Raw genomic sequence first — 115,343 nt, 5'->3', positions numbered from 1 at the left:
GATCGACCAGGACAGCTGGAACGTCATCGGCCTGCGCGGCACGGGTTCGAAGGACCTGATCATCAAGGACGCCTTCATCCCCGAGCACCGCACGCTCGACGCCGACATCGTGCTCAGCGGCAACGGCTGGCGCCACGCGGGTCGCGACGAGACGCTGTACAAGTTCCCCTTCTCGTACATCTTCCCGCTGGGCATCACCGCGTCGCTGATCGGCATGACCGAGGGCGCACTGGCCTGCTACGTCGCAGCGCAGAAGGAGCGCGTCCAGGTTTCGGGCATTCCGATCAAGGAGGACCCGTACGTCCTGTTCGCGATCAGCGAGGCGGCCGCCGAGATCTCCGCGTCGCGGCTCGCGCTGCTCGAGACCGTCGACCGCTTCTGGGACAAGACGGACCGCGGTGAGGAGATCAGCTTCGAGGAGCGCGCCATCGGACGTCGCACCCAGATCTCGGCCGCGTGGCGGGCCGTGCGGGCGATGGACGAGATCTTCGCGCGTGCCGGCGGTGCCGCGGTGCACCTGAAGACGCCGATGCAGCGTTTCTGGCGCGACGCACACGTCGGCCTGACCCACGCCATCCACGTGCCCGGCCTGATCTACCACTCCGCAGCCCTGACGCAGCTCGGTGGCGACCCGCAGGGTCCCTACCGCGCGATGATCTGATTCCCCCCTTCACTTTCGAGGACGATGACATGACTGAACTGAGAGGTCTCGGCTACCTCCGCATCCAGACGCAGGACGTGCCGCGTTGGCGCGCCCTGCTCCTCGACGGGCTCGGCATGGCCGAGGGAACCGGCCCCGAGGCCGACGGCTTCTACGCCCGCATCGACGAGCGCCGCTCCCGCATCCAGGTGCTGCCCGGCGATTCCGACAAGGCCCTGGCCGTGGGCTGGGAGGTGCGTGACGAGTTCGCGCTCCAGCGAGTGCGCGAGGCCGTCGAGAAGTCGGGACGCACCGTCGAGGTGCTCTCGCACAAGGAAGCGACCTACATCGACGCCGAGGGCGCCATCGCGTTCGAGGATCCGGCCGGAACCCGCCTCGAAGTGTTCTTCGGGCCGGTTCTCGACCACAGCCCGGTCGTGACGCGGTTCGGCGGACGCTGGGTGACCGGCGGCCTCGGCCTGGGTCACGTCGTGCTGCCGACGGCGAACTTCGCCGAGACGTACGAGTTCTACACGCAGGTTCTCGGTTTCCTGCCGCGCGGCTCGATCCGTCTCGACGAGGACGGCCTCGTGCGGGTCCGCTTCCTCGGTATCAACGAACGCCACCACAGCCTTGCGCTGTGCCCGGCTCCGCCGAACGAGGAGCCCGGCCTGGTGCACCTGATGACCGAGGTCGACACCCTCGACGCGGTCGGCCAGGCCCTCGATCGGGTGAACAAGCTCGACTTCTCGATCTCGTCGACGCTCGGCCGGCACACCAACGACAAGATGATCTCGTTCTACGTCCGCGCACCCGGCGGCTGGGATCTCGAGTTCGGTACCGAAGGCATGCTCGTCGACGAGCGTCACTACACGTCCGAGGAGATCACGGCGGATGCGTACTGGGGCCACGACCAGTCGGGATCCGAGCCGCTGAAGGCGTTCCTGCCTCCCACTGCCTGACATCCCACGGGCCTGTCCGACGAATGCACCGCGACTTCCGGTCGCGGTGCATTTTTCGTCGGTCTTGAAATTCGTTCTTCCGCAGAGCTCCGAGTGGCGCTACAGTCGTAGATACTCATTGATCGGTCGATCAATCAACGACACGCCACGGAGAAGACCATGTCCGAAGTCCTCCCCACCCCCTCGTCCGTCATGGACCGCGTCGGCCTTCTGCTCGAACCGTTCCGCGACACGGACGGACTGACCCTCACCGAACTGTGCCGACGAACGGGCTTCCCCCGCTCGTCGGCCCATCGCATGCTTCTCCAGCTCGTGCGGGTCGGATGGATGCGTCGCAGCGGCACCACCTATCACCTCGGCCCGAAGATCGTCGAGCTCGGCGCCCTCGCGCAGACACACGACCGGATCCACAGCGCCGCCCTCCGCTCGATGTACGACCTGCACCGCGAGACCGGTCTCGCCGTCCACCTGACCGTTCTCGACGACGACCAGGTCGTCTACCTGGAGAAGGTGAGCGGCGCGCAGTTCACCGACACCACCTGGGCGGGCCAGCGGCGCCCCGCCGAGGACACCGTCGCCGGCCTGGCGCTGCTCGCCCGACGCGACGGGCACCATCCTGCGCTGAGCGGCCCCGACGGATACACGCTCGCCGGTGGTGTCGTGTACGGCGGTGAATGCTTCCGGCACGCCGTCGCCGCGTTCGCCGCAGGGGACGGGGAGATCGCCGCACTCTCACTTGCCGGCCCCGTCGAGGCGCTCGGCGAGGACGCGACCCGGCGGCTGCGTCGGGCAGCCGACCACCTGGAAGCGACCTTGACCGCGTGACACCACGCCTTGTCCACAGCCCCGTTGATCAACCGATCAACGGATCGGTTCCGGCACATCGTGAGGATGCCATGACACACACCGACGACTTCTCCAACGCCTTCATCGCCCGCGTGGCCGGGCTCCTGGACGAGTTCCACACCGGCGATCGCCTCACCCTCTCCGAACTGTCGACGCGCACGGGCCTGCCCCGCTCGTCCACCCACCGGCTGCTCACCCAGCTCGCCGAGCACGGCTGGGTGAGCAAGCGCGGCAAGACCTACGCGCTCGGACGCACACCGCTCGAGTGGGGCGCGCTGGCGAGGAACCACGACCGCCTGCACCGAGCGGCCCACCCCGTCCTGCACGACCTGCACTCGGCGACAGGTCTCGTCGTACACCTGGCGGTTCTCGAAGGTGGCGATGTGCGCTACGTCGACAAGGTCGGCCGCGGACCGGTCGCACTCCCCTCGCGCATCGGCGGACGGCAGCCGGCGCATCGCACCGCACTCGGAAAGGCCCTTCTGGCCCACACCCGGATGCACGCCGCCTATCCTGCGACCGGATGCACGTACGCCACTGCTCCGAGGGCTGAGAATTTGCTCTCCCGCAACGAGATCGCACGTATCCGCGAACGCCACGTCGCGCACGAGTGCGGGGAATCGTTGCCGGGTATCGCATGCGTGGCGGCGCCGATCGGAAACGGGCAGATGTGCGTGGGAGCGCTGTCCGTGACCGGACCCGTCGACATCGTCGACACCGTCAGCCTGGCCACCCCGGTCCGGCTCGCGGCACGGGCCGTCTGGCGCTCCCTGTCCCCGGCCGATTCCCAGCCACACCTCGGCCGGCCGATGGCTCAGCGCACCAGCGCCTGACCTCCGTCCACCGGAAGCGAATGACCCGTGATGTAGCGGGCCGCCTCGCTGCACAGGAAGACGACCGCGGGCCCGATATCGGTCTCGGGATCACCGAGTCGACCGAGCGGGATCGAACTCGCGTATGCGGCAGCTTCGTCCGGCTCGCGTTCCGCCCACTCCTGCATGGCCACCGAATCGGCGAGCGGAAGAATCGAATTGACGCGGATCCCGTCCGCCGCCCACTCACAGGCGGCGGTGCGGGTGAGAACCCGGATCGCTTCCTTCGCGGCGGCGTATCCACCCGTGCCCGAGGGGTTCCACCGGATACCGGCCGCCGATCCGAGATTGACGATCGAACCACCGCCGCGCAGGTGCGGGTGGCACGCCCGCATCATCCGCCAGGTGGCGGTCGGGCCGGACTCCATCCCGTCGCGGTACACGGCTTCGTCGAGTTCGAGCAACGTTCCCGGAGCGGGGGATTGCGCGTTGTTCACCAGGATGTTCAGACCACCGAACTCCTTCACCACGTCCGCGACGGTCGCCTCCACGGCCGCCGCGTCGGTCACGTCGCACACGTACGGCACCGCACGGCCGCCCCGAGCTTCGATCTCGACCGCGGTGGCACCGATCGTCTCCGCGGTGCGCCCCACGACGGCGACCGAGGCGCCGGCCGCGGCGAGCGCAAGTGCGATCCCTCGCCCGATGCCCTGGCCGGCGCCGGTCACGAGGGCGGTGCCACCCGCGAGGGGGGTGGTGGGAACGATCGGGTCCATGCGGGTCACGGCCATGCATACTCCTGAAGACGTCGGGACGGGACTCCATTGATCGGTTGATCAATGAATGTGGCAGAATACGGTCCGGAACAGGCCTCACCCAGGCCTTACGAGAGGACGACGGTGGACCCGCAGGAGCGTAAGAGACAGATACTCGACAGGTCGGCGGAGATCTTCGCCCGCAAGGGTGTCACCGCCACCACCATCCGCGAGATCGCCGATGCGGTCGGTGTCTACTCCGGAGCGCTCTACCACTACTTCCCGTCCAAGGAAGCGATCGTCACCGAGCTCATCCGCGAGTACATCACCGACCTCAACGAACGGTGCCGCGAGGTGCTCGCCCGGTCGCTACCGCCGGTCGAGCGACTCGAGGCCTTCACACAGATCGCGCTGGAGACCTCCGAGGACTATCACGGCGCGACCTCCATCTGGCGACGCGAAGGCGAGTACATGCGCGAGCGCGTCGTCGAGGCCGACATGGTCTCCTCTGCCGACGCCATGGAAGTCGCATGGCGCGAGGCCATCCGGGACGGCATCGCGGAAGGGGTCTTCCGCACCGACATCGATCCCGAAGCGTTCCGGGAACTGATCTACGACGCGGTCTGGCATGCCTCCCGCTGGTACCGGCCCGGACCGAACCGCACCCTCGCCGATCTCTCGCGCACCATCGTGTCGTTGTTCGTCGACGGCTTCCGCCGACGCGACACATGATCCGCCCCGCCGCGTACGGCGGGACGGATCATCGGATCACTCCGCCGAACCGCTGAGGTTCTCCTCGACCTCCTTGTGCCACGACTCGAGCGCACGGGAGGTGTCCACCTCGAACTCGAAACGCTGCGTCATGTCCGGCGTGACGTCCTCGAGGTCGACGTAGAACTGGTTGTACCAGCGACGCAGCTGGTAGACCGGGCCGTCCTCCTCCGTGAGGAGCGGATTCTCGATGCGGGACTTGTGCTTCCAGATCTCGATGTCCTGGGCGAACTGCTCCTCGAGACCGTCGGTGAACATCTTCGCCATCTCGGCGGCCTGCTCCTCGGACATGCCCTCGATCTTCTTGACGATCGTGCCGAACTGCAGCACGAACGAGTTGTTCGTGACCGGGTAGTGGCAGTTGATCAGCTTCGACTCGATGGTCGTGCCCTCGGAGACCGTGTAGATCGTATCGAGCATGAAGGACGGACCGTAGTAGAAGGCGTCCGAGATCGTCTGCGCCTCCGGCAGATCCATCTGCACACCGGTCTTGATGTCGTCGCGCCCGTAGGAGCGCATGTGCTGGCCGGCGATGTGCCCGTCGAAGACGTTCTTGAAGTACTCGGGCATCTGGAAGTGCACGTAGAAGAAGTGCGCCATATCGACGACGTTGTCGACGATCTCACGGCAGTGCGATCCCTCGACGTGGATGGTCGTCCACGTCCAGTCGCTCCACTGCCCGTCCTCGTAGCCCTCGATCTCGGGGATCGCGAGCTCGGGAGTGGGCTCACTACCCTGCGGGCAGTGCCAGACGAACAGAACGCCGTTGCGCTCCATCGTCGTCCACGCCTTGGTACGGCCGAGCTTCGGCGTGCGGCGCGCGTACGGCACCGCTTCGCAACGACCCTGGCCGTTCCAGCGCCAGTCGTGGAACGGGCACGCGATGGTGTCGCCCTTGATCTCGCCGCGCGCAAGGTTGCCGCCCATGTGCCGGCAGAAGGCGTCGAGCACGTGCAGCTTTCCTGCCGTGTCGGCGAAGACCACCAGGTCGGTGCCGAACACCTTGACCTGATGCGGCTTTCCGTCACGGAAGTTCTTGGCGAGGCCGATGCAGTGCCATCCGCGCGCGAAGCGGGTGGGGTTGGTACCGGGATCGATGTTGCGGATCTCGATCCGCTCCTGGGGGACGGTCATGGTTTCTCCTGGGCTGGCAAGGGGTGAAGGCGAACGGCGGTCACCGGGCTGAGGTGACTGCCTCCGTGGAAGCGAGAGGAGCGATGGCAGGGTCGACTCGGTGGCCGGTCCGGATCACCCCGTCGGACACCGCCTCGTCCACCGTGCGGTCGAGTGCCTCACAGCGCATCACGTAGGCACCGGGACCGCACGCGGCGGCGGCCGCGATCTCGCGGCATGCCTGCCTGGCCTCGTCGGACCACTGGATACTGGTATGAGCGGGGCTGTACTTCGCGACGAGCACGCGAGCGTCACAGGTGTGACAGGCGAGCGACTGCATTGTTTCCGGTTCCCTTCCTCGGATGAGTCGAGAGTAGGAACCGCGATGTGGGCGGCGACACAGCTTTTCAGCCCAGCGGGACAATCGCTCTTCCACCGATCTCCCGGCGACTGCGTCAACGTGGGAGTAGGCGGGGGATGCGGACGCGGAACGTCGAGCCGACACCCTTCTCCGATTCCACTTCCACCTTCCCGCCGTGCGCTGCGACCAGCGCGGCGACGATCGACAGACCCAGCCCGCTCCCACCTGACGCTCGGGTGCGGGAGGCATCGGCGCGGTAGAAGCGTTCGAAGACGCGCTCCCGGTCGTCGGGGTCGAGACCCGGGCCGGTGTCGGCGACTTCCAAGACAGCATCGGTGTCCGCGGTGCCCACCCGCACCGTGACGTCGGCGCCGGGTGGGGTGTGGGTCAACGCGTTGGTGACGAGATTGCTCAACACCTGACGCAGACGGGCGTCGTCGCCGAGAACCTCGGGAGTTCCCGGGCCGTCGATGATGTCGAGGGTGATGGTTCGTTCGGGTGCGACGGCACGCGCGTTGTGCACCGCGTCGGCGGCGACCGCGAGCAGGTCCACCGGGGAACGGTCGAGCGGGCGTTGTTCGTCGAGTCGTGCGAGCATCAGCAGGTCCTCGACGAGCAGGCCCATACGCCGCGCTTCGCGTTCGATGCGTTCCATGAGCATGCCGGTGTCGGTGCTCGCGCCCTGCCGGTACAGCTCGGCGAAGCCACGGATGGTGGTGAGCGGGGTGCGGAGTTCGTGGCCGGCGTCGGCGACGAAGCGACGCATTTTCTCCTCCGAGCGTCTCGCCGACTCCTCGGATGCCGCGGTCGCTGCGAATGCCGATTCGATCCTGCCCAGCATCGCGTTGAAGGTCACCGACAACCGGCCGATCTCGGTACGGGGATCGCCCTCGGGTACCCGCTCGCTGAGGTCGCCTTCGGCGATCGCTGCAGCGGTGCGCTCGACCTCGTCCAACGGACGCAGACTCATACGCACAACGACGCCCCCGGCCACCGCCAGCGCGACCAGCACGACGGCACCGATCACCGTCTGCAGCACGACGAGCCTGTCCACCGTCTCCTCGGTCTCGGCGAGGCTCATGCCGACCGTCGTCACGACACCCGACGCATTCTCGGTGCTCATCACCCGCCAGTGCGGACCGTCGTCACCCGCGGATCCGACGGTGACCGGCCTGCCCGTCGGGTCGTCCGACACGTCGGGGGCGGTCGACTCGTCGTTGACGACGAACAGCACCCGGCCGTCGGCGTCGACGGCCTGCACGTAGAAGGGACTCGGTGGTCGCCGGGAGTTGGGGGCGTCCAGCGGGGGTGTGGGTGGTGGCCGGTCGGGACGCGCCCAGGTGCGTGCGGCCTCCTCGAGGTCCCGGTCGACACGCGAGAGCAGGGAGTTCTGCAGAGCCGACGTGACCGCGACACCCGACGCGAGCAGACCGATGCCGGCCAGGAGCACCAGGGCGGCCACCAGCGTCCAACGGAGTGGCAGCGCCCGTAGGCGGTTCATGTGCGGGGTTCCCGCATCACATAGCCGACGCCGCGCACCGTGTGGATGAGGGGGACGTCGCCGGTGTCGACCTTGCGTCGCAAGTACGACACATACGACTCGACCACCCCGACCTCACCGCCGAAGTCGTAGTTCCACACGTGTTCGAGGATGCGGGGCTTGCTCAGCACCGTCCCGGCGTTGAGCATCAAGTACCGCAGCAGCGTGAACTCGGTGGGCGACAGCGACACGGGTTTGCCGGCCTTGAAGACCTCGTGGGTGTCCTCGTCGAGTTCGAGGTCGGCGAAGGCGATACGCGAGCTGCGTTCGGCCTCGGACACCTTGCCGGCGCGACGCAGGATCGTGCGCAGCCGGGCGATGACCTCTTCGAGGCTGAACGGTTTGGTGACGTAGTCGTCGGCGCCGAGCGTCAGCCCCGCGACCTTGTCCTCCACCGCGTCCTTCGCCGTCAGGAACAGCACGGGCGCGTCGATGCCGTCGGCGCGCAGGCGGCGCAGCATGCCCATGCCGTCCATCCCGGGCATCATCACGTCGAGGATCACCGCGTCGGGTCGGAAGCGACGTGCCTTGTCGAGTCCTTCGGCGCCGTTGCTCGCGGTCTCCACCTCGAAGCCCTGGAACTTCAGGCTCACGGACAGCAGTTCGACGATGCTGGGCTCGTCGTCGACGACGAGCACGCGCGCTTCGGGAATCCGGTCGGTCACGCATCGATTGTCGCGGGTGAGGCTGACGCCCCGCTCGAGGAAGCCTGGCAGTTTCCTGTGAGTCTCCCGATTGCCAGCGAACTGCCAGGAAACCTCCAAGGCTCCTCGAGGTGACGGGTGTGTGCTGTCGGGGTGAACAACGGCTTCCAGCAGACCGCGAGCAAACTGCACGCGTTCAACCGGTACGAGATCAAGTACTTCGTCGACGAGATGAAGGTGCCCGAGCTGCGGCGCGAGCTCGCCGCCCGGATGGACACCGATCCGCACTCCCCGCACGGCGGGTATCCGGTGACGTCGCTCTATTACGACACCCCGGATCTACGGTTCTACTGGGAGAAGATCGAGGGCCTGAAGTTCCGCCGCAAGGTGCGCATGCGGCTGTACGGAGATCCGGCCGCGTGCACCGACGACACTCCCGTGCAGGTCGAGATCAAGCAGCGCGTCAACCGGGTGACCCAGAAGCGTCGCACCGCCCTCCCCTACGGCGTCGCCCTGCGATGGCTGAACGGACGTGAAGACATCGAGTGCGACGACTCGCAGCGGCCGTTCGTGAACGAGGTCTCCGGCCTCGTGGGGAATCTGGATCTGCGACCGATCGTGACCACCGGCTATCTGCGCGAGGCGTTCGTCGGACGCGACGCCGACCTCGGCCTGCGCGTGACGATCGACCACAAGGTGCACGGCCGCGACCGCGACTTCCACTTCGCGTCCGGCGCCGAGAACCGCTTCATCATCCCGCCGAAGCTGGCCATCGTGGAGCTCAAGGCCAACGAGCGGGTGCCCTACTGGGCGACGGATCTGACGGCGCGGCTGGACATGTCGGTGATCCGGGTATCGAAGTACTGCCAGTCGGTCGAGGCGTTCGGGCTCGCACCCCGGTCCCGTTTCGGCGCACCGGAACTGGTGCTGCCGGACGGCATCGATGCGCGGGTACCCGCAGATCTTCTTTCCACCGAACCGATTCCGGTTCGCTGACTTTCCCTTTCAGAAACAAGGACGGATATGAATTTCGATTTCCAGGATCTCAGTGGCACGTTCACGACCTTCGACATCGTGGTGTCGCTGGCGTTGTCGTTCGTGTTGTCGAGTGTGATCGCGTGGGTCTACCGCTACACGCACAAGAACGTCTCCTACAGCCAGTCCTACGTGCAGACGCTGGTGCTGGTCGGCATGGTCATCGCGCTCATCATGCTGGTGGTCGGATCGAACATCGCCCGGGCGTTCGCTCTCGTCGGCGCGTTGTCGGTGGTGCGATTCCGCAACGCCATCAAGGAAACCCGTGATGTCGGGTTCATCTTCCTGGTGATGGCCATCGGCATGACCACCGGTACCCGCTTCTACGTGCTCGCCATCGCGGCGACCGTCGCGATCTGCCTCGTGCTGCTGATCATGAACAAGTTCAACTGGTTCAAGCTCGACGTGCAGCGTCAGGTGGTCAAGGTGCAGGTGCCGCCGGAGCCCGCCTACACCAGCACCGTCGAGGACGTTCTCATCAAGCACTGCAGTGAATACGAGCTGGTGTCCACCGAATCCGTCCGCGCCGGCGCCCTGGTGGAGCTGTACTACACGGCGCAGCTGAAGAAGGGCACGAGCTCGAACGATCTGATCGCCGCTCTGAGCGCCGTCAATGCCGGCCAGCGGGTGAGCGTCCTGACCGGATACGACCAGACCGACCTGTGATGACGGCATCGACACCGCGGCGCCGGCTGCGACACCGGATACCGACCTCGCTGCGTCGGCACTGGAAACTGCCGGTGGCGTTCGTCGCGTTCGTCGCGATCGTGGCCACGGCCTTCGGAGCGACGCGCGTGCGGCCCTACATCACCGGTGACCCGACGATCATCTCCTCGGAGATCACCCAGAACGTCGCCGGCACAGTCGATCTGTTCGACGCCTCCGTCACGCACGAGTTGTCGCTCGAGATCGGCGACTCCGAGTACGACGACATGATCTCCGCATACGAGAAGGACGGCGACAAGGAGTGGGTGGTCGCCGATGTGGTCATCGACGGCACCCGCATCGACGACGTGGGTGTGCGCCTGAAGGGCAACTCGACGCTGCGCGGCCTGCAGGGCGAGGGTTTCGATCAGGCGCAGGGCCCGCCCGGGATGGAAGGCATGACGCAGGTGGACCCGGAGGATCCGACCTCACTGCCCTTGCTGATCCGTTTCGACAAGTACGTCGACGGTCGCGCGTATCAGGGCATGACCGAACTGTCGGTGCGGCCGGGCTCGCCGGTGATCAACGAGGCGATGGCGTTGTCGCTCACCGCCGAGACCGATCAGCCGACCCAGCGGTACGCGTACACGGTGTACTCGGTCAACGACAGCGCCACCGCGACGCGACTGGTGCTCGAGCATCCTGACGAGCAGTACGCCAACTCGCTGTTCGACTCCCCCGGCTATCTCTACAAGGCCGATGCGTCGTCGCGGTTCGAGTACGTCGGAGACGACCAGTCGGACTACGCCGACCAGTTCAAGGAGATCAATGCCGCCGATTCCGGGACGCTGCAACCGATCATCAGCTTCCTGCAGTGGATGGACTCGGCCGACGACGCCGAATTCGACGCGCACCTCGCCGACTGGGTCGACGTCGAGTCCTTCGCTCGGTACGTCGCGACTCAGAACCTGCTCGTCAACTTCGATGACATGGCCGGACCCGGTCAGAACTACTACCTCTGGTACGACCTCGACACGAAGAAACTGTCGGTGGTCTCGTGGGATCTGAACATGGCCATGCAGGGCGACACGACCGCCGGCCCCGACGACACCATCTCCATGATGGACGGCATGGGACCGGGCGGCCCCGGAGGAAGCACGGAGGGTGCACCCCAGCCACCGACGATGCAGCAGGGCGACGCACCGGCGATGCAGCCCGGGCGCGGTGGTCCTCCGCAGGGCATGCCGGGCGGCGCGCCATCGGAGGGGATGCCCCAGGGCATGCCACCGGGAATGCCGGGAGGTGACGGGGAAGGTCGGGGCCCGATGGGTGGCAACACACTGAAGACCCGTTTCCTCGACTCCGACGCCTTCACGGAGATCTACCACCAGGCGTACCAGGAACTGTCCGAGCAGATCTACGGCAGCGGTCTGGCGCTCGAGGTTCTCGACGAGGTGGCGGCGTCGGTGCCGACCTCCGACGGACTCACGGCCGAGGCGCTGCAGGAGAGCGTCGACTCGATGCGTTCGTGGATCGAGGAACGTACGCAGGCACAGCTTCAGTGGATTCAGCCCCGCTGAGCGGGGTCGGATCCACCGAAGTTGCGGATACTGTCTGGCCATGACTTCCGAAGAGATCCTGCTCGTCGAGCAGCGCGATTCCGTCCGCATTCTCACCTTCAACCGCCCGGAGGCGCGGAATGCGCTGAGCTCGGCGCTCATCGATGCCCTGCGCACCGAGATCGCCGCCGCGGAGGTGGACGACGAGACGAACGTCGTGGTCCTCACCGGCACCGACCCGGCCTTCTGCGCCGGACTCGACCTGCAGGAACTCGGAGAAAGCGGAGGCAACCTGTCGCTGGTCTCCGGCGCCGACCTCCCTGTCGGTCATCCGTGGAAGCCCATCTCCAAGCCGATCATCGGCGCGGTGAACGGTGCCGCCATCACCGGCGGCCTCGAGATGGCGCTCGCGTGCGACTTCCTCATCGCGTCCGAGCGTGCCCGCTTCGCCGACACCCATGCGCGCGTCGGCGTCCTGCCGGGTTGGGGACTCACCCAGCGCCTGCCCGCGGCGGTGGGTCCGGGCTTCGCGCGTCGCATGAGCCTGTCCGGGAACTTCGTGGGCGCCGAGGAAGCGCTGCGTGCGGGTCTGGTGACGCAGGTCGTGGCTCACGACGAACTGCTCGACACGGCCGTGGAGGTCGCGCGGACGATCGCCGGCAACGACCAGCCGGGTGTGCGGGCGTTGCTTGCGTCGTACCGCCAGGCCGAGGAGCATGTCGTCGAACCGGCCCTACGGGTGGAGCAGCAGACCTCGGAAGAGTGGATGCGGGAGTTCTCGCCGTCGCGGGTCGCCGAGAGGCGGGCGGCAGTGATCGAACGTGGAAAGTCCCAGAACGCCGTGAACCCCAAGTCCTGAAACACCCATGACAAAAGGGTATTTCAGTCTAATCGGACAGATTTATCACGGAACCATAACAACTCGTGACGGCAGGTAACAGGCTCTGGGGCCTTCGCGAAGTATGGGACGGAAGTGAATTGATCTTGCGGATCTTTCACTTCCCGCGTCCGTTCGCGGGCGTGCCCATCCACAACAACATGGAGGTATTCCTATGCTGCTCGGATCTCTCGCACTGACCCTCGGTGGACTGCTCGCCGCCCTCGGCATCATTCTCTGACAGCCGGACCGATCGACTCCGCGCCCGCACTCCCCCTGCGTGCGGGCGCGGTTCGGTCTATTCGGACGAATCCACTTCAGGAGTCCGGAAAACCGTGTCCTCTCGACGCTTTTCGGACATCCTCTTCTCGAGTTCGTCCTTCTCGCGCTGCGCCATCTCGGGGTCGACGTCCTCACCCGGGACGGGTCCGGGATCTGTAGCCGGTGCGCCCTGACCGGGATCGGCCGCGTCGATCTCGTCGGAGCCGGTGTGCTTGATCGGGAGAAACGGTTCCATGCTTGCCATGGATACGGATTCCCGACACCGATGCGCGCAAACAACTACTCCGGCAACGGAACGTTCTGCAGTCGCAGCTGACCGCGAGCGAGGACCTTGCCGGTCGTGGTGTCGGTGATGATCACCAGCCACAGTTGCTGAGTCCTCCCCTGCTGCAACGGTTCTGCCGTGACCGACGCACGGCATCCCGTCGTCGAGCGCAGGAAGTCGGTCGAGTTGTTGACGCCGACGGCGAACTGACCGCGCTCGAGTACCGCGGCACTTGCGCCGATGCTGCCGGCAGTTTCGACGATGGTCGCGTAGAGCCCGCCGTGCACGACTCCCCACGGGGTGTGGTGGTCGGGTCCCAGGTCGACGTATCCGGTGACCTTCGTTCCGGCGGCTTCCTCGATGACGAAGCCGCTCGCCTCGACGAATCGGCTCGGCGGCTTCTGCCCGTAGTCCTCGATGGTCGGACGGGCCTCGACACTTCCGGTCATGACAACTCCTCGTTCACGCTGACTTCGATATCCACAGTTAGCCACTGTCAAGGCTGACTGTCAAGCATTAAGTCAGCTACCCTGTGGGCATGCAGTGGCTCGACTACAGCACCGACAACTGCTCGGTCCAGCGCACGATGGACGTCATCGGCGAGAAATGGACGATGATCGTTCTCCGCGAAGTGTTCAACGGCGTGCGACGTTTCGAGCAGATGCGCCGGCACACCGGCATCTCCGACCCCGTGCTGTCGGCCCGACTGCGCACCCTCGTCGAGGCCGGGATCCTCGACACCGTCCCCTACCGCGAGGAAGGCCGCCGCACGCGCAACGAGTACCGGCTCACCGACAAGGGCCGCGATCTCTACCCGATCCTCGTCGCCCTGCTCCAGTGGGGTGACAAATACTGCGCCGATCCGGAGGGTCCGTCGCTGCTCATCGAACATCGCGACTGCGGCGCGCCGGTCGAAGCGGTCGTGCAGTGCGCCCACGGCCACGGTCCGCTGAGGCCGAGCGAATCGCAGACCCGACCCGGCCCGACCGCGCGAAAACTCCCCGAGGGCACGAAGACATAACGAAATGAATTTTCGATCCTCGGCGGTGTTTGGCGCCGAGGCCACGGGTACTCCTGGCTCAGCGTCCCGGTGCGGACGCAGTCCGGATAACCGAACGACAGGAGGAACACATATGCACTTTGGATCTCTTGCGCTCCTCGGCGGACTGCCCGCGAAACCGGGCATCGCCCACTGAGCCAGCGCACGCCGCGTCCGCATCCATCAAGGGTGCGGACGCGGTCGTATGTGCGATGAATTTTGCGGGCACCGCGAGTCGGTATGGTCACCGACCGAAGGAGCCGACATGCCCGAACCCGTCACCCGCACGATCGACGTCCCCGGCGCGACTCTCGTCTACGACGTCCGCACCGCCCCCGGCGACACCACTCCTCTTCTGCTCGCCGGATCCCCGATGGACGCGAGCGGCTTCACCAGCCTCGTCTCCTACCTCGACGACCGGACGGTGATCACCTACGACCCGCGCGGCACGGGTCGCGGCACGCGCACCGACACGTCGATGCAGTCCACCCCGGCCCTGCACGCCGACGACCTGCGCCGGATCCTCGCCGAGCTCGATCTCGGTCCCGTCGACGTCTTCGCCAGCAGCGGCGGCGCGGTCAACGCGCTCGAACTCGTCTCGCGGCATCCCGAGCAGGTGCGCACGCTGGTCGCGCACGAACCGCCGATCGTCGAGTTGTTGCCTGATCGCATCGGGGCCGAAGCGGTGCGCGACGACATCCGCGACACCTATCAGCGCAGCGGCCTCGGGCCGGCCATGGCGAAGTTCATCGCACTGGTCAGCTATGAAGGTGAGCTGACCTCCGACTATCTCGACCGGCCTGCTCCGAACCCGTCCGACTTCGGCCTGCCCACCGAGGACGACGGGACCCGCGACGACGTGCTGCTGGGCCAGAACTGGATGTCGTGCACGGGCTACCACCCCGATCTCGACGCTCTGGCGAACGCGTCCACGCACATCGTCGTCGCAGGTGGTCGCGAATCGGTACGCCAGCTGTGCGGCCGCGCCTCGGCAGCGCTCGCCGAGCGACTCGGCACCACTCCGACGCTGTTCCCCGGCGATCACGGTGGCTTCATGGGAGCCGCCGAGGGCATGCCCGGCGATCCGGAAGCGTTCGCCGCCGTGCTCCGCGACGTGCTCCAACCGAGCCGCGTGTAATCCGTCCGATCCGCTCCCGCGCGCGTCGCGGTTCCCGCTTTCCGGAGGTCACCATGACCGAACCGCATTCCAGCCGTCCACCCGTGGTCGACCTCGCGGCCTGGCAGGCCGCGCGCGACGAACTCCTCGTTCGGGAGAAGGCCCACACGAAGGAGGGCGATGCCATCGCCGCGGCCCGCCGACGACTCCCGATGGTGGAGTTCGACGGAACGGTCGAGGTGGTCGGGCCCGACGGCCCGGTCCCCTTCCTCGACCTCTTCCAGGGCCGCAACGAACTCGTCGTCTACAAGCACATGTGGTACGACGGCGCGCCTCCGCAGGGACAGTGCGAGGGGTGCACGACCACGGCCTGGCACGTCCGCGATGCCGTCTACCTCAATGCTCGCGGAGTGTCGCTCGCGTTCGTCACCACTGGTCCGTGGGAGGAGATGGCGGCGTTCGTCGAGTTCATGGGATACACCCAGCCCTGGTATTCGGTGCGCGACGTCGCCGAACCCGTGGGCGGAGCGATGGGTTATCTCACCTCCTATCTCCGCGACGGTGACCGGACCTTCCTCACCTACTCCACGACGGGTCGCGGCACCGAAAGGGCCAACAGCTCGGCCGGCCTGCTCGACATGACCCCGTACGGACGCGGCGAGAGGTGGGAGGACAAACCCGAGGGGTGGCCGGAGGGAGACGACCCGTGCTGGTTCTGGCGCGCCGATGCCGACGGCAACGCGACATGGGATGAGACGAGCCGCCCGGTGCCGCAGTGGACCCGGCCCGGTGCGACTCCCGTCGAGACCCTCGGAAGGAAGAGCGACTGGCACTGATCACACCGACGGCGCCGCGCGCCTACCGTGGAACGAGGTGTTCCCGACGAAGGAGTGTGCGTGGCGGAATCGTCCGGGTCGAATCGTCCCGAGTCCGAATGGAACGGCCGGGATTGGTACGTGAACTTCGGCGAGCGCAGCCCGTCACGGAATTGGGACGACGGCCGCCGTTACGGCTTCGTCGCCGCCGGCGGTGGCCGCTGGTATTCGGATTCCTTGCAGGAGTTGACCGTCGGTGGCCGCGTCTTCGTCTACATCCCGAAGAACGGGTACGTCGGCATCGGCGTCGTGACCGGGCCGGCGGCACCGGCCGACGAGGCGACGCTCGTCGTCGACGGCCGGCCGGTCCCGTTCCGCAGCCTCGAGCTGAAGGCGCCGTATGTCCACGAGAGCGAGGGCACGGACCCGCACGAGGACCACCGCGAGTGGATCGTGCCGGTGCAGTGGACGCACACCGTCGCGCGCGAGGATGCCTTCCGCATCCCGGGGCTGTTCGCGAACCAGAACTCTGCGTGCCGTCTGCGTCATCGCTTCACCGTCGACACCGTGACGTCGTTCTTCGAGAACAATCCGGATGAGTGACGGCAGAATCTCTTTCGCACGATCACTCCGTGTCGCGCAGCGCGCTCCTGCGTTCGACGCGGCGCCGATCGGCCAGGTGGGCGTCGCGCAGCACTTCGAGCAGACGCGGCGTGGCCCGCTCGCCGGGTTCGACGACCGCGACCCACCCCAGTGAACCGTAGAGCGGGTGTGGCATGAACACGTCGGCCTCGGCGAAGTCGATCGTCGAGGGGTCGACGGACCGGGGCGGGTAGCCGAGCAGTTCGATGAACAGCTGCGACCCCGCATGCACGTTCACTCGCCATCGGCCCGGTTCGTCGAGGCGTGAATCCTCGTCGTCCGGATAGTTCTTCGTCACGATCGTCGCGTAGGGCTGCCGGTTGTGCGGGACCTCTCCGTCCGAGGTGTAGTAGAAGAAGTGATCGCCCCACGAGATCTCGGGATGCCCACTCCCCTCCTGTGGTGCGAGCTCGAGGACACCGTCGAAACTCCTGATCTCTGCGAGGATCTGTTCCATCGTCATACTTCGAGTGTCGCCTTGAAGTGCTTATGGAGGGTTCGGCTGTGGAGCACACGATGACGACGGGGCGCCTGGCCGCAGCCGTCGGATACTCCGTGCAGCAGGTGCGCGACCTCGAACGTCTCGGGGTGATCCCTCCTGCCGTACGAATGCCCAACGGCTATCGCAGATTCGGACCCGAACACGTCGCGGCTCTGCGTGCGTACCGCGCACTGGCTGTCGCGGTCGGGCCCATGGAGGCGCGCAGTGTCATGCACGATGTGCAGGCACTCCCCTACGACGAGGCGCTCGCTCGTGTCGTCGAACTCCACAGTGGGCTCGCGCGTGCACGCGACGAGAGTCTCGCCGCGCTCCGCGCACTCGACACCATCGTCGACGAGGCCGCCCACAACGCGCCTCCGCTGCCCCGCGACGCCATGAGCATCACCGAGCTGGCGACGGCGATCGGGGTGCGGTCGTCCACGCTGAGGTTCTGGGAGAAGGAGGGATTGGTCGCGCCCGAACGGACCGACCGCAACAGTATTCGGAGCTACTCACCCGCCGCGGCGCGGGATGCGCGGATCGTCGCCGCACTACGCGCGGGTGGCTACCGGATCCCGGCGGTCCGGGCGGTGATGGCAGCGATCGGAACCGACGACGACACCGACACCGCTCGGGATGCACTCCACGAGCGACTACGCACCATCGCCGTGCAATCCGAAGTGTTGCTGCGGGCCGGTGCAGACATCGCGAACCTGATCGGGAACGGGACTCCGCGCTCGCCTAACTCGAGTCCGACGAGTGCAACCGCCACGGCACACTCGTCACCATCACCCCGGGCTGGAACAGCAGACGACTCTTGAGCCGCAGCGCGCTCTGATTGTGGAGCAGATTCTCCCACCAGTGCCCCACGACGTATTCGGGGATGAAGACGGTGACCACATCGCGCGGCGAATTGCCCCGCACCCGCCTGACGTAGTCGAGCACCGGTCGTGTGATCTCCCGGTACGGCGACTCCAGCACCTTCAACGGAATAGTGATGTCGCTGGCCTCCCACTCACGCACAAGAGCACGGGTGTCCTCCTCGTCGACGTCGACGGTGATCGCCTCGAGGGTGTCGGGATGGGTGGCCGAGGCGTACGCGAGCGCCCGACGAGTCGGATGGTGCAGCTTGGCCACGAGCACGATCGAATACGTACGGCTGGGCAGCAGACCGTCCCATTTACCGGCGTCGAGTTCGGCCGCCACGCGTCGGTAGTGATGGTTGACGGCCCGCATCGTCACGAAGACGGTCATCATGGCGAGGATCGCTATCCATGCGCCGGCTACGAATTTCGTGATGAGCACGATGATCAGGACTGTCCCCGTCATCGCCAGGCCGACACCGTTGACGACGCGCGAGCGTTGCATCCTCCGCCGGTGACGGGTGTCCGTCTCGGTCGCCAACAGTCGGGTCCAGTGGCGCACCATGCCGGTCTGACTCAACGTGAAGGAGACGAACACCCCGACGATGTAGAGCTGGATGAGATGGGTGACCTCGGCATCGAACAGCCAGACGAACACGATGGCTGCGAGGGTCAGGAAGACGATGCCGTTGCTGAACGCGAGCCGGTCACCTCGGGTGCGCAGCTGCGTCGGCAGGTGTTTGTCCTGCGCGAGCACCGAGGCGAGAACCGGGAAACCGTTGAACGCGGTGTTGGCGGCAAGGACGAGGATCAACGCGGTCACAGCAGTCACCAGGTAGAAGCCGAGCGGGAAGCCGGCGAAGACCGTCTCGGCAACCTGTGCGACCAGCGTCTTCTGGTGGTATCCCTCCGGCGCCCCGAGCAGTTGCGTCGCGGGGTCTGCGGCGACGACGACGCCCAGTCGCTCGGCGAGCACGATGATGCCCATGAGCAGCGTGATCGCGATGGCGCCCAGCATGAGCAGGGTGGTGGCGGCGTTGTGCGATTTCGGTTTCCGGAAGGCCGGCACCCCGTTGCTGATGGCCTCTACTCCTGTCAGTGCCGCACACCCCGACGAGAACGCGCGGGCAAGAAGGAATGCGAAAGCCAGTCCGGTCAGGTGGGATTGTTCGGCGACGAGTTCGTAGTGCGACGACTCGGCGCGCAGAGGGGCGTCGAACACGACGAGACGTACGAACCCCCAGACCAGCATCACCCCGATGCAGAACATGAAGGCGTAGGTGGGGATGGCGAAAGCCGTGCCCGCTTCGCGGAGTCCCCGCAGGTTCACTGCGGTGAGAAGGGTGATCGCGGCGATCGCGAACAGCACCTTGTGGTGTTCGACGAAGGGGATCGCCGACCCGATGTTCTGGGCGGCCGACGAGATCGACACGGCGACCGTCAGCACGTAATCGACGATCAGGGCGCTGCCCACCGTCAGGCCGGCCATCGCACCGAGGTTCTTCGTCGCCACTTCGTAGTCGCCGCCCCCGGAGGGGTAGGCATGCACGTTCTGCCGGTAGCTCGCGACCACCACGACCAGGACGACCGCGACGGCGAGACCGATCCAGCCGGAGAACGCGTAGGCGGACAGGCCCGCCACCGACAGCACCAGGAAGATCTCCTCCGGTGCATAGGCGACGGACGACAGGGCGTCGGACGCGAACACCGGCAGGGCTACGCGTTTCGGCAACAGGGTGTGGCCGAGGGTGTCGCTGCGCAGCGGCCTTCCCAGCAACATCCGTTTGGTGACGTTGTCACGGCCCTTGTGGATGGTTACGGCCACGACCATCGACTCCTGTCCGGCGCATACCCGCGCACGCAGAAGCGAACGGTACGCTTGAATTACGACGCTCGCCATAGGTGCAGATCGGGCAAATTCACCCCGTCGATCACCCCTCGATGAAGTTGGCAGGTGAAAGAATCGTGGGTAGCGTGGAGTCGTTGTTGCTCCTCGCAACAAAGCGTGCCGTGTCTCCTCCCCTTTGACATGGCACGGACGGACCCCGTCGGCCCCTCCCCTCGTTAAGCCGACGGGGTTCTCTCATTGGTTCCCGCCCGTGCCGGGGTTCACACGTTTTCGTACAGAACGGTCCGTTTTACGGATTTTGCGGCGATCCCGTACAGCGGCAGCAGAACTTGACTCGTTCACCATGCGCGCGGTCGACTATTTTCCTTCACCACGCTCACGATCCGGAGAACCCTGATGACCGATTCCATCCTCGAGCTCTACGTCAACGACGGATTGTCCGACGAGGAAATCGATCAGCAGAGGGCCGCCTACGGGCCGCTCACCGAGGACGTGCGCGAACTGATCCGGCTCGCACTGCAGACCCGCGTGGATGCCGACGACGTCGCGCGGGCGCGGGAACACCTTGCGGCCGCGCGCGAGATCCTCGAACGCGACCGGGAGGACGGCCCGTACGGCACCCGGTTCAACGATTCGGGCCGATTCCGCAATTGGGGCAATGCCGCAATAGGCCTGCGCAACGCCATCGCGCCGATCGGTGACATCCACGAGGACGACGACGGTCGCGTGTGGACGGACATCCACCTCGGTCCCGTCTACGAGGGGCCGGCCGGGCACGTGCACGGCGGAGTCTCCGCGCTGCTGCTCGACCAGATCCTCGGCGACGCCGCGCGCATCTCGGGATATCCAGGGATGACGGGCACGCTCACCATCCGCTACCGCAAGCGCACGCCCCTCGGCGCTCTGCGCGTGGAGGCGAAACTCGACCGTGTCGAAGGACGTAAGGCGTTCGTCGTCGGGCACATCGCCGACCCGGAGGGGATCTGCGTGGAAGCGGAAGGCATCTTCATCGCCCCGGTATGGATGGTGCAGCAGCGCGACTCGTTCGCGGAGACACCGAGGCCCGAATAGGCTCACAACCGAGAAGTGAGGCTCACAACGCCCATGGTCGACCATCAGGGTTGCGAGCCTCACCTGTGCGTTGTGAACCTCCGAACGACGTAACCCTTCCGTCGTCGACCACAGAATGGCAATATCACTCTCATGAGCGAGAATGGCATTTCCGCAAGTCAGCGGCCGTCGGTGACGATGAGCCGGTACACCTTCACCGCCGACTTCGGCCTGACGTCGCTCCAGCTGAGCAAGGAACGCGCGGTCATGCGCGCCGACCTGCACGACAAGCTGCGCAACGACGCCAGCGCCGCAGCACTCGGGGTGCTCACCACCGTGGTGGACATCGTCACGTCCACCCCACCACTCGCCGTGTGCAGCCCGGACTGGGTCGCGACCCAGGACCTCTCCATCCACACGGCCGAACCACTCACCGAGGGGCCGGTCGTCGTCGACACCCGCCTGGTGCGCGTCGGCAAGAAGACCGTGCACGTCGCCGCGGAGATCTTCGACGGGTGCGGCATCACCGACATGGGCGAGCTCGTCGCCGCCCTCGACGACGACAGGCTACGACCGGCGGGGCGCGGTCTCGTCACCTTCGTGCGACTTCCTCGCACCGCTGCAGCCGGTTCGGACTACTACAACCCCGGCGAGTGGGTGGGCACCATCCGCGAATATCCCAGCGAGCACGTCGAGGGATCGATCTACTCCCGATTGGGGATGCGCACCCTCGACGCACACACCGGGGCACTCGAACTCGATCTCACTCCGTTCGTGGCCAACATGATCGGCACCATCCAGGGTGGCGCCCAGGCGCTGCTCGCCGAGCACGCGGCGCACACCGTCCTCCCGGGTTTCGTGGCCACCGATATCCAGGCCCACTACCTGTCGCAGGTGAAGGTGGGGCCGGCGCGGTCGCACGTCACGGTGGTCCGTGAGACGAAGGACCATGCGGTCGTCGACGTCCGCCTCGTGGACGCCGGAGCCGACGATCAGGTGCTCGCCCTGACGACGGTCACCCTGCAACGCCTGAGCTGATACCCATGTTGCGAGAGTCACGACTTGCGACTCGGTGGGCCCGACTCCTCCGCCAGTACAGTTGATCGATATCCGGCAGGAGCGAGAGGAGTCGACCGTGCAGAATGCCGTGTTCTACTCGCTCGTCGCGATGTGCTCGTTGTTCGCCGCGTCGACGTGGTGCCTCTCTCGCCCTCATCTGCTGTCGAGCGCGGCAGCGCTCGTGGCCTCCGGACTCTGGGTGCTGATGAACGGGCCTCTCGAGGGGCGCGTGCTGTACTCGGTGACGCCGAACCACGGATTGACCGAGGCCGACCTGCTCTCGGGAGTCGGCGTGTGCATCGCAGCCTGGGGTTTCTGGACGACGCGGAATCGTCGGCGCCGTCGGCGTTCGCAGCGGCAGACGTCGTACCGCAGGCATCCCGACGGGTCCCGAGCCATGCCGACCCCCGTCTTTCCGGCGGGAAGCGACGTCGAAGCGGGCCCCATCCGCCGCAAAGCAGGATGAACGTCCCGGTTCGACGCCGAGAAGATTTCTCAGGTCTCGTTTCAGTATCGGCTCTGGACGAGTGCCCAACTCTCACCTAAGCTCCAAAGCGGCCACGGCGTAGGTGGCCGTGTCTCCCTAGAGTCCTCCCCGACACAGGAGATACAGCGCGAGGCCCCGCCGGCTCCTCCCCTCGAATCGCCGGCGGGGCCCTTCCCTGTCGGCCTCCCCGACGTCAGGGGCAGATCGAATGGTAATCGGGTCCCGATGTCCGGTTCGTCCTGCGTTCGGACAAAACACTGGGTAACCCTTGTGACCTTCGTCTCTGCTGCGCTGTTCAGAGCATAGAGCAATTTGCTCACCCGCGTGCATAGATCTTTTTCGAGTTCACCCGAAAGATCAACTCGCAGAGTCCTTTTTGTCACTTTCGCGCGGTCCGCATTCTTCCGTCAGGCACGGTCCGTCAGCTCGGTGTGCCCGGCCTGACGAGCACAGTGCGCGCAGCAGTAGACGGCATCCGTCGACTCCACGCCGTGCCCGAGGATGCAGCAGTGGCAGTGGGCGCACTGCGGTGCCATCGCGGTGATCGCGCACTCGAAACTGTCGACGGTGACCGAGACATCCCCACGCGTGAGGGTGAAGGCCTTGTCGTAGTCGTTGCCGCACGTGTCGCAGGTGGCCATGACTCTCCTCCTCGGCGTCGCGACCGGACGGTGTCCGGTCTCCTTCCGGTCGGGTACCCGCAACCGCCGGAACACACGAGCCCGCCCGCACCGATTCGGTGCGGGCGGGCTCGTGGACGAGGGATCTATACCGGTTCGGGTTCCTTCGCTTCGTGCTTCGCAGCTTCCTGCTGCGCGGCCTCGAGCTTCAGGCGCTGTCCGAGCACCGACTTGCGGCGGCCGTAGACGAAGTAGATCGCCACGCCCAGGACCATCCAGACCGCGAATCGGATCCACGTCTCGACCGAGAGGTTGAGCATGAGCCAACCGCAGGCGAGCACCGCGAGGATCGGGACCAGCGGCACGAACGGCACTCGGAATCCGCGGGGCAGGTCGGGGCGGGTACGACGGAGCACCATCACGCCGACGCAGACCAGGACGAAGGCGAACAGGGTGCCGATGTTGACCATCTCCTCGAGCACACCCATCGGGAACACCGCGGCGAGGACGGCCACGACACCACCGACCATCAGGGTGATGCGCACGGGCACACCCTTGTGGTTCGTGACGGCGAGCTTGCGGGTGACGAGTCCGTCGCGGGACATCGCGAACAGCACGCGGGTCTGGCCGAGCATCATCACCATCACGACGGTGGTGAGGCCGGCGAGACCGCCGATGTTGATGGCCATCTGCGCCCAGGTGACGCCGTGCGCCTCGAACGCCGTGGCCAGCGTGGCGCTGCCGTCGCCGACCAGTTCGCTGCCGGTGCGCAGGTCGGTGTACCTCACCATGCCGGTGAGCACGAGGGTGACGCCGACGTAGAGGACGGTGACGATCGCCAGCGAACCGAAGATGCCGCGGGGCAGTGCCTTCTGCGGGTTCTTGGTCTCCTCGGCGGTGGTGGCGACGACGTCGAAGCCGATGAAGGCGAAGAAGACCAGGCTCGCCGCGGCGAGGAGGCCGTACCAGCCGTAGGTGCTACCACCCGCGCCGGTGAGGGCCGAGAACAGCGACTGGTGCATGCCGGCTGCGGCGCTCTGCGTCTCCTCGGCCGGCGGGACGTACGGGGAGTAGTTGGACTTGTCGATGTAGAAGATGCCGACGACGATGACGAGCAGGACCACCGCGACCTTGATGGCGGTGACGACGGCGGAAACCCGCGACGAGACCTTGGTGCCGATCGCGAGGATGATCGTGATGGCGCCGACGATGAGCAGCGACCCCCAGTCGACCGTGATCGGTCCGAGGTCGATCGACGCGTCCCCGCCGAACATGCCCCCGAGATACATCGACCATCCCTTGGCGACGACCGCGGAGGCGAGGGCGAACTCGAGGATCAGATCCCATCCGATGATCCAGGCGACGAATTCACCGAAGGTGGCATAGGAGAAGGTGTAGGCGCTGCCGGCGACCGGTACCGCGGAGGCGAACTCCGCGTAACACAGTGCGGCGAGACCGCACGCGATCGCGGCGAGGACGAACGCCAGCGAGATGGACGGTCCGGCGAGATTACCGGCGGTGCGGGCGGTGAGGGTGAAGATTCCGGCTCCGACCACGACGGCGACGCCGAACACGGTCAGATCCTTGGCGGTCAGTTCTCGTCGTAGCCGCGAACCGGGTTCATCGGTATCCGCGATCGACTGTTCGACGGATTTGGTCCGCCAGATGCCGACTCCGGGCATTGTGTGCTCCTCGGGGTGATTGCGGCGCCCGCCACGCCCGGTCCGGGCGAGGGGTAGGCATGTCGCTCACTTCGCGCGCATTACGTTGCAGCAAGCCGTGTTTGCGTGAGCATTTGATGCAGCAATCATGGCACTGGCTCGTGAAGTGTCAATATCTTCCTGATCAGTTGAGCATTATGCTCGAGTGGTGACGCGCATCACAACGGAAAGGGTGTCATCGTGTTCAGTCTCGACCGGCTCGACGCAGCTCTCCTCGGAGAGCTCACGCGCAACCCCCGGGCAGGAATCGTCGACCTGTCGGCGAAGCTCGGCGTCGCCCGCAACACCGTGCAGTCGCGCATCAGGAAACTCGAGGAGTCCGGCGCCGTCACCGGATACCGACCGGTCGTCGACCTGCCGAAGCTGGGCGTGCCGCTGCAGGCGTTCATCGGCGCCGAGCTCGTCCAGGCGCGGATGGGGCATGTGATCGCCCAATTGGGCCGATTCCCAGAGGTATTGGAGGTCCACGCGACAACGGGCCGGGAGGATCTCCTGATCCGGATGGCGGCGCAGTCCCAGGAGGACCTCCTGCTGGTCCTCGAACGGCTCCACGCCATCGAGGGCGTCGCGCACACCACCACGACGCTCGCGCTCACCACACCGATCGAGTACCGGACGCAGCCGCTCGTCGAGCACATCACCCGCGATGCTGGGCACGGCCGGTCGTCGTCGGCCGGAAGCTCCTGAGAACACGAGAAGGGGAGGCACCTCGCGGTGCCTCCCCTTGTTCCCCTGTGCGGATCAGTTTCCCTGTGCGGACCAGTTCCCTTGTGCGGATCAGACGGTATCGATGCGCCGCTCGGCGATGCGGTTGGCGGCCGCGCCCGGCGTGACGCCGAGAGTGCTCGAGACGTCGAAGATCTCGGCGGTGCGGTCGAAGATCGACTCCACCCGCTCGCGGACGACGTCGGCGGCGGATCCGTCGACCTCACCGGCGACCTGGATCAGTCCGCCCGCGTTCGCGACATAGTCGGGCACCCAGACGATTCCGCGCTTGCCCAGCAGTCCCTCCACCTCGGGCTGCGCGAGCTGGTTGTTGGCCGCACCGCACACGAGACGTGCGTCGAGGTGGGCAGCGGTGGTCGAGGTCAACGTGCCGCCGAGGGCGCACGGGGCGTAGACGTCGGCGGACGAGGCGACGACGTTGTCGGTGACCTGCGCCGGGAACTCGTCGACCACGCGGGCGATCGCCGCGGGGTTCACGTCGGAGACGATCACCTCGGCACCGTCGGCGACGAGCAGCTTCACCAGCTCGTATCCGACCTTGCCGAGACCCTCGACACCGACCGTGCGACCCGCGAGAGTCTTTTGTCCCCAGACGGTCCGGGCGCCGGCACGCATGGCCTGGAAGACACCGAGCGCGGTCAGCGGCGAGCTGTCGCCGGAGCCGCCGGCGGCGACGGTGCGCCCCACGGCGTGGGCGGTGTGCCGGCCCACCACGTCGAGGTCCTCCGCGCGGGTTCCCACGTCGGCGGCGGTGATGTAGCGACCACCGAGCGACTCGACGAATCGTCCGTAGGCGGCGAGCAGTTCGTCGTTCTTGTCCGTCTTCGGATCACCGATGATGACGGCCTTGCCGCCACCGAGGTTCACACCCGACACCGCGGCCTTGTAGGTCATGCCCCACGACAGTCGCAGCACGTCCTCGAGCGCCGACATCTCGTCCGCATAGGGGTAGAAGCGGGTGCCACCGAGGGCGGGTCCGAGTGCGGTGGAGTGGATCGCGACGATGGCGCGCAATCCGGTGGCCGCGTCGTGGTGGAAGACGACCTGCTCGTGCGGGCGGTCGGCCAGGCGGGCCGAGCGGCCGAACACTCCGTCGGACGTGGTGAACTCGGGGAGGTCGAGGGCAGAGGTGGTCATCGGTGGGTTCCTTTGCAGCAGAGGGTGTTCGTGCGTCAGAAGTCGGTGTCGGCTCAGAAGTCGGTGTCGATGCCGAGCTCGGCGAGGCGGGCCCGGTACTGCTCGACGGAGCGGAGCTTGACGTCCTCGTAGCCGCGCACCATCTCGGGCAGGGCCGCGATCTCGGCGGCGCGGTCGTAGGAGTCGACGTCCAGGTCGGCGGCGAGCCGCTGGATCGTGGCGGTGTAGTGGGCGAGCAGAGCACGCTCGACGCGGCGGACGTGGGCGTAGCCGAAGGGATCGAGCTTCGTGCCACGCAGACGCTTCGCCTTGGCCAGAGCCTTCAGCGCGACATGCGATTTCGGTCCGAAGCCGACCTTCTTCTCACGGCCGAGTGCGCGCAGCGCCGGCGGGTGCAGGCGGTAGGTGAGCTTGTGGCCACCGGGAACCTGGCCCTGCACCTCGTCGAGGAAGGCCGGGTCGACGAGCATGCGGGCGACCTCGTACTCGTCCTTGTAGGCGGTGAACTTGAACAGCCCGCGGGCGACGGCCTCGCTGAAGTCCGTGCGGTTCGTGACGCGACGCTCGGCCTCCCAGGCTGCCTGCACCTGCCCGATGTAGCGGGCGGCGAGGGCTTCGCTCTGGAAATCGATCAGCGACGCGGCGCGGATCCGCACGAGCCGCTCGACCTCACCGGTGAAGGTGGTGCCGGCGAACAGACGCTCGGGTGCGACGGTGGCGGCGCGCTCCGTGCGGTCCGGTTCGGTCGCGGCGGCGAAGGCAGCGGGATCCGCGACGGCCACCCGGCCCCAGCGGAAGGCGGCGATGTTGGTCGCGACGGCCACACCGTTGATCTCGATGGCCTCCTCGATGGCGTCGGCGGGGATCTCGAGTCCGCCGAGCTGGTGGGCGGCGCCCACGACGAGGAAGTTCGCGGCCGAGGTCTCGCCGAACAGCGCCTGGGCTGCGGCGAGGGCGTCGAACGAGACGGTCGTGCGGGTCGCGGTGTCGAGGCGCGCGAGCAGGTCCTGCTCGTCGGGGTGCCGGACCGAGCGGTCGTAGACCATGTCGCCGGTGGGGACGCGGCTCGTCGACGCGACCGCCACGGTCTCCTCACGGTTCGCGTAGGCGAGGTTCTTCGGCTCGGTCGCGGTGAGCAGGTCGAGCGCGAGCAGAGCGGTGGCACCGCCCGGGCCGACGCGGTTGCCGGGCTCGAGTCCGTCGGCGGCGAAGCGCAGGTGGGAGACCACCGGGCCGGCCTTCTGGCTCATGCCGATCTGGTCGAGCGACTCGACCTCGAATCCGGCGCGCAGCGCGGCCGTGGCGAGCACCTGGTTGACGGTGACGATGCCGGTGCCGCCGATGCCCGCGAGGAAGACGTTGCGGGTGCCCTTCGGGGTGTCGATGGCGGCGTCCGGGATGCGCGGCGGGGTCGGAGCCTTGCGGCGCTTCGGCTTCTCCGGCGACGTCTCGACGGTCACGAAGGACGGGCAGTCGCCGTCGAGGCACGAGTAGTCGGTGTTGCAGGAGGTCTGGTCGATGCGGGTCTTCGAACCGAACTCGGTGTCGACCGGCTGCACCGACAGGCAGTTGCTCTTGACGCCGCAGTCGCCGCAGCCCTCGCACACCGCTTCGTTGATGACGACGCGGGTGGTGCGGGCGGGCAGGGTGCCGCGCTTGCGCTGACGGCGTGCGTCGGCGGCGCAGTGCTGGTCGTAGATGAGCACGGTGACGCCCTCGATCTCGCGCAGCAGCTTCTGTGCCTCGTCGAGCCGGTCGCGGTGCCAGACCTCGGTGCCGCGCGCGAGGGTGCGCTTGCGGAGGCGCTTCGGTTCGTCGGAGCAGATGATGATCTTGCGGACGCCCTCGGTGGTGAGCTTGTGGGTCAGCGCCGGGATCTTCAGGGCGCCTTCGGCGTCCTGCGCGCCGGTCATCGCGACGACGTCGTTGTAGAGCAGCTTGAAGGTGATGTTCACGCCGGCGGCGACGCACGCCTGCACGGCGAGCTGGCCGGAGTGGAAATAGGTTCCGTCGCCGAGGTTCTGGAACATGTGACCGATGTCGGTGAACGGCGCCTGGCCGATCCACTGCGCACCTTCGCCACCCATCTGGGTCAGGCCGGTGACGGCGCTGTCCTTGCGGCCGGACAGGGTGACGAGGGTGTGGCAGCCGATGCCGCCGCCGCCGATCGAACCCTCCGGCAGAGCGGTGGAGCGGTTGTGCGGGCAGCCGCTGCAGAAGTAGGGGGTGCGCTGGGTCGACAGCACCTCGAGCGACAACTGCGGCAGGGGTGCGGGGCCGAGTTCGACGTGGCCGCGCAGCACGCGACGCAGCGGGCCGCGCAGGCGACCGGCGGTGAGCTCACCGTCGACAGGCACGAGCGGGCGGCCGTCGGCGTCCTTCTTGCCGACGATCTGCGGGGCGTTCGCGGTGCCGTAGAGGATCTCGCGGATCTGGGTCTCGACGAAGGCGGTCTTGTCCTCGACCACGATCAGTTCGTCGAGGCCGCGGGCGAATTCGCGGACGATCTCGGGACCGATGGGGTACGGCATGCCGATGCGCAGCAGGCGGATGCCGGCGCGGTGCAGCGCGGCGTCGTCGACACCGAGGTCGAGCAGGGCCTGGCGCAGGGCGTCGAAGGTGGTGCCGGTGGCGGCGAGGCCGACGCGGGCCTGCGGCGGGTCGACCTCGATCACGTCGAGGCCGTTGAGGCGGCCGTATTCCTGGACGATCTTCCAGCGCGGGCCGTAGAGGTCGGCCTCGGCGATGACGCTGTCGCCGGGCGCGGCCATGGGGCGCTGCTTGTAGACGAATGGCCGTCCTTCCCATTCGATCTCGGGGACCGTGATGGGCAGGTCGGAGATGGAGCCGTCGACGGACCAGGCGCCGTCGGCGACGTCCGCGACGATCTTGAGGGCGACGAGGCATCCCGAGGCGCGTGACAGCGCGACGCCGTGCAGGCCCATCGTGACGATCTCGGCGGCGTTGCGCGGGAACAGGACCGGGATGCCGAGGGCGGCGAGGGATCGCTCGCTGACGGCGGGCACGGTCGACGACTTCGACGCGGGGTCGTCGCCCACCATGAGCAGCACGCCGCCGTTCGGGTTCACCCCGTACATGTTGGCGTGGCGCAGCGCGTCGGTGGCACGGTCGAGGCCGGGGCCCTTGCCGTACCAGACGCCGACGACGCCGTCGTGGGTCGGCGTGCCGGCACCGAGCTGTCCCTGGCTGCCCCACACGGCGGTGGCGGCGAGTTCCTCGTTGAATCCGGGGACGAAGGTGATGTCGTGCTCGGCGAGGACCTTCGGCATGCCGTGGAGCATCTTGTCGAGACCACCGAGGGGGCTGCCCTGGTATCCGGAGACGAAGGTCGCCACCCGGCGACCGTCCCGCATGGCCCGCACCTGCTGTTCGACGAACAGGCGGGCGATGGCCTGGACGCCGGTGAGGAGCACGGTGCCGGAGCCCGAGCGATATCGGTCGTCGAGGTCGTAGGGAAGTCGTTCGCTCTCCCGGATTACGGTCTCGGTCATTGCGTACCACCCGTCCTTCGTCGCGGCGTCCGATTGTGTCTGCGCCACTTCGATCGCGTCATTTGGTACAGCAATGGTTGATTGAGCTAGGCGATCACGTCAACAAAAGATTTTCGAGCGCATCATTTCGCTCAAATGTGACGCACCGCACACACACGAAGTGTGCACGGTGCTCAGAATCACCGCCCGCGGCGGGCACGGGCGGTTCCACCTCTCCCCGGTTCACGAACCCGTGGACCGGGTTGCCGTCGCCGCCGGGAGGGTATGGCCCTCGGTAGCCGGTATCGGTGTCCGGACGCCGCACCCGGTGAGGTGCTGCCGGTTCAGACATGCAGCCGGCAGCACCGTTCGGGTTACTGCATCCCGGGCTACTGCACCGTCAACGCGAACGGTCCATCAGGCCGGTTCCCATCGCAGCCGCGGCCACGCCCAGGACGAACACGATCGCACCCACGATGACGTGGGACCAGATCATGGACGTACTGGTGTCGACGCCGCTGACCAGCCACGGCGAGACGAACAACCACAGACCGAGCAGTGGCGCGACGAACGCCAGGCCGTGGGTGCGGCCGTAGGCCGAACCGAGCGCCATGGCGAGCAGTGCGACCGCGAGGCCGCAGATCAGATTGGTGGTGGCGAGTGCCGTCTGATCGGCGAAGCCGATGATCCAGGCGGATGCCGCCGCGTACAGACCGGCAACCATCATCAATCCGTCGGTGACCTGGACTGTGGGCTGTTCACCCATCCGGTCGTAGCGTTCGCGCATCTCGACGATGTCGGGATGGGTGTGCATTGCAGAATGAGCCGATGATGTCGACATTGTCCTCATCTCCTCGTGGGTGAGAAGTCCGAGGGGCCCTCCTGGGTCCGACACCATTATCGTCGTCCCGGGCGGGACGTTCCCGTAGGGCAGAAAGTCCCTACTTGGCGATCTCGGGCGTGATCGCCGGCGTCAGACGGGTGCCGCATCGGGCACGAGGACGGCAGCGCCGCGCACGCGGTCACCGGCGAGATCCGCCAACGCACGGTCGGCTTCGTCCAGCTCGTATCGCATCGTCGCGACCCTGATGCGGTGCTGCCCGGCGAACGCGAGGAACTCCCGGGAGTCCTCTCTCGTATTGGCGGTCACCGACCGGATCTCGCGCTCGTAGAACAGGTGCCGCTGGTAGTTCAGCTGCGGGACGTCGGTCAGATGGATGCCGGCGATCGAGAGGATACCGCCGCGGTCGAGCGCCTCGAGTGCGGGCGGCACGAGGTCGCCGACGGGCGCGAAGAGAATGGCAGCGTCGAGAGGCACCGGCGGTGCGTCGGCGGCAGCCTGCACCGACGCGGCCCCGAATTCGCGGGCGAGATTCCGCGCATCCTCGCTCCTCGTCATGACGTGCACCTCGGCACCTCGCGCCAGGGCGACCTGCGTCGCGATGTGGGCGCTGCCGCCGAAGCCGTAGATGCCGAGCCTGCCGCCGTCGGGGACCGAGGCGCGCTTCAGCGCGCGGTAGCCGATGATGCCGGCGCAGAGCAGCGGCGCGAGTTCGATGTCGTCGTACCCGTCGGGCAGCGGGAGAGCGAAGGTCGCCGGTACGGCGACGAACTCGGCGTACCCACCGTCCTCGTCCCAGCCGGTGTATCTCGAATTCGGACAGAGATTCTCGTCGCCGCGGAGACAGTAGCGGCACTGCCCGCAGGTCGACCGCAGCCAGGCCACGCCGACGCGGTCGCCGACCGCGAACCCCTCGACCGCCTCCCCCACCCGATGGACCACCCCGACCACCTCGTGCCCCGGGACGACCCCCGCCCGGTGGATGGGGAGATCGCCCTCCGTGACGTGCAGGTCGGTGCGGCACACACCGCACGCCAGCACGCGCACCAGCAGATCGTTCGGTCCCGTCTCCGGGATCGGGACGGATTCGAACCGCAGGGGGTGGCCGGCCACGGGACCGGGCTCCACCACCCGCCACGCTCGCATCGATCGGGATTCGTCCACGGCCCTCGCCTCCCGCGTGTTTGCCGATCTCGGCACCGGTGAACCCTTTCATACATGAGCAGCACAGACGGGTCCACCGATCCGTACGACCCGGCTCAGGATCCCGACGCCGATCCCGACAGCCTCCTCTCGAAGGCTCCGCAGCAGCCCGACCAGGCAGAGGGCGAGGACGACCCGACCGAGACCGGCGATACCGGACAATCCTGACCGTTCGAAGGAGATCCCGATGACCGAAACCACCCACGAGGGACCGAATTCCGGCGACACGGATGTCGTCACCATACTCACCGAGGACCATCGGGAGATGCTCGAACTTCTGGGCCGAGCGGAGACCACCCTCGACGCCGAGGAACGCCGCGATCTCACCGACTCCGCGATCGCCGAGGTGATGAGGCACTCGGTCGCCGAGGAGATGTTCGTCTATCCGGAGATGGAGAAACATCTGCCCGGGGGCACCGAAGCCGTCGAACACGACAAGAAGGAGCACGACGAGATCGTGCAGGTGATGAAGCAACTCGAGGGAGCGGACGCATCGAGTGCGGAGTTCACGACGTTGGTGAAGAAGTTGCAGGATCTTCTGCGCCACCACGCGGACGACGAAGAGTCGGAACAGTTCCCGGAGTTGAGGGCGCATCTCGGGCAGGAGACCCTCGTGGAGGTCGGCACCAAGGTGCAGGCCGCCAAGAAGCTGGCACCGACCCGACCGCATCCGTCCGCACCGCATTCCGAACTGTTCCACAAGACCGTCGGTCCGGGGGTCGGCATGGTGGACCGACTGCGCGACGCACTGACCGGCCGCAGTACCTGAGCGTGAGGACGGCGCGTCACCCCGTCACCCCGGCTCCGGTTCCTCCGGCGCGCCGTCCTGAGCTCTCGTCCGAACGAAGAAGGAGATCTTCCCGTTCGTCTCGAGCACCGCGAGGTCGATGTCGGCGAACCGGCGGATGCCCTGTTGACGCGCGGCGGCCATGGGTCGTCGAGGGACAGACGTTCCCGTTTCAGGTTCCGCAGGTCGGGTTCGCCGTCCCGGACGATCACGACGGGGACACCATGGGTGATCCCACGCATCCGCGGAGAACGAGCGTTGATCAGCGAGAGCGCCAACGTCAGCACCGCGAAGACACCGATGGTGAGGACCGCGCCCGTCATGGACACGTCGTCCTGCGTGATCCCCTGCTGTACGAGATCACCCATCACCACGAAAAGCACGAGTTGGAAGGTGCTCAGTTCGCCGACGCTCGACCGGCCGACGAGACGGGTGATCCCCCACAGGAACAGGAACAGGACGATCGCGCGGATCACGATTTCCATCAGGGCACCAGCCAGGTATCGAAATAGATCGTCACTGCCGATTTCTCGCCGTCCATCACCGAGACGGAGCCCGATTCGCCCCATTGCCTCCCGGCCTGGATCCGTACATCGAGCGCGAAGGTGAACTCGTCGCCGGGCGGCGGATCGAAGGTCAGGTACGCCAGTCCGTCCCCGGCGGTCTCCGCGGACGGTTCGGGCAGCCGGCCCCGCATCTCGAGGATCTCGAAGTAGGACGTGTCGATCGCCAGGACGATCTCTCCGTCGAAGCCATCCTTCCGGTGCACCGTCACCTTCCAGGGGACGTCGAGGCCGGCGCGTGCGATACGCGGGTAGGTCAGGTCGAGTTCGTACCCGCCGCCCTGCGCGGTGGCCGTCGAACTCCGTACACCGAGGAAGCCCAGTATTCCGGCCACCAGCACGAGCACGAGCAGGGCCGCTGCGGTTGTCCGCAATCGCGCCACGCCCTTGCTGCGAGCCACCTCCCCGACGTCGTCGAGCGTGGAATCCGGCCTGTTCTCCATCTCTCCACGTTGACACAGCACCGGTGACAAAAGGTGGATATCGACAGGGTGTTTGAGCTGCTCGAGCACGGGTAGTCGCACGTAGCACCACGGGCCAACCGAGGCGGCGTCGAGACCAGGCGCCACGGGTGTCTTCACGGGTGTCTTCACGCGCGACGCGTCCTCGCACGACAATCGGCATTCGAGGGAGCAACATGTTTCGTCACACAGACCATCTGCAGTTCGACGTCAAGCCGGAGAAGCCCGATCCCGTCTACGCCCGCAAGCTCCAGGAGCTGATCGGCGGTGCGTACGGCGAGATGACCGTGACCATGCAGTACCTGTTCCAGGGCTGGAATTGTCGAATGCCCGGCAAGTACAAGGACATGATCATGGACGTCGCCACCGAGGAGATCGGGCACGTCGAAATGATCGCCACCATGGTGGCGCGTCTCCTCGAAGGCGCACCTGCCACGGAGTCGACCAAGAACGCCGCCGCCGACCCGGTGGTCGCAGCCGTACTCGGCGGCATGGATCCGCAACAGGCCATCGTCTCCGGTGGCGGGGCGACTCTCTCCGACAGCAACGGTGTGCCGTGGAACGGTCGGTTCATCATCGCCAGCGGTAACCTCCTCGCCGACTTCCAGGCCAACGTCGCCGCCGAAGCGCAGGGCAGGGTCCAGACCGCCCGGTTGTACAACATGACGGACGATCCGGGCGTCAAGGATATGCTCCGGTTCAACCTCGCCCGCGACACCTACCACCAGAACCTGTGGCTCGCCGCCATCGAGGAACTGAAGGCCGACGGCATCGAACCCGGACCGATCGCACCGAACGCACTGTTCGACGAGGAGCACTCCGAGCACGCGTCCAGCCTGTGGCACCTGTCCGACGGCGCCGCCGCCGATCAGGGTCGCTGGGCGCACGGCACCGGCCCCGACGGCACGACACCCATGTCGTTCCTCGCCGACCCGGTCCCGCTGGGCGACGTGGCGAGCGCACCGCCGCCGGACCCCAAGCTGTACGCGACCTACGACGGGTCGCAGGGCAAGCCCCGTTCTGCCGCAATGGGAACGGAGAAGGGACTCGTGGGCAAGGTGAAGGACGCTCTCGACCCCGACACCCCCTGATCCATCCTCGAGGCGACCGCCCCGGCTCCCCGCGAGCCGGGGCGGTTGCGCGTGAAAGTACCTTCCCTGCGGTTTGTTTCGTTACCGGATTGTTTTGTGCCGTAGGGAAGCGGGAAGGCTTCACACATGAGCACCAACATCTTCGTCCTCGGACTCACCGACATCCAGCGCAAGGAACTGGAGACCGTACGCGGCGCCGACCAGCTGAGCTTCCACGGCCTCCTCGACTACGAAACACTGGTGGAGCCCGACGAATACGTGTTCGACGATCTTCTCGACGCCTGCCGGCGCGAACTCGACGACTTCCCCGGCAGCGTGGACGGGATCATCGCCCACTGGGACTTCCCCACCAGCGTGCTCGCTCCGATCCTCGCCGCCGAACGGAACATCCCCTCGCCGTCGCTGCGCAGCATCGTGGCCACCGAGCACAAGTACTGGAGCCGCCTCGCGCAGAAGGAATCGGTTCCCGAGTGCGTCCCGCAGTTCAACTCGTTCGATCCCTTCGACGACAACGCCCTCGACAGCATCGACCTCGAATTCCCCTTCTGGGTCAAGCCCGTGAAGTCGCATTCGTCGCAGCTCGGATTCGAGATCCACAACGAGCAGGAGTTCGCCGACGCCCTCGTCGAGATCCGCGAGAAGATCGGACTTGTCGGTAACGCCTTCGACGAGGTCCTGCGCCGCGTCGACCTCCCCGAGGAGATCGGGAAGAGCTCGGGCACCACCTGCCTCGCCGAGCAGGTTGTCAGCGGTATCCAAGCCGCCCCCGAGGGCACGATGTTCCAGGGGCAGTTCAACGTCCACGGTGTCTTCGACATGCGCAAGGACGCCGCCGGGCACAGCTTCGAACGTCTCGACTACCCGGCGAGCACCGTGCCCGAGGAGGTTCAGGCACGCATGATCGACATCACCGAGCGCTACCTGCGCCACGTCGGCTTCGACAACGGCTGCTTCAACTCGGAGTTCATGTGGGACGAAGAGAACGACAAGCTCTGGCTGATCGAGGTCAACACACGGATCTCCCAGTCGCACAGCGAATTGTTCGCCAAGGTCGACGGCAGCTCCAACCACGAGGTGGCCATCGACATCGCCCTCGGCCGGCAGCCCCGGATGCCGCATCGCCAGGGCGAATACGCCGTGGCGGCGAAGTGCATCATCCCGCACTACGAGGACGGCATCGTGACCTCGGTGCCCTCGGACGCCGACGTCGCCCGTCTCCGCGAACGGATCCCCGGTGCCCTGGTGTGCATCGACGTCGCTCCCGGTGACCGGCTCGCCGATCTGCCCAACCAGGACGCCTACCGCTACGAACTGGGCACGATGTACATCGGCGCCGACAGTGTCGAACAGCTCGAGCAGCGCTATCGCGAAGGCCTGAAGGCACTTCCGTTCGCCTTCGATCCGGCGCCCGAGGACTAGGAGGAGCACTACATGCGCACGATCACAGACCTCCCCCATGAGGTCCGTGTCATCGAGAACGTCTTCATCACGATGCGCGACGGCGTTCGGCTCGCGGCGCGGATCTGGCTGCCCGTCGACGCCGAAGCACATCCGGTACCTGCTGTGCTGGAATACATTCCGTATCGGAAGCGGGATTCCACGCGCGGACGTGACGCGCTGAACCATCCCTACATGGCCGGCCACGGTTACGCCTGCGTGCGGGTGGACATGCGTGGCAGCGGCGATTCCGACGGCGTGCTGCGCGACGAGTACCTTGCCGACGAGCACGACGACGCCTGCGAGGTCATCGAATGGATTGCGGCGCAGCCGTGGTGCGACGGTTCGGTCGGCATGATGGGCATCTCGTGGGGTGGCTTCAACAGCCTGCAGGTCGCGGCACGCCGGCCGCCCGCCCTGAAGGCCATCGTCAGTGCTTCCGCGACCGAGGATCTGTACGTCGACAACATGCACTACATGGGTGGATGTCTGTTGTCCGACAACCTGTCCGAAGCGACGGTGATGTTCGCCTTCAACAGCCTGCCTCCCGATCCCGCCATCGTCGGCGACCGCTGGCGCGAGATGTGGCACGAGCGTCTCGAGGGCAGCGGCCTGTGGATCGAGAAGTGGCTCGAACACCAGCACCGCGACGACTACTGGAAGCGCGCCTCCGTCAACGAGGACTACTCCTCCGTGCAGTGCCCGGTCCTCGCCGTGGGCGGCTGGGCCGACGGCTACACCAACGCCATCTTCCGGCTGATGGAACATCTCGACGTGCCCCGCAAGGGACTGATCGGACCGTGGGGCCACAAGTACCCGCATCTGGGGGTCCCCGGCCCGGAGATCGGCTTCCTGCAGGAGGTCGTGCGGTGGTGGGACCATTGGCTCAAGGGCGTCGACACCGGGGTGATGGACGAACCGATGGTGCGTGCCTGGATGCAGGACTCCATCGCGCCGAACCCGTCCTATTCCGAACGCCCGGGTCGCTGGGTGGCCGAACCGTCGTGGCCGTCGCCGAACATCGAGAACCGTCGCTACACCTTCGACCGGTACGCGCTGCATCCCGACGACGACGGCACCCTCACCGTCGACGAACGGCCCCTCGCTCTGCAATCCCCCTTGAGTGTCGGCATGTTCGCCGGCAAATGGGCGTCCTACGCCGCGACTCCCGACCTGCCGTCGGACCAACGCGAGGAGGACGGCGGTGCGCTCGTCTTCGAGACCGAGGCACTCGACACGACGACGGAGGTCCTCGGCCGACCCGAACTGGAACTCGAGGTCTCGTCCGACAGGCCGGTGGCGATGCTCGCCGCGCGGTTGTCCGACGTCGCGCCCAACGGTGAGGCGACACGCGTGACCTACGGGCTGCTCAATCTCACGCACCGCGACAGCAGCGAGAAGCCGGAAGCCCTCGAGCCGGGACGGCGCTACCGTATCCGGATCGAGCTCAACGGCATGGCGCACGTCTTCCCGGCAGGGCATCGTCTGCGGCTCTCACTGTCCACCTCCTACTTCCCACTGGCGTGGCCGTCGCCAACACCCGCCGAGGTCACGGTGTACACCGGCGGTGGGCTGCATCTGCCGGTGCGCCCGCCCCGACCCGAGGACGCGCACCTGCGCGAGTTCGGCGAACCGGAGGCCGCCCCGGAACTCGGCATCACCCTGCTGAAGCCGGGTGAACACCACTGGCGGACCACCCGCGACCTCGCGACCGGTGTGTCGACCCTCGACATCCTCGACGACCAGGGGTCGTTCCGGATCGACGAGACCGGCACGGTCATCCGACGTCGCACCCAGGAGTGGTTCAGTTTCGGAGGCAACGATCCCAATTCCGTGCGCGGCGAGACGCAGACCCTGCGCCGCTACGAGCGGGACGACTGGCGCACCGAGGTCCGTACCCGCACGATCCTCACGTCCACCCCGGAGGAGTTCGTGATCAACGCGGAGCTCGACGCCTTCGAGCTCGACGACGACCACGGAGATCGACGGGTCCACTCGGAGAGCTGGCAGCGCCGGATCCCGCGTGACCTGGTCTGACGGAATCACGATGGAAGCCCACCCCGCGACGTGGCGGGGTGGGCTTCCTGCGTTCTGTGCGAACGGTGTTCAGGCGCTTCTGCGCGAATCACTGCTTACGTCGAAGTGCTCGTCGTACCACCCCTGCGCCTCGTCGAGCACCTCTCGGGCGAGCCGGGCATGGGGCCGGACGTCGACGAGCAGCGGCTCGTGGCCGGGACCGCGCCCGACCATCCGGCCCGTGAGGATCCATACGAACCGCCCGTCCTCGTCGCCGGACCCGACGCACGTACAGACGCGGCGGGCGACCCAGTCCTTGACGGGCCGGCGCCACCACGGCTCCGGAGCGAGGGTGGTGGCGACGAGCCCCGGCAGGGTCACGTTCGCCTCCTGGTCGCGGCTCGGCCCGTCCTCGGCGTCCGCCGCCGGGCCCTTCGAATACCTCAGGTAGAGCAGCGGATCCGTCGCCACGTCGGCGAGCTGGTCGAGTGAGGTGATCAGCGGGATGTCATCGGGGTCGGGATGGAAACTTCGGACGGACGTGTTCACCTTCGACTCCTCCTGCAGATCCCAGGCGAATTCGAAGGGTTCCCTGCTCCCCGGCCGTGAAACCCCGCACCGCGGTCGGTCAGTAGGCGCCGTCGCTCGCGAGCACCGCCCGCACCGTCTTCACAACGATGAGCAGATCCTGCACCATCGACCAGTTCGCCACGTAGAACAGGTCGAGGCGGATGCGATCGGCCTCGGACAGATCGGACCTGCCGGAGACCTGCCACAAGCCCGTCATGCCGGGACGCACGAGGATACGGCGCGGAACGAAGCCCGGGATCTTCTCGCCCTCACCGACCGCGAGGGGACGCGGCCCCACAAGACTCATGTCGCGGGCGAGGACGTTGAACAGCTGCGGCAGTTCGTCGATGCTCGTGCGGCGGATGAACCGGCCCACCGGAGTGATCCGCGGGTCGCGGGCGGACTTGTAGAAGGTCGCGTCCTCCTGACCGGTCTGCGCGCGGACCGTATCGACCATCCGGTCGGCATCGACGACCATGGACCGGAACTTCCACATCCGGAAGACGGTGCCGCCCAGACCGACGCGTTCCTGTCGGTAGAAGACGGGGCCGCCGTCCTGAAGCTTGATCAGCGCGGCGACCACGAACATGGCCGGCGCCGCGATCGTGAGGGCGAGGACCGCGCACACGAGGTCGAAGGTCGTCTTGGCGATCCGATGCGACCCGCGGTACTGCGGCTCCTCGACGTGCACGAACGGCAGCCCGCCCACGGGGTGCATCGACAGTCGCGGCAGGGCGATGTCGGTGACGCCGGGAGCCACCACGAGATCGACGCGATACGGCTCGAGTTCCCACGCGAGCTCGCCGATATCTCCGTTGCCCCAATGGGTTCCGGCAGCGATCGCGACGGTGTCGGCCCCGGAGAGCTTGACGGCGTTGATCACGTCGGTCTCCGCACCGAGTACCGGGATCTCCTGACCGGCGACGGTGATGGTGCGCCCGCTCTCCCCCGTGTATCCGGTGGTGCACACACCGACGACGCGGTATCCGGCCGAGGTGTCGCGGACGAACGATCCGACCATCGCGTCCACCGCGTGTTCGGAGCCGACGACGAGCACCGAGGTCCGGAACTCACCCCGTACGCGACGTCGTTCGATCGAACGACGGCACCAGCGGCGTCCGAGCGGCAGGACGACCAGGCCGACCGGCATGGCCAGCAACAGGTAGACCCGGATCGTGTCGAGGTCGGTGGCGAACGAGTCGACGAGGAACGAGGCGATCGCGAGCAGACCGAAGGTCTGCAGGGTCACCCTCGTGACGAGCCGGTACTCCTCCTCGCCACTGCCCACGATCGGCTTCTTGCGAGTTCCGTTGAGCGCCAGAATCGCAAGCCACAGGCCGGCCACCACGATCGCCGAGGCGAGTCCCTGGGTCACCGAGGACCCCGGGTCGACCGGTCCACCGATCATCGTCCCGGCCCCCTGCGCCAGGACGACGGTCGTGACGACGATCGTCGTGTCGGTGATCGCCAGCGACCGGAGATAGGTGCGCTGCCATTGTCTGCGCGGGACACTTCCGTGACCATCGCTCGTGTCGTGGGTCGGCGCGCTGCGACGCGCCAACTCGGGTCCGATCCCCATGCTTCTCCTGCTTGCCTACTCCACGCGAAGTGGCCCCGACAGCCAGATGAACGATTCGGTGATTATGTCCGTTTTCTCCAAGGAACGCGAACCCTGTTCCAGTGCAACGGATCACGGTGACGTGGGCGATTCCGCCCCTGAAGCGAAGAAGCTACGCGTAACTCGAATTACTTGTGCGCGTAGTTACTTCAGCAAAGAACACATTCATGCAGCGGCGACGAACGCAGCTCGGTCGGCGGCAGTGAGCCATGACGATCCCCCATCGAACCCCATCAACCCCATCAGCAGGCTCCCGACCCGGGAGAAAGGTACAACAGGGACGAACCGGCGACAAGGGTTCGTCTACTCGTCGGTAGTATGACGTGAGTCACGCCGTTCCGATCCCCTCCCCGACCCAGTCGCGGATGCGCTGCCGGAAGTTCTCCGAGGACAGCGCGGCGACGGCCTCGTTACGCCCCTTCGGCACACCGTCGATCGCGGCGATGCACTCGGCGACCGCCTCCACCCTGTCCTCGCGGAAACACAACCCGTCGACCCCCTCGGCAACCGTCTCACCAGCACCTCCGAGCGCGTTGACGACCACACGCGCCCCTGCCGCGCGCGCCTCGACGGGCATGATCCCGAAGTCCTCCACCGCAGGAAAGACGTAGACGTGGGCCTGCTGGTAGAGCGCGTAGAGCAGGGCGTCCGACGGCCGCGCGAGCACATGGACCGGTACCGTCGCCTCGTCGGCGAGCTGCCGCAGCCGGCTCTCCTCCGGTCCGGATCCCGCGATCACTGCCGGCACCCCGGCGAGGTCGGCGGCACGGATCACCCAATCCAGTCGCTTGTACGGTACGAACCTCGACGCCCCCAGCACGAAAACCTCCGGAAGCCCCTCCAACAGGGCGGATTCGGCTGCGGACAGTTCGTCACGCCAGTCGGGCACCGACGCGATGCGGGCCGTCTCCACCGGAGGAAAGATCACACGCGCCTCGACATCCCAGGCCCGCTCGATGCGGCGGCGCACGAAATCGCTGTTCGCGGCGAAGTGCGCGCCTTCCCGTGCACGACGCCGATCGAGGGCCCGCAACGGAGGTGCCGCGCACCGCACCGCGAGCGAGGCGCCCCGATCGTCGAGCTCCGGATTCCACAGGTAGCGCGCCGGAGTGTGCACGTAGACGAACTTCTCGAACCCGCTCGGTGCGCTGCGGAAGGTCACGTGATGGGCGAAGCAATGCGAGCTGACCAGGGCGAAGTCGTACGAGCCGGGTCGGCGACGCCAGACGTACGGCATGGCCGACAGCGCCAGCGCCTTGTTCCGGCGCAGGGGCGTGCGCGCCAGACCGCTCTCGTGCACCGTCCGCCCCGGATACCGGTCGGCGTCGTCCCACAGGCACAGGACGTCGGCGTCGGGAAAGGTGCGGACGAATTCGTCGAGCACCTTCTCCGAACCTCCGTCGCGCGCGATCCATTCGTGCACCAAGATTCCGGGCACAGCCATCCCTCCGAAGAACCCGAGCCGATCGGGGAGGTACTTTATGACCCTGCCGGCGCCGAGAGGTAACGGGTCGGCACAATCCATCGATACGAATGCGTCCGAACGACAAGAAGATTCAGGGTCCGAGACGGGGTCGGGAAATCACCCCCTCTTTCACCCCCTCGACAGTGGAGGTCACGGAGTGGATGTGCGACACGCGTCGTGGTTCGGCGATCCCGCGTCCCCTCTCCTCGGCCACGTCCACCTTCCCGCCGACCGCCGCGCACGCGGCGCGGTGGTGCTGTGCCCGCCCCTCGGCAAGGAACACCTCGACACCTATCGGGGGATCAAGGCGCTCGCCGAGCAACTCGCCGAGCGCGGCCTGGCGGCGTTGCGCTTCGACTACGCGGGCACCGGAGACTCCGCCGGCGATCAGGACTCGCCCGACGCGGTCGCGGCATGGCAGCGCAGTGTCGTCACCGCGGTGGAGACGGCCCGCGCGAGCGGCGCCGAGCACATCACCGTCGTGGGACTGCGCGCCGGCGCACTGATCGCGGCGACGGCCCTGCCGGAGTGCGGGCCGGTCGATGCCGTCGTGCTGTGGGATCCGATCGTCTCGGGCCGAGCGATGCTGCGCGAACAACGCGCTCTCTACCGGCTCGCCCTCGGTGCCGACGATCCCGACGACCCCCGTGTGTCGATCGTCGGCGGCGTTCTCGCCCCCGAGGTCGCCGACGCCCTCGGCGCTCTGAAGATCGATCCGCGGTCGCTGACCGGCACACGGACCCTGCTCGCGACCCGACCCACGGCCCGCGAGACCGCCGCGGTGTCGGCGCTCGCCACTGCACTCGGCGGTGACGAGATCTCCCTCGAGGCCCACGAATCCTTCGTCACCCCCAGCACACTGCATTCCGCGATCCCCACCGAGCAGCTGATCCGGATCGCCGACCGAGTCGCTGCGGGCACGCCCGCGGCGACGCGCGAGGTCCACTTCCCCGGGCGCGAGCGCGCGGTCGTCGCGACCACCGACTCGGGGCTCCCGATCCACGAGAGCGTCGAGTATCTCGGTCCGAACGAGATGTTCGCGCTGCGTACGCACGGTGTCGGCACCGAGGGGTTCGGCGCACCGCGCCCGTCCGCCCCGACGGTGCTGTTCTTCGGCACTGCCTACGAGCACCGGCTCGGCCCGAGTCGTCTCTGGGTCGAGCTCGCGCGCGAGTTCGCCGCGCACGGGATCTCCACGATCCGGTTCGACCGGACCGGGGTCGGCGATACCGGCACGGCGCACGGGGCGACCCCCACACCGCTGTACTCCGACGACTCCGACCGCGACGCTCTCGATGCTGTCGCCGCGCTCGGCGCCGATCCGCAGGACCTCGTGGTGATCGGGTTGTGTTCGGGTGCGTGGTACTCGTCGTGGGTCGCCCTCCGGGGTGCGGCTCACTCCGCCGTGCTCGTGAACGTGATCCTGTGGTGCACCCACCGCCGGAAGTCGTTGCGTGCAGACCTCGGTCCGAACGCGCCCGACGTTCCGGCGATCGCAGCTCCGGTGGAACCGCAGACGGTCTCCCTACGTGCCCGCATCAAGCCGTGGGCGCAGAAGTACCTGCCCTATCCGTTGTGGCTGCTGCTCGGCCGACTCGGAGTGACCCAGGTTCCCGAGGTGGGGTTGGAGGCACTGCGTCGCGCGGGTGTGTCGACCACGGTCGTGTTGTCCGCCGAGGACCATCTATGGTTCCTGTCCCAGCGCGGCGAGGAAGGACTTCGCCGCCTGCGCCGGCGTGGCTTCACCGGCGACATCCTCACCAGCGAGGTCGGTGAGCACAGCGGTCGGCAGCGGGACGGCCGCGAGTTCCTCCGCACGGCGATCACCTCGACCGTGCTCTCCCGATTCGGCTCCCGCACCTCGGATCCCACTGCAGGCGAGTACGTCTCATGACTCCCCTGCTGCTGCTCGCCGTTCCCGCCGTGCTCGCGTCGGGAGTGTTGCTCTGGCGGCGACCCCAACGCGGGTTGCTGGCGATCGCCGCGCTCACTCCGTTCCACGGTCTGCTCGCGATCGTCCCCGGCGGTGAATCGTTGTCGCCGTGGAAGGAGGGGCTGCTGCTCCTCACCCTCGCCGCGACCTTCGTCAGCCCGTACCGACGCCGGCTGCCGGCACCGTCCTGTCCGTGGTGGCCGGCCGTGGTCGCGTGGGTGGCGATCGGAGTCCTGTCGGCGCTGCTCGTCTCGGGACTCGCCGGCATCATCGCCATCAAGATCACCTACTTCTATCTCGTCATCCCGGTGATCCTGTGGCGGGCGCCGTTCGACGCCCGCGACCGCGACCACCTGGTGTCGATCCTCATGGGCACCACGGCCGTCACCGCCGTCGTCGGACTCGCGCAACAGGTGATCGGTGGTGAACGACTCGCCGAACTCGGTTACCGCTGGGACGAGCATCTGCGCATCAGCGGCGGAATCCTGCGCAGTTTCAGCACGTTCACGACCCCCTTCGCCTTCGGTCTGTTCGTGATGATCGGACTGATCGTAGGGTGCTCGGTCTCCTTCGCCGATCCGCACCGGCTCCGCAACACGCTGTTCCTGTGTGCGACACCGGTCATGGTGCTCGGCATGGGTGTGACGATCGTGCGTGCCAGCTACATCGGTCTCGCCGTCGCACTGCTGTGGCTGGCGGTCCACCGCTACCGCGCCCTGTTCCTCGGCTTCGGCGCCGCCGCGGCACTCGCACCGCTCGTCCTCTTCGCCGTGCCGAGTTCGATTCTCGCTCCGCTGTTCTCCTCGTCGAGTCTCGGTGAACGCGGGGACGGCTGGTCGCAGACCCTGTCGTCGCTGTGGGTGCACCCCTTCGGTCAGGGTCTCGGCGCGACCGGCTCGGCTGCCGCCGACACAGTGACGCAGAGCAACCCGATGCTGTCGGAACTGTCGTACACGGCGGCCGTGCAGTTCGGGTACATGCCCTATCAGCCCGACAACTACTACATGAAGCTCGCCGTGGAACTCGGCCCGATCGGCGTGTGGTTGTTCGTCCTCGTACTCGTGTGCGCCGCGGTCTCGACGCTGCGTGCATCGCGGGTGCTGAGCGGACAGGACGCCGCACTCGCACTCGGAGTGAGTGGCACGATCGTCGCGGCGGCGGTCGCCTCCACGGTGGCGACCTATCTCGAGATCTTCCCTCTCGACGTCTATTTCTGGTTACTGTTAGGAACTGTCGGATGCGCACTGACGCAACACTGGTCACCTCCCCGAAGCTCGCTCACCGCATCGGATTCGGCGCCCTCGCACTCCGTCCGTCCGGCAGCGGAGTCCAGACCTACGTCCGCGAGCTGCTGACCGCGCTCGATCCCCTGCTCTCCTCGGCGGCGCTGCGCGCGACCGTGCAGTGCGACGCCACCGGCGAACTGCCCCCTCGCGTGACCCCGTCGGTGCGGCCGGTCGCCGACGGGGTGCGGCGGATGCTGCACGCCAAGGTGCCCGTCCGCGGGGTCGACCTGTTCCACAGCCTCGACGTCGATCTGCCCGTCCTGTGTTCCGGTGTCACCGTCTCGACGTTCCACGACCTCGCCGTCTTCGACACCCCGTGGGCATTCAGCAGGCACCGGGCCGCCGGTGAGCGAGCACTGTTGCGCGATGCCATGCGACGGGCCGACGTGCTCGTCGCGGTCTCGAACTTCACAGCCGAACGTCTCCACGCGTTGTGCGGACGCGACGCCGTGGTCACCCCGCTCGCCCCCGCCGCGTGGGCGAAACCTCCCACCCCGGAGGAGGTGCGGGACATCCGCAGGGCCTACCGGCTGCCCGAACGGTTCGTCCTGCAGGTCGGCACCGTCGAACCCCGCAAGGACGTCGCGCTCGTCGCCGACGCGTGCCGCATCCTCGACGTCCCGCTGGTGCTGGCCGGTGCCGGATCCACCGGACCCCACGCGCCGGCCGGTTCGATCGGTCTCGGTTACGTTCCCACTGCGCACCTCCCCGCCCTGTACGTAGCGGCGACCGCCGTCGCATACGCCTCGCGCTACGAGGGCTTCGGGCTGCCGCCGCTCGAGGCGATGGCGTGCGGCGGGGCGGTGGTGACGAGCGCCGTCGGTGCACTGCCCGACGTCGTCGACGACGGAGCCCTTCTCGTCACCGAACACACCGTGACGTCGTGGACCGCGGCCCTGCGCGTCGTCGTCCACGACCGCGACACCGCGGAGGCGCTGCGCACCCGAGGACGGGAGGTCGCCGCGACCTCGACATGGACGCGCACCGCCGAACTCACGCGCGATGCCTACCGCACCGCAGGCCTGAGAATCTGACGAGGCCGTCGCGTGGGTAGACATTCGCTGGCCGACCGGATGGCCGAAACCGTCGTGATGGAGCGGATCGTCGCTGCCCACGACCCCGGTGGCACCCTCCACGAACCGCAGACGCCCGAACTCGACGGGCGGGCCGCGCGACGCAACACCGTCGTGATGCTCGGCAGCCGGCTGGCCGTGGCCTCGATGGGCTGGGCCGGTTCGATGATCGCCGCCCGCGCCTTGGCACCGGACGACTTCGGCAAGTTCTCCTTCGTCTTCGGCCTGCTCGGGTTGCTGTCCGTCGTCACCGATCTCGGCGTGGGTCGAGTGGTGCTCGCCAAGCTCGTCGAGTGCAATCCGTGGGAGGTCTCCTACGTCACCACCGCGTTCATCGCGTTGCGCGGTGTACTCGGTCTGCTCGGGTACGCGCTGGCCGTCGGATACGTGGTGCTCCTCGGATACTCGTCCGATGTCGTCTGGGCGACGGTGGTCGCCGGTCTCGTCGTGGTGATCGCGACGCCCAACAACGCCCTGTCGGTGATGTATCAGAGTCGGCTGCGCATGGCGTCGGTCGCGATCGCCGAGACCTTCGGCCAGCTCGCGCAACTGATCGCGACCATCGCCGCAGTGCTGTGGAATCCGGTGCTGCTCGTGCTCGTCGTGCCGGCGGTGATCAACGAGATCGTCGGCGCGGGCATTCTCGTGCGCGGCGTGCGAGCGGGCAGGGCCGGACCTCTGCCCGCCGCGCGCGCCCAGTTGTGGCGGTGGCGCGAGATGCTCGTCGAGGCCATCCCCCTCAGCATCGGTTTCGCCCTGCTCACCCTGCTGTCGAAGATCGACGTGCTGATGCTCGGGCGCATCGACACCTTCGACTCGGTGGGGCTCTACACCGTCGGATACAAGTTCGCCGACCTGCTGTCGATGGTGTCGTCGACCGTCGTGGGACCGGTGACCACGCTGCTGGTCGCGACCTGGCCGGCGCAGAGCGAGATGTTCCGGCAGCGCACGCGGGAAGCGGCGATGCTTCTCGCGGTGTTGGGCGCGACCGCCACCGCGGTCTTCTGGTCGTCGGCGGACGGCGTGCTGTCCCTCCTCTACGGCGAGCGATTCGCCGAAGCGGCCGACGCGTCGCGCATGCTGGTGCTCGGTAGCGCTCTGTCGATGCTCACCGAACTCGGTCTCATGGTGCTCATCGCGACCGGACGCCACCGGGTCTACCCGTGGGTGGCGCTGGCCGCACTCGCCGGGAACATCGGGGCGAACCTCGTCCTCATCCCCCGCATGTCGTTCGACGGGGCGGCGCTGGCGACGGTGTTCACCGAGGCCGCGATGCTCGTCGCGATCTGGATCGTCGTCGCACGAACCGTCCGGATCGGGGGCCTGTTCCCCTTCACCCAGACCGTCGCGATCGCGATGCTGGGTGTTGCGGTGGCCGTGTGGATGTCGCTTCTCGCGGAGCGCTACGATCTTCCCTGGCCCGTCACCGCTGTCCTCTCGGCTGTCTGTGTTCTGGCCGGAACCCATGTCCTTCCCATCACCGGCGGGCTCGGCCTCGTCGGTCTCGTCAAGTCCCGTTGAGGTTGCAGTGTCCCTTTCGCGGTCGATGCCGCGTCGCGTGTCGCGGTCCATGCCGCTCCGCGCCGTTCTCACCCTTGTCGGTGTGTTCGCTCTGTCGTGTACCCAGAGCACCGAGCCACGCGACTGCCGAACCGATCTGACCGCCGACAGTCTCGGGGTCGCGACGGGAGCCGGCCTCGACTCCCTCGACTCCGCCGACCTCGACGCGTACATGTCGACGGTCGCCGACAGCGGCGCCGGCTGGATCCGGTTCGACATGGACTGGTCGACCATCGAACCCGCGCGCGGCCGCTTCGACTGGAGGGGCACCGACCGGGTCGTCGCCGCGGCCGACGCACACGACCTGCAGGTGCTGGGCCTGCTCACTCACACTCCGCGCTGGGCGCGGACGTCGGAGGCCGCCCCCGGCGACCCGCACGGGATGCCCGCCGACCCCGGCGAATTCGGTCGCTTCGCAGGCGACGTCGCCGATCGCTACTCCGACAGCGTCACGCACTGGGAGATCTGGAACGAGCCGAACCTGACGGCCTTCTTCACCCCGCAACCCGACGTCGGCTCGTACGCCGACCTGCTCGTGGCGGCGTCGGACGCGATCCGCAACGTCGACCCCGGGGCGGTGGTGGTCACCGGTGGCCTGTCCCCCGGCACCGACAACGGATCGGACATCGCCCCGACGACTTTCCTCACCGAGTTGTACGACCAGGGCGTGTCGTCGGCCTTCGACGTCGTGGGCATGCACCCCTACAGCTATCCCGCTCTGCCGTCCGATGCGTCGACGTCCGACTGGAACTCCTTCTACCGCATGCGCGAGATGCGCACCGTCATGGTCGAGCGGGGGGACTCCGACAAGCCCATCTGGGCAACGGAGTTCGGGTCGCCGACGGGCACGGACACCGACGCGGTGGGGCCCACGGAGCAGGCCGACATCCTGCGCGACGGGATCACCGAGCAACGCGCATTGGGATTCGTCGACAAACTGTTCGTCTACAGCCTCTTCGACCGGGGCACCGAGGTGGCCGATCGCGAGCAGAACTTCGGGATCCTCGCGCACGACGGGGCACTCAAACCGGCCTGGGACGTGCTGCGCACGGCCGCGGTCACGCCGGGTTGCCTCTGATCAGCAGCGGTTCGAGGTGAGGGCGTCGCGCGCCGCCAGGCGCAGGGGACGGACGAGGTCGGCTCCGAGATCTGCGGCGCGGAGGGTCCACCGGTGGTGCGGTCGCGAGGTGGGGACGGCGACGATCCGCCCGACCCGGTATTCACCGTTCGCCCACTGCTCCTTGAATTCCGTTGTGCCGAGCAGGTAGTCGAAGTGGTCGATGCCCAGTTCGTCGTGCCGGTCGGCGAGGTGGCGCTGCAGCAACTGGCCGGGCTGGTAGCGACGCACCTCGGGATGGAAGCGGCTCAGCCACATCTCGGCCGTGGTCCCGGTGCGGAACATGATCTCGTGGGCCGTCCATCGGTCGCCGACGAGCAGGCCCACGACGAGCAACCGGCCGGCACGGGCCTCGGCCTCGAGCAGCGGCCGGGTGAACGCGACGAACGGCGGTGCACAGAAGTTGTCGCGTCCGCTGTGTTCGTCGGCGGCCGCGGCGACGGCGGTGATGTCGGGCCACCTGTGCGCGAGATGGTCCGGATCGCGCACCACTTCGACGGAGACCGGGGTGCCTTCGCGTTCCAGCGAGCGTTCGAGGCGGGACAGCGTCTTCAGCGTGCGGCGACCACGCAACGATTCGGCGCCGGCACCGGCAGCGACATCGACGGTCAGGCACCGTTCGGTGCCGGCGATATCGACGCTCCAGCGAGACGAGGCCTGCAGCATCTCCACGAGAGGATCGGTGAGATCGACGTGGTCGAGCTGCAGTGCCATGTTCCGGTCGGCGATACCGTCGAGCAGATCGGCGAGCGCGGCCTCGTCGGTCGCGAGGAAGGTTCCTATCGTGGCGAGGCCGTGGGCCGGCAGCCGTAGGGCGGTGACCCCGAGCCGGGTACGGGCGTGCAGGGGCGCGAGTCCGACGAGGCGCCCGCCGCGCCGGACGGTGCATACGGCCGATCGACCGCGTCCCATCCGATTCCAGGCCAGTGCGTAGGAGGGGCGGGTCGCGACGCGCCCACCCGCCTCATGGGCGAGGTCGTCCCATTCCGCGGAGAGCCGAACGGCCGAGTCTTCGTCGTGGATCTCGAAACTCACGGTGCGCATGCACCGGAACCTTCGGTCCACAAATCCCGCATCTTCCGGCCCCCTGCTCGTTAGAGTGAATTCGCGGCGTCGGTCTGCCGCTCGCTCCACCGAAAGAATCGCAGGTCGGCGGCGCAGCGTTACGACCGATGCCTGAATTGTCCGGATTCTACACCAGGAGAGTCGATGGGTCGTCTCGCACGTGCTGCACTGGCCACAGCCCTCTCGTGCTCCCTCGCCGCACTCGCAGCGTGCGCCCCACCGCCCCAACCGCCTCCCCCGACGACCTGCGCGACCGACGACATCGGTATCGCGGCCGGCGCACCGCTGATGTATCTGTCGGACTCCGAACTCGACCGTGAACTCGACGCGATCCGCGCGGTCGGCGCCCGGTGGCTGCGCGTGGACATCGACTGGTCGGTGATCGAACCGAACCGCGGGCAACAGAACTGGTCGGTGCCCGACCGTGTGGTGGACCGCGCCCGTGCCCGCGGACTCGAGGTGGTCGGCATCATCGCGTACACCCCCACTTGGGCACGCGTCGCGGGTGGCGGCGACACGCACGGATATCCCGCCGACCCGGCGGCGTTCGTCGCCTTCTCGCGTCAGGTCGCACAGCGCTATTCGACCCGCGTGAACCATTGGGAGATCTGGAACGAACCGAACCTGACCAGTTTCTTCCGGCCCCGGGCCGACGTCGGGAAGTATGTCGAACTGCTCGCCGCCGCGGCACCGGCGATCAAGTCGGTGCAACCCGGCGCGCGCATACTCAACGGCGGCCTCGCCCCCGCCGTGGACGACGGCACCAACATCTCCCCCGTCACCTACGTGCAGCAGCTCTACGCGCGCGGCGCACACCAGTACTTCGACATCCTGTCGGTCCACCCCTACAGCTATCCGGCGCTGCCGTCCGATGCGAGTACGCAGAGCTGGAACACCTTCTACCGCATGCGCCTGATGCGCGACACGATGGTGCAGTACGGCGACGCCGCGACACCGGTGTGGGCCACCGAGTTCGGCGCCCCCACCGGAACCGACTCGAACGCGGTGAGCACGCAACTCCAGGCCGACATCATCGCCGACGGCATTGCGGAGGCCCGCCGACTCGGCTGGGTGCAGAAGGTGTTCGTCTACTCGATGCGCGACCGCGGGACGAACCAAGCCGATGTGGAGCAGAACTTCGGGCTGCTCTACCAGAACTTCTCGGCCAAACCCTCACGCGCCGTGGTCGCTTCGGCCGCCTCGGGATGCGCTGCCGCGAACGGCACACTCGAGTCCACGAACACCCCGGCCGACGCGGTGTGGTGACAGCGGTGCGCTGACGGTCAGGCGCCGAGCGCGTCGGTGACCCCGTCGAGGATCCGCTCGAGGATCGGCCCCGACGTCGCGAAGTTGATGCGCAGGAAGTTGCGTGCCCCCGACCCGAACCGCACCCCGCCGTCGGCGAGGACACGTCCCCGATCGCGGACGACCGACACCGGATCATCGATGCCGAGGGGTCCGGTGTTCAACCATGTCAGGTAGGTGCCCTGCGGCAGATGGTGCCGCAGGGACGGGATCCGTTCGCGCAGAACCTCGTCCACCCGCCGACGATTCCGGGCGAGGACCTGCAGCAGGTCGCGCTGCCACGCGTCGCCCTCGCGCCACGCGGCGAGCGTGGCGATCACTCCCGGAACCGACACCGTCCCGTACAGGTCGAACGGCTCCGCGTCCCGGCGCTCGAGCAGTGTTCCTGAGCCGTAGTGCACCACCGCGCACCGCATCCCTGCGAGGTTGAACGCCTTGCTGGCGGAAGTGAGCGTCACCGTGCGGGCAGCGGTCTCCGGTCCGAGCGACGCGAACGGGATGTGCCGGTGCGGCTCGTAGATCAGCTCGGCATGGATCTCGTCGCTGACGACAAGCATGTCGAACCGTTCGGCGAGATCGGCGATCCGCTCGAGTTCCTCACGCGTGAGCACCCGCCCGGTGGGGTTGTGCGGGTTGACGAGCACCAGTACCCGCGGACGACGCCGTGCCACCAACGGCTCGAACGCATCGAAGTCGAGCACCCACCCGTCGCCCCGGTCGACGAACGGAAAGTCGATCTGCTGCAGACCCATCCGTCGCAGCGACGCCAGGAACGGCGGGTAGTTCGGTGTCTGGATCGCCACCGCATCGCCGCGCGTGGTGCTCAGGTGCAGCACGAGCTGCAATGCCTGGATGAGATCCGTCTGCTCGCGGACGGCACCGGGATCGGGTTCCCATCCGTAACGCGTGCGCATGCGTTGCGCGAACTCCTCACGCAGCGGCGTGCCGTGGAACCAGTCGGGATAACCGAGATCGCTACGCTCGACCAGCTCGTGCAGCGCATGCGCGATCGGCGGTGCGACCGGGAAGTCCATGTCGGCGACCTATGCGGGGGCCAGCCCGTCGGTGGCCGCCCGTGCCCACTTGGCACCGGACCGCGCCGACAGGGCGTCGAAGTCGAGGTCGTCGAACCCGGGCACCCCAGGACCGCCGACCGAGAGGCGCTCGTCGCTGGTCATGTGGATGAGAATCGCACGGTTCGCGGCGCTCCGCGCGCCGAAGTCAGGCGGCGGGTCGCTGGCCCGTGACGAAGAAGATAAGCCGATCCGCGACGTCGACGGCCTGGTCGCCGAACCGCCCGTAGAAACGCGCGAGGAGTGCGGTGTCGACCGCGGTCCGGATGTCGCCGTCCCATTCGGGACTCTCGAGCAGGGAGAGCAGTCGCGAATGCACCGCATCGAGTTCGGTCTCGATGGCGTGCGTGCCCTTGATCGTGTCGAGGTCGAAGTCGGTGAACGCGTCGCGCAGAATCGCGACGATCTGCGCCGCAAGATCGGCCATCCGGCGAAGATCGTCGCGCAGGAGGTCGGATACCAGCGACTCGGGATGGCGACGACGTACGACCCGCGCGATGTGCAGGCTCAGTTCGCCCATCCTGGTGAGATCGCCCGTAATGCGCACGGCGGAGAACACCAACCGCAGGTCGGCGGCCACGGGACCCTGTAGGGCGAGGATTCGCACCGCTCGCTCGGAACAGTCGGTGTCGAGTTCGGCGATCCGTGCGTCGAGATCGAGGGCGGCCTGGGCTGCGTCGAGGTCGGTGTCGAACAACGCGCGAGTGGCCAGGTCGAGCCCTTCGGCCGCGACCGCTGCGAGCTCACCGAGGCGTCCGACCAGGTCGTCGAGCTGTCCTCGGAACAACTCCCTCATGTCTCGCTCCCTTCGTCGACCGGTTCACGGCACGTGTACCCGACCGGTCCTCGTTGCAGTCCCCGGGAGGAGCCTAACGACGCGCGTCGACGACGCGCTCTGCGGCGACGTCCTCGGAGGACGATACAGAGCCCGCGACGTCGTCCATGCGGGCGAGATGAGCCTTGATCCATTCGGTGCTTCCCGGCGTCGCGGTGCTGTGCTGCGGGGTGCCGGCAATGCAGATAGACAAATTGTTTTCCTCGTCGTGACGCCGATGTGCTCGGCTGCGCAGGTCACACCCATCCCCTGGAGTGACCGCCATCACTATAGCCTGTCGGCGCCGAGCTTCAACTCGGGCGAAAACCTGATCAGTAGCGCGACGTCTCCCGAGGTTCGCCGTAACCGTTCTGCTCGGGATAGCCGTGCCCGTCCCGGTAGCCCTGCTGGTCGGCGTATCCGTAGTCGTATCCCTCGTCGTAGCGGTACTGCTGATAGGCCCGATCCTCGGGCGGGACGAACAGCGACTCCGGCTGGGACGACACAGGCTGGGACAACACCGGCTGGGACGACACAGGCTGGGACGACACAGGCTGCGGGGCCCGGTGACGGTCGTCGGGCACCGGTCGCGGTGCAGGTGCAGGTGCAGGCTGGGGTGTGGCAACAGGGACGGGAGCCGGGGGTTCGGGAGCCGCCTCCACGGCTGCTTCGCGGCGCCGAGCCGGAAGCACGGGCACCAATTCTCGTCCGGCACCGAGCACGACGAGACGCGTGGGCACCTCGATCTCGGCCAAGGCGCGCAGCGTGTCCTCCGCCTGCGCTCGCTCCTCGGCACCGGCCTGCAGCACGATCACGGCGAGCGCGAGCCCCTCGGTCTTCGCGCGGGTCCACCACTGTTCCCCGATCCCGCAGCACACGATCCGGTCGCGGGCATCGCCGAACGCATCGGCTTCGACGGTCACGCCCTCCCCTGTGAGAAGGAGGATGTGGTCACCGAGCGAGGCGCGCTGCCCGAGCATGACGATCGTGTCGAGCGGAAGCGTCTGCCGGTCGTCGCGCTCGATCTGCACGGCCGTCCGGTGGCGACGCGCGACCCGCCGGGCCCACGCCGCACTGTTCGACGCGCCGAAGCGCCCGTTCAGAGCGACCAGCAACTCCGCGACGAGGACGAACACTGCGAGGAAGGCGACCGCGGCCTCGGCACGCGGCATCGGGGACACCTTCGTCCCGGTGCCGGCGGGCATCGACAGCACCTGGAGGTATTCGAGGCTTGCACCCGAGCGTGCCTGCCGGAGCTGCTCGAGCCGCGCATCGAGTTCGGCCTGCACCACCGGATCGGCTGTGCCCTCCGCGTTGCCCTCCTCGTCGGCCGCGATACTCGCGGCGAGGTCGGCGCGCAGACCGGCAACGACCGCGTCCAGTTCGGCGATGCGCGCGTCGAGGGCGACGCGATTGCGTTCGGTCTGCGCGCGGTCGAGCTGTGTGACGACCGTTTGTGCGAGCCGGTCGGCGTCGGCCTGCGAGTCGTCGCGGGCTGTCACGGTGAGCAGAGTGGGCGACGAGCCGTAGCCGACGTCGATCCTCGACGGCAGCTTCGCGGGATCCTCGTTGGTCTCGGCTGCGATTGCGGCCACGACCGCCGAGTCCTGCGACAGCGCCACGTACGGGGCGATGAGCTGCCCGAGGGTCGCGTCGTTGCCGGACACCGAGGCCGACGAGCGGATCTCTGCGACGAGCGACGACTCGTACACCCCGGGACCGCTGTCGCGGACGAAGAAGACCGCGACCGCGGCGAGCGCGGCGACGAGTGCGGCGGGCACGGCCACGCGAGCGAGATCGCGGGCATGCCCCACGAGATCGACGGTGGGAGGAACACCGAGCTCACGACGCAGTTCGGCGTCGCGGATGCTTCGTTCGGACACGATGCACAGGCCTTTCGCTGTCGCCCCGGGGAGTGGGCACGTCGCCATTGTGTCGCGGCGAATCGGGCAAATGTTACCGACCCGTACGTCCGTCAGCTGCCGAGCAGCCAGCGCGGACGGGACCACATCTGCCAGGTCTCGGCGACGCGCGCTCCGGCTGCGAGGTAGAGCGGGGTGACACGCGGCCTGGTGAGTCCGCACATCGCGACCGGACCTCGCTGCGCGTGCGTGTGGGCGGCGCCGGCCCGGATCAGCCGGTTCGCGTATCCGCGACGTTGCCGGCCGGTCCGGGTTCCGAGCGACCACACCGTCCGGATCGGCCCGCTGTCGACGAGCAGGGTGCAGGACTGCAGAGCCGCAGCCCGGCCGTCTGCATCCTCGTCGTCCGAATCCCGGTCGCCGACATCTTCGTCGTCGAAGATCCCGATCACCTCGACGCCGGAGGTGCGGGCGACGACGTCGGCGTAGGCGACCGCGGCGGTCCCGGGCGCGATCCCGAAGGTCGCGGCGGCGAGTTCGCGGGCATGCAGCATGTCGGCCTCGCCGAGAACCCGAAAACCCGGATCGACGGGAGCATCGTGGGCGACGAGGTAGGTCAGGTCCAGCGAACCCGCACACACCCAGCCGCGGTCGCCGAGGACCTGGGCGGCACCGAGGCCGTCACCTGCCAGCAGGACGATCGACGGATGACCGGCCTCCGTCAGCGTTTCGTAGACATGGTCGGCGTGGGCGGTCACGTCGCCGCCGTGGACGAGGGCGAGGTTGTAGTCGGGGTCGGGGGCCGCGGTGATACCGATCCACCAGCCGTCGCCCTCGGACCAGTGACCTCCGGACGTCAGCGGCCGCATGCTCGCGCCGTAGGCACGTCGCAGTTGCGTCGACGATGCGAGACCCGTCGCGATCGAGGCGGCGTCCACCCCTTCTCCTTCCCTGCCGCAGGAAATCGATCCCCCGGACCAGATCTACCCGGACCACATCTACAGCGTCGGTACGGAAACGGCATCGGCGGCACCCGCTGGAGGTGCCGCCGATGCCGTTACATGCGGATCGGAGTGTGGACTCCGATCAGAGGTAGGCGCCGATCAGGTCGCGCAGGAACTTGATCACGAACTGGAGCGGGTCGACCGGCTCCGGCTGCGACTGGGGAGCCGGCGGAACATTGTCGGCCTGCGGCGCGGACTCGCCCTGCGGTGCGGGCGCGGACTCGGCCTGCGGCGCGGACTGTGCCTGCGGAGCCGACTCGCCCTGCGGTGCGGACTCACCGCCGCCGACCGTCACGGAGATGCCACCGGTGAAGGGGCGACCGGACGCGTCGAAGATGTTCTCGTACTGCGCACCCGAGGCGTCCTGGCAGCCCCAGAAGACGTTGTAGGTGCCGTCGGTGATCGACTCCGGACCGGCCTGCGAGGGTGCGCCGTCCTTGATGTACAGCGCGCTCGAGGTGCTCGTGTTGGTCACCGAGAAGCTCGTGCCGGCGGGCTGCGCGTCGATGCGGCCCGACGGATCGGCCGTGTCGACGGTGCCCGGCTTCAGGACGTAGGTGACGCAGGTGACGCCGCGGTCGACGTCGGCGCGCGTCAGATCGAAGTCGACGACGATGGCGCCGTTCTCCGCCTTCGCCGAGACGCTCGGACCCGCAGCGGACGAGACGCCCGGAACGACCAGTGCCAGCAGTGCGGCACCAGAGGCCGCGACTGCAGCCTTCTTCGCAACAGAATTCATCGATTTTCCTCCCCGTATTTCGATGTCGGCGACCACTTTCGTGAGCGGCACGCCGTCGACCGTGCCCGACGCGCGTAGAACGCGGGCACATATGCGAGAACGTTACCGCTAGATGTCGTTGCTGTCGCGATGAGGTGGGGCATCGGTCCGGGCGGCCCGATCCACATGCCCGAGATCACGATCCGGCTCCACGAGATCACGGACTCGCTGCTTGAGCGCGGCGATTTCGGGAAAACCCTTGTCCTCCTTGCGGTCCCACACGACCGTGTCGTCGACGACGATGCGGAACACCCCACCGGTCCCGGGAACGAGCGCGACCTCGCCGAGCGCGGTACCGAAGGTGTTCAGCAGTTCCTGCGCCATCCAACCGGCGCGCAGCAGCCATTTGCACTGCGTGCAGTAGGTGATCGCGACGCGGGGAGCCTGCTCGGTCATGAGCGACAGGATATCTCCGCCGGAAAATAGGTGAAGCCCCGGCAATCGTGGTGGTGGATCGGCCGGGGCTTCTGCACGGACCGGTGATGGGGGGGTAACCGACCCGTGCGGCCGTCCTCACATGGGGGGACAGGAGGACGACGCGGAACCGAGTCTAGACACGGGAAATTGTTACTCGCGAGTATCGCGCAGGCGGACGTCCGGCGTGTCAGGAAGCGACGGGAGGATTCGCAGAATCACGCTGCTCCCGCTGCATCTCGACGAGTTGTTCCTCCCTCTCGGAGACGAACAGGAACCGACCGACCGCGAGCGCGCCGAGAGCCGAGAGGCCCAGCCACGCCGCCAGCGCCGATGCGATCCACACCCACATGGCTCACAGTGTGCGCGAATCCGCCGAGAACACCAAACATCGGAGATCGCAACATGGTTGCAAAAGCAATACTCGAGGACGCCTCACAATGTGACGCCCGTCGCCCACAAGGCGTTCACCATGGCCGGCAACGTCACCTCGATATCGTGGCGCTCCTCCACCCGGCGGCGCGCAGTGACGGCGAGTTCGTACCGCAGGCCGGGGTCGGACATCAATCGCCGCATCGCCTCTGCCAGAGCCTTCGCATCGCCGGGTGGAACGAGCAGTCCCGCGCCGTCGGCCAGGTACTCGGCGGTCCCTCCGTGATCGGTGCCGACGACGGGCACACCGTGCGCCATCGCCTCCAATGCGACCAGCGGTCCCGCCTCCGGTGAGGTGCTCGCAGAGACCATCACGTCCCACACCGCGAAGACCTCGGCGGGATCGACCCGGCCCAGGAACGACACCCGTCCACGCAGGTCGGGGGCGTCTGCGCGACGCCGCAGTTCGTCGAGGAAGGCTTCGTCGCCGGGGAACGGCACCCCCGCCACGTCGAGGTGGACGCCGGGCACCTCGGCCACCGCCTCGAGAAGGACGCGGTGTCCCTTCCATTCCGTCACCGACGCGAGGATGCCCACCCGCGTGGTCGAGCCGTCAGTAGTCGAGCCCTGGGGAGACGCCGGCCGGGACGGAGCAGGCGGGATCGGGACGCCGTGCGGTGCGACGACCACCGGATATCCGCATTCCCGGACCGGGACGGCCGAGGCCCGCGAGACGGCCACCGCTTCCCCCACGGCGCCTCTGCCCACCCGGGCGACGATGTGCTGCTTACGGGAGGACAGGGTGTCGTGCACCAGCCACCTGGCACGTTCCCGGTGGGACGTGCCGAGCACGGCGAGTCGCAGGGAAGGCAGTGCGAACAACGAATTGCACACCACCTGCGGCCGCTCCGCGGCGAGCACGCGACGGAGTCTGCGCGCTCCCACCAGCCACCGCACCGGAAGACCTGCCAGTCCCGCGATCCGCCCGACTCCGGTCTGTCCCCACATGCCCAGCCGGGGCAACCGGACACGGACGCATCCGGCCGGAAGGGCTTCGGCGAGCGGCCCGTCGGGGCACGCCACGACGACCCGACGTCCCTGCGCGAGGGCGGCGTCGACGAGCATCAGCATGATCTTCTCGGCACCCGACCGTTCACCGGTGTGCGCGACGAACAACAGCGGATCGCTCACGGATTCCGTCACGGAGCCTCCTGATTCGTCCGATTCGGGGTCGTCGGCTGAAATCGAGACCGGCGTGCGTTCCGTTACAACAGCGCAACGTCACACCGAATTATCGCCGCGTCTGCAATATTCTCGTGATCGGACGCAATACGCTGTTCGAGTGACATCCCCCCGAACCGGTCGCCGTTCCCGTCGTGCCCTCATGCTGGCCCTTGCTGCCTCGATGACGTTGTGCGCGAACCCGATTACCGCTGCAGCGCAGGATCTCGAGCCGACGGAACCGACGCCTCCGGGCGAGGTCGCATTCCCGACCCGCAATCTCGGACTCGGGCCGAACATCGAATTCCGCGGCAATTCCGATGTCGCCACGCTCACATTTCCGGTCCCGGCCGGAAATACTCCCGCTTTCCTCGACACCACCGCCGAACTGCCCACGAACGTCGCGCGCGGATGGATCGACGTCGTCTCGGACGGGCGCCTGCTCACGCGCGTGGAACTACCGCCCGGCGGCGCCATCGTGCCGCTGTCGATCCCGCTCGCCGGGGCGAAGGTGGAGAACGACGCCGCGGTGATCTCGCTCGATCTGCACCTGGTCGCCGTCGACAACATCTGTCCCGACGACTGGACGCTGGGTTCGGTACGTCTGCGCGACGGTGTGGTCCGGTACGCGGGCACCCCCGAGGCGCCGCAGGCGGTCGCCGACTACCTCCCGCCGGTCCTCGATCGCCTCGAGCTGTATCTGGCCGAGGAACCCACGGACGCCGAGGCGAGCGTCGCCCTCGACCTCGCGGCGACCGTGAGCGCCCGCTACTCCGGCCGGCAGGTGCCCGTGGACGTACGTGAGCTCCCGGCGAACGGCGTTCCTCCCGCCGCCGACACCCCGTTCGTCCGGCAGATCGTCGTCAGCGAGGGCGAGGAGACGGGTGCGGAGGTCGTGCCGGTGCCCGACGGGCCGCCCGCCCTGTACGTCCGCGGCGACGCGGAGACCCTCCTCGACCAGGGACGCCTGATCACCAGCGCCCTGTCCGGCTTCGCTGTCGCCTCCGACGTCGCCGTCGGTGCGTTCGAGACCCGCCCCATCCTCCCGTCCGACTCGGCCACCCTGTACGACCTGCGGGTGTCCGATCTCGAGACGAGCAGCCTCGGCATCGCGGACGTGCACCTCTTCCTCGACCAGACCGAGTTCGGCCGGCCGGTGCGCGACGTGAGCATCGACCTGCAGGGCTCCTACACCCCGCTCCCCGCCACCCAGGGCGGGTCGATCACCGTCTCCGCCGGCGACATCACGCTCGACTCATGGGCGGCCGACGGGAGCGGCGTCATCGACCGTGTCGTCACGGTTCCGAACTCGGCCCTCGGGCGGCTCACCGACGTCAGTGTCGAACTCCGCACCACCGGCGCGCAGCAGCAGTGCGGTCTCCAGCAGCCCGTCACCCTGCGCATCGACGGTGACAGTCGTGTCTTCAGCACGCTCGCGGATCCCCCGCTCCCCGTCGGTTTCCCGTCGCTGCCCCAGACGCTGATGCCGAAGGTCGACGTCGCGACCTCCGACCGCAGTCTCGTCAACGTCTCCCGCGCCGTCGAAATCATTGCCGGACTCCAGTCGCTCACCAGCCGTCCGCTCGACCCCGAATGGGTGACGATCGACGAAGCGCTCGCCTCGTCGGGACCGGCAGTGATCGTGGACGCGAACGGCCTCCTCCCCGAAGATCTGCAGTCGCAGCTGCCGCTCGTCCGCACCGAGGACCGCCGGTTCGAGGTCCGCCACGCCGACGGCGAGAGCACCAGCCTCACCTTCGGCACCGAGGTGGACTTCGCCTCGCTGCAGGTCGTGCGGGACGACGGACGCACCGTGCTGGTCGCCACGTCGACCGGTGCTCCCGAGGAACTCGACCGGACGCTCGACTGGCTCTCCGCCGAGCCCGATCGCTGGTTCGAACTCGAGGGCAGCGTGCTGTTCACCGCACCCGACCGCGATCCGATCTCCCTGATCGATCCCCGGAGCCAGGACGACGACCTCGACGCGCCGTCGTCGGGATCGGACAGCACTGTGACCGCGGTGGTCGTCGCGGGTGTCGTCCTGCTCGTCGTCGGCGCGGCGGGTGCCGCGGTGTGGTCGCGCACCCGGCGCCGCCCGCAGTCACGGTGAACACCATGACCGCGACAGTGGAGCAGCCGTCGTTCACCGAGCGGTTCTTCACGAGCGCGTTGCGGCACACCACCCGCCGGTGGATCGTGATCGTCGCCGCGACCGTCATCGCCTTCCACTCCACGTGGCTGCAGTTGATCGACGAGATCCGCACCGGCACCACGGGCGGTTACGTCCTCATCGTGCCGCCGCTCGTCGCGATCGTCGCGATCGGCATCACGCGGCAACGGAAGAACGAACTGCCGATCCACGACCGGCAGACCGACATCATCACGTCGGTGCTCCTGCTGCTGATCGCCCTCGCGATCAAGGGGCTGCTGATGCCGCGCTACGCGACGAACTATCAGGTGATGCACCTCGACGTGCTCGCCGCGTGGGTGTTCGTGTGCGGGGCGTGCGTCGCGATGTTCGGCCTGCGCGTGACGGCGGTGTACTGGCAGGCGTGGGCGATGCTCTTCCTGAGCTCGCCCGTGCTCTACCGGATCGTGCTCGTCGAGGCCGGGGGCACGAAGCTCGCCGCGGGACAGGTCACGCTCGTGCTCGCCGCCACGGCCATCGGACTCGCGATGCGGCGCACCCGGGCCCGCGGATTCTTCTACGGCTCCGCGACATTCGTGACCGGCCTTTTCGTGCTCATCCTGATCGATCAGCAGTGGCCGGACGCGTCCATCGCCGTGTCCCAGTACGTGCCGGCGGTGATCGCGACGCTGGTCGTCGGTGCAGGCGCCTACCTGTGGACCTATCGCGGGCTCGCCCCGCGCACGCTGCCGCCGAATCCGGTGTCGATTCCCCAGGCGGTGCGGGGAGCCCTGTGCGTCGTGGTGGCCGCGCTGCTCGCGGCGCTCATGCCGCTGCCCGACCAGCGACTGACCCCCGTGTCGGAAGGGCCGCCCTATTCGGGCACCGCCACACAGATCGTCCCGGCCGGATGGATGCAGTTGTCGTCCGTCGACTACGACTGGCCCCGTGCCTACTTCCGCCAGGGATCGGTGCTGCGCCGGCAGGTGATCCGTGCGGAGGAACCGAATCCGGACTGGGACCGTCTGCTGCGTCCGCGCACCGTCGCCGTGCAGACACTGCAGGTGCGCAGCCCGAACGCGTTCGCGGTCTACCCCGCCGAGTCGATGTACGAACTCGGCAGGTCGCGCGTGAGCCCCAAGGAGTACGTCGATCTGGGGCACGGGGTGACCGCCGAATACTTCACCGTCGTCGACGACAACCTGCTCCTGACATGGAGCCTGCTCAGCTTCGTGTGGACCCGCAGCGACACCGTCGCCCAGCGGGTGAGCCTGCTGACGGTGGACAACCACGAACTCGACGCGCCTTTCCCGCAACCCGAACCGAACACCGCCACCAATGCGCGCACGCTGCTGCGGGTGCTGTTGCGCGGCAACGGCACCGTCGAGGACACCGAACCCGAGTACAAGGACCGTTCCATGCTGATCGAAGTGGGTCGCGAACTCGTGGAGGCACAATGGCAGGGCGAGTGAACGTCGGCTCCGGACACGATGTTCCACCCGAGGGCACCGCGGAGTTCGACGCCTACCGGACCGCCGCCCTCCACGAGGCGGTGCACGGACTGCGCGAACGCAGCCCCGTCTCGTCGGCGTCGGTCGCGTTCGTGCCGTGGCAGAAATATCTCGGATTCGCGCTCGCCGCGGCCTTCGTGCTCGCGCTCGTCGTGGCGACGAAACCGACCCTGATCGTCTTCACCGTGCTGTGCACCTTCGGGTACATCGCGACCCTCGCCGACCGGCTGCTGCTGTTCACCCGTGGCATGGCACGCGACGCGCAGTTCATCGTCGACGACGAGGAAGCACTCGCCCTCACCGACGACCAGCTACCGCCGTACACGGTGCTCGTCCCCGCTTACAACGAACCCGAGGTGGTCGGCGACCTGCTCGCCGCGATGGCCGCGCTCGACTATCCGGCCGACATGCTCCAGGTGCTGTTGCTGCTCGAGGAGGACGACACCGTCACCATCGAGGCCGCGGAGAAGGCCGGGCTCGGCGAGAGTGTCGAGATCCTGCTCGTCCCGGCCGCCGACCCGCGCACGAAACCGAAGGCGTGCAACTACGGTCTGCACTTCACGACCGGTGAGATCGTGACGATCTTCGACGCCGAGGATCTGCCGGAGCCGTTGCAGCTGCGCCGGGTGGTCGTCGTCTTCGACCGTCTCGGCGACGACGTGGCATGCGTGCAGGCGAAACTGGCCTTCCACAACGGAACCCAGAATCTGCTGACCGGCTGGTTCACCGCCGACTACGCACTGTGGTTCAACTTCATCCTGCCCGGATTGATGAAGTCGCAGTCGCCGATCCCGCTGGGAGGCACGTCGAACCACATCCGCCGGTCGGTGTTCGACGAGATCGGTGCGTGGGATCCGTACAACGTCACAGAGGACGCCGATCTCGGCGTGCGGATCGCCGAATCCGGTTACTCCACCGCAGTTCTCGACTCGACCACACTCGAGGAGGCGAACAGCGATCCGATCAACTGGGTGCGGCAGCGATCCCGTTGGTACAAGGGCTATCTGCAGACCTGGCTGGTCCACATGCGCCGGCCCGTGCAGTTGTGGCGGGTGATCGGCACCGCGGGGATGCTGCGTTTCACGACCCTGCTCGCGGGCACGCCGATCATCGCCTGCCTGAACATGGTGTTCTGGATGACGACGCTGGCGTGGCTACTCGGGCAGGCGGCACTGATCGAGGAGATCTTCCCCTGGTACGCCTACTTCCCCGCGCTGATCTCGCTCGTGTTCGGCAACGTCGCCGTGATGTACATGAACTTCGTGGCGTGCCGAGAGACCGGGCACGCGAACCTGTGGTGGCCGTGCCTGACCGTGCCGTTCTACTGGGTGCTCATGTCGATCGCGGCGATCAAGGGCACCTATCAGCTCATCCGTAATCCTTCCTACTGGGAGAAGACCTTCCACGGGTTGTCGTCGTGAGGGCCCGCAGCGCGTGGGTGTTCTGGACCGCCTGCCTGATCTATCTGGTGGTGGGACTGTGGCTCGCGCTGGACGTGCAGTACTACCAGGGTGATTCGCTCAGCCGTGTCAGCGCCGCGCGGTCGGTGCTGCTCAGCCGCGACCCGCACCTCGCCGCCATCGGGTTCGTGTTCACGCCGCTCACCGCCCTCGTCCAGGTGCCCCTCACGGGACTGTCGGCGTGGTTCCCCTCGCTGTCCGCCTATGCGGTCACGGCGGTGCTCATGTCGGCACCGTTCATGGCCGGCGCGGCGGTGCAGATCCACCGGATCGCGTGTGATCGCGGCTGCGCGCCGTGGTTCGTGTGGACGGTGACGGCGGTGTTCGCCCTGAACCCGATGATCGTCTACTACGGGGCGAACGGCATGAGCGAGGCGCCGTTCCTGTTCGCATTGTGCTGGGCCGCGCGTCGTTTGATCCGCTGGTGCAACACCGACGACATCCACGACCTGGCGCTGGCCGGAATCGCCCTGGCACTGGCGTATCTCGCGCGGTACGACGCGTTGGCCGTCGGCGGGGCGGTGACGGTCTTCGTCGCACTGCTCGTCCGGTACCGGTCGCGCCGCTACGCTCCCGGCTCGGGATGGCAGCCGGCGATCATGGACGCGATCCTCGTCGCCTCCCCCCTCGCGTTGGCCTTCGTCGCGTTCGTCGTGACGAGCTGGCTCGTCACCGGCGAATGGCTCGCGCAGTTCACCTCGGCCTACGGCAACGCCGCCATCCTCGAGCAGAGCGGTGGCGGGTCGTCGGGCGGGCTCGGTGCGATCGCGTTCTCGCTCGCCGAGACCGTCGTGCTCGGACCGGCACTTCCGCTGCTGATCCCGGTCGTGGCGGTGCTCGCGTGGCGGCGACGCGATCTCGAACCGCTCGTGCCGTTCGTCGTCTTCGGCGCGGTCCTGGGATTCGCGGCCCTGTCCTATGCGCGCGGAATGACGTTCCCGTTCCTGCGCTTCTACATCTGCGCGATCCCGCTGCTCGCGGTGTGGGTCGTACAGCTGGCTCCGCGACGCGGACTGCTCACGGCACGACGCCCCGGACCGCACGCCGTTCCGAGGACGGAGGACCGCAGCGGCGCGGCACCGTTGGGCGCGACGCTCCTGGTGTGCAGTCTGCCCGTCACCTTCGTTGCGATGGGCTCGCCCACCCTGTCGCAGGAACAGCACGCGTTGCGCACGGTGCTGTTCCCGGACGACGACGATCCGTCCGAGGTGCGCGAGCAGCAGCGACGGGTGATCGCGGCGTTCTCCACCGAACGACGCATCGCCGATTATCTCGACGCGATGGACCTGCCGCCGGGCTCGGTACTGATGGACACGGTCTACGGGTTCGCGATCTTCTCGGCCACCGAACGCCCCGAGACGTTCGTCATCCCCTCGGATGCCGACTTCACGGCCGTGCTCAACCGTCCCTCCGCCTCCGGGGTCGAGTACATCCTCACCGTCCCCAACGAGGGCCGGGGAACATCGGATGCCGTCAACCGCCGCTACCCCACCATCTACGAGACCGGCAGCGACATAGCGCTGCTCGAACTCGAGATCCCCAACGACGGTGCCGACCAACCCGACTGGCGACTCTTCCGGGTCCTCGACCGTGATTCACCCTGAGCGGTGGTGACGCCGTAGGACGTAGTGGACCGGGTCGTCCGGGCCGACGTCGTAGGTGCACTCGTCCGGTCGCGGGTCGGGGACGAATGACCACATCAGTGCGCCGTCCGCCCCGAGGTCGCGGTATTGCGTGAGCGTGCGGTCGACGATATCGGCACGTTCGTTCGCGGTGCGGCACGAACCGGCCCGGACACCGAGTTCGGCGACGAGCATCGGCTTCGACAACCCGTCGAGCCGCTGCTCGAGGAACTGCGCGTCGTCGTAGTCGTGATACTGCACGACGTCGAGCTGCTCGGAGCCGGTGACGATCGCGAAATCGTCTCCGGCCGAACCGCACTGGTCGCCTCCGATGGTGCCCACGGTGACGAGCCGGTCCGGGTCGTGCTCACGGACGATGGCGGCCGCGTCGTCGATCCAGGTGCGGAGCAGCCGGGCGCCACCGGGCAGGCACTCGCGTCGTTCGAGGGTGCACTCGTCGTCGGTGCAGGTCGCGGTCTCGGGTTCGCCGATCAGGTCCCACATCGCCACCGCCGGCGACGACCCCCACCGCTCGACGGCCGTCGCGACCCAGTCGTCGTAGGCGAGTACATGACCGGGTAGCGGGTCGCGCCAACCGGTGTCGTACCAGTCCGCCTGCTTGTATCCACCCGCGTCGCAATCGCTGTCCTGCGGGGCGAGAACCGGGATCAGATACACCCTGTGCCGCTCGGCGGCGTCGAAGACGGCATCGAGCGCCGTGAAGTCGAGCGTGCCGCCGATCCGGTGCACGGCGTGGGACTGGAAGGCGTCGAAACGCACGATCGAACGCGGCGCCAGCGCACCGAAGAATTCGTCGAGATCCACCTGGGCACCGCATCCCTGGTTGACCTCCCAGCGGGTGCCGAGCTGGTAGGCGTTGAGTCCGGCGGGCCACCACGTCCGTCCGTCGAGAACGAGACGGTCGCCGTCTGCACGCACCACCGGCAGATCCTCGGGAGGTGAGGGGCGCGACGAAGTGTCCTGCGCGCAGGCCGCGAGCAGGAGAAGCAGGGCGGTGGCGACCGCAGCGACGCGCACGTCCAGAGATTAACCGCCACGGAGCCGTGTACGCAGGCATCCGGACATCGGGTCGTCAGAGGTTGTCGAGGGTCCGGATGATCCGGCGCATGTCCTTGCTCTCGGTGTTGTGAACGAGGCCGACGAGGGCCGACGTCAGCGGGTCGGGGCGTGCGATGACCCTGCCGAGCACGGCGACGTTCCGGTCGAGGACGTCGATCGCAGCGGGGCGCAGGTTCGCATCCATCTGCGACAGCATCTCGGCCCATACCCACGCGTTGTCCCGCGCGCGGTCGAAGGCGAAGTCGAGGACCGGGTGCACCGCGTCGACCGGTTCGAGGATCTTGATCAGGGGCGAGAACGACTCGATGGCGTCGCGCACCTTCGGCATCACCCCCGCGATGATGCCGTTGATCTTGTCGTAGTCGGCGCGGAAGGCGTCCAGTTCGTCACCCGACAGGTTCTCACCCACAACGACGGCGAGATCGAGATTGATGTGCGCGTTGATGCCCAGCAGCAGGTGCTGCAGCACGATCAGCCGGCCCTGTTTCGTGGCATCGAACGCGATCTGCCACGCCCTGGTCGGTGTGGCCGCTTCGTAGGCCTCGAAGTAGCGGTTCGCGAACAGGGTGTCGATACTGTTCATGCGGTCCTTGTCCGCGAAGACGCCGGCCTTCACCGCCAGGGTCATCTGCCGGTAGACGGCCGCGAAACATCCCCGCGGATCACCGCTCTTCGCGGTCTCGTCGACGATGCCGTCGAGGATCCCGATCACCTCGTCGATGTCGTTCGCGTGCAGCGCCACGGTCCCCTCCTCCGTGCGGATGAGGATCATTGTGGACCCGCAGCTGCCGTCCCGGAAAGAACCGCGGGGCGGGGAAGAACTAGCTGGGACGCGCGTCGGGGTGCTTGTGCACGAAGTTCAGGTACGCCTTCGACGGCGTGGGCCCGCGCTGGCCCTGGTACTTGGACCCGACCTTCGCGCTGCCGTAGGGGTGCTCGGCGGGGCTCGTCAGCCGGAACAGGCACAGCTGACCGATCTTCATGCCCGGCCACAGCGTGATCGGCAGGTTCGCGACGTTGGACAGCTCGAGGGTGATGTGCCCGTCGAAGCCCGGGTCGATGAACCCGGCCGTCGAGTGCGTGAGCAGACCGAGCCGGCCCAGCGACGACTTGCCTTCGAGGCGGCCGGCGAGATCGGCCGGCAGGGTGCACCGTTCCATCGTCGACCCGAGCACGAACTCGCCGGGGTGCAGCACGAACGGCTCGCCCTCGGGCACCTGCACGAGCGACGTCAGTTCGTCCTGCTGCTTCGCCGGGTCGATGTGCGTGTAGCGCGTGTTGTTGAAGACGCGGAACAGGCTGTCGAGTTTGACGTCGACACTCGACGGCTGCACGAGCTCCGGATCGAACGGGTCGATGCCCAGATGCCCGGAGGCGATCTGAGCGCGGATGTCGCGATCGGAGAGCAGCACGAGTAGAGGTTAACAATCTCCCGGTCGAGGGTTTCTACGTGGCCGAGTCACGCCGCAGTTGCGTCGACATCGTGAGCAGCAGTTCGGTGCACTCCTCGACGACATCGTCGTGGCTCAGCGGCACGGTGCCGTCGAGCCAGGCCGTCAGCGCCTGGGCGAGTCCGCCGACGACATAGTGCGCCGCGAGGTCGAGCCGGGGGCTCGGGGTGATGGCGTAGATGTTCTCGGCCTGAGCGGTGACCAGGCCGGCGAACATGCGGGTCGAGTCGAGGCGCCGCTTCGCCAGCTGCGTGTTGGCCTGGCTGACGGAGAACAGCATGCGGCCGAGCCGCGGGTCCTCGTCGATCTCGCGGACGATGTTCTCGACGCAGGCCCGCACGATCGCGCGGTCGTCGGCGGCGGGTGCCGAGGTCACGGCGGCGAGGGTGCTCTCGGCGATGCGCTGGACGACGTGGTCGTAGACGGCACCGGTGAGCTCGTCGCGGTCGGCGAAGCTCTCGTAGAAGTAGCGCGACGCCAGACCGGCGCGCTTGCAGACACCGCGCACCGACAGCGTGGCTTCGCCGTCGGCAGCTCCGAGGAGGTCGAGACCGGCCTCGATCAGCTGCGCTCGCCGATCGGCCTGTCGTTCCTCGCCTGCGCGTCCACCGTAGAGCCGTCCAGTTGCCATACCCCTATCTTCGCAGCGTCCGGTCTCCGTTCCGCGCAACCTCCGGTCTTTACCGTCGGCGCGCATCTGAGTACAGTCGTGGTCACTTCGAACGATGGAGGGACATCCGATGACGACGACCGTCGACAAGCCCGTCGGCCTGGACGACACGATGGACGGGCTCGGCCTGGCCGCCGGAGCAGCGAACATCATCATGCAGCTGTCGTGGCCCGGTGTCGGCTACGGCGTCTACGAGTCGCGCGTGGAGTCGGGACGGCTGTTCGACCACCCGATCAAGCGCACCCGCACCACCCTCACCTATCTCGCCGTTGCAGCACGCGGCACCGATGACGAGAAGCGCCTGTTCCGTCGCGGCGTCAACAAGGCCCACGCGCAGGTGCGCTCCACCGAGTCGAGCCCGGTCGAATACAACGCGATGGACCCGGAACTGCAGCTGTGGGTGGCGTCGTGCATCTACCGCGGGTTCGAGGACGTGCACCGCGCGCTGTACGGGCCGATCCCCGACGACGCGATCGAGTACTTCTATCAGAACGGCGCGACCTTCGGCACGACACTGCAGGTGCCGCAGCACATGTGGCCGAAGGACCGCGCGGCGTTCGAGCAGTACTGGGAGGACAACCTCCACAAGGTGAAGATCGACGACACGATCCGCGAGCACCTGCTGTCGATCGCCCGGATCGAGTTCCTGCCCCAGCCCGTCCCGGCCCTGTTCGGCAAGCTCAACCTGTTCTTCACCGCCGGCTTCCTGCCGCAGCTGTTCCGCGAGCAGATGCTGCTGCCGTGGACGCCGAGCGACCAGCGTCGCTTCGACCGCGTCATGCGAGCTCTCGGTGTGGTGAACAAGAGGCTGCCGGTCGCGGTGCGGGAGCTGCCCTACCGCGTGCTGCTGGCCGACATGCGGTGGCGGATCCGGACGGGCCGATCCCTGGTCTAGGGGTCCCGCGATCGACCCTGAGAGTCTGCTACAGTTTGCTCCGAAAGCTCGGGCCGGAGTCGGTGAGAATCGGCAAAAGCCCAGCGTGCCGATGTAGTTCAATGGTAGAACATCAGCTTCCCAAGCTGAATACGCGGGTTCGATTCCCGTCATCGGCTCTCACACGAAGGCCCCGGTAAGCGCATTGCGCAGTCGGGGCCTTCGTTGTTCTCCGCGTAGGCGGTACCTCGGCAGTACCTCCCGCTCAGCAAAGGTCGTGTCGGCCTGCTATGAGAGCATGTCAGGCAACAACCGCCCCACGGAGGAGTCGAGTTTCGGATGTCGTCAGTTCGTTCGCAGTTCGAGTCAGACCTGAAAGAGTTTGTCGGCACGTTCCGAGACGGGATCTCAACCGAAAAGGGCGATTGGACCATCAAGGGATTCGTTGATGTCTACCGAAACGTCTACACCATTTCCTCTGACACTAAAATTGTCTCAAAGATCCTCGAAATTCACCTCTTTCCGCTCCTATTAGAGTTCGCAAACACAAATAATTACCGCATCGTGCTTGCCGACCACCAAAACTACTATCCAGATTTAACGTTCGTAGACGCCGACAATCCCAGCATCAAGTTTGCAGTTGACCTTAAGACAACGTACCGAGTGCCCGGAAAACCCGGATATTGCAATGGATTCACACTCGGCTCGCACGGGATGTACTTTACCGACAGAACATCAACCAAGAATATCCAGTTCCCGTATAGTGAGTACGACGGTCATTTTTGCCTTGGCGTACTCTATGACCGTGCGGTAAAGAAAGATATAGACGAAACCAAGAGACTCGGGCTCGACGATCTGGAATCAATCGTTTCCGTCATCTCCAACATTGACTTCTTTGTTGCCGAAAAATGGCGGATAGCAAGTGACAAAGGGGGCAGCGGAAACACCGCGAACATCGGGAGCATCAACCACATCGACGATATACTTGCCGAGCGAGGCATGTTCTCGAAGCTCGGTGAGGAGTGGTTTGACGACTACTGGATGAACTTCGGGAAAATTTCTATGACGACCGAGGACGGAAAGACCAAGAAGATCACAAGCCTTGTTGATTTTGTCGAATACAAGGGCGGCCCAATCGAGCTAATCGTACCTAAACGCGGACTCAGGAGTAAGCAGTAATGCCCCGAATCATTGTTCCTCCGATCAAGTCGCAGGGGATTAAGACGAAGCTTGTCCCGTTCATCTCTTCGCTCGTTCCGGAAGACCTGAATGGGCGCTGGATCGAGCCCTTCATGGGCACAGGCTGCGTCGGTTTCAACCTGGCAAAGGGAGAAGCCCTCCTGGCAGACTCCAACCCTCACCTGATCGCTTTCTATCAGAGCGTTTTATCCGGAGATATTACGGCCCCGAGAGCTAAACAGTTCCTCACCGAAGAGGGTGCAAAGTTACTGGAAATAGGGGAAGCGCACTTCTACGAAATACGGGAGCGCTTCAATGCCACGCACGATCCGATGGATTTCCTATTTCTGAACCGATCCTGCTTTAACGGCATGATTCGATTTAACAAAAAGGGTGGATTCAACGTTCCTTTTTGCCGGAAGCCGAACCGGTTCGCTCAAGCATATGTGACTAAAATCAGCAATCAAGTTCGAAACATCTCGCAGATATTAAATCACGGGTCTTTCGAGTTTAGAAATCAGAGTTTCCGCGATACCATCAGCGAAGCCAAAGCAGGGGATCTGATCTACTGCGATCCTCCCTATATCGACCGTCATGCTGATTACTACAACGGATGGACACATGACGACGAAATCGCGTTGCACGAGGCATTATCAAGCTCTCCGGCGTCGTTTATCCTAAGCACTTGGTCTCACAACGACTATCGGCGGAATGACTATCTTACAGAAATTTGGGCAGACTACCCCGTTGTTACCAAGGAACATTTCTACCATGTTGGGGGACAGATCGAGAATCGCAAGGGGGTAACCGAGGCATTGATTCACTCACCCGATCTGAGCCTCAAGTCGACGCCGGAAATGGCAGAAGATTCGGTTCTTATCGATGAAGGCGAAGACACCCTATTCTAGGCACGAATCGGCACTACGTTCCCGCCAGCCGCGACCGGTTGTCCCATCGCCCCCAGTGCGGCCATAGCGTCGGAGTGGTCGTCAGCGAACAGGTGCGCGTAGACGCTGAGCGTGGTGGTGACCTTGGCGTGCCCCATAAACCGCGCGATCTCCAACGGCGGTATGCCCGCAGCCACGCACAGGCTGGCGTAGGTGTGCCGCAACGCGTGGAACTTGAGCGCGGGCGGTAGCGCAACCCTGGGCGTGAACCGATTAGCCCGCAGTACGGCGGGCCGGTACACCGACTTGTAGAACGTCTGGTGACGGAGCAGGGCGTGCCAGTCCAGGCTCAGCCGCGCTTCGGCTTCGTCCACGGGGAGTGCGGCCAGTGCGTCCTCCGCTTTGGGGACGATGCGTTTACCGGTGGCGTCGGTGGCCTTCTTGCCGGTGGGCTTCTGCGCGGCCAGGGTGCCAGCCGGGAACAGCGGCGCGGTGGGTTCGTCACGGCGGGGGTGCCGTGCCAGGTAATCGCGCAGCAGGTCCACGGTCGCGGGGGTGAGAGGGACTCGTCGCCGGCTCCCCCGCGTCTTGGGGGTGTCGTACAGCAGCTGGCCGTCAATGGTAATGACGGTCCGCTCCACCCGCAGGGTTCCAGGCTTGGGCCGCGCGTTCGGGTTCAGCGACCGCGCGGGCAGGTCTACGTCGCCCACTTGCAACCCCGCCAACTCAGCCGCGCGCAGACCAGCCCACGCCGCCACGTGGACGTAGACGTTGTACGGCCAGGGCGTCGCTGCTGTGAGCGCCTGCACTTGCTCTGCCGTGAGGAACTGGTCCGGGTCGTCCACGACGCCGGGCGCTCCGCCGTTGGTGCTGTGTTCGCTGGGGAGCTTCACGTAGTCGGCTGGGTTGTCGGTGAGCCGTCCGTCCACCACGGCCTGCGCCAGCACCATCCGCACGACGAAGTACGCGTGACGAACCGTGGACGGCTTCTTGCCTGCGGCGACCATGCGCTGCACCCACTCGCTGATCTGCTGCCGGGTGATGGCGTTCAGCGGGTAGCCAGCGAACGTAGCCGCAATGGACAGCTCGCGTGTAGCGATGGGGCCGCGCGTCTTGGGGCGCAGCAGATTCTCGTACTCGGCGCGGGTACGCGGCTTCAGGTCGTGCCGGGACGCCAACCACTCCCCCGCCGCTACACCGAATGTCATCGCTCCGGCGCGGTGGTCCCACGTGCTGCCGCGCCGCTGGGTGTAGTCCACCTCGTTGGCGTAGGCCTCGGCGTCCTTCTTCGTGGTGAAGCCGCCCTTGCTGCGTTGCTTGCCGTCCGGCGTCCGGTACTTGACCACGTAGCGGGTCTGGCCGGTGCTGGTGATGCGCTTTTGCACGTGTGCCATCAGGCCACCGCCTTCTCTTCAGCCAGGCGACGCAACACACGCCGCACCGACGAGTAGTGCCACGTATTGCCCCCGGTGGCCGTGGGGATGCCTTCTTCGGTGAGGCGTGCGGCTATCGCCTTCGCCCCGAGGCCTTCTGAGCGCAGGATCTGGATGCGGCGCTGCGCGCTGGTGCTGACCAGGCCAGGCTCTCCCCTCTTCCGTTTGGTGTCCAGGGCCTCACGGGTGCGGGTACCAATCTTGCGCCGTTCTTCAGCGGCCATCGCCAGGCGGATGTCCGCAGCGAAGCGTTGGCTGGGTTCGCCGCTGTCTGCACCTTCGCAGTCCATCAGTCGCCAGCCGTAGCGTTCGGCGCGCTTCATCAGTTGAGCGGCGTCCAGCTGGTCGCGGGTGACGCGGTCCAGCGCCCGCACCAACAATGCCTGAGCGACCCCGTTCTCCACGGCGGCGATGGCAACCTCACGCCCGTACATGGCGTCCGTCTTGGCCCCGCTGATGACGTCCGTCGTAACAGTGAGCAGCTCGTGCCCACGCTGGGAACACCACTGCTCCAACGATTCCCGCTGAGCCTCCAAACCGAGGCCGCTCACACCCTGATCCTTGGTGCTCACTCGCACGTACCCGATGACTCTCATATCCGTTGCCTCCCTTGCCGTTGCGGGGTGCAGGGGGCGCGATGTTGCCTGCACCCCTGCACCCCACAACCTACCTCGAACGTATGTTCGATGCCAGCGCGTAACAGCAGGTCAACGCCCCCGCTGGTTGACTTGTGCCGCGCCCCAGCCCGTGCCGCCCAGCCGCCCTACTGTTCCGATGCGGCGATGGCTGGGCGGGCGCAGCGGCCCTATGTGCGGTGGGTGCGGCGTGCGCGCCGGGGCGGTGGTGGGCTGGTACGCCGGACGCGCTCCACGGCGTCTTCAAACGGAATGAGCCCCAGGTCCACCACCTCGTCAACCGGGACGGGCGGTTCAGTCCGCGGGACGAAGGGTGCGGCTTCTTCCTCGGCCTCGCGGCGGAGGTCGTCGGCGTCGGCACGCTGGAGGTCGCGCAGCTCCTCGTAGACCCACGCCCAGCGCCGCGTCACAAGGCACCCCGCGTAAGCGGCGTCCCACCGGGCAGAGACGCACACATTCCGCCACCACCAGCAACGAGGCAGCAACAGTCCCAGTTGAATTCGGTATCACGTACTCGGTGGCACTCGATCACTTTTGGCCCTCTCGTTGGATTCGCTTCCGACTGCTCTCCGGGAGCGCCACCGCTTCCGGCGTGATGATATTGGCCACCGCAGCCATGACCTCTGCGTCGGTAAGTATCTTGCCTGCAAGCGAATACACCTTGGAGAGCCCGCTAGGATTCACGTCCAGCAGTCCCGCTTCCACGCACAGCTCCCGTCCGAGGTGGAAGAAGAACACTCGCTTGGCCGGGTTGCGGTCTGTCGCCGAGACTCCCGCGTGTTCGCTGATCGTCTTCACGTTCGGCACCTTGCCCGCTGTAAGGCATTCCGCCACGGCGCGGTACGCCAACACTGCGCCTTCCACCGCTCGTTCCTCACGGGGACGACCCCGTGTGCCAACCTTTGGAAAGTCCATCGTCAGTTCCACTTCTCCTCGACGGATCGTGTAATTTCTTTGTTTTCAACGGCCCTGGGCAACATGGCCCAACCCAACCTGGCCCTAAGGGTTTGCGTGGGCCGGGTTGAGTTGCCCGGCCACACACCACCCAGTCCCCGGCTCACGGGTCGGGTTGAGTTGCGGGCTGAGTTGATTAAGCCCGTGGCCAGGGGTTTTGGGCAACTCGGTCCAACCTGACCCAACTCGGCCCACAGGGCGGGGCCGAGTTGGTTTGCCGCGCCCGCGTGGTCAGCCCTCGTCATAGCTGAAACCGTCGTCCGTCGGCACTATCTTGAAGGTCAGCCCCGGCCCCAAGCTGTATCTCGGGCGTACAACGTCGCGCGTTCCTTCGCGGCCAGGAGCATCCTTCACGAGCAGCTGCCGGACGCTTTCCAACTGCTCGATCTCCTCTTTGACCGCTTTTCGGTTCCCGCCGACAGCGTCCACAAGCTGACTCTTCGTGTAGGCAAGGGGCTTCTCCCGTATCAGCTCCAGAATCCGCGCCCGCCTTTCCGAGGCACCGCGCCTGCCACCGGACTTCCGGTCTCCGGTCGTGCCGTCACCGCGCCGGATCTCCCAACTGATCGCCGCGCTGCCCTCGTCACCGTTCTCAACCTGCTCAGCGGTGGCAAGCTGCCAGTCCAGTTCCCAGCGGCTACCGCCCCACTGCCGCGACCCGAACTCCACCGCAAGCTGATATTTGCCGCCTGCAAGATCGGGAGCGTCGCGGTGCTTTTGCAGAATCCAACTGTCGGCCCACTGCCCCATCCCCGACTGCGCGATGGAGTCCAGGTCCAGGTCAGCAGAACCGCTCTTCCGGAAGTGGTCGGCCACAATCAGCGCGGTCTCGTTCGCCGTCTGCGCGGACAACGCAGCCAGCATCCGGCCGCGTTCGTACAGGTTCTGTGCTTCCACCCCAGCCGGATGGAACGCATACAGCGGATCAAGGATGACCAGCTCGGGCTGAACGTCATCCAGGTTGCGCTTGAGCGCGTCGGTGAAGTCCGGCGCATCCAGCGAGCCGACTTCAAATACCGCGTGCAGCGGCAGGTCGGCAAGGTCCACACCGTACGCACGGGCGATGGCCTGCACCCGCCGCTGAAAGGGCGCACGCCCACCTTCGCCTACGTAGTAGATCACCGGGCCCTGAGATTCCACCTTGAACTCGTTGAACAACGCCGCACCACTCGCCACAGCAACCGCGACGGAGAGCAGGTTGTACGTCTTGAGCGTCTTCTTCTCACCGCCCATCGGCCCGAACGAATGACGCGGCCACACACCCCGAACCAGCCACTCCATCGGTGGGACCGGTTGCGCCAAGTCGCCCGCGCTGACCGGCGCGAACCGACCTGTTGGAGCCTCGCCGGCCGACTCCACTACGCCGCGCTTCATCAGGTCGGGGTTCTCAAGGTCAGGAATCCACGCGGAGTCTTTGTGCCACGCACCTCCGGGCTGAAATGCGTGCGCCACAGACGGTCCGGCCGCTGCGACGATCTCAGCCGCACCCTTAAGAGACCGATCAAACTCACTGCGCGCCGCGTGCTCGCCGCGTTCGCCGCTGAGCGCCTGCACGAATGCGGTGCGCACCATCTGGACGGCGAGCTTCACCCCCGATGCTCCACCCCAGCCGAGGCGTAATAGCTCCAACATCTTCTGGTTCATGGTGTCGTGGCGACCTGCACCTGAGCTGAGCGCGTCGAGGACTTGTTGCATTGCCTTCTGCACTGCGTCGGTCATCAGCCCGTCAGAGAACGACGCGATCAGGTCGTCGGGATCGGCGGCGCGTTCGCGCTCCAACTCCTGACGGTGCTTGTAAAGACCGGCGAGCCAGGCGTCGGGCAGCATCGGAAGCTCACCAGGCGTCGGTAGGTGACCGCACTCGTCGCCGTCCGGGCCGAATACCCGCACCGGCCCTACGTTGTGGATCGACGGCGGCACGACCGCGTAACGATGATGCCGTTGAAGGACTTCTACACCAGACCCGTTTTTGCCGTCCCGCATGGGCACGACGCCTACGCCCACCCAGTCGTCCGGCACACGAAACAGCATCTTCCCGCTGCCGTCACACCGAGCGGTGATCGTCCATGTAGGCGGAAGCGTCCCCCACTCGGCCTCACGTGCTGAGATGGTCTCGGCCCCCGGCTTACCGCCGTAGCAGTCAACGTCCAGAGCGATCACGCCGACCGGCATTCGCGTTGCCAGGTTCAGGCCGTCTTTGGCCGTAGCCCACTGGTCAGCCCACCGACGAAAGGTGTCTTCGTCAGTGACGTCCACACCCTCATGTCCGGTTACCCCTTTCACGAGAAGGTCCTTACCCTTCTCCCCTCCAAGCGGGATCGGGTGCCATCCGAGAGCAACCAATTCCTTCGCAGCAATAACGAACTCTTCAGTCCGGATTCGTTTGCACTCCTGCGAATTCCACGATTGTGGCGTGCCGTTTCTACTGGTAAGTTTAGTCATGTTCGGTCGCTTTCTGGATGGTAGCGATGGAATCCGAGATGAGAACTCGGAATCTGAAGACAACGCCCGCCCCGGTCGCTACACCAGGGCGGGCGTTGCGTATACGGCACCCACTAGGCTACTACGCTATTTCTGGGATACCTTGTGTTGAAACAGATTTCCGATGATTGCGCGGGTACGCTGGTCAGTGGCCCGTGCCAGCACTTTCGACGGTTCTTGCTCGGACTGGAAGGGGACGTGTCCGGTTCACACCGGACACGTCCTTTTCGTTTGCAGCGGTTGACTTCCGGGCCGCCCTGCCGGGGTTGCCCAACGGCCATACAAGCCCGCCACCGGGGCAGCCAAGCCCCCGCGATGCGCCACCCAGCAACCGCACTGCCGGGTACCGCACCAGGCCTCTCACCGCCGTACACAACCGGAAGCTCCCCGGCGGCAGCACCCACACGCCGCCATGCCATTCGCGGTCGTCTTCATCGATGACGACTGTGCATCCCCACCGCTGTCTTATCTGGAACGCCCACCCCAAGAACAGGTCCGGCGCATCCACTAAGCTCGGGCCGGCGACGATCGCGGACCCTGGCTCACACCACCCCGCCCTCATCGGTCTGCCCAGTCCAGGCCGCGATGGTCGAGTTCACGCCTGCACTGGCGACACGCCGAGAGCACATGGATGATCGCCCCGCAGCTCACCATCAGGAACGACTCGCAGTTGTAGTTCTGGTCGCGCTCGCACAGCCAGCACGCCCAGGTGTCGCGTGCGATGTGGCGAGCAAATTCTTCTCTCGGCAATCCTGGCTGGACAACGTAGGCGACGCTTTGGGGCACCGAGTAGTCGCTGTCGTAGGTCCATTCACGGCAGTGCAATGCCACGATTCCGACGGGTTGCCCGTCATGACTGAAAGATCGTGTGTGCCCGTCCTCGCAAATGCTGAGTGCTACCGTTTGTGCTCGGTCCAGGCCGTCGCTCACGGCAGGGTGGTTTCTTGCTGCCGGAGACAGAGACCGTTGCAGCTCGCCGAGGAAGTACGGTTCCATCGCAGCCTGAATCTGATCCACGAACGGATTGCCAACACCGCGCATCGCGTCGGAGTCACCGCGTTCGTGTGCTGCCAGCGCAGGGAACTTGCGCTTCAACTCGTCGTAGCTGTTCACGCTGCACCATCCTTACGGGTCTGAGCGAGGGACAGAACCCACAGATAGAGGTCCTTTTCAGCCGTATGATTCCAGCGGTCAATCTTGTAGACGGGTAGCTCTCGCTTCTCTAGCGCGGTCCGCATCCGGTTCGGCGTCACCGGTACGCCTAGGCGCTCCCGCACGAACGCCACGGCGGCGTCCCTGCCGCGAATCGTCGGCATCTCGTTCAGGTCGTCGCGGTTGATCGGCGCGCGGCGGACTGGCCGTTGCGGTGGGCTGATGGGACGGGCCGCGTGGGCGTGTCCGTATTGCTGACTCATCGGGTTTCTCCCTTGACTCGGGACCCCTGGAAACGCAAAATCCCAGGAAGCCATCGCGATTGATGAAAACCTGGGATTACTGCTTCTATCCCGACTGGGAGATCTGACCCCACGGGTGCGGTGATGGATACTCGCCCGTTCGAGGCTGCCCGACAGTCCCGGCAATTCCTCAGATTCCTTTGCCGTACCCGCCCCGCCGTGGGCGGCTTGGGTACGGCACCCATATTGCCATGTACAGCTATCGGGCCGCAACCACGGCGCATTGAAATATGGTCATACGCAATGACTTACGTCCAGACTCTCCGGTTTGACGTGCCGCACATGTCTATGTTCCGCCGCCTGATTTCCACTGAGGTGGGTGTTCATCGGTTCGGTGACTATGAATGACCGCGAAGAGAAGTCAACGAACGCTTCCGAACGCAGCAGAAGACCCTGCGACAGTGAACCGGAGAGAACTCCATCGCAGGGTCTTCTGTGAGTAGCCACCCGGAGACAAGTCGATCCAGGGCCTTGCTCTCACCGTCGCCAGAACAAGTTCACGACCGACGGCTTGTTTCCGCGCGGCCGGGACTGGCGCACGCGGCGTCTGTGAAGTTGGGTGCCGCGCCCCGCTGGAGGCAAGGGAGCCAACAGGACGCGGCGGCGACCGGGCCGTCCCCGGTCGCGGTCTGGGTTACCGCTTGAGCTTGGTGCCTGCGGCAGCGCGCCGGTTGGGATTCGGCGTGGCGTGCACGCTGAGCTTCTTCTGTGCCTTGTTCAGCTCCGGCGTGATGTCATAACGACGGTTGGGCGGACCCGAGTACCCGACGATGCCCTTGACCAGCACGCCTCGGCCCTTGGGCGTCTTGAATTCCGCGCCCACCTTCACGCCCTTGTATTCGCCGCCCTGACCTACGACGAGGTTCTTACTGAAGCTGCCGCTTACGTAGCTCTTGCCGACGCCGGTCGCAACCTTGGTCGCTCCGGTCTTCATAGCGGTCTTGGCTGCGCGCCGCGCGTCTTTGGCCGATGCCGACACCTTGGTCCCCGTTCCCGCAAAGCGGCCCAGCCGGTCACGGCGTTGGTTCCGGCGGCGAGCCATGTCAGTGACTCCTTCGTCGGTCCAGCTCGTCGGCCAGGGCACGGAGTCCAGGCGGCTCGGCGACGGGCGGCGTCTTGCCTCGGTACATGCCGCCGTCGGCAGGCGAGGCATTCTCCAGCCCTTTGGGGGTCAGTCCCGGCCCCCAGGAGTATTCGCCGGCCTCGGGGTGTTGCCGCGCCACAGGGCGGTCGTCACGGGGACCGTAGGTGCCCATGCGCGGGGCCATCAGGACCACGCCCACACTGGCGGGGTGTACACCGAACCGGGGGTCACCTGCACCACGCACGCCGCGCTCCGGTAGCGGATGCCGCAACCGAACGAACGCTGGAAGAACGAATCCTGAAGCGGGTACCGCTGGTCGCGTCCCGGAATGATCCGCAAGCCTTGATAAGCGGGATTCGGATGCTGCCGGAATGCGATGGGGTTCTTTGGGCTGTTCGGCCCGCCCGTCGCGACGACAGCGAAGTACCCCGCAGGGACGAAATAGCTGGGGACGATCCAGACCGGGCCGAAACCACCGAGCACCTCCAGCCCACCAAACTCACCCGGTGCGACCTGCCCGACGACGTTCTCCTGGGTGAGGTACGCAGGGGCGGTGTCCGACGGGATGAAGTCGAACTTACTAACGACGCCGTTGGCTTCCTGTCCCGCGCGGAAGGTGCTGATCTCTTCGGCCTCGTTGGGGTGGCACAGCACGATCAGGCGCGTGTCCACCGACGTGCCGAAGCCCTTCAACCGCACGGCGTTAATCGCGTCCAGCAAGTCGCCGGGGTCGATCGCGGTGTTGTCGCTGGCGAGGTAATGGCTGGTCGTGCTGGGGAAGTCCAACCCTGCGTGCGGGGGTGGGGCCATGCCGTCGGTGCCGTTCCACAGGCCGAACACGCGGTGCATGTGCTCGTTGGCGCTCTCGGTCGGGTCGAACAAACGCCGCAGCAGCTTCCCGGTCACCAACCGGTTGTCGGCCTCCAGTGCCTGATTGATCGCTGCCTGAACTTGTTCCGCCGTGGCGTTCCGGAGGAACTTCCAGGTCATCCGACTGGCGAGGTCGTAGTCCTTGAAGTCGTACCCCAGCACCAGCGCGTCCGGCACACTACGCAGCCCCTGCGGTTCGCCGAATTCGGAAGCTTCTTCGAAGTTGGCGCTGGCAGCTTGCTGCGGGATGGCGTCGCCGACGTTGGTCGTCGGGTAACTGATCAACGCCGCCAGGGCGGACCGTTCCCGGTTGTAGAGCGACATCGCCGATGCCGCCTGCGCCCATATGGCGTTGAGGTCTACGCCGTCGGCGGTCTGATTGACCAGCACGTCGCCTTCGGTGGCGTAGCCCTGGCCGCTGTCGCCACCGTAGGCGTACAGCTGGGAAATGAGGGTGTCCATGAATCGCTCCAATTCGGCGTGAAGAAACGGGCGGGATAAATCAGGGCACTGCGCCTGATTCGTAAGCCGGTCTCCGACCGAACTGAAAGAAGAAGTGCGACGCGGCACAACCGCGAAAGTGGAACTGGTACTACGAGCCGCTGACCCCGGCCGGGTGCCGGGGTGCGGGAGCGGGCGCTGCCCGTTACGGCCAGGCTACGGCGCAGCCCCGGCCCTGTGCCAGCTTCACCGCTGTACCTCGGTCGTACCTCCGCAGCCGGTAATCAACCACTGGCGCGGGAGCGGCACCCGGTCGGCGATAGGACACGATTTACACGCGTCCACCTGCTGTTTTAGTACCAATACGGTACTACGGCAGTACTATGCCGGTCCTGCCCGAAACACTTTCCCAAGCTGAATACGCGGGTTCGATTCCCGTCATCGGCTCTCGACGAAGGCCCCGACCACACGGTCGGGGCCTTCGCCGTTGTGGGATGGTCCGGACCCGCCGTTCCTGCCGCAGGACTCTCCCGGGATCGGTTCATGCGCGGATCACGGTCGACTCTCCCGTACTGTGGGGACATCGGGACCGTTCAGGTCTCCTATTGAGGGTGGCAGCATGGCCGACAAATCGCCTCGCAGTTCGATGTCCAAGAAGTCCGGCAAGTCGCTGAAGGAAAAGCGCGCCGAGAAGAAGACCCGGACCAACGTCAAGGCCGACACCGAGATCGTCGCGAACGTCAGGAAGCGCTGACGCGATCACTGAACTTTCTGCACACGAAGGCCCCGACCACAGGTCGGGGCCTTCGTCGTATCGAGTCCGTCGTTGTTGTCGATTTTTTCGCGTTCTTCGACAACAACACCTACCTCGACGGGCCTTCGAGGTACGCGCGGGCCGTGTCGAGGAGTTCGGGAAGTGAGCGGGTCGCGTCCAGGGTGACGCCGTCCTCGTCGGGTCCCAACGGCTCGAGCGTCTCGAACTGCGACGCCACCAGCGACTCGGAGAAGAAGTGGCCGCCGCGTCCGCGGACCCTGGACCGCACGACGTCGACGGGCACATCCAGATGCAGGAAGACGGCCGGGGTGCCGGCCCGCAGGATGTCGCGGTACGACCGCTTCAGTGCCGAGCACGCGACCACCGGGGTCTCGTCGCTGTCGGCTGCGGCCTCGGCGACCGCACGCAACCAGGGCTCACGATCGTCGTCGTCGAGCGCACGCCCCGAGCGCATCTTCTCGATCGACGCGTCGCTGTGATAGTCGTCCGCTTCGATGAAGGCTCCGCCGATCGCGTCCGCGAGCTGCCTCGCGAAAGTCGTTTTGCCACATCCACTGACGCCCATCACCACAACAGCCATGCCACATCGTAACTTTGGGGAGGTTGTGGTCGCTCTCGTCGAAATTCCCGGCCACAACCTCCCCGAAGTTCACTCCAGGTACGACGCGTAATCGGCGTAGGGCACCTGCTCGGTGGGGCTTGCCGCGGGTGAATTGGGGGAGAATGTGGGCGGTTTCCGCGAGATTCTCGGCAACGACCTCCCCCGACAAAGCAGCGTGGCCGCCACCCGGAAGGGTGACGGCCACGGGGCTGCAGTGACGCCTAGACGGTCGCGGCGACCGCTTCCTCGGCCTGGGCCGGGGCGCTCGTGCGGATGAGGTGGTCGAACGCGCCGAGCGCGGCCGTCGCACCCGCACCTGCGGAGACGATGATCTGCTTGTACGGGACGGTCGTGCAGTCGCCGGCGGCGAACACGCCGGGCACCGAGGTGCGGCCGTGGTCGTCGACGACGATCTCGCCGCGCGGGCTGAGTTCGACCGTGCCGGAGAGCCACTCGGTGTTCGGCAGCAGACCGATCTGGACGAACACGCCGTCGAGCTCGAGGGTGCGCGACTCGTCGGTGGTGCGGTCGGTGTAGGTCAGGCCGGTGACCTTCGAACCGTCGCCGAGGACCTCGGTGGTCAGGGCGCTGACGACGATGTCGACGTTGGGCAGGCTGCGGAGCTTGCGCTGCAGCACCTCGTCGGCGCGCAGGACCGAGTCGAACTCGATGAGCGTAACGTGAGCGACGACACCGGCGAGGTCGATCGCGGCCTCGACACCGGAGTTACCGCCACCGATGACCGCGACGCGCTTGCCCTTGAACAGCGGGCCGTCGCAGTGCGGGCAGTAGGTGACGCCCTTGTTGCGGTACTCCTGCTCACCCGGCACGTTCATCGCGCGCCAACGGGCACCGGTCGCGAGAACGACGCTGCGCGAGAGCAACCGGGCACCGCTCTCGAGCTCGACCTCCACGAGACCACCCTCGGTGGGGGCCGGGGTGAGCTTCGAGGCCTTCTGGACGTTCATGATGTCGACGTCGTACTGGCGCACGTGGTTCTCGAGCTCGGCGGCGAACTTCGGGCCCTCCGTGTAGGGGACGGAGGAGAAGTTCTCGATGGCCATGGTGTCGAGCACCTGGCCGCCGAAACGCTCGGCGAGAACACCGGTGCGGATTCCCTTGCGGGAGGCGTAGATCGCGGCGGTCGCGCCGGCGGGTCCACCACCGACGACGAGGACGTCGAAGGGATCCTTCTCGCTGATCGCGGCGGCGGTGCGCTCGGCGGAGCCGCTGTCGAGCTTGCCGACGATCTGCTCGAGGTTCATGCGTCCGGAGCCGAACAGCTCACCGTTGAGGAAGACGGTCGGCACGGCCATGACCTGGCGTGCGTCGACCTCGTCCTGGAAGAGGGAGCCTTCGATCGCGGTGTGCTTGATGCGCGAGTTGGTCACGCACATCACGTTCAGGGCCTGCACCACGTCGGGGCAGTTCTGGCACGACAGCGAGAAGTAGGTCTCGAAGTGGAAGTCGCCCTCGAGATCGCGCACCTGCTCGAGCAGTTCCACGGCCTCCTTCGAGGGGTGGCCGCCGACCTGCAACAGGGCGAGCACGAGGGAGGTGAACTCGTGGCCGAGCGGGATGCCCGCGAACTCGACCGCGATGTCGGTGCCGACCCGGCGGATCAGGAAGGAGGGGCGACGGGTGCCTTCACCGTCGCGCACATGGGTGACCAGATCGGACATACCGGCGATCTGGTCGAGGAGATCGGCGAGTTCCTTCGACTTCGGCCGGTCGTCGAGGGACGACACGAGCTCGATCGGCTGGGTGACCTTTTCGAGAAGGGACTTCAACTGGGCGGCAAGGGAGGCATCGAGCATGAGGATTCACTCCAGAGGTGGAAGAACTGTGACCGGAAGAAATGGGGAGTCGGCGAACTTCTCAGCTCGAGCCGAGCGGACCCGGACGGTGCCCGGTGGCACGGGACGTTCGATCCCGTGCCACCGGAACGAATTTCCGTCGACGAATCAGATCTTGCCGACGAGCTCCAGCGACGGAGCGAGGGTGTCGTCGCCCTCTTCCCACTTGGCCGGGCAGACCTCACCCGGGTGGTTGCGGACGTACTGAGCGGCCTTGACCTTGCGGACGAGCTCGGCGGCGTTGCGGCCGATGCCCTCAGCGGTGACCTCGGTGAACTGGACGACGCCGTCCGGGTCGACCAGGAAGGTGCCACGGTCGGCGAGGCCCTGGTCCTCACGGAGGACCTCGAAGTCGGTGCTGATCTGCAGGGTCGGGTCACCGATCATGGCGTACTTGATCTTGCCGATGGTCTCGGACGAGCCGTGCCACGCCTTGTGGGTGAAGTGCGTGTCGGTCGAGACGGAGAAGACCTCGACGCCGAGCTTCTGCAGCTCCTCGTAGTGGTCCGCGAGGTCGCCGAGCTCCGTCGGGCAGACGAACGTGAAGTCTGCGGGGTAGAAGAAGAAGATCGCCCACTTGCCCTTGATGTCCTCGTCGGACACGGTCACGAAGGCGCCGTCCTTGAAAGCCTCGGCCTTGAAGGACTTGATCTTCTTGTTGATCAGCGACATGTAAGAACCTCACTCGTCTCGATGGGGTTGACGGTTCAGACGTTATCCGCGAACTATTAATTGTGCCAATCGATAGTTTCTAGAAGTTCGATAAGCAAGAGCTATAACACGCCATTCGGCCAGGTCGTTGCTTTCCCTTCCTCACAAATGTGACAGAACACACAACCTTTGCGACAGAGCACTCCGGCCCGTCCGACAGGGAAGAATGGAACCGATGCACTCACGACTGGCCTACCGCCGCACCGGATCCGGTGAACCCCTCCTCCTCCTGCACGGCATCGGCGCCACGATGGACGACTTCTCCACCCTCGTCCCGCGACTCGCCGAGCACTTCGACGTGCTGAACGTCGACCTGCCCGGGCACGGGTCGTCACCGAAGCACAGCGGCCGACCCACCATCGGCGCCCTCACCGACGTTCTCGAGGCGAACCTCGACGCACACGGCCTCGACCGGGTGCACGTCCTGGGCAACTCGCTCGGCGGGCGACTGGCGATCGAACTCGCCGTGCGCGACCGCGCCCTCTCGGCGGTCGCCCTGTCGCCCTCGGGACTCGGACTGCCACCGGAGCGCGTCTACCAGGGCGCGCTCATGACGAGCGCGCGCCTGCTCAACAAGGCCCGCAGCCCGTTCATCGAGCCGATGGCACGCAACGTCCTCGGCCGCACCGCACTCACGACGGGACTACGCGCGAAACCGTGGAAGACGACCCGCGCCGAAGCACTGGCGGTCAAGGGTGGATTCGCCGACTCGGCCGGCTTCTGGTCGATGCTGTGGGACGCGATCCTGACCGATGTGCCGACGGGACTCGATCGGATCGACTGTCCCGTCACGCTCGCGCAGGGCGTTCTCGACACGGTCGCGTCGGCGCAGACCGTGCGGTACCTCCCGCTGATTCCCGGGGCCCGGTTCGTGCCGCTCCCCTGGGCCGGCCACGCGCCGCAGTCCGACTGCCCCGAGGCCATCGTCGACCTCGTGCGCCGGACCGCCGCGCGGGCGAGCACCTACTGCCGATAGGACTCGACCTCGTCGACCGGCCGTGCCTGCGCGTCGTCCGGATCGTCACCGAACTCGGCCTTCGCGCGACGCTGACGCAGCAGGTCCCAGCACTGGTCGAGTCGCTTCTCGACCGCCCGCAGGCGCTGCAGATCCTCGTCGCTCAGACCGTCCGCGCCCGTCCGCGAGCGCAGCGTCTTCTCCTCGTCCACCAGCTTCTCGATGTGCTGGAAGAGATCGTTCTCGTCCATGTGTGGCTCCCTCGATGTGGTGTGCCGAGGGCATAGCCTGATTCGCCCGGAGTGAAACCGCCGACGGTTTCGCACCCGACCGGCCGGGTATCTCCTCGACATGAGCATCGAAGACGGTCCCGGCGACACCCTCAGCCCCAGCGAAGGCCTCGACGCCGACGAGGTGCGGAACGACGACGGCGACGAGGTCGTCGACCCGCCCGAGGACTGGAGTGGAGCCGACAAGTTCGGAACGACCCAGCGTGAGGAGCAGGAAGGCGAGTCGCTGGACGAGCGTCTCGCCGAGGAGGAACCCGACGTCGAACCCGTCGAGCCGCTGGACAAGCCTGTCGCGGCGACGCCGGAGGACGAACTGACCGAAGACGTGGACGAGGTGGTCGACGACGCCACCACCGGCGCTCCGGAGGACCGGAAGCTGGCCGATGACGTCGACGGGACGATCGTGGAGGATTCGCGTGTCGACCGCGGTCAGGTCAGCGGCGCGCCCGAAGACGGGGAGTCGATCTTCCCGGTCGTGGAGTAGGGTCCGGCGAACAGACGAAGGGGAGGTTGTGTGCGTGTCCGGGCGACGGACACGCACACAACCTCCCCTTGCTTTGCGTCAGAGCACTTTCGAGCCGTACATCTCTCCGAGCGGGTCGGCGATGAGTTCGAGGCGGGCCCCGTCGGGGTCGCGGAAGTACAGCGAGACGTCGCTGTGTTCGACGAGCTCGACACCCGCGTCGATCAGCTTGTTGCGCAGGCGCTCCCAGGTGGGAAGGGCGACGCTGATCGCGATGTGGTGCAGACCGCCGAAGACCTCCCGGTAGGGGCCGACGTCGAGGCCGGGGAAGTCGAAGAAGGCCAGCAGGTTGCCGTTGCCGATGTCGAAGAAGAAGTGTGACGACCCCGGATAGTCGCGGTTCTCGATCAACTCCGTCAGCGGGAACCCGAGGAGATCCTGGTAGAAGCGCACGGTCCGCTCGACATCGCTGCTGATCAGCGCGGTGTGGTGCAGTCCCCGCGCCGAGGACTGCGGGCGCGCGTCGGCGGGCTTCAGGTGCGCGTCGCGGATGAGTGCGCGCCGACGCTCGAATTCCTCGGAGCGCTGCTGCTCGTCGGCGATCATCGATCCACCTTCTTCCCGGCGTAGTTGCATTCTCAACCACCAGGATGATCCCCACTAGTTGCGTTGTCAACTAGTTTGGCCCAGGTGGTAGCACTTCGTGACCCGGGGAGTCACGGACCGGGTACGACGATCTCGTCGCCGTCACGTCTTCTTCACGAACATCCGATTCGCCCGTTCCCGCAGATATCGGGTGCGGACGATGAATGTGTCGGGGGCTCAACGCGGTTCCGAGGAGATCCCATGAACCATCGCAGGACCCTGCGTGCGACGGTCTCGTTGCTCGCACCGCTCGCACTGCTCGCCGGTTTCGCACCCGCCGCGAGCGCAGCGGCGGACACCGACACCCGAGGACTGTGGACGGTCAGCACCCGCGGAGACACCGTGCTGGTGAAGCTGATGTACACCTCTCCACCGGACGAGGACTATCCCTTCATCTGCGTCGCGGCGCTCGGCACCGGCGAGTCCGGAACCGCCGAGATCTTCGGAGCGAACTACCAGACCCTCGAGTTCACCGGGCTCGCCGCAGGACCCAACATCGCGACCGCCAGTTGCGAGGACAACGACGGGGAGCTCCGGCCGGTGGGCGCGATCGAGTTCGACCTGCCCGGCCCACCGACCCTCCACTACGTCGCGACCGAGTCCTTCTGGTTCGACGACGCGGACGACGACTGAGCGTCACATCTTCGCGTCGCGCGCCATGACGAAGCTGTAGAGGCCGTAGACCGCGATACCGAGTCCCATGAGGACGAGCAGCACCGTGCCGAAAGGCTGCGAGCCCAACGTCTTCAGAGCACCGTCGAGGCCCGCTGCCTTCTGCGGGTCGGCCTGGAAGACCGCGACGATCACCAGCACGCCGACGAGACCGAGCGCGAGACCCTTGGCGACGTAGCCGATGAGGCCGAGGCGTTTCACGAACGTGCTCGGGTGGCTCTTCAGATCGTCGACGAAGTTCTTCGACGCACCCTTGTAGACGTGGTAGGCGCCCACACCGAGGATGACGAGTCCCGCGACGACGAGGACGAACTTGCCGGCGCCGGACTGCAGCAGCTTCGCCGTCAGTCCCGCGTTCTGTTCACCACTGGACTTGCCGCTGCCGCGGGCGAACCCGAACGCGGTGTACGCGAAGGCGAGGTAGACGACACCGACGCAGGCGGCCTTGAACCGGTCGAACGCCTTGTCCTTCATGTCGGCGTCGGGCTGCTCCGGCTCGGACGCCTTACCGAAGGCGGCCTCGGCGAACCGCCACAGGCCCATCATCACGAATACGACGACGGCGATCCACAACGCGATCTTCCCGCCGGGCTGCTCGCCCAACTCCGCCATCGCACCGGACTGCGACGCCTCCTGCTCGCCGCGACCGAACGCGACCCTGATCGCGAGGTAGCCGATGAGCAGGTGCACGATGCCACTGCCGACGTAGCCGGCACGTGCGAACTTCTCGAACACACCGTTCTGCGCGACGCGCTCGGCGGATGTCGCCGCGCCACGCGACGCGGGGGCCTGACGGTTCACTCTCGTCTCCTCATCGGTCGGGACTGTCCCCTTCGCGCTGTATTCCCGAGACCGCGGACCGCAAACGCGAACCGGCTCCGGTGGGTAGATTGGCGTCAGGTTCGAAACGCCGTCGATCGGAGGCGCATCGTGCGGATCGTCGAGGATGCTGTCGCCCTGGCCCGCCGGTGGGTGGAGGAATCGTCGGAAGTCGCGCCCGACCGTGCGGCCCGCCACCTCGCCGACGTCCTGAAGGACCCCCACGGACTCGAGTTCACCGTGCGCTTCGTCGACGAGGTCATCCGCCCCGAGGATCCGGCGACCGCAGCGCACGCCCTGGCCGAATTGTCCCGGAACATACCGGATTTCCTTCCCGTCCATCTCCGCGCGGCCGTGCGGGCGGGCGGCGCGATCGGTCCCCGCTTCCCGCACCTCGTCGTCCCCGCCGCGCGCCGCGCGCTGCGGGCGATGGTGGGGCACCTCGTCGTCGACACCGACGATGCCGCGCTGGGCCGGGCCATCGCACGACTGCAACGACCCGGCATCCGGCTCAACCTCAACCTGCTGGGCGAAGCCGTCCTCGGCGAGGCCGAGGCGCGTCGCCGTTTCGAGGGCACCTATGCGTTGCTGGCACGCGACGACGTCGACTACGTCTCGCTCAAGGTCTCGGCGGCCGTCGCGCCGCACTCGCCGTGGGCGTTCGACGAGACCGTCGCGGACATCGTCGAGCGGCTCACCCCGCTGTACCGTCTCGCCGCGAATTCGCCGACGCCGAAGTTCGTCAACCTCGACATGGAGGAGTACCACGACCTGGACGTGACAGTCGCGGCGTTCACGAGCCTTCTGGAACGGCCCGAGTTCCTCCACCTCGAGGCCGGGATCGTGCTGCAGGCGTATCTGCCCGATGCCCTGGCCACGATGATGGAACTGCAGCGGTGGGCGGCGGCGCGACGCGCACGCGGCGGTGCCGCGATCAAGATCCGGGTGGTCAAGGGCGCCAACCTGCCGATGGAACGGGTCGACGCGTCGCTGCACGGGTGGCCGCTCGCGACGTGGAGCAGCAAGCAGGAGACCGACACGAACTACAAGCGGTTGCTGCACTACGCGTTCACACCCGAGCGGATCGAGAACGTGCGGATCGGGGTGGCCGGGCACAACCTCTTCGACATCGCCTACGCGTGGGAGCTCGCCGGCCGCCGGCACGTGCGCAACGGGATCGACTTCGAGATGCTCCTCGGCATGGCGCAGAGCCAGGCCGAGGTGATCCGTCGGCATGTCGGCAGTCTGCTGCTCTACACGCCCGTCGTCCGCCCCGACGAGTTCGACGTCGCGATCTCGTATCTGGTGCGCCGGCTCGACGAGGGTTCGGGGCAGGAGAACTTCATGTCGGCGGTGTTCGATCTGGCCGACGATCCCACCCTGTTCGAACGCGAGGAGCAACGGTTCCGCGCGTCGGTGGCGGCGCTCGACGAGGACGTCCCCTCCCCCAACCGGACGCAGAACCGGCAGGGACCTCCCACTCCTGCCCCGCCGGTGTTCACGAACACGCCGGACACCGATCCGTCCCTGCCGCAGAACCGGGAATGGGGTCGCCGCATCCTCGAGCGGGTGCCGTCGTCGAAGCTCGGTATCGACACCGTGCGTGCGCACACCCTCTCCTCCGAGGAACAACTCGAACGCGTGCTGGTCGACGCGACGGCGGCCGGTCGCGCATGGGGTGCCCGCAGCGGTGCCGAGCGCGCACAGATCCTCGAACAGGTGGCCGATGTGCTCGAAGCGCGTCGCGCCGATCTGCTCGAGGTGATGGCCGCCGAGGGCGGTAAGACCCTCGACCAGTCCGATCCGGAGGTCTCGGAAGCGATCGACTTCGCGCGGCACTACGCCGAGCGGGCCCGCGCGCTCGACGGGATCGACGGTGCGCGGTTCGTGCCGTCGACCCTCACGGTCGTCACACCGCCGTGGAACTTCCCGGTCGCGATCCCGGCGGGCTCGACGCTCGGGGCGCTGGCCTCCGGTTCGGCGGTGGTCCTCAAGCCCGCGACGCTCACGGCGCGATGCGGGTCGGTGCTCGCCGAGGCGATGTGGGATGCCGGTGTGCCCCGCGACGTCCTGCATCTCGTCCACGCCGACGAACGGTCGCTGGGCACGAAGCTCGTCTCCGATCCCCGCGTCGACCGGGTGGTGCTCACCGGTGCCTACGAGACCGCCGAGCTGTTCCGTTCGCTGCGTCCGGGGATGCGGCTGCTGGCGGAGACGAGCGGCAAGAACGCGATCGTCGTGACGCCGAGCGCCGATCCGGATCTGGCGGTGCGCGATGTCGTGCAGTCGGCGTTCGGGCATGCCGGGCAGAAGTGCTCGGCGGCGTCGCTCGTGATCCTCGTCGGCTCCGTGGCGACCTCCCGCCGGTTCCGCGACCAACTCGTCGACGCGGTGCGGTCACTGCCGGTCGGTCCCGCGCACGATCCGCGAACCCGTATGGGGCCGTTGATCGAACCGGCGCAGGGCAAACTGCTCACCGCTCTCACCGAACTCGGGGACGGCGAGTCGTGGCTCGTCGAACCACGCCGGCTCGACGAGGAGGGCCGGCTGTGGACGCCCGGCGTGCGCACCGGGGTGCGACGCGGGTCGCGCACGCATCTCGTCGAGTTCTTCGGTCCGGTGCTGGGGGTGATGACCGCGGCCGATCTGGACGAGGCGATCGCGATCCAGAACGAGGTGGATTACGGACTCACGGCAGGTCTGCACTCGCTGGACCCCGAGGAGATCGCCCGCTGGCTCGATCGGGTGCAGGCCGGGAATCTGTACGTCAACCGCGGTATCACCGGTGCCATCGTGCGACGGCAGCCCTTCGGTGGTTGGAAGAAGTCGTCGGTGGGCGCGGGCTTCAAGGCGGGTGGGCCGAACTACCTCTTCGGCTTCGGCTCCTGGGAACCGTGCACCTGGGACGAGGACGCGCTGCGCCGGGCGTTCGAGGACGACGAGCGAGCGTGGACGTCGGAATTCGCTGTGGCACAAGATGTCACGGGATTGACGGCGGAGCGGAACCTGTTCCGGTACCGGCCCGTTCGCACACACGTACGCCTCGGCGAGGCGGGTCGGCCCGACGAACTCGTGCGCGTGCTCGGTGCCGCGGCCCGGGCGGGCGCGCCGGTGGAAATCTCTTCGGCTTTCGACGTCGATCTCGTAAGATGCTCGAATACAGCACGTTTCGACGGTCGCGTGCGCGTGGAGAGTGATGCGGAATGGGAGGAACGGATCGTCGACGTGGCCCCGGCGCGCGTCCGTCTGATCGGCGCAGCGCCACCCGCCGAATGGAACACCCGATGCGATGTCGCGGTGTTCGACCATCCGGTGACCGGATCCGGACGAATCGAAATGTTGCCGTTCCTGGCCGAACAGTCCGTCACGATCACCGCTCATCGATTCGGCACACCGCACCGGCTCACCGACGAGATCATCTGAAAACAAACCCCGAAGCGGTTCTGCCGAAGCCCTGTGAACCCCGACACTGTGAGGTGGAATAGGAAAATGGATATCGCCACGACACCCCCTACCGAACGTCGCAAGCTCGCACTCGCCGCGGTGAAGGAACTCGGGCCCCAGCGCACCGAGAAGGCCGTCCTCAAGGTTCGTTGCCCCAAGGGCCACACCGTAGCGGCGGTGTACAACACCACCGAGGGTCAGGTCGTGGTCTCCCGCAGCGGTCCCGGCGGCCGCGGCAACCGCGACCGCGAAGCGACACCGCACAATGGCACATCACTCAATTCGGAGTATGTGGACACCCTCGAGGTGACGCAGTTCGAGGACGACGCCATTCCCTCGGGATGCGCGTGCGGTCCGCGTTCGCTGTCGCGGAAGAAGATGCAGGACGCCGTGGCGACGCACGCTCACGTCATCAACCTGACCTGATCTCCTACAGACCGAATCGCAACTGCACCCGGAACACGTCGAGCACCTCGTCGAGCCATCCCAGGATCGACAGCGTCGAATCGATGTTCTGCGGTGGTGTGCACACCAGGGTGTCGTGCCGGATCAGACGATCGAAATCCACGGCGACAGGACCGTTTCGCACCGTTCCGTTCCGCGTCCGGAATTCGACGCCGGCACGCACCATCACGTCGATGATCTCCTGGGCGAGGATCCCGTAGGCGACCGTCGTCGGGTGCACACCGTCGAGGGAGAACAGCCCCCCACTGTCGCGGCCACCTTGCCCGTCGGCGGACAGGAAACGCGTGTCGGGCACCGGATCGAGAGCGGCGAGCGCCGGAGGTAGCGGGTACGGCTGCCACCATGCCGGTCGCGCTTCGGGGTCGTCGACGTAGCGGCGGGCGGCCAGGCGGTCGAGGATGCCTGCGGTGTCGAGCAGGTACCAGTCCAGTCCCGCACGACGCGCGTCGGCGACCGCCTCGGTGATCGTCTCGTCGAACAGATCGATCGCGGCGTCGACCATGCGGGCCTGCGCGCCGGTGATGTGTTCGTCGCGGCTCGCGTCGAAGCGACGTGCGTCCACCCACGGCCGGGTGTAATAGGGGAAGTACGGCGAGCCGTTCTTCGTCCCGATCCCCCGGGCGATGGGTGCGATGGTGACGTGCGGGACGGTGCACAGCACCACGTGCCGCGCGTCGATGTCGCGGAGCTTCGCGACGACCTCCGCGAACTCGCTGTCGAAATGCTCGGGCTGCCAGATCGTGTATGCCTGTTTCGCGTCGAGGTCGCGGAAGTCGTCGCCGCTCCACACGACCTGCAGTTCGGTGACGGTCTGCAGCGCGTTGTTCGAACCGAGGAAGACGACGAGTGTCTCGATGCCCGCGTCGGTGTCGTCGTCGTGCTCGGCACCGAGTTCGGTCGCGACGTCGAACAGTGTCATCTCGCGGCGCCGGTCGTCGGTGTTCGGGTAGACGTACAGCGCCGCCCGCTCCCCGTTGTTCTCGACGAGCTGCCGCACGAGATCGTCGCGGGGTTTTCCGATGCGTTCGGCGCAGACGCGTGCGGTCTTCTGCAGCGCGTCGCGCAGATCCCAGCCGAAGCACGACAGGTTGTGGAGATATCCGACGAGCGGTGGTGTCGCGCCGGGTCCGCGTTCCCAGTAGTCCTCGACCTCGTCCATGAAACCCCGCGCCGTGAAGAGCGCGGTCGGCAGCTCCCACGGTTCGAGCGTGGATCCGTGCCGCTCCTCGATCCGGCGCAACAGCACTTCGACGTTCAGCGGCAGTCCGCCCGGCCCACCGAAGCGCGGGTATCGGAGGTCGGCACCGAGTTCGTACGCAACGATCGCCGGAACGGAGACGTCGGTGTTGTAGATCGCGCCGCTCTGGAAGCCCTGCAGCAGGGAGTCGCCGAGCGCCACCAACCGGTGTGGCGGTGTGCCGCGGAAGGACCGGGGAACCTCGATGCCGAGGGTCGGGTCGGACACCGGCACCCGCGGCGGCTGTGCGGCACGGGCCGCCACCGTGTCGGGTGTGCCCTCCGGGATCTCGTCGGCCGTCATCACGCCTCCTCGGCCCCCCTCATCGAGGGTAGGCAGACGGCACCCCCGGCGTGGCCGGATCCGGCAGCTCGTCGACGGCAGACCCTGTCCGGGCCGACGCGTACCTTCGGAGCATGAGCGACGCCGACTTCGCCCACACCGATCGCGCCGAGAAGAACCGGCGAGACAAGGCCGTGACCCTGGCCCGGTATGCATGGAACCGCGGCATCTCGGGAGCCGAACTGCTCGCCATGACCGACGAGACGCGACGCAAGCTGGCGCGGGCCGCGGATGCGCATCCACCGCGCACGATGGAGACCTGGGAACTCGCCGCGAGATTGATGGACGAGAAGACGGCGTGGGCGCAGAAGCATCCCGATCATCCCGCAGCGGTCCGCACCGACGAGGACGAGAAGATCATGTGGGTCAAACCGCCCGTGCGGTCCTGGTTCGAGTGACCGGGAGGAAATTGCCTTGCAGCAGAAGTTACCGAGTGCAACAATTTCCGCTCGCCTCACCTCTGTGCAGGCCACCTTCACGTAACAGCTCGATATTCCTATTCCGACAGGAACACCGTGACCACCACTTCGGAACCTCTGGTTCTCACCCAGCGACGGATCTGGATCATCTTCTCCGCGCTCATCGCGGGCATGATGCTCGCCAGCCTGGACCAGACGATCGTCTCCACCGCCATGCCCACGATCGTCGGGCAGCTCGGCGGCGTCGAACACCAGGCGTGGATCACCACCGCCTACCTGCTCGCGGTGACCATCGTGATGCCGATCTACGGCAAGTTCGGCGACGTGTTCGGGCGCCGGTACCTGTTCCTCATCGCGATCGGCGTGTTCACCATCGCCTCCGCGGCGTGCTCGATGACCGACGACTTCTGGACCTTCGTGGTCTTCCGCGCGATCCAGGGCTTCGGCGGCGGCGGTCTGATGATCCTGTCGCAGGCGATCATCGCCGACATCGTGCCCGCGAGCGAACGCGGTAAGTACATGGGCCCGCTCGGCGCGATCTTCGGTCTGTCGGCGGTCGGTGGCCCGCTGATCGGCGGCTTCTTCGTCGACCACCTGACGTGGGAGTGGTGCTTCTACATCAACGTGCCGGTCGGCATCATCGCGTTCGTCATCACCTGGTTCGCGCTGCGCCTGCCGGTGAAGAAGCCGACGAAGCGGATCGACATCCTCGGTGTGCTCACGCTCTCGCTCGCCACGACCTGCCTGATCTTCTTCACGGACTTCGGTGGCGACGCCGACCGCGGCTGGACCGCTCCGCTCACGTGGATGTTCGGCGCCGGACTCGTGGTGTTCGTGTGCCTGTTCGTGCTCGTCGAGTCGCGGGCACAGGACCCGATCATCCCGCTGTCGCTGTTCCGCAACTCGATCTTCGTCAACGCCACGGCCATCGGTTTCGTCCTCGGCCTCGGCATGTTCTCGGCGATCGCCTTCATGCCGACCTTCCTGCAGATGTCGTCGGGTACATCGGCCGCGGTCTCGGGTCTGTTGCTGCTGCCGATGATGGCCGGTCTGATGATCACCTCGATCGGTTCGGGTCTGGCCATCACCAAGACTCAGCGCTACAAGATCTATCCGATCGTCGGTTCGCTCATCACCGCGGCGGGCATGCTGTGGCTGACCACGCTCGAGGGAGACACCCCGCTGTGGGTGATCTGCTCGATGCTGTTCGTCTTCGGTCTGGGTCTCGGGCTGATCATGCAGGTCGTCATCCTGATCGTGCAGAACGCGGTGCCCGCCGACGAGATCGGCACCGCGACGAGCTCGAACAACTACTTCCGCGAGGTCGGTGCGGCGCTCGGTGTCGCGATCTTCGGCACCATCTTCACCAACCGCCTGGCGGAGAAGCTCGTCGAGGTCTTCACCGCGGCCGGCGCGACGCCGGAGCAGGCGGGCCAGGCCACCGCGACCGTCGATCCGGCAGCGATGAAGATGCTGCCCGATCCCGTCCGCGAGGGTGTCATCGACGCCTACGCCGACTCGCTGGCGCCGGTGTTCTGGTACCTCATCCCGTTCCTGCTCATCGCGTTCGTCCTCGCGTGCTTCATCAAGGAGATCCCGCTCTCCGACGAGGCGCTCATGGTCGCGCGTGGCGAGGCGGTCGCCGACCCGGCGAAGGCGTCGAAGGACGACACCGTCGTGGTCGTCGAGGGAACCGAGATCGGTGCGGACACTGCGGACACTGCGGACAGCGGGTCGAAGCGGCCGTGATCGAATAGGTCCGGTCATCGGACGAGGGAACGGAGACGGCACGTGGGACGAACGATCACACCGGTTCGCGTCAAGGACGTGGTGATCGGTGAAGGCGCACCCACGATCGTCGTCCCCGTCACCGGCCGCACCCCCGAGGCGCTGCGCGAGCAGATCGCGGCCGTCGCCGATCGGGCCGACGTCGTCGAATGGCGCGTGGACTTCTTCCACACCGTCGACGACGTCGCCTCGGTGGTCGCGCAGGCCGGCGCCCTGGCCGAGCAGTTGCAGGGCACTCCCCTGCTCGCGACCTGCCGCACCGCGAACGAGGGCGGGGAGATCGCGATCGCCGACGAGGCGTACGCAGATCTGACGGTCGCGCTCGCCGAGAGCGGCACGGTGGATCTGGTGGACGTCGAGTACCGCCGCGACCGTGCCGCCGTCGAGCGGATCGTCGCGGCGGCGCACGCCCGCGGTGTCGCGGTGGTGGCGTCGAACCACGACTTCGACGCCACGCCGCCGAAGGACGAGATCGTCGCGCGGCTGCGCGAAATGCAGGAACTCGGCGCCGACATCTGCAAGATCGCCGTCATGCCGCGATCGACGGCCGACGTGCTCACGCTGCTCGACGCGACCCGCACCATGCACGAGGACCACGCCGACCGCCCGTTGATCACCATGTCGATGGGCGGTCTCGGCGTGGTGTCGCGGCTCGCCGGTCAGATCTTCGGATCGGCGGCGACGTTCGGGATGGTCGGCACCGCGTCGGCACCCGGCCAGGTCGACGCCGACGAACTGCGCTCGGTGCTCGGGTTGATCGACCGCGCCCGCTGATCACCACACGGTGGCGAGAGTGAGCCCGGCGGCCGCCGCGACGAGCGTGGTCGCGAGCGTGCCGAACGCGATCGCGCAGGCGGCGCCGTAGCGGCGCGCCACGATCAGGCGGACGGAGTCGACGCTGGTCGTGCTGAAGGTGGTGAACCCGCCGCAGAACCCCACCCCGACGACGGTGAGCATCTCCGCGGGGGCCTCGTGGAACAGCACCGCACCGGTGAGCAGCCCCAGCAGCAGCGAACCGGTGACGTTGATCAGCACCGTCGGCCACGGCAGGGACGACCCGGAACGGGCACGCAGAGCACTGTCGACGACGAAGCGGACGACCGCGCCGAGGCTGCCCGCCAGCGCCACCCCCACCGCGATCACGACGCGCTCCGGCGTTCACCCAGGCAGGCGCCGAGGGCGATGCCGACGCCGGTCGCGACCAATCCGGCGAGCACCGTACCCAGCGCGTAGGTCACCGCGGCGAGCAGGTGCCCGTCGCGCAGCAGCAGGTCGGTGTCGACGGCGAGTGCGCTGTAGGTGGTGAACGAGCCCAGCGCACCGGTGCCCACCCCGAGCCGGACCACCTGCCGCCAGGAGGTGTCGGGGCCGATGCGGATCAAGGCCTCGAGCAGGAAGCCGAGCAGCAGCGCACCGAGGACGTTGATCGCGAAGGTCGTGACCGGCCAGGCACCGGACTCGACGGGGAACCACCGGCCGAGGCCGTAGCGGGCGCTCGTCCCGAGCAGGCCGCCCACGGCGACCGCCGCCAGTGCCGACGGTCGCAGGTGCAGCGCTCTCGGCAGCGGGCGTTCACCCTCGCTCAGTCCTGGTCCCACAACTCCAGAACAGTAGTGAGGATCTCCTCCGACGCACCGAGACCCCCGAGATGACTTTCGCCGGGCAGGTGGTGGAACTGTGCGTCGGGCAGCAGGTCCACCATGTGCAGGCCGTGCTCGATCGGGATGATGTGGTCGGTGTCGCCGTGCCACCACCGCACGGGCACCTTCACGTCGGAGACGCGGAAGCCCCAGTCGCGGGTGAACACGACGATGTCGGAGAACGGCGCGGAGATCTGACGTCGGCTGCCGTTGAGCAGGTCGTCGAGGAACATCGCCTTGAACTCGGGGCGAGCGAGCAGGCGGCGGTCGGCCTCGGGTGAGAGCCGCCCGTACAGGTCGATGATCGGCGACGCGAACGGACGCACCACGCGGATCGCCGCGCTCACCGCCACACCGATCGGGACGCCCGCGGTCTGCAGTGCCGGCGCGACGAAGGCGCCCAGTTTCATCAGGTTGCTGTCGATCGCCTCGGGACCGACGACGGGTGCGACACCGCCGAGGACCGCGGCCGCGACGACCCGTTCGCGCAGCGCATAAGCCGCGGCGAGGGTGTAGGGGCCGCCGCCGGACAGTCCGACGATCGCCATGCGGTCGACTCCGAGGGTGTCGGCGACGATGCGCAGGTCGTCGCTGAACGCGAGGACGTTCTCGTAGAGGTGCGGTGTGGACGAGCCGATCCCTGGGCGGTCGATCCCGATGAGGCGGATGTGGTTCCGTTCGGCGAAGGCGCGGGCCTCGATGGGAACCTGGCGGCGCGCACCCGGTGTGCCGTGCAGCCAGAACACCGTGCGGCCCTGGGCCGACCCGAACTCGGCGAAACCGAGCCGGCGGCCCTCCCCGACCGCGACGGTGCCTTCGAGCTTGGGGCGTTCGACGTCCATGGCGTCAGCATGGCACGCACCCGCACGCCCGACCAGCAACCGTCCCGTGGGACGAATCGACGCAACCGAGATGTGATGCGCGCTACATTGGATCTGACTACAGCCAGCGTCAGATTCCGACCACCCGGAGATGCGCCCGTGACGAAGATGCTTGCTCCTCCACCTCCAGGCCTCGCTCCCGTCCCGGGCGACAGTGGCCTCCCCTACGTCGGTTACGCGCTGAAGTACATGCGCGATCCCATTGGGGCATATACGCATCGGTACCACGAGCACGGTCCGGTCTCGTGGTTCCGCTTCGCCGGCCGCCCCTGGGTGGTGTTGCTCGGGCCCGACGCCGTCGGTGCGGCCCTGCAGAACCGCGACCGCGCGCTGCTGAACGGACCGGGCTGGCGCGCCCTGATCGGGCCGTTCTTCGACCGTGGGCTCATGCTGCTCGACGGCGACGAGCACACCGCGCACCGTCGCATCATGTCGCAGGCGTTCACCCGCGACCGACTGTCCCTCTACACCGACCGCATGCACCCGTCGATCGAACGGACCCTCGACGGGTGGACACCGCGCGACGATTTCCGCGTGTACCCGGCGCTCAAGGAACTGACCCTGGGCCTCGCGACGGAGATCTTCATGGGCGGCGCCGAGGGATCGTCCGCCCGCGAGATGGACGAGGTGAACCGGGCTTTCATCGGATGCGTGCAGGCGGCCACCGCCATCGTGCGCTATCCGCTGCCGGGCACGCGGTGGCGTCGCGGCATCGTCGGACGGGCACGCCTCGAGAAGTTCTTCCGGCACTATCTCCCCGCGCGTCGCGCAGGGGACGGCGACGACATCTTCTCGGTGTTCTGCCACGTCGAATCCGAAGAAGGCGAACGGTTCTCGGACGACGACGTGGTCAACCACATGATCTTCCTGATGATGGCCGCGCACGACACCTCGACGATCACACTGTCGACGGCGATGCAGTATCTCGGCCAGTTCCCCGAATGGCAGCAGCGGTGCCGCGACGAATCCGACGCGCTCGGCACCACCACGCCGAGTTTCGACCGGCTCGACGAACTGACCTCGCTGGATCTGGTGATCAAGGAATGCCAGCGACTGGTGACTCCGGTGCCGGGTGTTGTGCGACGCGCGGCGAAGGACACCGAGATCCTCGGACACTTCGTCCCGAAGGGCACCCTCCTCAATCTCGGGATGCACTTCTCCCACCACATGCCCGAATTGTGGCCCGACCCGGAACGTTTCGATCCTGAGCGGTTCTCGCCGGAGCGCCGCGAGGACAAGGTGCACAAGTACGCCTGGGCACCCTTCGGCGGTGGCGCGCATCGGTGCCTCGGCATGCATTTCTCGGGAGCCGAGATCAAGACGGTGCTGCACCACCTGCTGTTGCGTTTCCGCTGGCACGTGCCGGCCGACTACGTCGCGCCGATGAACTTCACGTCGTTGCCGTTCCCGAACGACGGAGGTCCGATCCACCTCCTTCCGAGGTGATCGGGGCGTAGAAAGAAGGGGTGACCGCCGCCGACGAACTCGACGAACGTTTCGTCGCCGCGGTGCGCGCTCTGCCCGGGCACGCACCGCCGGAGCGGCCGGTCGACCGGCGGGTCGACGACGACCTGCTGGTGCGGTACTTCGACGCCCAAGTGCAGTCGCGGCACCTCGATTTCGCGGCCCGCACCCTGCAGGGACGCGGTGAGGGTTTCTACACCATCGCGTCGGCGGGCCACGAATCGAACGCCGCGCTGGGCCTGTGCACGCGGGTGACGGATCCTGCTCTGCTGCACTACCGTTCGGGCGGTTTCTACGCGGCTCGCGCGTCGCTCGTCGAGGGCAGCACCCCGATCCGCGACGTGCTCGCCGGATGCGCGGCGTCCACGCTCGATCCGATCTCGGCGGGTCGGCACAAGGTGTTCGGCAACGCCGACCTGAACATCCTGCCGCAGACGTCGACGATCGCCTCGCATCTGCCGCGAGCCGTCGGTCTCGCCCTCGCATTGCCTCGGATGCAGCGTCTCGGACTCGATGCGGCGTGGCCGTGGGATTCGGTGGTGGTGTGCAGTTTCGGCGACGCCTCGGCGAACCATTCGACGGCGGTCGGTGCCCTGAACGCGGCCGCCTACTGCCGTCACCGCGGGTTGCCGTTGCCGTTGCTGCTGGTGTGCGAGGACAACGGGCTCGGCATCAGCGTCCCCACCCCGCCCGGCTGGCTCGAGCGGTCGCTGTCGTCGTATCCGGGGATCGAGTACCGGTCGGTGGACGGCGCCGATCCGGTGGAAATGCTCGCTGCCGCAACCGATGCCGCGGAGACGGCGCGCACGACCCGGGCGCCGATCCTGTTGCACGTGCGGGCGGTGCGTTTCCTCGGTCATGCCGGTTCCGACGTCGAGTCGGCCTACCGCAGCCCCTCGGATCTCGCCGCCGATCACGAACGGGACCCGCTGGTGGGCACCGCCCGCGAACTCGTTGCGCGTGAAGTGCTCGATGCTGCAGGGGTTCTCGACCGGTACGAGCGGATCCGAGCCGAGGTCGACTCCGTCGCGGACTCGATAGATGGGCCGCCGCGACTGGCGACCGCCGCCGAGGTGATGCGACCGCTGGAATCCGGGCTCGTGCTCGTCGACGACGATCCGCATCCTGCCGGTGAACCGCTCACGCTCGCCCGGGCCGTCACCCGCACGCTCGGACAGCTCCTCGAGGAGGATCCCCACGCCTGCGTGTTCGGCGAGGACGTCGGCCTCAAAGGCGGGGTCTACGGCGTCACCCGAGGGCTGCAGGAGCGCTTCGGGCGCCTGCGCGTGTTCGACACCCTGCTCGACGAGCAGACGATCCTCGGCACCGCGCTGGGCTTCGCCGTCGCGGGCATGCTGCCGATCCCGGAGATCCAGTACCTGGCTTACCTGCACAACGCCGAGGACCAGTTGCGCGGGGAGGCGGCGAGTCTGGCGTTCTTCTCCGACGGGCGGTACCGCAATCCGATGGTCGTGCGCATCGCTGGCCTGCCCTACCAGCGCGGCTTCGGCGGGCACTTCCACAACGACGATTCCGTCGCCGTGCTGCGCGACATCCCCGGTCTCGTGCTGGCCGTGCCGAGTTCACCCGCCACGGCCGGCGCCCTGCTGCGCACGTGCGTCGAGCTGGCTCGTCAGGAGGGCCGGGTGTGCGTCTACCTGGAACCGATCGCGCTGTACCACCGGCGCGACCTCTACGACGAGGGCGACGGACTGTGGCAGCAGATCCCCGACACCGCCGGGCTTCCACCGGGATCGGTGTGCGTCTACGGCGACGGGCGCGACGTGCTGGTGGTGACTTTCGGGAACGGGGTGCCGATGAGTCTGCGTGCCGTCCGTCGCGCGGGAGTCGCGGCAACCGTCCTCGACCTGCAGTGGTTGTCGCCGCTGCCGACGACCGCGCTGCTCGAACACGTCCGCCGCTTCGAGCGCGTGGTGGTGGTCGACGAGACGCGCCGCAGCGGAGGTGTCGCGGAATCGGTCGTCGCGACGCTCGTCGACGATGCGTGGCAGGGCCGGATCACGCGGGTCACCTCCCACGACAGCTACGTGCCCCTCGGGCCGGCCGCGGCGCACGTACTGATGTCGGAGGACGACATCGCGCGGGCCCTGCTGGAGGCGTGATCAGCAGGAAGCGGTATCAGCAGGAGGAGAGGATCCGCGACATCGCGTCGTGTTCAGCCTGGGTGACCCACAGTTCGTAGGTCGTCTTCACCTCGATCTGCCGCACGACGTACTCGCAATGGAAGGCGGTATTCGGCGGCAGCCACTCCGACGCGTCGGAGTCGCCCTTGCCCTGGTTGGTGGGGCCGTCGACGGCGATCAGGTTGCGCGGATCGTTCGCAAGATTCCGCTTCTGCTGGTCGTCGAGATGGCGGGCGCCCTTCTTCCACGCATCCGACAGGGCGACGACGTGGTCGATCTGCACGGCGGACGAGGTCTCGACCCCGCGACGGAAGGAAATCGTCTTCCCCGTGTACGGGTCCTCGAGCGTGCCGGCAGTGACCGTGCACTGCTTCTTCCCGGGCTCGAAGGAGACGTCGACGAGATCGCGCTGCAGGATGTCGTTACGAGTGTCGCAGCCGTTGCGCCCCAGGTCGACGGTCACTTCGTCGGTCCACGCCGAGCCGAACAGTGAGCGGTCGTAGCCGCTCTGCGACTCGGCGGGCCGGACGGGCAGTGCCTCCAGCGCCTCGAGGGCTTCGGAGGGGTTCTCGACCGTGCCCCCGCCGGTACCGCCCGGCTCGTCGTCCCCTATCGGTTCGAGGAGGACGACGGCCACGGAGACCACGACGAAGCACAGGATCCAGACCCAACGGGGAACGGACGACGTGCGAATACTCGCCATATGTCGATACTGCTACGAAGTCGTATTGCTACCGCTGCTTCCTACTTCGCGAGCGGGGGCATCTTCACGACCTGGCCCGCATAGGACAGGCCGGCACCGAACGCGAGGAGCAGCGCGGTGGATCCGACCCCGACCTGGCCGGTGCGCAGCATCTTCTCCATCGCCAGCGGGATGGACGCGGCGGAGGTGTTGCCGGTCTCGATGATGTCGTCGGCGACCGCGACGGTCTCGGGCAGTTCGAGCTGCTTGACGATGACGTCGTTGATGCGCAGGTTGGCCTGGTGCGGGACGAAGGCGTCGAGGTCCGCGAGGGCCACGCCGGCCTTGTCGGCGATCTGCCGGGCGAACTTGCTCATCTCGAAGGCGGCCCAGCGGAAGACCGCGGTGCCCTCCATGATGATCCAGGGACGCTTCTGGTCCGGGTTGGTGGCGAAATCGACCCAGTCGGGTTCCTGACGGATCGCGTTGGCCTGCGAACCGTCGGAGCCCCAGACGGTGGGACCGACGCCGACCTCGTCGGACGGGCCGACGACCACGGCACCGGCACCGTCGCCGAAGATGAAGCGCACCGAGCGATCGGTGGGCTCGGTGGTGTCGCTCATGCGCTCGACACCGACGACGAGCACGTGCTCGGCCGTTCCGGCGCGCACGAGATCGGAGGCGACACCTAGGGCGTAGCAGAAACCCGCGCAGCCGGCCTGGATGTCGAGCGCCGCGGCGCCGCCGGTGCCGATGCGGTCGGCGACGAGAGCCGCGGCCTGCGGGGTCTGGAAGGGGTAGGTGGAGGTCGCGACGATCACGGTGTCGATCTGCGCACCCGTGAGGCCGGCGGCCACGAGGGCCTGCTCGGCGGAGCTCGTCGCCATGTCGACGACCGACTCCTCCGGATGCTGCTTCGCGAAGCGGCGCTCCTTGATGCCGGAGCGCGACTGGATCCATTCGTCGCTCGAGTCGATCTGCTGGCAGATCTCGTCGTTGGTGACGATGCGCTCGGGGCGGTGCACACCCAGACCGAGCAGCGCGCTGTTCCTCAGCGGGGCAGGGACAGCGATCTGTGCACCCATCAGACGAACTCCTCCTCCTCGACGTACCGCGTGTCGGCACATCGCATCCGGTCAACAATATCGCAGGTCACGATTTCGTCACAGCGCTACCCCGACGATGCGCTTCCGTAACCCTCACCGCAAGCGGGGGTCCCAATCGCCACGCGAGGCTAGCGTCGCGGTCATGGATGCACAGGCCTGGAACGAGAAGTACGCGGCGTCGGAACTGATCTGGGGCGCGCCGCCCAATCCGGTGATCGTCGAACACGTGACGTCGCTACCGCACGGTCGCGCCCTCGATCTCGGCTGCGGTGAAGGTCGTCACTCCCTGTGGTTGGCGACGCGCGGATGGGAAGTCGTGGGCGTCGACTTCTCCGAGGTCGCCCTCGACAAGGCCCGACAGGTCGCTGCGCAGGCGCCGTCCCGCTCACGAGACCGGCTCCGCTACGTCCGCGCGGATGTGACGACCGACTCGTTCGACGGAGAGTATGACCTGATCCTCTCGGTCTTCCTGCATTTTCCTCCGCCACAGCGGAAGGCGCTTCTCGACCACGCGATCAATTCACTGAAACCTGAAGGAATCCTCATATTCCTGGGGCACGACGCAATAAATCCCGACGAAGGAGTGGGCGGACCCCAGGACAAGGAAATCCTCTACACACCAACCGATCTCGTCGAGGAAATCGACGGCAGATTGGACATCAGGATTGCCGAACGGCGATATCGGGAAACCGATGCGGGAACCGCGATCGACGCGCTCGTCGTGGCGAGCAAACCACCTCTTGGCAGTTAGTTGCCCGACGAGTAACATGGAGATGTTACCGACGAGTAATAACTTGGGCGGTACTTGAAGCCAGCTGGACCGCACCACACTGGGAGACACCGACGACATGGGCCATTACAAGAGCAACCTCCGCGACCTCGAGTTCAACCTCTTCGAGTTCCTGAAGATTCAGAAGGTCCTCGAAGCAGGCAAGTTCGGCGACCTGGACGAGGACACCGCGCGCGGCATCCTCGCCGAGGTCAAGACACTGACCGAGGGGCCGGCAGCCGAAGGCTTCGCCGACGCCGACCGCAACCCGCCGGTCTTCGACCCCGAGACCCATTCGGTGTCGCTTCCCGAGCCGTTCAAGAAGTCGTTCCGCGCCTGGTGGGACGCCGGTTACTGGTCCATGGGCATCCCCGAGGAGCTCGGCGGCACCGACTCACCGCGCAGCCTCCTGTGGGCCGTCAACGAGATGATGCTCGGCGCCCAGCCCGCGGCCTTCATGTACGCGGCCGGCCCCGCCTTCGCAGGCGTGCTCTACGACAACGGCACCGATGAGCAGAAGAAGTGGGCCGCCACCTGCGTCGAGCGCGGCTGGGGCGCCACCATGGTCCTCACCGAGCCCGACGCCGGTTCCGACGTCGGCGCCGGTCGCACCAAGGCGATCAAGCAGGACGACGGCTCCTGGCACATCGAAGGTGTCAAGCGGTTCATCACCTCGGCCGACTCCGACGACCTGTTCGAGAACATCTTCCACCTCGTCCTCGCCCGCCCCGAGGGTGCCGGCCCCGGCACCAAGGGCCTGTCGCTGTTCTTCGTCCCGAAGTTCCACTTCGACTTCGAGAAGGACGAGTTGGGCGAGCGCAACGGCGTGTTCGTCACCAACGTCGAACACAAGATGGGCCTCAATGCCTCCGCGACCTGCGAGGTCACCTTCGGTGGCCACGGCGTTCCGGCCAAGGGCTGGCTCGTCGGCGAGGTCCACAACGGCATCGCACAGATGTTCGACGTCATCGAGCACGCCCGCATGATGGTCGGCACGAAGGCCATCGCGACCCTGTCGACCGGCTACCTCAATGCCCTCGACTACGCCAAGGAGCGCATCCAGGGCGCCGACCTGACCCAGATGTCCGACAAGACCGCCCCGCGCGTGTCGATCATGCACCACCCGGACGTGCGGCGTTCGCTGGCGATGCAGAAGGCCTACTCCGAGGGCCTGCGCGCCGTGTACCTGTACACCGCGGCGCACCAGGACGACGTCGTCGCCGAGCAGGTCTCGGGTGCCGACGCCGCTCTCGCGCACCGCATCAACGACCTGCTGCTGCCGGTCGTCAAGGGTTGCGGCTCCGAGCGGGCCTACCAGTACCTGAAGGATTCGCTCCAGACCCTCGGCGGTTCGGGCTTCCTGCAGGACTACCCGATCGAGCAGTACATCCGCGACTCGAAGATCGACTCGCTGTACGAGGGCACCACGGCCATCCAGGCGCAGGACTTCTTCTTCCGCAAGATCGCCCGCGACCGTGGCGTGGCGCTCGCCCACATCGCCGGTGAGATCAAGAAGTTCGTCGAGCGCGACGACGCCGACCAGCGTCTGAAGAAGGAGCGCACGCTCCTGGCCACCGCGCTCGGCGAGACCCAGACGATGGTCGCGACGCTCACCCAGTACCTCATGGGTGCGCAGGAACAGCCCACCGAGCTGTACAAGGTCGGCCTCGGTTCGGTCCGTTTCCTCGAGGCGTTCGGCGACCTGATGATCGGCTGGCTGCTGCTCGAGCACGCCGAGATCGCTCTCTCCGCGCTCGACGCCGACGTCGACGCCTCGGACAAGGCGTTCTACGAGGGCAAGGTCGCGGCCGCGTCCTTCTTCGCCAAGAACGTCCTGCCGGAGCTGAGCGTCGCGCGTCAGATCATCACCGACGTCGACCTCGACATCATGGAGCTCGACGAAGCGGCGTTCTGATCGAACCGCTCACGGCGGTAGCGCGATAGACGAGACCGACGTTGTGCGCGATTTCCCGACGGATTTCGCACACGACGTCGGTCTCGTCGTTTTTCGGGAGCAGCATTGACAACCTTTGTTGTCAGTAGCACTCTGAGCCCTGTGACCATCACCGGCACGTCGACGACGACTCGGTACATGCGCGACCGCGAGAAGGCCGCCCGCATCACCGCACCCCTGCGCCCCTTCGCGGGACGCGCTCCCGATGCCACACCCGAGGAGGCGGACGCCCTGCGCCGCGCCCTACTCGAGCGCGACGAACCCAGCGCCGAACTGGTGCGGGCCATCCGGCGCGACCGTACTGTCACCCTCGCGCAGTTCCGCACTGCACTGGCCGAGGGCATCGACGCCGTCCCCGACGCCCCTCCCGTGCTCCGGAAGTACTTCGAGATGCTCGAGGACACCCCCGACTGGGTCGACCGCGACACGATCGCCCTCGGCGCACGCACGCTGCGCAGGGTCGGATCCGACGTCGGCGACGTCCTCGCCTACGGCTCGCTGCTCGGCGGATACAACAACTCCGGTCCACTACCGGTGCTGACGTCGTCCGGTCGCCTCACCGGTGAGCGCACCCGCCGGCGCATCGCCGAGACGGGGACGTGGTGGAACGGGTGCGTCGCCGACGGCGGTCTCGAACGCTTCGGCGAAGGCTTCACGCTCTCGGTGCACGTGCGACTGATGCACGCCTTCGTCGACTATCACCACGAGCACGACGGCGAGTGGGACACCGAGTTCCGCGGACTACCGGTCAACCAGTTCGACCAGGCCGGCACGCTGGGCCTGTTCTCGATCACCTTCCTGCTCCACACCCGCGTCCTGGGTGTGCGGTACACCCGGCGCGAGGCCGAAGCCGTCCTGCACCTGTGGGCGTACGTCGGGTGGTTGATGGGCGTCGACCCGAAGTGGCTCCGGTTCGAGGAGCGCTCTGGACTGCGGATGATGTACCAGATCGGGTCGTCCTCACCCGCCGCCGACGAGAACAGCCACATGCTCGCCCGGTCGCTCGTCGAACTCCCGCTCCACACCCGGTATCCGCGTTTCCAGGCACTGCGTCGACGGTACGAATACGAACGCGGACTGTCGCTCGCGACAACACTTCTCGGCCCGTCCGGCGTCCTCGCACTGAAGGTCCCGCTGCGTCCGCCGTGGTATCCGGTGGGTCGCTTCGCCGTGAACGTCGTCAAACATCATGTGATCGGCCGTTTCCCGGCCGGGAAGGCGTGGCTGCAGCGTCACGGCGAGAAGCAACTGCGCGACGCGCAGCTCCGCATCCTCGACGGCGAGATCCCCGACGTGGTGCCGCTTCCCGAGTGACGAAACTACGGGAGGTTGTGTGCGAGTTCTTCGCCGGAACCGCACACAACCTCCCCGAAGTTTCGAGGACGTCGGTTACTCCTCCTCGGTTCCACCCTCTGCCGGCGCTTCTGCCGCAGGCGATTCCGGCGCGGGTGCGTCCTCGGCCTCAGCGTCCTCCGATCCGGTGTCGCCGGAGGTCGCGTCGTCGCCGCCACCGGAAGGCTCGTCGCTCGGTTCCGGTTCGGGGCTGATGCACTTCACGATCGGGACCGGGTCGTACCGGACTGTGCGCGTCGCGTTCGAGATCTGCGCGCCCGTCCGTGCGTCGGTGACGATCCGGGTGTCGGTGACGGTGAAGCCCTGCGCGCCGCTCGACGGGATGCAGGCCGACCCGGCGGGCAACGTGATCGTGTTGGGCGAGGTGAAGTTCGTGCGGTTGCCGGTGACCGACTGGACGTCGACGGTCTTGGTGCCCCAGATCCGCACCGTGATGTCCGAGCTCGTGCCGATCGTCTGGATCAGGACGCCCGTGTCGAACGGGTTGCGGAACTTCAGGTCGATGGCGCCGTCGTAGATCGTGGCCTCGCGGGCCGCCGGGTACCGGGAGATGTAGTAGCTGTGCTCGGTGTGCTCGACGTCCTCCATGCCGGCGAAGTAGGTCGCGTTGTAGAGGGTGGTCGCGAGCTGGCTGATGCCACCGCCCACGGCCTTACCGGGACGTCCGGACTCGATGATGCCCGACTCGATGTACCCCTGTGCCGCACCGCGCGGACCGGTGTAGTCGTTGAAGGAGAAGGTCTCCCCCGGCTTGACGATGGCGCCGTTGATCTCCTGGGCGGCGAGCCGGATGTTGACGCCGGACGCGTATTCGAAGCCGCTGGTGGTGAACTCCGAGACCACTTCCTCGATGCCGAGCTTCTCGGCGCCTTCGGTGGTGAGTTCGGGTTCGGCCTTCTTGTACACCGCGTCGGTGCTGCGGTCGCCCTCCTCCTTCAGCAGGTCGGGCAACTTCTCGAGGGTGACGGGCCAGTCGACCATCTCGCCGGTCTCACTGGGCACGATCGTCGGGCGACCACCGTCGAGGACGATCCGCGCATCCTTCGGTTCGGTCTCCGACGGCGCGAGCTGCGGCGCCAGGATGCCGATCGCGGCCTCGGTGTTGTACTGCGGTTCGAGTCCTCCCGAACCGTCCGGCACGAACGACAGGACGGCGCCCACCGCATCGCGCGGAAGCACACCGACGGCCCCGTCGAGCCCCCGGACGACCAGATCCTGCGCCACGGCCGGAACGGCGACCTCCGCCAGCGCCCGGTCGAGGCCCTCGCGGGTGACGGTGACGTCGACGCTCTCGACAGGCAGCGAGACGTCGCCGTACGGCCAGCGCTCGGCGAAGACGTCGCCCGCGACGGCCACGTCGAGTTGCTGGCCGGGCTGCGGCGTCACCGGAACGGGTGTGCCGTCCTCGAAGACGATGTTGCCCTCGCGCGGCTCGTGCGCGGCGGCAGTGGCGGCCTTCTCGATGGCTGCGGACAGGGCGACCTCGTCGCGCGTGGAGACCACACCGACCTCGTCGTTCCCGAAGAACGACGCGAGTCGCGTGAACGGATTGAGCGGCTGCGAACCCACCTGGTCGAGCGTCGCGGGCCAGTCGATCCCGATCCCGGCCTCGGACGGCACGATCTGTCCCTGGGTGTCGCCGGCGGTGACGTCGACGGGCATGTCGAGCCGCGGCGTCAGTTGTTCGGTGAGTTCGGCCTCGGCCGCATCGAGCGACATGCCGCCGATCTCGACACCCGCGACGGTGACACCGCGCGGCACCTTGCCCGACGACAACGCCAGATCGGCCACGTAGAACACGGCGAGCAGCGCGACGACACCACCGACGACGAGCGCGATCGTGCGCCGGGGCAGATTCGATCCGGACCTACCCGGTTCGTCGCCGTCTCCGCCGGAACCTCCCGGGCCGCCGGTGGGCGGAGGGGTGACGGGAGGCGGCCCCTGCGGCGGCGGACCCGCCTGCATCTGGTGGGTCGGCTGGTCGCCCTGCGGCGGATGGGCGGCCGACGGCATCGCCGTCGACGTGGGTGGGACGGGAGCCCCCGGCTGTTCGGGACCGGGTTGTGCCGGACCGGGTTGCGCCGGGTCCGGTTCCCCCTGCGAACGGAGGAGCCGAGGGGTGGCGGCGGACGATCCGTCCGGTGCGCGGTTCCCCGGCGCGACGACCGGGATGACCGCGGTGGGTGCCTCCGAAGGATGGACGTTCTCGGTCGGGGACCCGTCCGCGCCGGTGGGAGCCACCTGGTCCGTGCCATCGGATCGGGCCTCTGTGGGAGCCTGCGGGGCAGCCATGGCTTCCGTCTTCGGCTCGTCGACCTGCGGTTCCACCGCTCCGCTCGCCTCCGGCGTTTCGCCGGCGACCGGCTGCGGAGCCTCGGCGGCCGGCTGCGGCTCGGTGACGCTGCCCGCTCCAGGCTCGGTCGCTTCACCCGCTTGCGGCTCGGTGACACTGCCCGCCTCCGCCACCTCCCGGTGAGGATCGACCGCTTCGAAACGCTCGGTAGGAGCCGACGCACCCTCGGCCTCGCGAGCGGACTCCGCCGTCGAACCGACGTTCTCGGCTCGTGCGTCGTCGTGCTCGTGAGGGGACTCGTCGGTCCCGTTGCTGCCGCTCACCCGGATCCCTTCGCAAAGCTGGGCGCGCCGTCGAATTCGCGCGCCGACTACCTGGTTTCAAGGGTAGTGCCCCAGCTTCGGGCGGCTTCGCCCGGAATGCGAAGACCCCGCGTTGCTACCAGGTCGGGGGTCAGGCAGCAGCGCGGGGTCGCTGGGTCTATCGCTGTCCGTCGCGGAGCGTTACACACCGAACGGAACTTTTTTTCTCAACGACTTCCGAGGGATGTCGATCAGGCCTCGAGAATCGCCGTCACACCCTGTCCACCTGCGGCGCAGATGGAGATCAGGCCGCGGACGGGCTTGCCGGTCTCCTGCTTCTTCTCGTGCAGCATCTTGGCCAGCGAGGCCACGATCCGGCCGCCGGTCGCGGCGAACGGGTGGCCGGCCGCCAGCGACGAGCCGTTGACGTTGAGCTTGCTGCGGTCGATCGAGCCGAGCGGGGCATCGAGCCCCAGCTTGCCCTTGCAGTACTCCTCCGACTCGAACGCCTGGAGCGTGGCGAGCACCACGGAGGCGAACGCCTCGTGGATCTCGTAGAAGTCGAAATCCTGCAGGGTCAGGCCGTTGCGCTGCAGCAGGCGCGGGATGGCGTAGGTGGGCGCCATGAGCAGCCCGTCGCCACCGTGGATGTAGTCGACCGCTGCGGTCTCGGAGTCGACGAGGTAGGCGAGCACGGGCAGCTTGCGCTCGGCGGCCCACTCCTCGCTCGACAGCAGCGCGGCCGACGCGCCGTCGGTGAGCGGCGTCGAGTTACCGGCGGTCATGGTGGCGTCGCCGAGCTTGGTGCCGAAGACCGGCTTCAGCGTCGACAGCTTCTCGACCGACGAATCGGGACGCAGGTTGTCGTCGCGGGTCAGCCCGAGGAACGGGGTGACGAGATCGTCGAAGAAGCCCCGGTCGTAGGCGGCGGCCATGTTGCGGTGGCTCGCGACGGCCAGTTCGTCCTGGGCCTCGCGGGAGACGCCGAACTCCTTGGCGGTGATCGCGGCGTGCTCACCCATCGACAGGCCGGTGCGCGGCTCGCCGTTGCGCGGGATCTCGATGCCGAGCATCGACGGGCGGACGTTGCCGAGCAGCTTGACCCGGTCGGCCGTGGTGCGGGCCCGGTTCAGGGAGAGCAGGAACTCGCGGAGCTGGTTGTTCACGGCGATCGGGGCGTCGGAAGTGGTGTCGACGCCGCCGCCGATACCCGCCTCGATCCGTCCGGCGGCGATGGCGTCGCCGACCGCGATGATCGACTGCAGGCCGGTGCCGCACGCCTGCTGCAGATCCCAGGCCGGGGTGTAGGGGCTCAGCGCGCTGCCGAGCACGCTCTCGCGGACGAGGTTGAAGTCGCGGGCGTGCTTGAGGACGGCACCGCCGACGACGGCGCCGAGGCGCTCACCCTGCAGGTTGAAGCGGCCGACGAGACCGTCGAGGGTGGCGGTGAACATGTCCTGGTTGGACGCGCGGGCGTACTTGCGGTCGGACCGGGCGAACGGGATCCGGTTGCCTCCGAGAACGGCGACACGGCGCTGCTGCGTGGAACGGGCTTTGGTGGTCACTGGTGTCTCCCGGTTTCGGACGGATTCGAATTCTGGCTACTATTCTTACTCACGGGTAAGTTTGTTGTCGAACACGCTTGCTGTCGAACACTGCACCGACGACCGAATCGAAGAAGGTGGAATCGTGGCCGAAGCCAAGGGCGCACCCAAGCTCTACGCCCAGCTCATCTCGTCCGCACCCGGAGCGTTCCTCGCCAAGCAGTTCGGTCTGCCACAGCCCGAGAAGCTCCGGCGCTACCAGCCCGGCGAGCCCCCGCTCCCCGGCCCCGTTCTGCTCGGCGGCAACGGCCGCCTGGTCGAACCGATCCGCAACCTCCTGAGCGACTACACGTTCGCCGAGCCGTCCGACACGAAGTTCGGCGCACTCGTCTTCGACGCTACCGGCATCACCGACCCCGCGGGCCTCGAACAGCTCTTCACGTTCTTCCAGCCCTCCCTGCGCAATCTCGCCCCGAGCGGCCGCGTCGTCGTCCTCGGCACCACGCCCGAGGAGGCCGGGTCGGTCGACGAGCGCATCGCCCAGCGCGCCCTCGAGGGCTTCACGCGCAGCGTCGGCAAGGAACTGCGTCGCGGTGCCACCGTGCAGCTCGTCTACGTCTCGCCGGAGGCCGCGACCGGCCTGTCCGGCGTGGAGTCGACGCTGCGCTTCCTGCTCTCGGCGAAGTCGGCCTTCGTCGACGCCCAGGTGATCCGCATCGGTGAGGGCGACGCCACCGCCCCCGAGTCGTGGGAGCGCCCGCTCGCCGGCAAGGTCGCGGTCGTCACCGGGGCGGCCCGCGGCATCGGCGCGACGATCGCCGAGGTGCTCGCCCGCGACGGCGCGACGGTCGTCGCCGCCGACGTCCCCGCGGCCGGCGACGCGCTGACCCAGACCGCCAACAAGGTCGGCGGCACCGCCTTCGCGCTCGACGTCACCGCACGCGACGCCGGCGAGAAGCTCGCCGCGCACCTGCTCGAGCGTCACGGCGGCGCCGACATCATCGTCCACAACGCCGGCATCACCCGCGACAAGCTGCTCGTCAACATGGACGCCGATCGCTGGAACGCCGTGATGGCCGTGAACCTGATCGCCCCGCGCAAGATCACCGACGTGCTCGTCGAGAAGGGCGCGCTGAAGGAGGGCGGCCGGGTCATCGACGTGTCGTCGATCGCCGGTATCGCCGGTAACCGCGGCCAGACCAACTACGGCGCCTCGAAGGCCGGTGTCATCGGTCTCGTCCAGGCGACCAGCGAGGCGCTCGCCGACAAGAAGATCACCGTCAACGCAGTCGCTCCGGGCTTCATCGAGACCGCCATGACGGCCGCGATCCCGGTCGCCACCCGCGAGGCCGGCCGCCTGATGAGCTCGCTGCAGCAGGGCGGCGAGACCGTCGACGTCGCCGAGACCGTCGCATGGTTCGCGAGCCCCGCGTCGAGCGCCGTGACCGGGCAGGTCGTGCGCGTGTGCGGCCAGTCCATGCTGGGGGCGTAGATGGCACGGATCGAACTGTCCTCGCCGCCGTCGACCTTCGACATCTACAGCCGGGCCGTGCTCGGGGCGCTGCCCGTGGTGGGCGCGTCGGGCGACAGCCTGCCCGACGACGTCCTGGTCCTGCGGTCGCTGAAGGTCGATCCCGACGATCTCGCCGAGTACACCAAGGTGTGTGGGCTGCGGTTCGGCGACAGCCTGCCGCTGACCTATCCGTTCATCCTCACGTTCCCGCTCGTGATGAAACTGATGGTGTCGAAGGGCTTCCCGTTCGCTGCCGTCGGTTCGGTGCACGCCGAGAACGTGATCGAGCAGTTCCGGCCGATCTCGGTCACCGAGCCGCTCGACATCGCGGTGCACGCGGAGAACATGCGCGAACACCGCAAGGGGCTGCTGGTCGATCTCGTCAGCGAGGTCAACGTCGGACGCGAGTTGGTGTGGCGGCAGACGTCGACCTTCCTGCACCAGCAGCGCACGTCGCTGTCGGGTCAGCCCAAGCCGGAGCCGAAGGAGGAGGAGATTCCCCTGGTCCCCACCTCCACGTTGCGGGTCGACCAGAAGGTCATCGACCGCTACGCGGCGGTCTCCGGTGACCGCAACCCGATCCACGTCTCGACTTTGGGCGCCAAGGCTTTCGGATTCCCGAAGACCATCGCCCACGGCATGTGGAGCGCGGCGGCCACCCTGTCGGCCGTCGAAGGACGGATCCCCGGCAAGGTGACCTACGCGGTGCGGTTCGGGAAGCCGGTCCTGCTGCCGTCGTCGCTGAGCCTGTACGCGCAGCACGTCGCCGACGGATGGGATCTGGCACTGCGGCATCCGAAGAAGCAGTACCCGCACCTGACCGCCACGCTGCGGTAGGGCGGGGAACCACCGAGACTTCGGGCGGGGCG

Annotated in this window: 107 protein-coding genes, 1 tRNA gene and 1 pseudogene (1 of these 109 running past the window's edge); 54 read left to right on the top strand and 55 right to left on the bottom strand. The window is 67.1% G+C overall.

The genetic code is table 11. The annotated features are described in order from the left end of the window. The 4 genes from B9C99_RS11760 to B9C99_RS11745 all read left to right on the top strand — a co-directional run. Positions 1-661, top strand: the 3' portion of a protein-coding gene (locus B9C99_RS11760; RefSeq protein WP_088897947.1) for an acyl-CoA dehydrogenase family protein. The gene continues 512 nt to the left of window position 1, outside the view; the window shows 661 of its 1,173 coding nt (coding positions 513-1,173); the start codon falls outside the window, past its left edge; its stop codon occupies positions 659-661. 29 nt (positions 662-690) lie between these two features. Beyond that, positions 691-1,602: a biphenyl-2,3-diol 1,2-dioxygenase gene (bphC, locus tag B9C99_RS11755; protein ID WP_016694848.1), complete on the top strand. Its 912-nt coding sequence runs from the start codon at positions 691-693 to the stop codon at positions 1,600-1,602. 159 nt (positions 1,603-1,761) lie between these two features. Next, the gene (locus B9C99_RS11750) at positions 1,762-2,427 is read left to right on the top strand and encodes an IclR family transcriptional regulator (RefSeq protein ID WP_253250049.1); all 666 of its coding nucleotides are present in this window, start codon (positions 1,762-1,764) and stop codon (positions 2,425-2,427) included. A gap of 71 nt (positions 2,428-2,498) precedes the next feature. Then, positions 2,499-3,281: an IclR family transcriptional regulator gene (locus tag B9C99_RS11745; RefSeq protein ID WP_088897946.1), complete on the top strand. Its 783-nt coding sequence runs from the start codon at positions 2,499-2,501 to the stop codon at positions 3,279-3,281. Here B9C99_RS11745 and B9C99_RS11740 read toward each other — a convergent pair. After that, positions 3,263-4,051 (bottom strand): SDR family NAD(P)-dependent oxidoreductase, encoded by a 789-nt coding sequence (locus B9C99_RS11740; protein WP_088897945.1) that lies wholly within the window; start codon positions 4,049-4,051, stop codon positions 3,263-3,265. The genes B9C99_RS11745 and B9C99_RS11740 overlap by 19 nt on opposite strands. A 108-nt stretch (positions 4,052-4,159) precedes the next feature. Between B9C99_RS11740 and B9C99_RS11735 the strand changes: the two genes are divergently transcribed. After that, positions 4,160-4,747 carry a TetR/AcrR family transcriptional regulator gene (locus tag B9C99_RS11735; RefSeq protein WP_088897944.1) on the top strand — a complete coding sequence of 196 codons (588 nt, stop codon included), beginning with the start codon at positions 4,160-4,162 and terminating at the stop codon, positions 4,745-4,747. A gap of 36 nt (positions 4,748-4,783) precedes the next feature. Here B9C99_RS11735 and B9C99_RS11730 read toward each other — a convergent pair whose 3' ends face one another. The 3 genes from B9C99_RS11730 to B9C99_RS11715 form a co-directional block, all read right to left on the bottom strand. Further along, the gene (locus B9C99_RS11730) at positions 4,784-5,920 is read right to left on the bottom strand and encodes a Rieske 2Fe-2S domain-containing protein (RefSeq protein WP_088897943.1); all 1,137 of its coding nucleotides are present in this window, start codon (positions 5,918-5,920) and stop codon (positions 4,784-4,786) included. A gap of 434 nt (positions 5,921-6,354) precedes the next feature. Further along, the gene (locus tag B9C99_RS11720) at positions 6,355-7,761 is read right to left on the bottom strand and encodes a cell wall metabolism sensor histidine kinase WalK (protein WP_088897941.1); all 1,407 of its coding nucleotides are present in this window, start codon (positions 7,759-7,761) and stop codon (positions 6,355-6,357) included. After that, a complete protein-coding gene (locus tag B9C99_RS11715) occupies positions 7,758-8,465 on the bottom strand; it encodes a response regulator transcription factor (RefSeq protein WP_088897940.1) in 708 nt (235 codons plus the stop codon). The genes B9C99_RS11720 and B9C99_RS11715 overlap by 4 nt, the downstream gene beginning before the upstream one ends. A gap of 117 nt (positions 8,466-8,582) precedes the next feature. Between B9C99_RS11715 and B9C99_RS11710 the strand changes: the two genes are divergently transcribed. From B9C99_RS11710 to B9C99_RS11695, 4 genes are read left to right on the top strand one after another with little or no spacing between them, the layout of a single operon-like run. Next, positions 8,583-9,440 (top strand): polyphosphate polymerase domain-containing protein, encoded by an 858-nt coding sequence (locus B9C99_RS11710; RefSeq protein WP_253250048.1) that lies wholly within the window; start codon positions 8,583-8,585, stop codon positions 9,438-9,440. A gap of 27 nt (positions 9,441-9,467) precedes the next feature. Next, complete coding sequence (locus B9C99_RS11705; protein ID WP_088897938.1) at positions 9,468-10,145, top strand: DUF4956 domain-containing protein; 678 nt, start codon at positions 9,468-9,470, stop codon at positions 10,143-10,145. Continuing rightward, positions 10,145-11,704, top strand: a complete 1,560-nt coding sequence (locus B9C99_RS11700; RefSeq protein WP_088897937.1) for a CotH kinase family protein — start codon at positions 10,145-10,147, stop codon at positions 11,702-11,704. The genes B9C99_RS11705 and B9C99_RS11700 overlap by 1 nt, the downstream gene beginning before the upstream one ends. A 40-nt stretch (positions 11,705-11,744) precedes the next feature. Further along, a complete protein-coding gene (locus B9C99_RS11695) occupies positions 11,745-12,542 on the top strand; it encodes an enoyl-CoA hydratase (protein WP_016694837.1) in 798 nt (265 codons plus the stop codon). 316 nt (positions 12,543-12,858) lie between these two features. Here B9C99_RS11695 and B9C99_RS11690 read toward each other — a convergent pair whose 3' ends face one another. Further along, complete coding sequence (locus B9C99_RS11690; RefSeq protein WP_016694836.1) at positions 12,859-13,077, bottom strand: hypothetical protein; 219 nt, start codon at positions 13,075-13,077, stop codon at positions 12,859-12,861. Between the two features lie 44 nt (positions 13,078-13,121). Further along, positions 13,122-13,556: a PaaI family thioesterase gene (locus tag B9C99_RS11685; RefSeq protein WP_016694835.1), complete on the bottom strand. Its 435-nt coding sequence runs from the start codon at positions 13,554-13,556 to the stop codon at positions 13,122-13,124. Positions 13,557-13,645: 89 nt separating this feature from the next. Between B9C99_RS11685 and B9C99_RS11680 the strand changes: the two genes are divergently transcribed. The 4 genes from B9C99_RS11680 (at position 13,646) to B9C99_RS11665 (ending at position 16,681) form a co-directional block, all read left to right on the top strand. Further along, positions 13,646-14,128, top strand: a complete 483-nt coding sequence (locus tag B9C99_RS11680) for a helix-turn-helix domain-containing protein (RefSeq protein ID WP_060650828.1) — start codon at positions 13,646-13,648, stop codon at positions 14,126-14,128. Positions 14,129-14,411: 283 nt separating this feature from the next. Next, on the top strand, positions 14,412-15,284 hold the full coding sequence (locus B9C99_RS11675; protein ID WP_088897936.1) for an alpha/beta hydrolase: 873 nt from the start codon (positions 14,412-14,414) through the stop codon (positions 15,282-15,284). A gap of 53 nt (positions 15,285-15,337) precedes the next feature. Beyond that, a complete protein-coding gene (locus B9C99_RS11670; RefSeq protein WP_088897935.1) occupies positions 15,338-16,099 on the top strand; it encodes a DUF899 family protein in 762 nt (253 codons plus the stop codon). Positions 16,100-16,159: 60 nt separating this feature from the next. Then, the gene (locus B9C99_RS11665; protein WP_253250047.1) at positions 16,160-16,681 is read left to right on the top strand and encodes a hypothetical protein; all 522 of its coding nucleotides are present in this window, start codon (positions 16,160-16,162) and stop codon (positions 16,679-16,681) included. Between the two features lie 22 nt (positions 16,682-16,703). Here B9C99_RS11665 and B9C99_RS11660 read toward each other — a convergent pair whose 3' ends face one another. Beyond that, a complete protein-coding gene (locus tag B9C99_RS11660) occupies positions 16,704-17,183 on the bottom strand; it encodes a DUF6194 family protein (RefSeq protein WP_088897933.1) in 480 nt (159 codons plus the stop codon). Positions 17,184-17,236: 53 nt separating this feature from the next. Between B9C99_RS11660 and B9C99_RS11655 the strand changes: the two genes are divergently transcribed. Continuing rightward, positions 17,237-18,022 (top strand): MerR family transcriptional regulator, encoded by a 786-nt coding sequence (locus tag B9C99_RS11655; RefSeq protein ID WP_088897992.1) that lies wholly within the window; start codon positions 17,237-17,239, stop codon positions 18,020-18,022. On the opposite strand, the gene B9C99_RS11650 is transcribed toward B9C99_RS11655, so the two are convergent. Next, positions 17,943-19,895 (bottom strand): APC family permease, encoded by a 1,953-nt coding sequence (locus B9C99_RS11650; RefSeq protein WP_088897932.1) that lies wholly within the window; start codon positions 19,893-19,895, stop codon positions 17,943-17,945. The genes B9C99_RS11655 and B9C99_RS11650 overlap by 80 nt on opposite strands. A 414-nt stretch (positions 19,896-20,309) precedes the next feature. Here B9C99_RS11650 and B9C99_RS11645 point away from each other — a divergent pair, with 414 nt between their 5' ends. From B9C99_RS11645 to B9C99_RS11635, 3 genes are all read left to right on the top strand, one after another. Further along, a complete protein-coding gene (locus B9C99_RS11645) occupies positions 20,310-20,984 on the top strand; it encodes a PaaI family thioesterase (protein ID WP_088897931.1) in 675 nt (224 codons plus the stop codon). A 132-nt stretch (positions 20,985-21,116) separates the two neighbouring features. Continuing rightward, positions 21,117-22,001, top strand: a complete 885-nt coding sequence (locus B9C99_RS11640; RefSeq protein WP_237451097.1) for an acyl-CoA thioesterase domain-containing protein — start codon at positions 21,117-21,119, stop codon at positions 21,999-22,001. Positions 22,002-22,098: 97 nt separating this feature from the next. Beyond that, a complete protein-coding gene (locus B9C99_RS11635; protein WP_088897991.1) occupies positions 22,099-22,488 on the top strand; it encodes a hypothetical protein in 390 nt (129 codons plus the stop codon). Between the two features lie 428 nt (positions 22,489-22,916). Here the strand turns inward: B9C99_RS11635 and B9C99_RS11630 are convergent, their stop codons facing one another. Then, positions 22,917-23,150, bottom strand: coding sequence for a hypothetical protein (locus B9C99_RS11630; RefSeq protein WP_088897929.1), 234 nt, complete (start codon positions 23,148-23,150; stop codon positions 22,917-22,919). Between the two features lie 125 nt (positions 23,151-23,275). Continuing rightward, a complete protein-coding gene (locus tag B9C99_RS11625) occupies positions 23,276-24,811 on the bottom strand; it encodes an amino acid permease (RefSeq protein ID WP_088897928.1) in 1,536 nt (511 codons plus the stop codon). A 219-nt stretch (positions 24,812-25,030) separates the two neighbouring features. Here B9C99_RS11625 and B9C99_RS11620 point away from each other — a divergent pair, with 219 nt between their 5' ends. Continuing rightward, entirely contained in the window at positions 25,031-25,537 is a 507-nt protein-coding gene (locus B9C99_RS11620; protein ID WP_016694965.1) for an Lrp/AsnC family transcriptional regulator, read from the top strand. A gap of 90 nt (positions 25,538-25,627) precedes the next feature. On the opposite strand, the gene B9C99_RS11615 is transcribed toward B9C99_RS11620, so the two are convergent. The 4 genes from B9C99_RS11615 to B9C99_RS11600 form a co-directional block, all read right to left on the bottom strand. Then, positions 25,628-26,713, bottom strand: coding sequence for a Glu/Leu/Phe/Val dehydrogenase dimerization domain-containing protein (locus B9C99_RS11615; RefSeq protein WP_088897927.1), 1,086 nt, complete (start codon positions 26,711-26,713; stop codon positions 25,628-25,630). Between the two features lie 53 nt (positions 26,714-26,766). Next, positions 26,767-30,225, bottom strand: a complete 3,459-nt coding sequence (locus tag B9C99_RS11610; RefSeq protein WP_088897990.1) for an indolepyruvate ferredoxin oxidoreductase family protein — start codon at positions 30,223-30,225, stop codon at positions 26,767-26,769. 379 nt (positions 30,226-30,604) lie between these two features. After that, positions 30,605-31,018: an SPW repeat protein gene (locus B9C99_RS11605; RefSeq protein WP_024101985.1), complete on the bottom strand. Its 414-nt coding sequence runs from the start codon at positions 31,016-31,018 to the stop codon at positions 30,605-30,607. A gap of 159 nt (positions 31,019-31,177) precedes the next feature. After that, entirely contained in the window at positions 31,178-32,191 is a 1,014-nt protein-coding gene (locus B9C99_RS11600) for a zinc-binding alcohol dehydrogenase family protein (protein WP_088897989.1), read from the bottom strand. A 72-nt stretch (positions 32,192-32,263) separates the two neighbouring features. Between B9C99_RS11600 and B9C99_RS25850 the strand changes: the two genes are divergently transcribed. Further along, a complete protein-coding gene (locus B9C99_RS25850; RefSeq protein WP_172414924.1) occupies positions 32,264-32,416 on the top strand; it encodes a hypothetical protein in 153 nt (50 codons plus the stop codon). A gap of 19 nt (positions 32,417-32,435) precedes the next feature. Continuing rightward, positions 32,436-33,017: a hemerythrin domain-containing protein gene (locus tag B9C99_RS11595; protein ID WP_088897926.1), complete on the top strand. Its 582-nt coding sequence runs from the start codon at positions 32,436-32,438 to the stop codon at positions 33,015-33,017. 24 nt (positions 33,018-33,041) lie between these two features. On the opposite strand, the gene B9C99_RS26110 is transcribed toward B9C99_RS11595, so the two are convergent. Further along, entirely contained in the window at positions 33,042-33,179 is a 138-nt protein-coding gene (locus B9C99_RS26110) for a YetF domain-containing protein (protein WP_253250046.1), read from the bottom strand. 80 nt (positions 33,180-33,259) lie between these two features. Here B9C99_RS26110 and B9C99_RS26105 point away from each other — a divergent pair, with 80 nt between their 5' ends. Beyond that, a complete protein-coding gene (locus B9C99_RS26105) occupies positions 33,260-33,547 on the top strand; it encodes a hypothetical protein (protein WP_253250045.1) in 288 nt (95 codons plus the stop codon). Here the strand turns inward: B9C99_RS26105 and B9C99_RS11585 are convergent. After that, positions 33,520-34,041 (bottom strand): hypothetical protein, encoded by a 522-nt coding sequence (locus B9C99_RS11585; RefSeq protein WP_088897925.1) that lies wholly within the window; start codon positions 34,039-34,041, stop codon positions 33,520-33,522. The genes B9C99_RS26105 and B9C99_RS11585 overlap by 28 nt on opposite strands. Positions 34,042-34,235: 194 nt before the next feature. Here B9C99_RS11585 and B9C99_RS11580 point away from each other — a divergent pair, with 194 nt between their 5' ends. The 3 genes from B9C99_RS11580 (at position 34,236) to B9C99_RS11570 (ending at position 38,624) form a co-directional block, all read left to right on the top strand. After that, complete coding sequence (locus tag B9C99_RS11580) at positions 34,236-35,150, top strand: manganese catalase family protein (protein WP_016696193.1); 915 nt, start codon at positions 34,236-34,238, stop codon at positions 35,148-35,150. Between the two features lie 126 nt (positions 35,151-35,276). Beyond that, positions 35,277-36,569, top strand: a complete 1,293-nt coding sequence (locus tag B9C99_RS11575) for an ATP-grasp domain-containing protein (protein ID WP_088897924.1) — start codon at positions 35,277-35,279, stop codon at positions 36,567-36,569. Positions 36,570-36,581: 12 nt separating this feature from the next. Next, the gene (locus B9C99_RS11570) at positions 36,582-38,624 is read left to right on the top strand and encodes a CocE/NonD family hydrolase (RefSeq protein WP_088897923.1); all 2,043 of its coding nucleotides are present in this window, start codon (positions 36,582-36,584) and stop codon (positions 38,622-38,624) included. A gap of 69 nt (positions 38,625-38,693) precedes the next feature. Here the strand turns inward: B9C99_RS11570 and B9C99_RS11565 are convergent, their stop codons facing one another. From B9C99_RS11565 to B9C99_RS11555, 3 genes are all read right to left on the bottom strand, one after another. Continuing rightward, complete coding sequence (locus B9C99_RS11565; protein ID WP_088897922.1) at positions 38,694-39,152, bottom strand: DUF6098 family protein; 459 nt, start codon at positions 39,150-39,152, stop codon at positions 38,694-38,696. 79 nt (positions 39,153-39,231) lie between these two features. Beyond that, positions 39,232-40,752 carry a sugar transferase gene (locus B9C99_RS11560; protein WP_088897921.1) on the bottom strand — a complete coding sequence of 507 codons (1,521 nt, stop codon included), beginning with the start codon at positions 40,750-40,752 and terminating at the stop codon, positions 39,232-39,234. 367 nt (positions 40,753-41,119) lie between these two features. After that, positions 41,120-42,235: a glycosyltransferase gene (locus tag B9C99_RS11555; RefSeq protein WP_088897920.1), complete on the bottom strand. Its 1,116-nt coding sequence runs from the start codon at positions 42,233-42,235 to the stop codon at positions 41,120-41,122. 184 nt (positions 42,236-42,419) lie between these two features. Here B9C99_RS11555 and B9C99_RS11550 point away from each other — a divergent pair, with 184 nt between their 5' ends. The 5 genes from B9C99_RS11550 to B9C99_RS11530 all read left to right on the top strand — a co-directional run bounded on the left by B9C99_RS11550 (position 42,420) and on the right by B9C99_RS11530 (position 49,186). After that, positions 42,420-44,150, top strand: a complete 1,731-nt coding sequence (locus B9C99_RS11550) for an alpha/beta fold hydrolase (RefSeq protein WP_253250044.1) — start codon at positions 42,420-42,422, stop codon at positions 44,148-44,150. Continuing rightward, positions 44,147-45,544, top strand: a complete 1,398-nt coding sequence (locus B9C99_RS11545) for an O-antigen ligase family protein (protein ID WP_143543554.1) — start codon at positions 44,147-44,149, stop codon at positions 45,542-45,544. Before B9C99_RS11550 ends, B9C99_RS11545 begins: the two co-directional genes overlap by 4 nt. After that, positions 45,427-46,509, top strand: a complete 1,083-nt coding sequence (locus B9C99_RS11540) for a glycosyltransferase family 1 protein (RefSeq protein ID WP_088897918.1) — start codon at positions 45,427-45,429, stop codon at positions 46,507-46,509. Before B9C99_RS11545 ends, B9C99_RS11540 begins: the two co-directional genes overlap by 118 nt. 12 nt (positions 46,510-46,521) lie before the next feature. Then, positions 46,522-48,069: a flippase gene (locus B9C99_RS11535; RefSeq protein ID WP_253250043.1), complete on the top strand. Its 1,548-nt coding sequence runs from the start codon at positions 46,522-46,524 to the stop codon at positions 48,067-48,069. Positions 48,070-48,151: 82 nt separating this feature from the next. Beyond that, positions 48,152-49,186, top strand: coding sequence for a cellulase family glycosylhydrolase (locus B9C99_RS11530; RefSeq protein ID WP_253250042.1), 1,035 nt, complete (start codon positions 48,152-48,154; stop codon positions 49,184-49,186). On the opposite strand, the gene B9C99_RS11525 is transcribed toward B9C99_RS11530, so the two are convergent. Next, complete coding sequence (locus B9C99_RS11525) at positions 49,187-50,269, bottom strand: GNAT family N-acetyltransferase (RefSeq protein ID WP_016696204.1); 1,083 nt, start codon at positions 50,267-50,269, stop codon at positions 49,187-49,189. It abuts the gene before it with no gap. Positions 50,270-50,434: 165 nt separating this feature from the next. Here B9C99_RS11525 and B9C99_RS11520 point away from each other — a divergent pair, with 165 nt between their 5' ends. Next, positions 50,435-51,556, top strand: a complete 1,122-nt coding sequence (locus tag B9C99_RS11520; protein ID WP_088897915.1) for a glycosyl hydrolase — start codon at positions 50,435-50,437, stop codon at positions 51,554-51,556. A gap of 17 nt (positions 51,557-51,573) precedes the next feature. Here the strand turns inward: B9C99_RS11520 and B9C99_RS11515 are convergent. The 9 genes and pseudogenes from B9C99_RS11515 to B9C99_RS11485 all read right to left on the bottom strand — a co-directional run bounded on the left by B9C99_RS11515 (position 51,574) and on the right by B9C99_RS11485 (position 59,103). Further along, positions 51,574-52,773, bottom strand: a pseudogene (locus tag B9C99_RS11515) (MalY/PatB family protein). Positions 52,774-52,816: 43 nt separating this feature from the next. Further along, positions 52,817-53,464: a PhoU domain-containing protein gene (locus B9C99_RS11510; RefSeq protein WP_088897914.1), complete on the bottom strand. Its 648-nt coding sequence runs from the start codon at positions 53,462-53,464 to the stop codon at positions 52,817-52,819. Between the two features lie 73 nt (positions 53,465-53,537). Beyond that, positions 53,538-53,696: a hypothetical protein gene (locus tag B9C99_RS25845; RefSeq protein ID WP_157788930.1), complete on the bottom strand. Its 159-nt coding sequence runs from the start codon at positions 53,694-53,696 to the stop codon at positions 53,538-53,540. 118 nt (positions 53,697-53,814) lie between these two features. Then, positions 53,815-55,365, bottom strand: a complete 1,551-nt coding sequence (locus tag B9C99_RS11505) for a hypothetical protein (RefSeq protein WP_143543553.1) — start codon at positions 55,363-55,365, stop codon at positions 53,815-53,817. 92 nt (positions 55,366-55,457) lie between these two features. Then, positions 55,458-56,282: an N-acetyltransferase gene (locus B9C99_RS11500; protein WP_088897912.1), complete on the bottom strand. Its 825-nt coding sequence runs from the start codon at positions 56,280-56,282 to the stop codon at positions 55,458-55,460. 148 nt (positions 56,283-56,430) lie between these two features. Beyond that, positions 56,431-57,087, bottom strand: a complete 657-nt coding sequence (locus B9C99_RS11495; RefSeq protein ID WP_088897911.1) for a hypothetical protein — start codon at positions 57,085-57,087, stop codon at positions 56,431-56,433. A gap of 108 nt (positions 57,088-57,195) precedes the next feature. Beyond that, positions 57,196-57,522, bottom strand: a complete 327-nt coding sequence (locus B9C99_RS11490) for a SelT/SelW/SelH family protein (protein ID WP_088897910.1) — start codon at positions 57,520-57,522, stop codon at positions 57,196-57,198. Positions 57,523-57,730: 208 nt separating this feature from the next. Further along, a complete protein-coding gene (locus B9C99_RS25840; RefSeq protein WP_016696211.1) occupies positions 57,731-57,892 on the bottom strand; it encodes a hypothetical protein in 162 nt (53 codons plus the stop codon). A gap of 83 nt (positions 57,893-57,975) precedes the next feature. After that, positions 57,976-59,103: a glycosyltransferase family 4 protein gene (locus B9C99_RS11485; protein WP_088897988.1), complete on the bottom strand. Its 1,128-nt coding sequence runs from the start codon at positions 59,101-59,103 to the stop codon at positions 57,976-57,978. Positions 59,104-59,254: 151 nt separating this feature from the next. On the opposite strand from B9C99_RS11485, the gene B9C99_RS11480 reads away from it, so the two are divergent. The 4 genes from B9C99_RS11480 to B9C99_RS11465 are packed head-to-tail and all read left to right on the top strand — an operon-like array spanning position 59,255 to position 65,836. Continuing rightward, positions 59,255-61,243 (top strand): hypothetical protein, encoded by a 1,989-nt coding sequence (locus B9C99_RS11480; protein ID WP_253250041.1) that lies wholly within the window; start codon positions 59,255-59,257, stop codon positions 61,241-61,243. A 5-nt stretch (positions 61,244-61,248) separates the two neighbouring features. Beyond that, positions 61,249-62,733, top strand: a complete 1,485-nt coding sequence (locus tag B9C99_RS11475; RefSeq protein ID WP_230825488.1) for an archaeosortase/exosortase family protein — start codon at positions 61,249-61,251, stop codon at positions 62,731-62,733. Continuing rightward, positions 62,718-64,193, top strand: a complete 1,476-nt coding sequence (locus B9C99_RS11470) for a glycosyltransferase (protein ID WP_088897908.1) — start codon at positions 62,718-62,720, stop codon at positions 64,191-64,193. The genes B9C99_RS11475 and B9C99_RS11470 overlap by 16 nt, the downstream gene beginning before the upstream one ends. Then, a complete protein-coding gene (locus B9C99_RS11465) occupies positions 64,190-65,836 on the top strand; it encodes a glycosyltransferase family 39 protein (RefSeq protein ID WP_172414923.1) in 1,647 nt (548 codons plus the stop codon). Before B9C99_RS11470 ends, B9C99_RS11465 begins: the two co-directional genes overlap by 4 nt. On the opposite strand, the gene B9C99_RS11460 is transcribed toward B9C99_RS11465, so the two are convergent. The 4 genes from B9C99_RS11460 to B9C99_RS11445 form a co-directional block, all read right to left on the bottom strand. Beyond that, complete coding sequence (locus tag B9C99_RS11460; protein WP_088897906.1) at positions 65,828-66,892, bottom strand: beta-mannosidase; 1,065 nt, start codon at positions 66,890-66,892, stop codon at positions 65,828-65,830. The genes B9C99_RS11465 and B9C99_RS11460 overlap by 9 nt on opposite strands. Before the next feature lie 55 nt (positions 66,893-66,947). After that, positions 66,948-67,676, bottom strand: a complete 729-nt coding sequence (locus B9C99_RS11455) for a DUF5995 family protein (RefSeq protein WP_143543552.1) — start codon at positions 67,674-67,676, stop codon at positions 66,948-66,950. Positions 67,677-67,755: 79 nt separating this feature from the next. After that, on the bottom strand, positions 67,756-68,346 hold the full coding sequence (gene dcd / locus B9C99_RS11450; RefSeq protein ID WP_016696219.1) for a dCTP deaminase: 591 nt from the start codon (positions 68,344-68,346) through the stop codon (positions 67,756-67,758). Positions 68,347-68,380: 34 nt separating this feature from the next. Then, positions 68,381-69,016, bottom strand: coding sequence for a TetR/AcrR family transcriptional regulator (locus tag B9C99_RS11445; protein WP_088897904.1), 636 nt, complete (start codon positions 69,014-69,016; stop codon positions 68,381-68,383). 109 nt (positions 69,017-69,125) lie between these two features. Here B9C99_RS11445 and B9C99_RS11440 point away from each other — a divergent pair, with 109 nt between their 5' ends. From B9C99_RS11440 to B9C99_RS11425, 4 genes are all read left to right on the top strand, one after another. Continuing rightward, the gene (locus B9C99_RS11440) at positions 69,126-69,950 is read left to right on the top strand and encodes an oxygenase MpaB family protein (protein WP_088897986.1); all 825 of its coding nucleotides are present in this window, start codon (positions 69,126-69,128) and stop codon (positions 69,948-69,950) included. 87 nt (positions 69,951-70,037) lie between these two features. Beyond that, positions 70,038-70,108, top strand: a tRNA-Gly gene (locus tag B9C99_RS11435). Between the two features lie 160 nt (positions 70,109-70,268). Beyond that, positions 70,269-71,108, top strand: coding sequence for an EcoRV family type II restriction endonuclease (locus B9C99_RS11430; RefSeq protein ID WP_088897903.1), 840 nt, complete (start codon positions 70,269-70,271; stop codon positions 71,106-71,108). Then, positions 71,108-72,016, top strand: a complete 909-nt coding sequence (locus tag B9C99_RS11425; protein ID WP_088897902.1) for a Dam family site-specific DNA-(adenine-N6)-methyltransferase — start codon at positions 71,108-71,110, stop codon at positions 72,014-72,016. The genes B9C99_RS11430 and B9C99_RS11425 overlap by 1 nt, the downstream gene beginning before the upstream one ends. On the opposite strand, the gene B9C99_RS11420 is transcribed toward B9C99_RS11425, so the two are convergent. From B9C99_RS11420 to B9C99_RS11380, 8 genes are all read right to left on the bottom strand, one after another. Next, positions 72,013-73,389 carry a tyrosine-type recombinase/integrase gene (locus B9C99_RS11420; RefSeq protein ID WP_088897901.1) on the bottom strand — a complete coding sequence of 459 codons (1,377 nt, stop codon included), beginning with the start codon at positions 73,387-73,389 and terminating at the stop codon, positions 72,013-72,015. The two genes, B9C99_RS11425 and B9C99_RS11420, sit on opposite strands and share 4 nt — an antisense overlap. After that, positions 73,389-74,024: a recombinase family protein gene (locus B9C99_RS11415; RefSeq protein ID WP_088897900.1), complete on the bottom strand. Its 636-nt coding sequence runs from the start codon at positions 74,022-74,024 to the stop codon at positions 73,389-73,391. The genes B9C99_RS11420 and B9C99_RS11415 overlap by 1 nt, the downstream gene beginning before the upstream one ends. Positions 74,025-74,591: 567 nt before the next feature. Beyond that, positions 74,592-74,927 carry a hypothetical protein gene (locus B9C99_RS11405; protein WP_143543551.1) on the bottom strand — a complete coding sequence of 112 codons (336 nt, stop codon included), beginning with the start codon at positions 74,925-74,927 and terminating at the stop codon, positions 74,592-74,594. A 321-nt stretch (positions 74,928-75,248) separates the two neighbouring features. Next, positions 75,249-77,459: an AAA family ATPase gene (locus tag B9C99_RS11400; protein WP_088897897.1), complete on the bottom strand. Its 2,211-nt coding sequence runs from the start codon at positions 77,457-77,459 to the stop codon at positions 75,249-75,251. Positions 77,460-78,056: 597 nt separating this feature from the next. Beyond that, positions 78,057-78,611, bottom strand: a complete 555-nt coding sequence (locus tag B9C99_RS11395) for a hypothetical protein (RefSeq protein ID WP_088897896.1) — start codon at positions 78,609-78,611, stop codon at positions 78,057-78,059. Further along, positions 78,608-78,913, bottom strand: a complete 306-nt coding sequence (locus B9C99_RS11390; protein ID WP_088897895.1) for a hypothetical protein — start codon at positions 78,911-78,913, stop codon at positions 78,608-78,610. The genes B9C99_RS11395 and B9C99_RS11390 overlap by 4 nt, the downstream gene beginning before the upstream one ends. A 673-nt stretch (positions 78,914-79,586) precedes the next feature. Next, on the bottom strand, positions 79,587-79,994 hold the full coding sequence (locus B9C99_RS11385) for a hypothetical protein (protein WP_088897894.1): 408 nt from the start codon (positions 79,992-79,994) through the stop codon (positions 79,587-79,589). A gap of 225 nt (positions 79,995-80,219) precedes the next feature. Then, positions 80,220-81,368 carry a hypothetical protein gene (locus B9C99_RS11380; RefSeq protein ID WP_088897893.1) on the bottom strand — a complete coding sequence of 383 codons (1,149 nt, stop codon included), beginning with the start codon at positions 81,366-81,368 and terminating at the stop codon, positions 80,220-80,222. 598 nt (positions 81,369-81,966) lie between these two features. On the opposite strand from B9C99_RS11380, the gene B9C99_RS26275 reads away from it, so the two are divergent. Continuing rightward, a complete protein-coding gene (locus B9C99_RS26275; protein ID WP_256062089.1) occupies positions 81,967-82,101 on the top strand; it encodes a hypothetical protein in 135 nt (44 codons plus the stop codon). A gap of 109 nt (positions 82,102-82,210) precedes the next feature. Here the strand turns inward: B9C99_RS26275 and B9C99_RS11375 are convergent, their stop codons facing one another. The 3 genes from B9C99_RS11375 to ahpC form a co-directional block, all read right to left on the bottom strand. Then, complete coding sequence (locus B9C99_RS11375; protein WP_088897892.1) at positions 82,211-82,687, bottom strand: gluconokinase; 477 nt, start codon at positions 82,685-82,687, stop codon at positions 82,211-82,213. Between the two features lie 257 nt (positions 82,688-82,944). Beyond that, positions 82,945-84,540, bottom strand: a complete 1,596-nt coding sequence (gene ahpF / locus B9C99_RS11370; protein ID WP_088897891.1) for an alkyl hydroperoxide reductase subunit F — start codon at positions 84,538-84,540, stop codon at positions 82,945-82,947. A 147-nt stretch (positions 84,541-84,687) separates the two neighbouring features. Further along, positions 84,688-85,251, bottom strand: coding sequence for an alkyl hydroperoxide reductase subunit C (gene ahpC, locus B9C99_RS11365; RefSeq protein WP_088897890.1), 564 nt, complete (start codon positions 85,249-85,251; stop codon positions 84,688-84,690). 214 nt (positions 85,252-85,465) lie between these two features. Between ahpC and B9C99_RS11360 the strand changes: the two genes are divergently transcribed. After that, positions 85,466-86,266: an alpha/beta hydrolase gene (locus tag B9C99_RS11360; RefSeq protein ID WP_253250039.1), complete on the top strand. Its 801-nt coding sequence runs from the start codon at positions 85,466-85,468 to the stop codon at positions 86,264-86,266. Here the strand turns inward: B9C99_RS11360 and B9C99_RS11355 are convergent. Next, entirely contained in the window at positions 86,254-86,496 is a 243-nt protein-coding gene (locus B9C99_RS11355; protein ID WP_088897889.1) for a DUF2630 family protein, read from the bottom strand. The genes B9C99_RS11360 and B9C99_RS11355 overlap by 13 nt on opposite strands. Before the next feature lie 100 nt (positions 86,497-86,596). Here B9C99_RS11355 and B9C99_RS11350 point away from each other — a divergent pair, with 100 nt between their 5' ends. Next, positions 86,597-87,019, top strand: a complete 423-nt coding sequence (locus B9C99_RS11350) for a hypothetical protein (RefSeq protein WP_088897888.1) — start codon at positions 86,597-86,599, stop codon at positions 87,017-87,019. A 78-nt stretch (positions 87,020-87,097) separates the two neighbouring features. Here B9C99_RS11350 and B9C99_RS11345 read toward each other — a convergent pair whose 3' ends face one another. Beyond that, positions 87,098-87,604, bottom strand: coding sequence for a VOC family protein (locus tag B9C99_RS11345; RefSeq protein ID WP_088897887.1), 507 nt, complete (start codon positions 87,602-87,604; stop codon positions 87,098-87,100). A 240-nt stretch (positions 87,605-87,844) separates the two neighbouring features. Between B9C99_RS11345 and B9C99_RS11340 the strand changes: the two genes are divergently transcribed. Continuing rightward, positions 87,845-88,276, top strand: coding sequence for a hypothetical protein (locus B9C99_RS11340; protein WP_016696232.1), 432 nt, complete (start codon positions 87,845-87,847; stop codon positions 88,274-88,276). A gap of 3 nt (positions 88,277-88,279) precedes the next feature. Here B9C99_RS11340 and B9C99_RS11335 read toward each other — a convergent pair whose 3' ends face one another. Next, a complete protein-coding gene (locus tag B9C99_RS11335; RefSeq protein WP_088897886.1) occupies positions 88,280-89,116 on the bottom strand; it encodes a DUF1206 domain-containing protein in 837 nt (278 codons plus the stop codon). Positions 89,117-89,245: 129 nt separating this feature from the next. On the opposite strand from B9C99_RS11335, the gene B9C99_RS11330 reads away from it, so the two are divergent. Then, on the top strand, positions 89,246-92,557 hold the full coding sequence (locus tag B9C99_RS11330; protein ID WP_088897885.1) for a bifunctional proline dehydrogenase/L-glutamate gamma-semialdehyde dehydrogenase: 3,312 nt from the start codon (positions 89,246-89,248) through the stop codon (positions 92,555-92,557). 66 nt (positions 92,558-92,623) lie between these two features. Then, a complete protein-coding gene (locus B9C99_RS11325) occupies positions 92,624-93,004 on the top strand; it encodes a hypothetical protein (protein WP_016696235.1) in 381 nt (126 codons plus the stop codon). Between the two features lie 4 nt (positions 93,005-93,008). On the opposite strand, the gene B9C99_RS11320 is transcribed toward B9C99_RS11325, so the two are convergent. Further along, positions 93,009-94,583 carry a hypothetical protein gene (locus B9C99_RS11320; protein WP_088897884.1) on the bottom strand — a complete coding sequence of 525 codons (1,575 nt, stop codon included), beginning with the start codon at positions 94,581-94,583 and terminating at the stop codon, positions 93,009-93,011. Positions 94,584-94,696: 113 nt separating this feature from the next. Between B9C99_RS11320 and B9C99_RS11315 the strand changes: the two genes are divergently transcribed. From B9C99_RS11315 to aroD, 3 genes are all read left to right on the top strand, one after another. Further along, positions 94,697-95,020, top strand: coding sequence for a hypothetical protein (locus B9C99_RS11315; protein ID WP_024102029.1), 324 nt, complete (start codon positions 94,697-94,699; stop codon positions 95,018-95,020). 117 nt (positions 95,021-95,137) lie between these two features. Continuing rightward, positions 95,138-96,790, top strand: coding sequence for an MDR family MFS transporter (locus B9C99_RS11310; protein ID WP_088897883.1), 1,653 nt, complete (start codon positions 95,138-95,140; stop codon positions 96,788-96,790). A 42-nt stretch (positions 96,791-96,832) separates the two neighbouring features. Further along, positions 96,833-97,603: a type I 3-dehydroquinate dehydratase gene (gene aroD / locus B9C99_RS11305; RefSeq protein WP_088897882.1), complete on the top strand. Its 771-nt coding sequence runs from the start codon at positions 96,833-96,835 to the stop codon at positions 97,601-97,603. On the opposite strand, the gene B9C99_RS11300 is transcribed toward aroD, so the two are convergent. Genes B9C99_RS11300 through B9C99_RS11290 form a run of 3 tightly spaced genes read right to left on the bottom strand, consistent with a single transcriptional unit; the run spans position 97,604 to position 99,311 of the window. Further along, positions 97,604-97,972 (bottom strand): CrcB family protein, encoded by a 369-nt coding sequence (locus B9C99_RS11300; RefSeq protein WP_088897881.1) that lies wholly within the window; start codon positions 97,970-97,972, stop codon positions 97,604-97,606. It lies immediately after the preceding gene. Continuing rightward, positions 97,969-98,427 (bottom strand): CrcB family protein, encoded by a 459-nt coding sequence (locus tag B9C99_RS11295; protein WP_088897880.1) that lies wholly within the window; start codon positions 98,425-98,427, stop codon positions 97,969-97,971. Before B9C99_RS11295 ends, B9C99_RS11300 begins: the two co-directional genes overlap by 4 nt. Next, a complete protein-coding gene (locus tag B9C99_RS11290) occupies positions 98,412-99,311 on the bottom strand; it encodes an alpha/beta hydrolase (RefSeq protein WP_016696243.1) in 900 nt (299 codons plus the stop codon). Before B9C99_RS11290 ends, B9C99_RS11295 begins: the two co-directional genes overlap by 16 nt. Before the next feature lie 138 nt (positions 99,312-99,449). Between B9C99_RS11290 and B9C99_RS11285 the strand changes: the two genes are divergently transcribed. Further along, positions 99,450-100,796, top strand: coding sequence for a cytochrome P450 (locus B9C99_RS11285; protein ID WP_088897879.1), 1,347 nt, complete (start codon positions 99,450-99,452; stop codon positions 100,794-100,796). A 20-nt stretch (positions 100,797-100,816) separates the two neighbouring features. Then, on the top strand, positions 100,817-102,937 hold the full coding sequence (locus B9C99_RS11280; RefSeq protein ID WP_088897878.1) for a thiamine pyrophosphate-dependent enzyme: 2,121 nt from the start codon (positions 100,817-100,819) through the stop codon (positions 102,935-102,937). A gap of 16 nt (positions 102,938-102,953) precedes the next feature. Here the strand turns inward: B9C99_RS11280 and B9C99_RS11275 are convergent, their stop codons facing one another. After that, entirely contained in the window at positions 102,954-103,661 is a 708-nt protein-coding gene (locus B9C99_RS11275; RefSeq protein ID WP_006552660.1) for an HNH endonuclease family protein, read from the bottom strand. Between the two features lie 41 nt (positions 103,662-103,702). Continuing rightward, positions 103,703-104,725, bottom strand: coding sequence for a beta-ketoacyl-ACP synthase III (locus tag B9C99_RS11270; RefSeq protein ID WP_006552661.1), 1,023 nt, complete (start codon positions 104,723-104,725; stop codon positions 103,703-103,705). A 163-nt stretch (positions 104,726-104,888) separates the two neighbouring features. On the opposite strand from B9C99_RS11270, the gene B9C99_RS11265 reads away from it, so the two are divergent. The 3 genes from B9C99_RS11265 (at position 104,889) to B9C99_RS11255 (ending at position 108,783) form a co-directional block, all read left to right on the top strand. After that, complete coding sequence (locus B9C99_RS11265) at positions 104,889-105,497, top strand: bifunctional 2-polyprenyl-6-hydroxyphenol methylase/3-demethylubiquinol 3-O-methyltransferase UbiG (protein WP_006552662.1); 609 nt, start codon at positions 104,889-104,891, stop codon at positions 105,495-105,497. Between the two features lie 97 nt (positions 105,498-105,594). Further along, positions 105,595-107,430 (top strand): acyl-CoA dehydrogenase, encoded by a 1,836-nt coding sequence (locus B9C99_RS11260; RefSeq protein ID WP_088897877.1) that lies wholly within the window; start codon positions 105,595-105,597, stop codon positions 107,428-107,430. Between the two features lie 141 nt (positions 107,431-107,571). Further along, positions 107,572-108,783 carry an oxygenase MpaB family protein gene (locus B9C99_RS11255; RefSeq protein ID WP_229565860.1) on the top strand — a complete coding sequence of 404 codons (1,212 nt, stop codon included), beginning with the start codon at positions 107,572-107,574 and terminating at the stop codon, positions 108,781-108,783. A gap of 75 nt (positions 108,784-108,858) precedes the next feature. On the opposite strand, the gene B9C99_RS11250 is transcribed toward B9C99_RS11255, so the two are convergent. Beyond that, positions 108,859-111,438: a VanW family protein gene (locus B9C99_RS11250; protein ID WP_172414921.1), complete on the bottom strand. Its 2,580-nt coding sequence runs from the start codon at positions 111,436-111,438 to the stop codon at positions 108,859-108,861. Between the two features lie 230 nt (positions 111,439-111,668). After that, positions 111,669-112,982, bottom strand: a complete 1,314-nt coding sequence (locus B9C99_RS11245) for an acetyl-CoA C-acetyltransferase (protein ID WP_016695526.1) — start codon at positions 112,980-112,982, stop codon at positions 111,669-111,671. A 124-nt stretch (positions 112,983-113,106) separates the two neighbouring features. On the opposite strand from B9C99_RS11245, the gene B9C99_RS11240 reads away from it, so the two are divergent. Together B9C99_RS11240 and B9C99_RS11235 are read left to right on the top strand one after the other, a co-directional pair. Next, positions 113,107-114,453: a 3-oxoacyl-ACP reductase gene (locus tag B9C99_RS11240; protein WP_088897982.1), complete on the top strand. Its 1,347-nt coding sequence runs from the start codon at positions 113,107-113,109 to the stop codon at positions 114,451-114,453. Continuing rightward, positions 114,454-115,311, top strand: a complete 858-nt coding sequence (locus tag B9C99_RS11235) for a MaoC/PaaZ C-terminal domain-containing protein (RefSeq protein WP_088897876.1) — start codon at positions 114,454-114,456, stop codon at positions 115,309-115,311. The last annotated feature ends 32 nt before the right edge of the window (positions 115,312-115,343 follow it).

The organism is Rhodococcus sp. BUPNP1 (genome assembly GCF_002215235.1).
In the GTDB taxonomy this organism is placed as follows: Bacteria; Actinomycetota; Actinomycetes; order Mycobacteriales; family Mycobacteriaceae; genus Rhodococcus.
This window is presented reverse-complemented; position numbering and strand designations above follow the sequence as displayed.

Bases quoted from the DNA above. Each gene is read 5' to 3' on its own strand.
- B9C99_RS11400 (WP_088897897.1), bottom strand. From the start codon at position 77,459: ATGACTAAACTTACCAGTAGAAACGGCACGCCACAATCGTGGAATTCG.
- B9C99_RS11315 (WP_024102029.1), top strand. From the start codon at position 94,697: ATGAGCGACGCCGACTTCGCCCACACCGATCGCGCCGAGAAGAACCGG.
- B9C99_RS11690 (WP_016694836.1), bottom strand. From the start codon at position 13,077: ATGGAACCGTTTCTCCCGATCAAGCACACCGGCTCCGACGAGATCGAC.
- B9C99_RS26105 (WP_253250045.1), top strand. From the start codon at position 33,260: ATGGGTGATCCCACGCATCCGCGGAGAACGAGCGTTGATCAGCGAGAG.
- B9C99_RS11545 (WP_143543554.1), top strand. From the start codon at position 44,147: ATGACTCCCCTGCTGCTGCTCGCCGTTCCCGCCGTGCTCGCGTCGGGA.
- B9C99_RS11610 (WP_088897990.1), bottom strand. From the start codon at position 30,225: ATGACCGAGACCGTAATCCGGGAGAGCGAACGACTTCCCTACGACCTC.
- B9C99_RS11290 (WP_016696243.1), bottom strand. From the start codon at position 99,311: ATGGACGTCGAACGCCCCAAGCTCGAAGGCACCGTCGCGGTCGGGGAG.
- B9C99_RS11375 (WP_088897892.1), bottom strand. From the start codon at position 82,687: ATGGGCGTCAGTGGATGTGGCAAAACGACTTTCGCGAGGCAGCTCGCG.
- B9C99_RS26110 (WP_253250046.1), bottom strand. From the start codon at position 33,179: ATGGCCGCCGCGCGTCAACAGGGCATCCGCCGGTTCGCCGACATCGAC.
- B9C99_RS11700 (WP_088897937.1), top strand. From the start codon at position 10,145: ATGACGGCATCGACACCGCGGCGCCGGCTGCGACACCGGATACCGACC.
- B9C99_RS11345 (WP_088897887.1), bottom strand. From the start codon at position 87,604: ATGATCGCCGACGAGCAGCAGCGCTCCGAGGAATTCGAGCGTCGGCGC.
- B9C99_RS11580 (WP_016696193.1), top strand. From the start codon at position 34,236: ATGTTTCGTCACACAGACCATCTGCAGTTCGACGTCAAGCCGGAGAAG.
- B9C99_RS11605 (WP_024101985.1), bottom strand. From the start codon at position 31,018: ATGCACACCCATCCCGACATCGTCGAGATGCGCGAACGCTACGACCGG.
- B9C99_RS26275 (WP_256062089.1), top strand. From the start codon at position 81,967: ATGGCCGACAAATCGCCTCGCAGTTCGATGTCCAAGAAGTCCGGCAAG.
- B9C99_RS11680 (WP_060650828.1), top strand. From the start codon at position 13,646: ATGCAGTGGCTCGACTACAGCACCGACAACTGCTCGGTCCAGCGCACG.
- B9C99_RS11425 (WP_088897902.1), top strand. From the start codon at position 71,108: ATGCCCCGAATCATTGTTCCTCCGATCAAGTCGCAGGGGATTAAGACG.
- B9C99_RS11670 (WP_088897935.1), top strand. From the start codon at position 15,338: ATGACCGAACCGCATTCCAGCCGTCCACCCGTGGTCGACCTCGCGGCC.
- B9C99_RS11585 (WP_088897925.1), bottom strand. From the start codon at position 34,041: ATGGAGAACAGGCCGGATTCCACGCTCGACGACGTCGGGGAGGTGGCT.
- B9C99_RS11325 (WP_016696235.1), top strand. From the start codon at position 92,624: ATGGATATCGCCACGACACCCCCTACCGAACGTCGCAAGCTCGCACTC.
- B9C99_RS11705 (WP_088897938.1), top strand. From the start codon at position 9,468: ATGAATTTCGATTTCCAGGATCTCAGTGGCACGTTCACGACCTTCGAC.
- B9C99_RS11355 (WP_088897889.1), bottom strand. From the start codon at position 86,496: ATGGACGAGAACGATCTCTTCCAGCACATCGAGAAGCTGGTGGACGAG.
- B9C99_RS11260 (WP_088897877.1), top strand. From the start codon at position 105,595: ATGGGCCATTACAAGAGCAACCTCCGCGACCTCGAGTTCAACCTCTTC.
- B9C99_RS11270 (WP_006552661.1), bottom strand. From the start codon at position 104,725: ATGGGTGCACAGATCGCTGTCCCTGCCCCGCTGAGGAACAGCGCGCTG.
- B9C99_RS11380 (WP_088897893.1), bottom strand. From the start codon at position 81,368: ATGGACACCCTCATTTCCCAGCTGTACGCCTACGGTGGCGACAGCGGC.
- B9C99_RS25840 (WP_016696211.1), bottom strand. From the start codon at position 57,892: ATGTGGGTGTGGATCGCATCGGCGCTGGCGGCGTGGCTGGGCCTCTCG.
- B9C99_RS11660 (WP_088897933.1), bottom strand. From the start codon at position 17,183: ATGACGATGGAACAGATCCTCGCAGAGATCAGGAGTTTCGACGGTGTC.
- B9C99_RS11740 (WP_088897945.1), bottom strand. From the start codon at position 4,051: ATGGCCGTGACCCGCATGGACCCGATCGTTCCCACCACCCCCCTCGCG.
- B9C99_RS11675 (WP_088897936.1), top strand. From the start codon at position 14,412: ATGCCCGAACCCGTCACCCGCACGATCGACGTCCCCGGCGCGACTCTC.
- B9C99_RS11275 (WP_006552660.1), bottom strand. From the start codon at position 103,661: ATGGCGAGTATTCGCACGTCGTCCGTTCCCCGTTGGGTCTGGATCCTG.
- B9C99_RS11615 (WP_088897927.1), bottom strand. From the start codon at position 26,713: ATGACCACCTCTGCCCTCGACCTCCCCGAGTTCACCACGTCCGACGGA.
- B9C99_RS11445 (WP_088897904.1), bottom strand. From the start codon at position 69,016: ATGGCAACTGGACGGCTCTACGGTGGACGCGCAGGCGAGGAACGACAG.
- B9C99_RS11555 (WP_088897920.1), bottom strand. From the start codon at position 42,235: ATGGCTGTGCCCGGAATCTTGGTGCACGAATGGATCGCGCGCGACGGA.
- B9C99_RS11320 (WP_088897884.1), bottom strand. From the start codon at position 94,583: ATGACGGCCGACGAGATCCCGGAGGGCACACCCGACACGGTGGCGGCC.
- B9C99_RS11745 (WP_088897946.1), top strand. From the start codon at position 2,499: ATGACACACACCGACGACTTCTCCAACGCCTTCATCGCCCGCGTGGCC.
- B9C99_RS11600 (WP_088897989.1), bottom strand. From the start codon at position 32,191: ATGCGAGCGTGGCGGGTGGTGGAGCCCGGTCCCGTGGCCGGCCACCCC.
- B9C99_RS11350 (WP_088897888.1), top strand. From the start codon at position 86,597: ATGAGCATCGAAGACGGTCCCGGCGACACCCTCAGCCCCAGCGAAGGC.
- B9C99_RS11625 (WP_088897928.1), bottom strand. From the start codon at position 24,811: ATGCCCGGAGTCGGCATCTGGCGGACCAAATCCGTCGAACAGTCGATC.
- B9C99_RS11440 (WP_088897986.1), top strand. From the start codon at position 69,126: ATGACGACGACCGTCGACAAGCCCGTCGGCCTGGACGACACGATGGAC.
- B9C99_RS11495 (WP_088897911.1), bottom strand. From the start codon at position 57,087: ATGAATTCTGTTGCGAAGAAGGCTGCAGTCGCGGCCTCTGGTGCCGCA.
- B9C99_RS11685 (WP_016694835.1), bottom strand. From the start codon at position 13,556: ATGACCGGAAGTGTCGAGGCCCGTCCGACCATCGAGGACTACGGGCAG.
- B9C99_RS11730 (WP_088897943.1), bottom strand. From the start codon at position 5,920: ATGACCGTCCCCCAGGAGCGGATCGAGATCCGCAACATCGATCCCGGT.
- B9C99_RS11575 (WP_088897924.1), top strand. From the start codon at position 35,277: ATGAGCACCAACATCTTCGTCCTCGGACTCACCGACATCCAGCGCAAG.
- B9C99_RS11490 (WP_088897910.1), bottom strand. From the start codon at position 57,522: ATGACCGAGCAGGCTCCCCGCGTCGCGATCACCTACTGCACGCAGTGC.
- B9C99_RS11420 (WP_088897901.1), bottom strand. From the start codon at position 73,389: ATGGCACACGTGCAAAAGCGCATCACCAGCACCGGCCAGACCCGCTAC.
- B9C99_RS11655 (WP_088897992.1), top strand. From the start codon at position 17,237: ATGACGACGGGGCGCCTGGCCGCAGCCGTCGGATACTCCGTGCAGCAG.
- B9C99_RS11645 (WP_088897931.1), top strand. From the start codon at position 20,310: ATGACCGATTCCATCCTCGAGCTCTACGTCAACGACGGATTGTCCGAC.
- B9C99_RS11360 (WP_253250039.1), top strand. From the start codon at position 85,466: ATGCACTCACGACTGGCCTACCGCCGCACCGGATCCGGTGAACCCCTC.
- B9C99_RS11540 (WP_088897918.1), top strand. From the start codon at position 45,427: ATGCGCACTGACGCAACACTGGTCACCTCCCCGAAGCTCGCTCACCGC.
- B9C99_RS11235 (WP_088897876.1), top strand. From the start codon at position 114,454: ATGGCACGGATCGAACTGTCCTCGCCGCCGTCGACCTTCGACATCTAC.
- B9C99_RS11430 (WP_088897903.1), top strand. From the start codon at position 70,269: ATGTCGTCAGTTCGTTCGCAGTTCGAGTCAGACCTGAAAGAGTTTGTC.
- B9C99_RS11415 (WP_088897900.1), bottom strand. From the start codon at position 74,024: ATGAGAGTCATCGGGTACGTGCGAGTGAGCACCAAGGATCAGGGTGTG.
- ahpC (WP_088897890.1), bottom strand. From the start codon at position 85,251: ATGTCGCTGATCAACAAGAAGATCAAGTCCTTCAAGGCCGAGGCTTTC.
- B9C99_RS11595 (WP_088897926.1), top strand. From the start codon at position 32,436: ATGACCGAAACCACCCACGAGGGACCGAATTCCGGCGACACGGATGTC.
- B9C99_RS11720 (WP_088897941.1), bottom strand. From the start codon at position 7,761: ATGAACCGCCTACGGGCGCTGCCACTCCGTTGGACGCTGGTGGCCGCC.
- B9C99_RS11470 (WP_088897908.1), top strand. From the start codon at position 62,718: ATGGCAGGGCGAGTGAACGTCGGCTCCGGACACGATGTTCCACCCGAG.
- B9C99_RS11640 (WP_237451097.1), top strand. From the start codon at position 21,117: ATGAGCGAGAATGGCATTTCCGCAAGTCAGCGGCCGTCGGTGACGATG.
- B9C99_RS11695 (WP_016694837.1), top strand. From the start codon at position 11,745: ATGACTTCCGAAGAGATCCTGCTCGTCGAGCAGCGCGATTCCGTCCGC.
- B9C99_RS11510 (WP_088897914.1), bottom strand. From the start codon at position 53,464: ATGAGGGAGTTGTTCCGAGGACAGCTCGACGACCTGGTCGGACGCCTC.
- B9C99_RS11570 (WP_088897923.1), top strand. From the start codon at position 36,582: ATGCGCACGATCACAGACCTCCCCCATGAGGTCCGTGTCATCGAGAAC.
- B9C99_RS11385 (WP_088897894.1), bottom strand. From the start codon at position 79,994: ATGGCTCGCCGCCGGAACCAACGCCGTGACCGGCTGGGCCGCTTTGCG.
- B9C99_RS11390 (WP_088897895.1), bottom strand. From the start codon at position 78,913: ATGAGTCAGCAATACGGACACGCCCACGCGGCCCGTCCCATCAGCCCA.
- B9C99_RS11340 (WP_016696232.1), top strand. From the start codon at position 87,845: ATGAACCATCGCAGGACCCTGCGTGCGACGGTCTCGTTGCTCGCACCG.
- B9C99_RS11520 (WP_088897915.1), top strand. From the start codon at position 50,435: ATGGGTCGTCTCGCACGTGCTGCACTGGCCACAGCCCTCTCGTGCTCC.
- B9C99_RS11525 (WP_016696204.1), bottom strand. From the start codon at position 50,269: ATGCGCACCGTGAGTTTCGAGATCCACGACGAAGACTCGGCCGTTCGG.
- bphC (WP_016694848.1), top strand. From the start codon at position 691: ATGACTGAACTGAGAGGTCTCGGCTACCTCCGCATCCAGACGCAGGAC.
- B9C99_RS11475 (WP_230825488.1), top strand. From the start codon at position 61,249: ATGACCGCGACAGTGGAGCAGCCGTCGTTCACCGAGCGGTTCTTCACG.
- B9C99_RS11750 (WP_253250049.1), top strand. From the start codon at position 1,762: ATGTCCGAAGTCCTCCCCACCCCCTCGTCCGTCATGGACCGCGTCGGC.
- B9C99_RS11650 (WP_088897932.1), bottom strand. From the start codon at position 19,895: ATGGTCGTGGCCGTAACCATCCACAAGGGCCGTGACAACGTCACCAAA.
- ahpF (WP_088897891.1), bottom strand. From the start codon at position 84,540: ATGCTCGATGCCTCCCTTGCCGCCCAGTTGAAGTCCCTTCTCGAAAAG.
- B9C99_RS11560 (WP_088897921.1), bottom strand. From the start codon at position 40,752: ATGGGGATCGGACCCGAGTTGGCGCGTCGCAGCGCGCCGACCCACGAC.
- B9C99_RS11265 (WP_006552662.1), top strand. From the start codon at position 104,889: ATGGATGCACAGGCCTGGAACGAGAAGTACGCGGCGTCGGAACTGATC.
- B9C99_RS11630 (WP_088897929.1), bottom strand. From the start codon at position 23,150: ATGGCCACCTGCGACACGTGCGGCAACGACTACGACAAGGCCTTCACC.
- B9C99_RS25850 (WP_172414924.1), top strand. From the start codon at position 32,264: ATGAGCAGCACAGACGGGTCCACCGATCCGTACGACCCGGCTCAGGAT.